General features: G+C 63.3%; 84 protein-coding genes (2 of these 84 cut by a window edge). 42 read left to right on the top strand and 42 right to left on the bottom strand.

What is annotated here, in order from left to right:
- From cysN to A0O30_RS04515, 3 genes are all read right to left on the bottom strand, one after another.
- A protein-coding gene (gene cysN, locus A0O30_RS04525) for a sulfate adenylyltransferase subunit CysN (protein ID WP_105945727.1) crosses the window boundary here: on the bottom strand, window positions 1–1,605 show its 5' portion. The gene continues 297 nt to the left of window position 1, outside the view; 1,605 of the gene's 1,902 nt are visible here — the first part of the coding sequence; the start codon lies at window positions 1,603–1,605; its stop codon lies beyond the left edge, outside the window.
- Between the two features lie 15 nt (window positions 1,606–1,620).
- Window positions 1,621–2,538: a sulfate adenylyltransferase subunit CysD gene (cysD, locus tag A0O30_RS04520; RefSeq protein ID WP_013974136.1), complete on the bottom strand. Its 918-nt coding sequence runs from the start codon at window positions 2,536–2,538 to the stop codon at window positions 1,621–1,623.
- A 257-nt stretch (window positions 2,539–2,795) separates the two neighbouring features.
- Window positions 2,796–3,554, bottom strand: coding sequence for a Nif3-like dinuclear metal center hexameric protein (locus tag A0O30_RS04515; RefSeq protein WP_105945726.1), 759 nt, complete (start codon window positions 3,552–3,554; stop codon window positions 2,796–2,798).
- 157 nt (window positions 3,555–3,711) lie between these two features.
- Between A0O30_RS04515 and algW the strand changes: the two genes are divergently transcribed.
- Window positions 3,712–4,872, top strand: a complete 1,161-nt coding sequence (gene algW / locus A0O30_RS04510) for a Do family serine endopeptidase AlgW (RefSeq protein WP_019098030.1) — start codon at window positions 3,712–3,714, stop codon at window positions 4,870–4,872.
- Window positions 4,873–4,903: 31 nt separating this feature from the next.
- Here the strand turns inward: algW and A0O30_RS04505 are convergent, their stop codons facing one another.
- The 4 genes from A0O30_RS04505 to A0O30_RS04490 all read right to left on the bottom strand — a co-directional run bounded on the left by A0O30_RS04505 (window position 4,904) and on the right by A0O30_RS04490 (window position 9,061).
- Window positions 4,904–5,668: an amino acid ABC transporter ATP-binding protein gene (locus A0O30_RS04505; protein ID WP_003251792.1), complete on the bottom strand. Its 765-nt coding sequence runs from the start codon at window positions 5,666–5,668 to the stop codon at window positions 4,904–4,906.
- 10 nt (window positions 5,669–5,678) lie between these two features.
- A complete protein-coding gene (locus A0O30_RS04500; RefSeq protein WP_016713533.1) occupies window positions 5,679–6,776 on the bottom strand; it encodes an amino acid ABC transporter permease in 1,098 nt (365 codons plus the stop codon).
- 10 nt (window positions 6,777–6,786) lie between these two features.
- The gene (locus A0O30_RS04495) at window positions 6,787–7,965 is read right to left on the bottom strand and encodes an amino acid ABC transporter permease (RefSeq protein ID WP_105945725.1); all 1,179 of its coding nucleotides are present in this window, start codon (window positions 7,963–7,965) and stop codon (window positions 6,787–6,789) included.
- A 67-nt stretch (window positions 7,966–8,032) separates the two neighbouring features.
- Window positions 8,033–9,061 (bottom strand): amino acid ABC transporter substrate-binding protein, encoded by a 1,029-nt coding sequence (locus tag A0O30_RS04490; protein WP_016713531.1) that lies wholly within the window; start codon window positions 9,059–9,061, stop codon window positions 8,033–8,035.
- A gap of 332 nt (window positions 9,062–9,393) precedes the next feature.
- On the opposite strand from A0O30_RS04490, the gene A0O30_RS04485 reads away from it, so the two are divergent.
- Window positions 9,394–10,050, top strand: coding sequence for an alpha/beta hydrolase (locus tag A0O30_RS04485; protein ID WP_060499778.1), 657 nt, complete (start codon window positions 9,394–9,396; stop codon window positions 10,048–10,050).
- Between the two features lie 101 nt (window positions 10,051–10,151).
- The gene (rhlB, locus tag A0O30_RS04480; RefSeq protein WP_105945724.1) at window positions 10,152–11,615 is read left to right on the top strand and encodes an ATP-dependent RNA helicase RhlB; all 1,464 of its coding nucleotides are present in this window, start codon (window positions 10,152–10,154) and stop codon (window positions 11,613–11,615) included.
- Window positions 11,616–11,776: 161 nt separating this feature from the next.
- On the opposite strand, the gene moaE is transcribed toward rhlB, so the two are convergent.
- The 5 genes from moaE to A0O30_RS04450 all read right to left on the bottom strand — a co-directional run bounded on the left by moaE (window position 11,777) and on the right by A0O30_RS04450 (window position 15,969).
- The gene (gene moaE, locus A0O30_RS04475; protein WP_105945723.1) at window positions 11,777–12,223 is read right to left on the bottom strand and encodes a molybdopterin synthase catalytic subunit MoaE; all 447 of its coding nucleotides are present in this window, start codon (window positions 12,221–12,223) and stop codon (window positions 11,777–11,779) included.
- Window positions 12,224–12,225: 2 nt separating this feature from the next.
- Window positions 12,226–12,471 (bottom strand): molybdopterin converting factor subunit 1, encoded by a 246-nt coding sequence (gene moaD, locus A0O30_RS04470; RefSeq protein ID WP_105945722.1) that lies wholly within the window; start codon window positions 12,469–12,471, stop codon window positions 12,226–12,228.
- Complete coding sequence (moaC, locus tag A0O30_RS04465; protein WP_105945721.1) at window positions 12,471–12,941, bottom strand: cyclic pyranopterin monophosphate synthase MoaC; 471 nt, start codon at window positions 12,939–12,941, stop codon at window positions 12,471–12,473. The genes moaD and moaC overlap by 1 nt, the downstream gene beginning before the upstream one ends.
- 224 nt (window positions 12,942–13,165) lie before the next feature.
- Window positions 13,166–14,560 (bottom strand): PhoH family protein, encoded by a 1,395-nt coding sequence (locus A0O30_RS04455; RefSeq protein ID WP_012274097.1) that lies wholly within the window; start codon window positions 14,558–14,560, stop codon window positions 13,166–13,168.
- A 272-nt stretch (window positions 14,561–14,832) separates the two neighbouring features.
- On the bottom strand, window positions 14,833–15,969 hold the full coding sequence (locus A0O30_RS04450; protein ID WP_105945719.1) for a polysaccharide deacetylase family protein: 1,137 nt from the start codon (window positions 15,967–15,969) through the stop codon (window positions 14,833–14,835).
- Window positions 15,970–16,107: 138 nt separating this feature from the next.
- Between A0O30_RS04450 and yaaA the strand changes: the two genes are divergently transcribed.
- The 13 genes from yaaA (at window position 16,108) to A0O30_RS04380 (ending at window position 33,905) form a co-directional block, all read left to right on the top strand.
- Window positions 16,108–16,887 (top strand): peroxide stress protein YaaA, encoded by a 780-nt coding sequence (gene yaaA / locus A0O30_RS04445; RefSeq protein ID WP_105945718.1) that lies wholly within the window; start codon window positions 16,108–16,110, stop codon window positions 16,885–16,887.
- Window positions 16,888–17,685: 798 nt separating this feature from the next.
- Window positions 17,686–19,002 carry a nucleotide sugar dehydrogenase gene (locus A0O30_RS04440; protein ID WP_016713524.1) on the top strand — a complete coding sequence of 439 codons (1,317 nt, stop codon included), beginning with the start codon at window positions 17,686–17,688 and terminating at the stop codon, window positions 19,000–19,002.
- 74 nt (window positions 19,003–19,076) lie between these two features.
- Window positions 19,077–20,558 carry a glycosyltransferase family 2 protein gene (locus tag A0O30_RS04435; protein ID WP_105945717.1) on the top strand — a complete coding sequence of 494 codons (1,482 nt, stop codon included), beginning with the start codon at window positions 19,077–19,079 and terminating at the stop codon, window positions 20,556–20,558.
- Between the two features lie 36 nt (window positions 20,559–20,594).
- A complete protein-coding gene (locus tag A0O30_RS04430; RefSeq protein ID WP_105945716.1) occupies window positions 20,595–21,761 on the top strand; it encodes an alginate biosynthesis protein Alg44 in 1,167 nt (388 codons plus the stop codon).
- Window positions 21,762–21,773: 12 nt separating this feature from the next.
- Window positions 21,774–23,306, top strand: coding sequence for an alginate biosynthesis TPR repeat lipoprotein AlgK (gene algK / locus A0O30_RS04425; RefSeq protein ID WP_256589603.1), 1,533 nt, complete (start codon window positions 21,774–21,776; stop codon window positions 23,304–23,306).
- Complete coding sequence (locus tag A0O30_RS04420) at window positions 23,303–24,781, top strand: alginate export family protein (protein WP_060499770.1); 1,479 nt, start codon at window positions 23,303–23,305, stop codon at window positions 24,779–24,781. The genes algK and A0O30_RS04420 overlap by 4 nt, the downstream gene beginning before the upstream one ends.
- A gap of 16 nt (window positions 24,782–24,797) precedes the next feature.
- Window positions 24,798–26,357, top strand: a complete 1,560-nt coding sequence (gene algG, locus A0O30_RS04415; RefSeq protein ID WP_105945715.1) for a mannuronan 5-epimerase AlgG — start codon at window positions 24,798–24,800, stop codon at window positions 26,355–26,357.
- 13 nt (window positions 26,358–26,370) lie between these two features.
- Entirely contained in the window at window positions 26,371–27,813 is a 1,443-nt protein-coding gene (locus A0O30_RS04410; RefSeq protein ID WP_105945714.1) for an alginate O-acetyltransferase, read from the top strand.
- An 8-nt stretch (window positions 27,814–27,821) separates the two neighbouring features.
- A complete protein-coding gene (locus tag A0O30_RS04405) occupies window positions 27,822–28,925 on the top strand; it encodes a mannuronate-specific alginate lyase (RefSeq protein ID WP_105945713.1) in 1,104 nt (367 codons plus the stop codon).
- A gap of 196 nt (window positions 28,926–29,121) precedes the next feature.
- Window positions 29,122–30,579, top strand: a complete 1,458-nt coding sequence (locus A0O30_RS04395; protein WP_105945712.1) for an MBOAT family protein — start codon at window positions 29,122–29,124, stop codon at window positions 30,577–30,579.
- Between the two features lie 10 nt (window positions 30,580–30,589).
- A complete protein-coding gene (locus A0O30_RS04390; protein ID WP_105945711.1) occupies window positions 30,590–31,747 on the top strand; it encodes an alginate O-acetyltransferase in 1,158 nt (385 codons plus the stop codon).
- 20 nt (window positions 31,748–31,767) lie between these two features.
- Window positions 31,768–32,415, top strand: coding sequence for an alginate O-acetyltransferase AlgF (locus A0O30_RS04385; protein WP_016713514.1), 648 nt, complete (start codon window positions 31,768–31,770; stop codon window positions 32,413–32,415).
- Window positions 32,416–32,450: 35 nt separating this feature from the next.
- Window positions 32,451–33,905, top strand: a complete 1,455-nt coding sequence (locus A0O30_RS04380; protein WP_105945710.1) for a mannose-1-phosphate guanylyltransferase/mannose-6-phosphate isomerase — start codon at window positions 32,451–32,453, stop codon at window positions 33,903–33,905.
- A gap of 61 nt (window positions 33,906–33,966) precedes the next feature.
- On the opposite strand, the gene A0O30_RS04375 is transcribed toward A0O30_RS04380, so the two are convergent.
- Complete coding sequence (locus tag A0O30_RS04375) at window positions 33,967–34,758, bottom strand: hypothetical protein (RefSeq protein ID WP_146256299.1); 792 nt, start codon at window positions 34,756–34,758, stop codon at window positions 33,967–33,969.
- A gap of 137 nt (window positions 34,759–34,895) precedes the next feature.
- Window positions 34,896–35,345 carry a hypothetical protein gene (locus A0O30_RS04370; RefSeq protein ID WP_105945708.1) on the bottom strand — a complete coding sequence of 150 codons (450 nt, stop codon included), beginning with the start codon at window positions 35,343–35,345 and terminating at the stop codon, window positions 34,896–34,898.
- A 192-nt stretch (window positions 35,346–35,537) separates the two neighbouring features.
- Here A0O30_RS04370 and A0O30_RS04365 point away from each other — a divergent pair, with 192 nt between their 5' ends.
- Window positions 35,538–36,002, top strand: a complete 465-nt coding sequence (locus A0O30_RS04365; protein ID WP_105945707.1) for a multidrug transporter — start codon at window positions 35,538–35,540, stop codon at window positions 36,000–36,002.
- Between the two features lie 142 nt (window positions 36,003–36,144).
- Window positions 36,145–36,969, top strand: coding sequence for an SDR family oxidoreductase (locus A0O30_RS04360; protein WP_105945706.1), 825 nt, complete (start codon window positions 36,145–36,147; stop codon window positions 36,967–36,969).
- A gap of 129 nt (window positions 36,970–37,098) precedes the next feature.
- Here A0O30_RS04360 and A0O30_RS04355 read toward each other — a convergent pair whose 3' ends face one another.
- The 4 genes from A0O30_RS04355 to A0O30_RS04340 form a co-directional block, all read right to left on the bottom strand.
- Window positions 37,099–38,550, bottom strand: coding sequence for an efflux transporter outer membrane subunit (locus tag A0O30_RS04355; RefSeq protein WP_105945705.1), 1,452 nt, complete (start codon window positions 38,548–38,550; stop codon window positions 37,099–37,101).
- Window positions 38,547–39,608, bottom strand: a complete 1,062-nt coding sequence (locus A0O30_RS04350) for an HlyD family secretion protein (protein WP_019098854.1) — start codon at window positions 39,606–39,608, stop codon at window positions 38,547–38,549. Before A0O30_RS04350 ends, A0O30_RS04355 begins: the two co-directional genes overlap by 4 nt.
- Before the next feature lie 28 nt (window positions 39,609–39,636).
- On the bottom strand, window positions 39,637–41,178 hold the full coding sequence (locus A0O30_RS04345) for an MFS transporter (RefSeq protein ID WP_105945704.1): 1,542 nt from the start codon (window positions 41,176–41,178) through the stop codon (window positions 39,637–39,639).
- A 116-nt stretch (window positions 41,179–41,294) separates the two neighbouring features.
- Complete coding sequence (locus A0O30_RS04340; RefSeq protein WP_105945703.1) at window positions 41,295–42,200, bottom strand: LysR family transcriptional regulator; 906 nt, start codon at window positions 42,198–42,200, stop codon at window positions 41,295–41,297.
- Between the two features lie 260 nt (window positions 42,201–42,460).
- On the opposite strand from A0O30_RS04340, the gene A0O30_RS04330 reads away from it, so the two are divergent.
- On the top strand, window positions 42,461–42,910 hold the full coding sequence (locus tag A0O30_RS04330; RefSeq protein ID WP_105945702.1) for a universal stress protein: 450 nt from the start codon (window positions 42,461–42,463) through the stop codon (window positions 42,908–42,910).
- A gap of 147 nt (window positions 42,911–43,057) precedes the next feature.
- Here A0O30_RS04330 and A0O30_RS04325 read toward each other — a convergent pair whose 3' ends face one another.
- The 4 genes from A0O30_RS04325 to A0O30_RS04310 are packed head-to-tail and all read right to left on the bottom strand — an operon-like array spanning window position 43,058 to window position 47,822.
- Window positions 43,058–43,918, bottom strand: a complete 861-nt coding sequence (locus tag A0O30_RS04325) for an HlyD family secretion protein (protein ID WP_016713502.1) — start codon at window positions 43,916–43,918, stop codon at window positions 43,058–43,060.
- 10 nt (window positions 43,919–43,928) lie between these two features.
- Window positions 43,929–44,129, bottom strand: a complete 201-nt coding sequence (locus tag A0O30_RS04320; protein WP_009685040.1) for a DUF1656 domain-containing protein — start codon at window positions 44,127–44,129, stop codon at window positions 43,929–43,931.
- The gene (locus A0O30_RS04315) at window positions 44,119–46,296 is read right to left on the bottom strand and encodes an FUSC family protein (protein WP_105945701.1); all 2,178 of its coding nucleotides are present in this window, start codon (window positions 46,294–46,296) and stop codon (window positions 44,119–44,121) included. The genes A0O30_RS04320 and A0O30_RS04315 overlap by 11 nt, the downstream gene beginning before the upstream one ends.
- Window positions 46,293–47,822 (bottom strand): efflux transporter outer membrane subunit, encoded by a 1,530-nt coding sequence (locus tag A0O30_RS04310; protein ID WP_105945700.1) that lies wholly within the window; start codon window positions 47,820–47,822, stop codon window positions 46,293–46,295. Before A0O30_RS04310 ends, A0O30_RS04315 begins: the two co-directional genes overlap by 4 nt.
- Before the next feature lie 191 nt (window positions 47,823–48,013).
- On the opposite strand from A0O30_RS04310, the gene A0O30_RS04305 reads away from it, so the two are divergent.
- The 3 genes from A0O30_RS04305 to A0O30_RS27650 all read left to right on the top strand — a co-directional run bounded on the left by A0O30_RS04305 (window position 48,014) and on the right by A0O30_RS27650 (window position 51,687).
- Window positions 48,014–48,961, top strand: coding sequence for a LysR family transcriptional regulator (locus A0O30_RS04305; RefSeq protein WP_016713499.1), 948 nt, complete (start codon window positions 48,014–48,016; stop codon window positions 48,959–48,961).
- A 78-nt stretch (window positions 48,962–49,039) separates the two neighbouring features.
- The gene (locus tag A0O30_RS04300; protein ID WP_105945699.1) at window positions 49,040–50,014 is read left to right on the top strand and encodes a D-glycerate dehydrogenase; all 975 of its coding nucleotides are present in this window, start codon (window positions 49,040–49,042) and stop codon (window positions 50,012–50,014) included.
- 191 nt (window positions 50,015–50,205) lie between these two features.
- Complete coding sequence (locus A0O30_RS27650) at window positions 50,206–51,687, top strand: hypothetical protein (protein ID WP_146256298.1); 1,482 nt, start codon at window positions 50,206–50,208, stop codon at window positions 51,685–51,687.
- Window positions 51,688–51,773: 86 nt separating this feature from the next.
- Here the strand turns inward: A0O30_RS27650 and A0O30_RS04295 are convergent, their stop codons facing one another.
- Window positions 51,774–52,679 (bottom strand): DMT family transporter, encoded by a 906-nt coding sequence (locus A0O30_RS04295; protein WP_105945698.1) that lies wholly within the window; start codon window positions 52,677–52,679, stop codon window positions 51,774–51,776.
- A gap of 275 nt (window positions 52,680–52,954) precedes the next feature.
- Here A0O30_RS04295 and A0O30_RS04285 point away from each other — a divergent pair, with 275 nt between their 5' ends.
- Together A0O30_RS04285 and A0O30_RS27645 are read left to right on the top strand one after the other, a co-directional pair.
- Complete coding sequence (locus A0O30_RS04285; protein WP_105945696.1) at window positions 52,955–53,830, top strand: helix-turn-helix domain-containing protein; 876 nt, start codon at window positions 52,955–52,957, stop codon at window positions 53,828–53,830.
- 146 nt (window positions 53,831–53,976) lie between these two features.
- A complete protein-coding gene (locus A0O30_RS27645; RefSeq protein ID WP_146256296.1) occupies window positions 53,977–54,384 on the top strand; it encodes a hypothetical protein in 408 nt (135 codons plus the stop codon).
- 123 nt (window positions 54,385–54,507) lie between these two features.
- Here A0O30_RS27645 and A0O30_RS04280 read toward each other — a convergent pair whose 3' ends face one another.
- From A0O30_RS04280 to A0O30_RS04250, 6 genes are all read right to left on the bottom strand, one after another.
- A complete protein-coding gene (locus A0O30_RS04280) occupies window positions 54,508–56,898 on the bottom strand; it encodes a TonB-dependent siderophore receptor (protein ID WP_105945695.1) in 2,391 nt (796 codons plus the stop codon).
- A gap of 216 nt (window positions 56,899–57,114) precedes the next feature.
- Window positions 57,115–58,095, bottom strand: a complete 981-nt coding sequence (locus A0O30_RS04270) for a FecR family protein (protein ID WP_105945694.1) — start codon at window positions 58,093–58,095, stop codon at window positions 57,115–57,117.
- Window positions 58,092–58,667, bottom strand: coding sequence for an RNA polymerase sigma factor (locus A0O30_RS04265; RefSeq protein ID WP_060499754.1), 576 nt, complete (start codon window positions 58,665–58,667; stop codon window positions 58,092–58,094). Before A0O30_RS04265 ends, A0O30_RS04270 begins: the two co-directional genes overlap by 4 nt.
- Before the next feature lie 4 nt (window positions 58,668–58,671).
- Window positions 58,672–58,998, bottom strand: a complete 327-nt coding sequence (locus tag A0O30_RS04260; protein WP_105945693.1) for a DUF3325 domain-containing protein — start codon at window positions 58,996–58,998, stop codon at window positions 58,672–58,674.
- Window positions 58,998–60,572, bottom strand: a complete 1,575-nt coding sequence (locus A0O30_RS04255) for a PepSY domain-containing protein (protein WP_105945692.1) — start codon at window positions 60,570–60,572, stop codon at window positions 58,998–59,000. Before A0O30_RS04255 ends, A0O30_RS04260 begins: the two co-directional genes overlap by 1 nt.
- Complete coding sequence (locus A0O30_RS04250; RefSeq protein WP_016713490.1) at window positions 60,569–60,874, bottom strand: DUF3649 domain-containing protein; 306 nt, start codon at window positions 60,872–60,874, stop codon at window positions 60,569–60,571. The genes A0O30_RS04255 and A0O30_RS04250 overlap by 4 nt, the downstream gene beginning before the upstream one ends.
- 139 nt (window positions 60,875–61,013) lie before the next feature.
- Between A0O30_RS04250 and A0O30_RS04245 the strand changes: the two genes are divergently transcribed.
- The 5 genes from A0O30_RS04245 to A0O30_RS04225 all read left to right on the top strand — a co-directional run bounded on the left by A0O30_RS04245 (window position 61,014) and on the right by A0O30_RS04225 (window position 65,830).
- The gene (locus tag A0O30_RS04245; protein WP_177410249.1) at window positions 61,014–61,526 is read left to right on the top strand and encodes a sigma-70 family RNA polymerase sigma factor; all 513 of its coding nucleotides are present in this window, start codon (window positions 61,014–61,016) and stop codon (window positions 61,524–61,526) included.
- The gene (locus A0O30_RS04240) at window positions 61,523–62,449 is read left to right on the top strand and encodes a FecR domain-containing protein (RefSeq protein ID WP_105945690.1); all 927 of its coding nucleotides are present in this window, start codon (window positions 61,523–61,525) and stop codon (window positions 62,447–62,449) included. Before A0O30_RS04245 ends, A0O30_RS04240 begins: the two co-directional genes overlap by 4 nt.
- A gap of 118 nt (window positions 62,450–62,567) precedes the next feature.
- Window positions 62,568–64,892 (top strand): TonB-dependent Fe(3+) dicitrate receptor FecA, encoded by a 2,325-nt coding sequence (fecA, locus tag A0O30_RS04235; protein WP_105945689.1) that lies wholly within the window; start codon window positions 62,568–62,570, stop codon window positions 64,890–64,892.
- A gap of 178 nt (window positions 64,893–65,070) precedes the next feature.
- Window positions 65,071–65,418, top strand: a complete 348-nt coding sequence (locus tag A0O30_RS04230) for an HPF/RaiA family ribosome-associated protein (protein ID WP_105945688.1) — start codon at window positions 65,071–65,073, stop codon at window positions 65,416–65,418.
- Window positions 65,419–65,539: 121 nt separating this feature from the next.
- Window positions 65,540–65,830, top strand: coding sequence for a DUF3509 domain-containing protein (locus A0O30_RS04225; RefSeq protein ID WP_105945687.1), 291 nt, complete (start codon window positions 65,540–65,542; stop codon window positions 65,828–65,830).
- Between the two features lie 3 nt (window positions 65,831–65,833).
- Here A0O30_RS04225 and A0O30_RS04220 read toward each other — a convergent pair whose 3' ends face one another.
- Window positions 65,834–66,304 carry a phosphate-starvation-inducible protein PsiE gene (locus tag A0O30_RS04220; RefSeq protein WP_016713487.1) on the bottom strand — a complete coding sequence of 157 codons (471 nt, stop codon included), beginning with the start codon at window positions 66,302–66,304 and terminating at the stop codon, window positions 65,834–65,836.
- 222 nt (window positions 66,305–66,526) lie between these two features.
- Here A0O30_RS04220 and A0O30_RS04215 point away from each other — a divergent pair, with 222 nt between their 5' ends.
- On the top strand, window positions 66,527–66,790 hold the full coding sequence (locus A0O30_RS04215; RefSeq protein WP_105945686.1) for a YebG family protein: 264 nt from the start codon (window positions 66,527–66,529) through the stop codon (window positions 66,788–66,790).
- 45 nt (window positions 66,791–66,835) lie between these two features.
- On the opposite strand, the gene A0O30_RS04210 is transcribed toward A0O30_RS04215, so the two are convergent.
- The gene (locus A0O30_RS04210) at window positions 66,836–67,855 is read right to left on the bottom strand and encodes a Glu/Leu/Phe/Val dehydrogenase dimerization domain-containing protein (RefSeq protein ID WP_025753991.1); all 1,020 of its coding nucleotides are present in this window, start codon (window positions 67,853–67,855) and stop codon (window positions 66,836–66,838) included.
- 123 nt (window positions 67,856–67,978) lie between these two features.
- On the opposite strand from A0O30_RS04210, the gene A0O30_RS04205 reads away from it, so the two are divergent.
- The gene (locus A0O30_RS04205; RefSeq protein WP_105945685.1) at window positions 67,979–68,785 is read left to right on the top strand and encodes a SirB1 family protein; all 807 of its coding nucleotides are present in this window, start codon (window positions 67,979–67,981) and stop codon (window positions 68,783–68,785) included.
- Here A0O30_RS04205 and maiA read toward each other — a convergent pair.
- Genes maiA through hmgA form a run of 3 tightly spaced genes read right to left on the bottom strand, consistent with a single transcriptional unit; the run spans window position 68,779 to window position 72,021 of the window.
- Window positions 68,779–69,411, bottom strand: a complete 633-nt coding sequence (gene maiA, locus A0O30_RS04200; RefSeq protein WP_105945684.1) for a maleylacetoacetate isomerase — start codon at window positions 69,409–69,411, stop codon at window positions 68,779–68,781. The two genes, A0O30_RS04205 and maiA, sit on opposite strands and share 7 nt — an antisense overlap.
- Window positions 69,412–69,423: 12 nt before the next feature.
- Entirely contained in the window at window positions 69,424–70,716 is a 1,293-nt protein-coding gene (fahA, locus tag A0O30_RS04195) for a fumarylacetoacetase (protein WP_105945683.1), read from the bottom strand.
- Window positions 70,717–70,719: 3 nt separating this feature from the next.
- Window positions 70,720–72,021 (bottom strand): homogentisate 1,2-dioxygenase, encoded by a 1,302-nt coding sequence (gene hmgA / locus A0O30_RS04190; RefSeq protein ID WP_105945682.1) that lies wholly within the window; start codon window positions 72,019–72,021, stop codon window positions 70,720–70,722.
- A gap of 174 nt (window positions 72,022–72,195) precedes the next feature.
- On the opposite strand from hmgA, the gene A0O30_RS04185 reads away from it, so the two are divergent.
- Window positions 72,196–72,978, top strand: coding sequence for an IclR family transcriptional regulator (locus tag A0O30_RS04185; protein WP_060499738.1), 783 nt, complete (start codon window positions 72,196–72,198; stop codon window positions 72,976–72,978).
- Between the two features lie 303 nt (window positions 72,979–73,281).
- Here A0O30_RS04185 and alaC read toward each other — a convergent pair whose 3' ends face one another.
- From alaC to hmpA, 8 genes are all read right to left on the bottom strand, one after another.
- Window positions 73,282–74,490, bottom strand: coding sequence for an alanine transaminase (alaC, locus tag A0O30_RS04180; protein WP_105945681.1), 1,209 nt, complete (start codon window positions 74,488–74,490; stop codon window positions 73,282–73,284).
- A gap of 328 nt (window positions 74,491–74,818) precedes the next feature.
- Window positions 74,819–75,706 (bottom strand): heme o synthase, encoded by an 888-nt coding sequence (gene cyoE, locus A0O30_RS04170; RefSeq protein WP_012270561.1) that lies wholly within the window; start codon window positions 75,704–75,706, stop codon window positions 74,819–74,821.
- Window positions 75,707–75,717: 11 nt separating this feature from the next.
- On the bottom strand, window positions 75,718–76,050 hold the full coding sequence (gene cyoD / locus A0O30_RS04165; RefSeq protein ID WP_003248599.1) for a cytochrome o ubiquinol oxidase subunit IV: 333 nt from the start codon (window positions 76,048–76,050) through the stop codon (window positions 75,718–75,720).
- Window positions 76,050–76,676, bottom strand: a complete 627-nt coding sequence (cyoC, locus tag A0O30_RS04160; RefSeq protein ID WP_012051225.1) for a cytochrome o ubiquinol oxidase subunit III — start codon at window positions 76,674–76,676, stop codon at window positions 76,050–76,052. The genes cyoD and cyoC overlap by 1 nt, the downstream gene beginning before the upstream one ends.
- A gap of 3 nt (window positions 76,677–76,679) precedes the next feature.
- Window positions 76,680–78,698, bottom strand: a complete 2,019-nt coding sequence (cyoB, locus tag A0O30_RS04155; RefSeq protein WP_016713238.1) for a cytochrome o ubiquinol oxidase subunit I — start codon at window positions 78,696–78,698, stop codon at window positions 76,680–76,682.
- Window positions 78,699–78,701: 3 nt separating this feature from the next.
- Complete coding sequence (gene cyoA, locus A0O30_RS04150) at window positions 78,702–79,643, bottom strand: ubiquinol oxidase subunit II (RefSeq protein WP_012270558.1); 942 nt, start codon at window positions 79,641–79,643, stop codon at window positions 78,702–78,704.
- Window positions 79,644–80,202: 559 nt separating this feature from the next.
- A complete protein-coding gene (locus A0O30_RS04140) occupies window positions 80,203–80,709 on the bottom strand; it encodes a disulfide bond formation protein B (protein WP_016713239.1) in 507 nt (168 codons plus the stop codon).
- A gap of 430 nt (window positions 80,710–81,139) precedes the next feature.
- The gene (gene hmpA / locus A0O30_RS04135; RefSeq protein WP_105945679.1) at window positions 81,140–82,318 is read right to left on the bottom strand and encodes an NO-inducible flavohemoprotein; all 1,179 of its coding nucleotides are present in this window, start codon (window positions 82,316–82,318) and stop codon (window positions 81,140–81,142) included.
- 154 nt (window positions 82,319–82,472) lie between these two features.
- Between hmpA and norR the strand changes: the two genes are divergently transcribed.
- The 10 genes from norR to A0O30_RS04085 all read left to right on the top strand — a co-directional run.
- Window positions 82,473–84,029 carry a nitric oxide reductase transcriptional regulator NorR gene (gene norR, locus A0O30_RS04130; RefSeq protein ID WP_105945678.1) on the top strand — a complete coding sequence of 519 codons (1,557 nt, stop codon included), beginning with the start codon at window positions 82,473–82,475 and terminating at the stop codon, window positions 84,027–84,029.
- A 191-nt stretch (window positions 84,030–84,220) separates the two neighbouring features.
- On the top strand, window positions 84,221–106,012 hold the full coding sequence (locus A0O30_RS04125; protein ID WP_105945677.1) for a BapA/Bap/LapF family large adhesin: 21,792 nt from the start codon (window positions 84,221–84,223) through the stop codon (window positions 106,010–106,012).
- A gap of 63 nt (window positions 106,013–106,075) precedes the next feature.
- Entirely contained in the window at window positions 106,076–107,512 is a 1,437-nt protein-coding gene (locus A0O30_RS04120) for a TolC family outer membrane protein (protein ID WP_105945676.1), read from the top strand.
- Entirely contained in the window at window positions 107,509–109,677 is a 2,169-nt protein-coding gene (locus tag A0O30_RS04115) for a type I secretion system permease/ATPase (protein ID WP_105945675.1), read from the top strand. Before A0O30_RS04120 ends, A0O30_RS04115 begins: the two co-directional genes overlap by 4 nt.
- On the top strand, window positions 109,674–110,858 hold the full coding sequence (locus A0O30_RS04110; RefSeq protein WP_105945674.1) for an HlyD family type I secretion periplasmic adaptor subunit: 1,185 nt from the start codon (window positions 109,674–109,676) through the stop codon (window positions 110,856–110,858). Before A0O30_RS04115 ends, A0O30_RS04110 begins: the two co-directional genes overlap by 4 nt.
- 193 nt (window positions 110,859–111,051) lie before the next feature.
- Window positions 111,052–111,951: a chemotaxis protein gene (locus A0O30_RS04105; RefSeq protein WP_105945673.1), complete on the top strand. Its 900-nt coding sequence runs from the start codon at window positions 111,052–111,054 to the stop codon at window positions 111,949–111,951.
- An 88-nt stretch (window positions 111,952–112,039) separates the two neighbouring features.
- Window positions 112,040–112,351: a hypothetical protein gene (locus A0O30_RS04100; protein WP_105945672.1), complete on the top strand. Its 312-nt coding sequence runs from the start codon at window positions 112,040–112,042 to the stop codon at window positions 112,349–112,351.
- Window positions 112,348–113,082 (top strand): YkgJ family cysteine cluster protein, encoded by a 735-nt coding sequence (locus tag A0O30_RS04095; protein WP_105945671.1) that lies wholly within the window; start codon window positions 112,348–112,350, stop codon window positions 113,080–113,082. Before A0O30_RS04100 ends, A0O30_RS04095 begins: the two co-directional genes overlap by 4 nt.
- 278 nt (window positions 113,083–113,360) lie before the next feature.
- The gene (locus A0O30_RS04090) at window positions 113,361–114,524 is read left to right on the top strand and encodes an efflux RND transporter periplasmic adaptor subunit (protein ID WP_105945670.1); all 1,164 of its coding nucleotides are present in this window, start codon (window positions 113,361–113,363) and stop codon (window positions 114,522–114,524) included.
- Window positions 114,521–115,343, top strand: partial view of a multidrug efflux RND transporter permease subunit gene (locus A0O30_RS04085; RefSeq protein WP_105945669.1) — the start only. It continues 2,270 nt past the right edge of the window; the window shows 823 of its 3,093 coding nt (coding positions 1–823); its start codon is at window positions 114,521–114,523; its stop codon lies off the right edge, out of view. The genes A0O30_RS04090 and A0O30_RS04085 overlap by 4 nt, the downstream gene beginning before the upstream one ends.

The following is a 115,343-nucleotide window of genomic DNA, read 5'->3' as shown; positions in this document are numbered from 1 at the left end:
TTCGTTGAACTGGCGCGCCACATGGGCGGCGCGGCGCCAGTTCTCGGTGCGGCCGGCGCGGTCCTGTGGCAGGCCCTTGTTCAGGTCGTGGCGCAGGTTCTGGCCGTCGAGCACGTAAACCGCACGGCCCATGTCGAACAGCTTGCGCTCCACGGCGTAGGCCAGGGTGCTCTTGCCGGCGCCAGACAGGCCGCTGAACAGCACGGTGGCTGGCTGCTGACCGAAGCGCAGTGCACGCTCTTCAGTCGACACGTGAGCCTGCTTGCCATGCTGGCCGGTGCTGCCGTGCGGCAGTACTGGCGGGGCGATGATCATGCCGGCGCCGACAGTGCCGTTGGTCAGGCGGTCGATGACGATGAACGCACCGGTGGTGCGGTTGCTGTCGTAACCGTCCAGCGCGATCGAAGCGTCCAGGGCAACCTTGACGCGGCCGATCTCGTTCAGTTGCAGTGCGCTGGCAGCGCCCTGCTCCAGGGTATTCACATCAACCTTGTGGGTGATGCTGGCAATCGAGCCCGGCACGTAGCTGGTGGCGCGCTTGATGTCGTACTTCTTGCCCGGCAGCATCGGCTCTTCGGCCATCCACACCAGCATGGCGTCGAACTGGTCGGTTACCGGCGGTACGTTGTCGGCGTGTACCAGCAGGTCGCCACGGGAGATGTCGATCTCGTCTTCCATGGTCAGGGTCACGGCCTGGCCTGGGCCTGCGTTTTCCAGTTCACCCTCATAGGTGACGATGGACTTGACGCGGCTGCTCTTGCCCGACGGCAGCACGACGATTTCGTCGCCCTTGTGTACCACGCCGCTGGCGATGGTGCCGGCGAAGCCGCGGAAGTTCAGGTTCGGGCGGTTCACGTACTGCACAGGGAAGCGCAGGTCGGTGAAGTTGCGGTCGGCCGACACTTCGACGGTTTCGAGGATTTCCATCAGCGTCGGGCCGGCGTACCACGGCGAACGCTCGCTGTGGTTGACCACGTTGTCGCCCTTGAGCGCCGACATCGGCACGAAGTGCAGGCTGCTCGGGGTCAGGTTGATGGCGTCGGCAAACTTCAGGTAGTCGGCCTTGATGGATTCGAAGACTTCCTGGTCGAAGCCCTTCAGGTCCATCTTGTTGACCGCGACCACGATGTGCTTGATGCCCAGCAACGAAGCAATGTAGCTGTGGCGGCGGGTCTGGGTCTGCACGCCGTAGCGGGCATCGACCAGGATGATCGCCAGGTCGCAGGTGGACGCACCGGTGGCCATGTTGCGGGTGTACTGCTCGTGGCCCGGGGTGTCGGCGATGATGAACTTGCGCTTGGCAGTGGAGAAGTAGCGGTAGGCGACATCGATGGTGATGCCCTGCTCGCGCTCGGCCTGCAGGCCGTCTACCAGCAGCGCCAGGTCGACTTCTTCGCCGGTGGTGCCGACTTTCTTCGAATCACGGGTGATGGCCTCGAGGTGGTCCTCGTAGATCATCTTCGAGTCGTGCAGCAGGCGCCCGATCAGGGTGCTCTTGCCGTCGTCAACGTTGCCGCAGGTCAGGAAGCGCAGCAGTTCCTTGCGCTCGTGCTGGGCCAGGTAGGCGAGGATGTCCTCGCTGATCAGATCAGATTGGTGCGACATGGAGTAACCCTGAAATTAGAAGTAGCCTTGGCGTTTCTTGTCTTCCATGGAACCGGCGCCATCGTGGTCGATGACACGGCCCTGGCGCTCGGACGTACGGGTCAGGAGCATTTCCTGAATGATGTCCGTCAGGGTCTCGGCTTCCGACTCGACAGCACCCGTCAACGGGTAGCAACCGAGGGTACGGAAACGCACCTTCTTCTTGACGATGCGCGCTTTCTCTTCATCGGTGAGATGCTCGAGGATGCGCTCGTCGTCGATCATGATCAGGGTGCCGTTCTTCTCGATCACTTCGCGCTCAGCGGCGAAGTACAGCGGCACGATCGGGATGCCTTCGAGGTAGATGTACTGCCAGATGTCCAGCTCGGTCCAGTTCGACAGCGGGAAGACGCGGATCGACTCGCCCTTGTTGACCTTGCCGTTGTACACGTTCCACAGCTCGGGGCGCTGGTTTTTCGGGTCCCAGCGGTGCTTGCTGTCCCGGAACGAATACACACGCTCCTTGGCCCGCGACTTCTCTTCGTCGCGGCGCGCGCCACCGAAGGCGGCGTCGAAACCATGCTTGTCCAGTGCCTGCTTCAGGCCCTGGGTCTTCATGATGTCGGTGTGCTTGGAGCTGCCATGGGTGAACGGGTTGATGCCCTGCGCCACACCCTCGGGGTTGACGTGGGTGATCAGTTCCAGGCCCATTTCCTCGACCATCTTGTCGCGGAAGCTGTACATCTCCTGGAATTTCCACTGGGTGTCGACGTGCATCACCGGGAACGGCAGCTTGCCCGGGAAGAAGGCCTTGCGCGCCAGGTGCAGCATCACGGCGGAATCCTTGCCGATCGAGTACAGCATCACCGGGTTATCGAACTCGGCGGCCACCTCGCGGATAATGTGGATGCTCTCCGCCTCCAGCTGTTTCAAGTGCGTCAGTTTGTCGACCATGGCTACTCACGAAAAACGATCTTATGGACGGCCTGCGGGCCGTGTTCGAGCGAGCCACTTTATCACAGCGGCTTCTTCTATTTAGGCGGCGGGCTAGATCGAAAAGGTCTAACGATATGACTGGGGGTTTGGGCTGAAACGGGGGCCGCCCTGCGGCCCTTCGCGGGCATGCCCGCTCCCACAGAGACCGCATCGCTCTCAAATCCTGTGACGATCCTGTGGGAGCGGGCGCGCCCGCGAAGAAGGCAACATCGATCTCAGATGGGGTTCGGGCAATCGATGAACAGGTGCTCCACGGCAAAGCGCCGCGCCAGGTAATCACCCAGTGCCTGCACCCCGTATCGCTCGGTCGCATGGTGCCCGGCCGCGATGAAGCTGACGCCGTTCTCGCGTGCACTGTGGTAGGTCTGCTCGGATGCCTCACCCGTCAGGTACAGGTCCACTCCGGCCGCAATCGCCGTATCGATGTAACCCTGCCCGCCCCCGGTACACCAGCCGACCCGACGGATCATCTCGTCGCCTTCGATCAGCAACGGCTCACGTCCCAGCACTTCCTGCACGCGCCGGGCAAAGTCGCGGGCCGTCATCGGTTCGACCAGCGAGCCGACCAGTCCCACCACCTTGGGGTTTTCCGGGTCCAGCGGCCCTTCGACGGTGATGTCCAGTTGCCGTGCCAGCTGCACGTTGTTGCCCACGTCCGGGTGCACATCCAGCGGCAGGTGAAATGCCAGCAGGCTGATATCGTTGTTCAGCAAGGTCTTCAGCCGACGCTGACGAATGCCTGTGATGCACGGGTTCTCACCCTTCCAGAAGTAACCATGGTGCACCAGTACCAGGTCGGCCTCGGCCTCGACTGCGGCATCCAGCAACGCCTGGCTGGCGGTAACACCGCTGACGATGCGGCTGACCTGCGGCCGGCCTTCGACCTGCAGGCCATTGGGGCAATAATCCTGGATCTTCGCGCTGCCCAGGTAGCGTTCGGCTTCCTCGACCAGGGTGTTGAGAGCGACGGCCATGAAAATCTCCTCGAAAACTGCGCTTTTCTCGGGCGCAACGCCCGTATAATGCCGGCCATTATGGGCCGTCGCCGGCACTGGGGGAACCGGTGTATGATCGCGCGCGCTCATGCCCCACTGCGCGGCCAATGGCCCCTGCTCTTTCCAGGATTCGTTCATGTTCAAGGCGTTTCGTTACTTTGGCTGGCCCCTGCTCACCGGCGTGCTGATCGCCATGCTGATCATCCAGCGCTTCCCGGAATGGGTCGGCCTGCCCAGCCAGGACGTCAACCTGCAACAGGCGCCGCAAACCACCCGCATCATGCAGGGCCCGGTATCTTACGCCGACGCGGTGACGCTGGCCGCGCCTGCGGTGGTCAACCTGTACACCACCAAAGTGGTGAACAAAAGCGCCCACCCATTGTTCGAAGACCCACAGTTCCGCCGCTTCTTCGGCGACAACCTGCCCAAGCAGCGCCGCTGGGAGTCGAGCCTGGGCTCGGCAGTGATCATGAGCCCCGAGGGCTACCTGCTGACCAATAACCATGTCACCAGCGGGGCCGACCAGATCGTCGTGGCGTTGAAGGATGGCCGCGAAACCCTGGCCCGAGTGATCGGCAGCGACCCGGAAACCGACCTGGCAGTGCTGAAGATCGACCTGAAGAACCTGCCGGCGATCACCATCGGCCGTTCCGACACCATTCACATCGGCGACGTGTCGCTGGCCATCGGTAACCCGTTCGGCGTCGGCCAGACCGTCACCATGGGTATCATCAGCGCCACCGGCCGTAACCAGCTGGGCCTGAACAACTACGAAGACTTCATCCAGACCGACGCCGCCATCAACCCGGGTAACTCGGGCGGCGCCTTGGTCGATGCCAATGGCAACCTGGTCGGCATCAATACCGCGATCTTCTCCAAGTCGGGCGGTTCGCAAGGCATCGGCTTCGCCATCCCGGTGAAACTGGCATTGGAGGTGATGAAGTCGATCGTCGAGCATGGCCAGGTGATCCGTGGGTGGCTGGGCATCGAAGTACAGCCGCTGAGCCAGGAACTGGCCGAGTCGTTCGGCATGAAGGACCGCCCGGGTATCGTGGTGGCGGGCATCTTCCGCGAAGGGCCGGCGGCCAAGGCCGGGCTGCAACTGGGTGACGTGATTCTGAGCATCAACGGGGAACCGGCCGGTGACGGGCGCAAGTCGATGAACCAGGTGGCACGGATCAAGCCCAACGAGAAGATCACCATCGAGGTGATGCGCAATGGGCAGCAGTTGAAGCTGATTGCCGAGGTGGGGCTGCGGCCACCACCTGCTCCGGCAGCCACACAAGAAGAGAAGTAAAAAATGGGGCCGCTTAGCGGCCCCATTTGCATCAGTGCAGGATCTGGCTGAGGAACAACTTGGTCCGGTCACTGCGCGGCCGGTCGAAGAAGTCATCCGGCGCCGCCTGCTCCACGATCTCCCCCTTGTCCATGAAGATCACCCGGTTCGCCACGGTGCGGGCAAAGCCCATTTCGTGGGTTACACAGAGCATGGTCATGCCATCCTCGGCCAGGCCCACCATGGTATCGAGCACTTCCTTGACCATTTCCGGGTCCAGCGCCGAGGTCGGTTCGTCGAACAGCATGATCTTCGGCTTCATGCACAGCGCACGGGCAATCGCCACGCGCTGCTGCTGGCCACCGGACAACTGCCCCGGGTACTTGTGCGCCTGCTCCGGAATGCGCACGCGCTCCAGATAATGCATGGCAATTTCCTCGGCCTTGCGCCGGGGCATCTTGCGCACCCACATCGGTGCCAGGGTGCAGTTTTCCAGAATGCTCAGGTGCGGGAACAGGTTGAAGTGCTGGAACACCATGCCCACCTCGCGGCGGATGGCCTCGATCTGCTTAAGGTCGTTGGTCAGCTCCACGCCATCCACCACGATGCGCCCCTGCTGGTGTTCTTCCAGGCGGTTGAGGCAACGGATGGTGGTGGACTTGCCCGAACCGGACGGCCCGCACAGCACGATACGCTCGCCCTGGCGCACGTTCAGGTTGATGTCCTTGAGCACATGGAACTGGCCATACCACTTGTTCACACCCTGCATCTGGATGATGCCTTCGGGGCCAGCAGGCTGCTTGATCGCTTCACTCATTTCGAAACTCCTAACGCTTGTGGCCAGTGTCCAGCTTGCGCTCCAGGTGCATGGAGTAGCGGGACATACCGAAACAGAAAATCCAGAACACCAGGGCGGCGAACACATAGCCCTCGGTGGCCATGCCCAGCCAGGCCGGGTCGGCGGCGGCTTGCTTGACGCTGTTCAGCAGGTCGAACAGGCCGATGATGATCACCAGGCTTGTGTCCTTGAACAGGGCAATGAAGGTGTTGACGATGCCTGGGATCACCAGCTTGAGCGCCTGCGGCAGAATCACCAGGCCCATCGCGCGCCAGTAGCCCAGGCCCATGGCCGCAGCGGCTTCGTACTGGCCCTTGGGAATGGCTTGCAGGCCCCCGCGTACCACCTCGGCGATGTACGCCGACTGGAACAGGATGACGCCGATCATCGCCCGCAGCAGCTTGTCGAAGCTCATGCCTTCGGGCAGGAACAACGGCAGCATCACCGACGACATGAACAGCACGGTGATCAACGGCACGCCGCGCCAGAACTCGATGAAGGTCACGCACACCACCTTCACGGCCGGCATCCGCGAACGCCGGCCCAGGGCCAGCAGGATGCCCAGCGGCAAGGCGCCAACGATACCCACGGTGGCGATCACCAGGGTCAGCATCAGCCCGCCCCACTGGCTGGTGGCCACGGTTTCCAGGCCAAGCACGCCGCCGTGCAGCAGGGTGTAGGCCAGGATCGGGTACAGCACCAGGAAGCCCAGCCCATAGAAGGCCTTGCGCGGGAAACGCTTGATGAACAGCGGTGCGGCGCCGAGTACGGCAAGCCACACGGTCAGGTCCACGCGCCAGCGCAACTCGGCCGGGTAATAGCCGTACATGAACTGGCCGAAGCGCTGCTGCACGAACACCCAGCAGGCGCCTTCCTTGGTGCAGTCGGCGCGGGTGGTGCCGACCCAATTGGCGTCGATCAACGCCCACTGGATAAGCGGCGGCACGATCAACCACACCAGGTAGATGGCAAACAGGGTCAGCAGCGTATTGAGCCAGCTGGAAAACAGATTGGCACGCATCCATGCGAGCACGCCGACGGTTTTCACCGGTGGCGGCATGTCGGGTTTGAAAACATGGGCATTCACGGGCGTATCCTCACCGCTCGATCAGCGCAATGCGCTTGTTGTACCAGTTCATCAGCAGCGAAATGCTGATGCTGATGGCGAGATAGACACTCATGGTGATCGCAATCACCTCGATGGCCTGGCCGGTCTGGTTGAGCACGGTACCGGCGAACAGCGAGACCATCTCCGGGTAGCCGATACCGGCCGCCAGCGACGAGTTTTTCGCCAGGTTCAGGTATTGGCTGGTCAGCGGCGGAATGATCACCCGCAGTGCCTGGGGGATGATCACCTTGCGCAGGGTCGGCCCCTCGCGCAGGCCCAGCGAGCGTGCGGCTTCGGTCTGGCCGTGGCTGACCGAACGGATGCCGGAACGCACGATTTCGGCAATGAAGGCGGCCGTATAGATCGTCAGGGCCAGGGTCAGCGCCAGTAGCTCGGGGATCAGCACCCAGCCACCGACGAAGTTGAAGCCCTTCAGTTGCGGCACTTCCCAGGTCACCGGGCTACCGAACACCAGTACGCTCAAGCCAGGGATGGCGACGAGCAGCGCCAACCCCACCCAGAACTTGTGGAACGGCACACCCGTCTCGTCAAAACGCTTGTTGGCGTAGCGCACCATCACAACGATGGCGGCAATGGCGACTGCCAAGGCAACGACGAACGGCCAGAAGCCGTCGGCCATCGAAGCGCCGGGCATGTTCAGGCCACGGTTACTGATAAAGAAGGTGTCGTCGATGTTGATGCTGCCCCGCGGTCCCGGCAGGGTCAGAAACACGGCGAAGTACCAGAACAGGATCTGCAACAACGGCGGAATGTTGCGGAAGGTTTCCACATACACGGTCGCCAGCTTGTTGATCATCCAGTTAGGCGACAACCGAGCCACACCGATGATGAACCCCAGGATCGTCGCCAGAATGACACCGATGAAGGTCACCAGCAGGGTATTGAGCAGGCCGATGACGAACACCCGCGCATAGCTGTCGGATTCGACATACGGGATCAGGTGCTGGGCGATGCCGAAGCCGGCACTGCGGTCGAGAAAGTCGAAGCCCGAGGTAATCCCCCGGTGTTGCAGGTTGGTTTGCGTGTTGTGGAACAGGTACCAGCCCAGGCCGACCACGAAAACGATCGTGAGGATCTGGAACAGCCACGCGCGCACACGCGGATCGTTAAGGGACAAGCCCTTGGGTGCGCCGATTTGATTTTGCATGAAGTGCCCCGGACAGTAGGGATTCGAACAGCCTGCGGCGGCGGGATGCCGCCGCAGGGTGCAGCCATCAGCGCACAGGTGGCGCGTACTGGATGCCGCCGTTGTTCCACAGGGCGTTCATGCCACGGTCGATCTTCAGGTCGGTGCTCTGGCCCAGGTTCTTCTCGAACACTTCGCCGTAGTTGCCGACTTGCTTCACGATTTGCACTACCCAGTCTTTGGGCAGCTTGAGGTCCTTGCCGTACTCACCGTCCGCGCCCAGCAGGCGAGCGACGTCCGGGTTTTTGGTGGCCTTGGCTTCGGCCTCGACATTCTTCGAGGTGATGCCCGCCTCTTCGGCGTTGAGCATGGCGAACAGGGTCCACTTGACGATGCTGAACCACTCCTCGTCACCTTTACGCACCACCGGGCCCAGTGGCTCCTTGGAGATGGTCTCCGGCAGCACCACGTACTCGGTCGGCGCGGCCAGCTTGGAGCGCTGGGCGAACAGCTGCGACTTGTCCGAGGTCAGCACGTCGCAACGGCCCGATTCCAGCGACTTGGCGCTTTCGTCCGAGGTGTCGAAGGTGATCGGCGTGTACTTGAGGTTATTGGCGCGGAAGAAGTCCGACACGTTCAGCTCGGTGGTGGTACCGGCCTGGATACAGATGGTCGCGCCATCGAGCTCCTTGGCGCTGGAAACACCCAGCTTCTTGTTGACCAGGAAACCTACGCCGTCATAGTAGGTGACACCGGCAAACACCAGGCCCATGCCGGCATCGCGCGAGCTGGTCCAGGTGGTGTTGCGCGACAGCACGTCGACCTCGCCCGACTGCAGGGCGGTGAAGCGTTCCTTGGCGTTGAGCTGGCTGAACTTGACCTTGGTCGCATCGCCGAACACGGCGGCGGCCACGGCGCGGCACACATCGGCGTCGATACCGACGATCTTGCCCTGTGCATCAGGGACCGAGAAGCCCGGAAGACCGTCGCTCACGCCACACTGGACGAAGCCCTTCTTCTTTACCGCATCGAGGGTGGCGCCAGCCTGGGCGTTGCTCACGGCGCCCAGCGCGGCGGCAGCGGTCAGGACTGCCAGGGTGGTTTTCAACATCTTCATTCACAACCTCCAAATCGCTCTTGTTGTATCGAGCCGGAATTGCACCGCACCCTTTTGAGGCGTATCCGACCCGTATTGGCTTGTTATTGGGTCAATTGGCGCAATGGGCTGTTCTATGACAGCCTTCGCGTGCAAAGGGTGTTACCGTCACGGCCTGCCCTTTGCATCACAGGTTGAATTGCAAAGCGCGTACCAAAATTTCTGGCTGTAGCGTTTAAGCGCTCGTCAAGTAGGGAAAGTTGTATCGTTGCGACATTCTTTTTCCGACAATCATTTCCAGTGCCTTCTTTTCACGCACGCCATAACAAGACCCGCACACTTTCGGAGCAGTCATGACCAACCCGCTGATTCTCGAACCGCAGAAAACCGCTGATGCCTGTGTGATCTGGTTGCACGGTCTGGGTGCAGACCGTTACGACTTCCTACCTGTGGCCGAATTCATGCAGGAGCGCCTGGCCACCACCCGCTTCATCATGCCCCAGGCCCCAACCCGCCCGGTGACCATCAATGGCGGCTACGCCATGCCCAGCTGGTACGACATCAAGGCCATGACCCCGGCCCGCGCCATTGACGAAGCGCAGCTGGAGGAATCGGCCGAACAGGTGATTGCCCTGATCAAGGCCGAGCAGGCCAAAGGCATCAACCTGTCGCGTATTTTCCTGGCCGGTTTCTCCCAGGGTGGCGCGGTGGTGCTGCACACTGCCTATATAAAGTGGCAAGAAGCACTGGGCGGGGTGATTGCCCTGTCCACCTATGCCCCCACCTTCAACGACCAGCACCAGTTGAGTGCGTGCCAGCAACGCACCCCGGCCCTGTGCCTGCACGGCGTGCACGACCCGGTGGTCATCCCGTCCATGGGCCGCACCGCCTTCGAGTACCTGAACACCTGGGGCGTGGCCGCCCGCTGGCACGAGTACCCGATGGAGCACGAGGTGGTGGTCGAGGAGCTGAACGACATCCACGAATGGCTGGCCAAGCAACTGCAATAAGCGAGGGCCGCCTGTAGTTGTAGGGCTATTCCACTACGCCGCGCCCGGTTCTTGCATTACACTGCCCGGCGTACATTCCTTAACCAGTTGATGAGACGATCGTGCTCAAGGCACTCAAGAAAATATTCGGCAAGGGAGACGCCGCGCCACAGGCCGCCGCTCCTGCTGCCAGCGTGACGCCGCCTGCGCCCGCCCCGGCCACAGAGGCCCGGCCCGCGCCCAAACCGGCCGCCCCACGCGCCAAACCTGCCCCTAAGGCCGAACAGCCAACCGCCGCCACGCCAGCCGCCGACACCCCGGCCAAGGAAAAACCGCGTCGCGAGCGCAAGCCCAAGCCGCAGGCCAGCCTGTGGAAGCCGGAAGACTTCGTGGTCGAGCCACAGGAAGGCAAAACCCGCTTCCACGACTTCAAGCTGTCCAACGAGCTGATGCACGCCATCCACGACCTGGGCTTCCCGTACTGCACGCCGATCCAGGCGCAAGTGCTGGGTTACACCCTGCGTGGCCAGGACGCCATCGGCCGGGCGCAGACCGGTACCGGCAAAACCGCCGCGTTCCTGATTTCGATCATTTCCCAGCTGCAGCAGACGCCGCCGCCCAAAGAGCGTTACATGGGTGAACCGCGTGCGCTGATCATCGCGCCCACCCGCGAGCTGGTGGTGCAAATCGCCAAGGACGCCATCGCCTTGACCAAGTACACCGGTCTGAACGTGATGAGCTTCGTCGGCGGCATGGACTTCGACAAGCAGCTCAAGGCCCTGGAAGCGCGCCACTGCGACATCCTGGTCGCCACCCCGGGTCGCCTGCTGGACTTCAACCAGCGCGGCGAAGTGCACCTGGACATGGTCGAGGTGATGGTGCTGGACGAAGCCGACCGCATGCTCGACATGGGCTTCATCCCGCAGGTACGCCAGATCATTCGCCAGACGCCGCCGAAAAGCGAGCGCCAGACCCTGCTGTTCTCGGCCACCTTCACCGACGACGTGATGAACCTGGCCAAGCAGTGGACCACCAACCCGGCCATCGTCGAGATCGAGCCGGAGAACGTGGCCAGCGAAACGGTCGAGCAGCACGTGTATGCCGTAGCCGGCAGCGACAAGTACAAGCTGCTGTACAACCTGGTGACCCAGAACAAATGGGAACGGGTGATGGTGTTTGCCAACCGCAAGGACGAAGTGCGGCGCATCGAGGAAAAACTGGTACGCGACGGCATCAATGCCGCCCAGCTGTCGGGCGACGTGCCGCAGCACAAGCGCATTCGTACCCTGGAAAGCTTCCGCGAAGGGCGCATTACCGTGCTGGTGGCGACTGATGTGGCGGGGCGTGGTATTCACATCGATGGCATCAGCCATGTGATCAACTTCACCCTGCCGGAAGACCCGGATGACTACGTGCACCGCATTGGCCGCACAGGGCGTGCGGGAACCAGTGGCGTGTCGATCAGCTTTGCCGGGGAGGATGACTCCTACCAGCTGCCGGCGATCGAAGAATTGCTGGGGCGCAAGATCAAGTGTGAGATGCCGCCGGATGAGCTGCTGAAGCCGGTGCCGCGCAAGCATCACTGACCTGTCAGTGGGCTACATACCCCCTGTGGGAGCGGCCTTGTGTCGCGAAAGGGCCGCAAAGCGGCCCCATCAATTTTTGCATCATCGCTAATATCCTGGGGCCGCTTCGCGGCCCTTTCGCGACACAAGGCCGCTCCCACAAGGGGCCAATAATGCCTTGACTACCAGCGCCCCGCCGCATCCTGGTCACTCTGCCTGCCTTCAACCCACCGCGGCCCTTCCTGGGTATTCTCCTTCTTCCAGAACGGCGCCCGGGTCTTCAGGTAGTCCATGATGAAGTTGCAGGCATCGAACGCCGCCTGCCGATGGGCACTGGCCACCCCCACGAACACAATCGGCTCGCCCGGCTCCAGCGCCCCTATGCGGTGCAGCACCTCTACCTTGAGCAACGGCCAACGCTGCTCGGCCTCGACCACGATCTTGGCCAAGGCCTTTTCGGTCATCCCCGGATAGTGCTCCAGGAACATCCCTGCCACCTCGCGACCGTCGTTGAAATCCCGCACATACCCGACAAAACCGACCACCGCGCCCACGCCGACGTTGGCCGCATGCATGGCATTGATCTCGGCGCCCGGGTCGAACGCGCCTTCCTGCACTCGCACTGCCATGTTCAGCCTCCGGTCACCGGCGGGAAGAATGCCACTTCATCACCCTCTTCCAGTGGTTCATCCAGCCTGCACAGCTCTTCGTTGCGCGCACACATCAAGTTTTGCTCAGCCAGCAGCTCATACTTCCCACCCTTGGCCACCAACGCCTTACGCACATCGTCGAGCACATTGAACGCACCTTCCACGCACTCGGCATCCACGCCCAGCTGTTCGCGGTAACGGGCGAAGTACATCACCTTGACCTTCATCATGCCTCCACCTTGTAGTGCCCGCTCTTGCCACCGAGCTTTTCCAGCAGGCGTACCTGCTCGATGACCATGCCCTTGTCCACGGCCTTGCACATGTCGTAGATCGTCAGCGCAGCGACGCTGGCGGCGGTCAGCGCCTCCATCTCGACGCCGGTCTGCCCGGCGAGCTTGCAGCGGGCGACGATGCGCACGGCGTTCTGCCCTTCTGCACTGAGTTCGACTTTGACGCTGGTCAGCATCAATGGGTGGCACAGCGGGATCAGGTCGCTGGTCTTCTTCGCTGCCTGAATCCCGGCAATACGCGCCACGGCGAACACGTCGCCCTTGGGGTGCTCACCGTCGACGATCATCTGCAAGGTCTGCGGCAACATGCGCACCCGCGCCTCGGCAGTGGCCTCGCGCTCGGTCACGGCCTTTTCAGTGACGTCGACCATATTGGCCCGCCCCTGGGAATCAAGATGTGTCAGCACTGCTCTGCTCCTGTGAAGGGAACAGCCAGTGTAAACCTGTGGGTCAGGTTTGAGCAGTGGAATGTATCTGCCAGGAATGCACGGGCCAACTGTGGGAGCGGCCTTGCGTCGCGAAAGGGCCGCAAAGCGGCCCCAGGATGTCAGCACTGATACTGAGAATGCTGGGGCTGCTTCGCAGCCCTTTCGCGACGCAAGGCCGCTCCCACACGGCCCGGCGGTGAGGGTTACAGGTGCGACTCGGCGTACTCGGCCAGCACCGAACGTGGCACACCCTGCAAGGTGATGTGCACGCCGTGGGGGAAGTCCTTGAAGCGCTCGGTCAGGTAGGTCAGGCCCGAGCTGGTCGCGGACAGGTAGGGGGTGTCGATCTGCGCCAGGTTGCCCAGGCAGACCACTTTGGAACCCGAGCCTGCACGGGTGATGATGGTTTTCATCTGGTGCGGCGTGAGGTTCTGGCACTCGTCGATCAGGATCAGGCTTTGCTGGAAGCTGCGACCCCGAATGTAGTTAAGCGACTTGAACTGTAACGGCACGCGTTCGAGGATGTACTCCACACTGCCATGGGTACTTTCGTCATCCATGTGCAAGGCTTCGAGGTTGTCGGTGATGGCACCCAGCCAAGGCTCCATCTTCTCGGCCTCGGTGCCCGGCAGGAAGCCGATTTCCTGGTCCAGCCCCTGCACGCTGCGGGTGGCGATGATGCGGCGGTAGCGCTTGCTGACCATGGTCTGCTCGATGGCTGCAGCCAACGCCAGAATGGTTTTGCCGGAACCGGCGGCGCCGGTCAGGTTGACCAGGTGGATGTCCGGGTCGAGCAGGGCGAACAGCGCCAGGCTCTGATGGATATCGCGTGGTTTCAGGCCCCAGGCTTCCTGGTGCAGCAGCGGCTCCTGGTGCAGGTCGAGCAATAGCAGCTCGTCGTTGCGGATACCCTTGATCCAGCCGACGAAACCCTGCTCATCGATGATGAACTCGTTGATGTGCACCGCCGGCAGGTTGTCGATCATCTGCACCCGATGCCAGGTGCGGCCGCGCTCCTGGCGGGTATCGACTTTGCTGACGCGGTCCCAGAACGAGCCGGTAACCGAGTGATAACCCTTGGACAGCAAGGACACGTCATCGACCAGCTGGTCAGTGCTGTAGTCCTCGGCCGCAATGCCGCAAGCGCGCGCCTTCAGGCGCATGTTGATGTCTTTGGTGACCAGCACCACGTCCAGGTCGGTGCGCCGACTGCGTACGTCGAGCAGGGTGTTGATGATGATGTTGTCGTTGAGGTTTTCCGGCAGCAACTTGCTCGGTTCGTTGCGCGGGCTCATCAGGATCGACAGGAAGCCCTTGGGCCCACTCTTGTTACGCTGGATCGGCACGCCCTGCTCGACATCGCTGGGCGAAGCGTCACCAAGGGTCTGGTCGATCAGGCGGATGGCCTGGCGGCATTCCGCGGCGATGGTCTGTTTGCCAGTCTTGAGTTTGTCGAGTTCCTCCAGCACCGTCATCGGGATGGCGACGTGGTGCTCCTCGAAGTTCAGTAACGCGTTGGGGTCGTGAATCAGGACGTTGGTATCGAGCACATACAGGATTGGCTTGCTGGAGGAAGGGTTGCGTCCTTGGTCATCCATACTCGGTCACCTTATGTCGAAGCCATACGGCGCGGTCTGTTGCGCCGCAAAGTGACTACCGCTCTCCCCGTATCCGCGTTGTTACGGGCGGGAAGCGAACCTGGCTAGGTGGGCCTGGATGACGCCACCTGTGCTGCAGGAATCGGCTGTCTGGTTTCTTCATACCGCAAAAACCATGACCGAAAAAAGCATTTTTACGTCTTTTTGAAGTTTATTTTTCCGATTGACGAAGAGGCCTTGGCGGCGAGGCCAGAGGGGACTACGCTCAGAAGTCATACCCCTTGTTCGCTATATCCATATTCCCGGCAATCTTCCCAGCCAATCCCGCTTTGGGCGGTATTGCGCAGCAACCATTCCACCGCCGGCTGGGCCTTGGGCAAGCTGTCGTGGAACTGGATCACCCCTTTGCGCCACAACAGCATCAGGGTCAGCACCCGCTGCGCCGAGGCCTCGGCGCTCAAAGCGCCATCGTCCTGGGCATCGATATCCCACAGCGATACCCGCAACTGCTGGCTGGCCATGAAGGCCTCGCCATCGGCACGGCGTTGGCCATAGGGCGGGCGGAACAGTGGTACGTACTGGTCCGGCAGGTCAGCCTGCACCCGCGCCTGGCTACGCCGTAGCGAGTCCTGCCACTCCGTCCACTGGGCATGGGAGCGGTATTCCCAGCCTTGAATACCCACACACTGCCCACGATACAGTTGGCGCAAGGCATTTGCCGCTCCCGCGTCGCGGCGCTGCTGCACGCGGTTGCCCAGCACGAAGAACGTGCCCTGAAGTTTCTGCCGACGCAGGTAATCCGTGAGCAAGTCGGTATTTCCGCCGTCCGGCCCGGGCCCACCGACGAAGGTAAGCAGGAACATGCGGTCGTTCAGTTCATCGCCGTTGCGTTCGCGCGAAGACAACCGCTCTACCTCGCTGCTGGTTTGCGGCAGCAATGCCGCCTTGCGCAATTGCTCGTCCAGATAGCGCACATGGAACTGATGACTCGGCTCAATCCAGTTGGTATAGAACGTGCCTACATCCGCCGCGAACGTCGCTGCTTGAGTGCGCAAATCCGCCATTGATGTTACCGGATAGCAGAACGACGCATCCTGCTCGCAACTGCGCTGGGCTTGTGCATAACCCTCCCACAGTCGCTGCCACATGCGCGCCCGCACCTGGCGCACCTTCTGCAAGTTGATCTGCCGCAACCCCAGCCGCGCCGCCAGCGCCGCATCGTCCAGCAATTCGCTCTCATGCAGCACCTGGGCGAACGAAAGAATCTCGGCCCGCGAGGCCACATCGAACAGCGCGGGGCTATCCAGCTGCTCGGGCCACAGGCTGCGGTCCAGGCTGACCTGGGGTGAAGGGGCGGCTTGCACGGCACAGCTCAACAGAGCAGCCAGCAAGGCAAAGGCGATGCGCACGGTGGAAGGCTCCGCAACGGCAAAACGCGAACTATAGCGCCTGCACCGTCCTATGGTCTGTGACTATCGTCGCCATAGTTTGGACTTGCACCGCCCAGCCCGTAGAATCCACGGCCAACGATGCCAGGAGCCGACCCGATGCTGACGGTGATTTCCCCCGCCAAGACCCTCGATTACGACACCAAGCCGGTGACCGAGCGTTTCACCCTGCCCCAGTACCTGGACGACTCTCAGGAATTGATCCAGCAGCTGCGCGAACTGTCGCCAGCGCAAATCAGCGAACTGATGCACCTGTCCGACAAGTTGGCCGGCCTGAACGCCGCCCGCTTCGGCAGCTGGACCCCAGACTTCACCCCGGCCAATGCCAAGCAGGCGCTGCTGGCGTTCAAGGGTGACGTATACACCGGCCTCGACGCCGAGAGCCTGGGTGAAGACGACTTCAGCTATGCGCAAGACCACCTGCGCATGCTCTCGGGCCTGTACGGCCTGCTGCGCCCGCTGGACCTGATGCAGCCCTATCGCCTGGAAATGGGCACCAAGCTGGCCAACGCCCGCGGCAAGGACCTGTACGCCTTCTGGGGCACGCGCATCAGCGAATGGCTGAACCAGGCCCTGGCCGAACAAGGTGATGACGTGCTGCTGAACCTGGCCAGCAACGAGTACTTCAGCGCGGTGAAACGCAGCGCATTGACGGCCCGGGTGATCAACGTCGACTTCAAGGACCTGAAGAACGGCCAGTACAAGATCATCAGCTTCTACGCCAAGAAAGCCCGCGGCATGATGAGCCGTTTCGTCATCCAGCAACGCATCAGCGACCCGGAGCAGCTCAAGCAGTTTGATGTGCAGGGGTACTACTACAGTGCCGAGCAGTCCAAGGCTGATCATCTGGTGTTTTTGCGGGATCACCCGACCGAATAAACCTGCAAGGCCCCTTCGCGGGTTTACCCGCGAAGGGGCCGGTAGCCCTCGCGCATACCCTCCGCCCTGCAACAGGGCATGACTCATTTCGCCATAACGACAAAAAACAGACGCCAAAAAACCACCAACCCTACCTTTATCGCAAAACGCCATAAGACCGTTCATAGCTTTTTTGACGTTTTTTGAAAAATATTTTTCGATGCTGGCATAAAAACATCTAGCAACAGTTTCGTCCTTTATATACGGGGACCAAACACTTGCGTGCTATCAAATTGAAACTGTCCGCCACTGAAAAAATATTTAGAAATCTTTCATCCGGACGAAACCCACTCAGGAACTTCTCCTGCGACCTGCCGCTCATAGTGCCGTAACGCATTTCCTGCCTCCGGGTTGTGAGAGATGACTTACAGATGACACGGGCAGGTATCCACTACCCGCCTTGATAACTTCGACAGGTATCACGGAAACCCCGAAACCCTGTCCATGCAGGAGAGGCGCGCCCCTTACAAATCGTCCTAGTGGTTGATTTCAAAGGATTTTTCCACTTGAAAAAACAAGCACAGCAAGGCGCCAAGTAGCGCATTGCAATAAAGACGGCTGCATTTCAGGGCACGTTTTTTACTTGATGGCTTTTTACTGCCAACTTTGAGTGCATAACTTTTTGCGCTCCGGATTTATTTTGCCTGCGCTCGGCGAAGTGTGCATTCGCCATGGATCCGTGCGCCCGAAAACTGTTGTTAATCAACCCGGCCGGCACTTTGGTAAGCGTCGGCGTGATAAACACATGAGGTGATAGCGATGCGTATCAGCATCTTTGGTTTGGGTTATGTGGGTGCAGTCTGTGCAGGCTGCCTGACGGCGCGTGGCCATGAAGTGATCGGTGTGGACGTGTCCAGCACCAAGATCGACCTGATCAACCAGGGCAAGTCGCCCATCGTCGAACCTGGCCTGGAAGCACTGCTGCAACAGGGCATCGCCAATGGCCGCCTGCGCGGCACCACCGACTTCGCCGAAGCCATCCGTGCCAGCGACGTGTCGATGATTTGCGTGGGTACCCCCAGCAAGAAAAACGGCGACCTGGGCCTGGAATACATCGAGTCGGTGTGCCGCGAAATCGGCTACGTGCTGCGTGACACCACCCGCCGCCACACCATCGTGGTGCGCAGCACCGTGCTGCCGGGCACCGTCAAGAACGTGGTCATCCCGATTCTCGAAGACTGCTCGGGCAAAAAGGCCGGCGTCGACTTCGGCGTGGCGGTCAACCCGGAATTCCTGCGTGAAAGCACCGCAATCAAGGACTACGACCAGCCACCAATGACCGTCATCGGCGAACTGGACAGCGCCAGCGGCGACATCCTGCAAGCCCTGTACGAAGAACTCGACGCCCCGGTGATCCGCAAGCCGATCGAAGTGGCCGAGATGATCAAGTACACCTGCAACGTGTGGCACGCCACCAAGGTCACCTTCGCCAACGAAATCGGCAACATCGCCAAGGCCGTAGGTGTGGATGGCCGTGAAGTGATGGACGTGGTCTGCCAGGACACCGTGCTGAACCTGTCCCAGTACTACATGCGCCCTGGCTTCGCCTTCGGCGGCTCGTGCCTGCCCAAGGACGTGCGCGCCCTCACCTACCGCGCTGCCAGCCTCGACGTACGTGCACCGCTGCTCGACTCGCTAATGCGCAGCAACGAATCGCAGGTGCAGAACGCCTTCGAGCTGATCGAAGCCCATGACAAGCGCAAGGTCGCCCTGCTGGGCCTGAGCTTCAAGGCCGGCACCGACGACCTGCGCGAAAGCCCGCTGGTAGAGCTGGCTGAGCGCCTGATCGGCAAGGGCTACCAGCTGGACATCTACGACGAGAACGTCCAGTACGCCCGCGTCCACGGTGCCAACAAGGACTACATCGAGTCGAAGATTCCGCACGTGTCGTCGCTGCTCAACGCCGACTTCCAGCAGGTGATCGACAACGCCGACATCATCGTCCTCGGCAACCGTGACGAGCAGTTCCGCGCGCTGGCCCAACAAGCGCCAGCGGGCAAGCAAGTGATCGACCTGGTCGGTTTCATGAGCAAGCCGACCTGCACCACCAGCCGCACTGAAGGCATCTGCTGGTAAGTGCCTGGCCGGGCAGCGGAAGCCTCCCCGCTTCCGTTGCCCACCCTCCCCCGAATTCTCGACGGATGCTGAACATGCAAAGGCTCCAGACCGTGCTGTTGCAGTGCGCCGGGTGGCTGCTCTACATGAGCCTGCTCATGCTGATCGCCCTGGCCCTGCCAGCCGATATCTTCGACTCGCAGTCGAAGCACTTCATCTTCCTGGTCGGCGCAGTCGGCATCTGGCGCTATTCCATGGGCGCCACCCATTTCATCCGCGGCATGATCTTCCTGTACATCGTCTACCCGTACCTGCGCCGCAAGGTGCAGAAGATGGGCGATGCCACCGCCCCGTCGCATGTGTACCTGATGGTGACCAGTTTCCGCATCGAAGCGCTGACCACCGCCCAGGTGTACAGCTCGGTGATCCGCGAGGCGATCAACTGCGGCTTCCCCACCACCGTGGTCTGCTCGCTGGTGGAGATGTCGGATGAACTGCTGGTGAAGAGCCTGTGGGCCAAGTACAACCCGCCCGCCCACGTGAAGCTGGACATCGTGCGCATTGCCGGCACCGGCAAGCGCGATGGCCTGGCCTACGGCTTCCGTGCCATCTCGCGCATGCTGCCGGACGAAAACGCCGTGGTGGCGGTGATCGACGGCGACACCGTGCTGGCCGATGGCGTGGTACGCAAGACCGTGCCGTGGTTCAAGCTGTTCCCCAACGTCGGCGGCCTGACCACCAACGAGTTCTGCGAAGTACGCGGCGGCTACATCATGAGCGAGTGGCACAAGCTGCGCTTCGCCCAGCGCCACATCAACATGTGCTCCATGGCGCTGAGCAAGCGCGTGCTGACCATGACCGGGCGCATGTCGATGTTCCGCGCCAGCGTGGTGACCAACCCTGAGTTCATCGCCGACGTCGAAAGCGACTCGCTGATGCACTGGCGCCTGGGGCGCTTCAAGTTCCTCACCGGTGACGACAAGTCCAGCTGGTTCAGCCTGATGCGCCTGGGCTACGACACCTTCTACGTGCCGGACGCCGCCATCAACACGGTCGAGCACCCGCCAGAAAAGAGCTTTTTCAAGGCGAGCCGCAAGCTGATGTACCGCTGGTACGGCAACAACCTGCGGCAGAACTCCCGTGCGCTGGGCCTTGGCCTGGGCCGCCTCGGGCTGTTCACCAGCATCGTGCTGTTCGACCAGCGCGTGTCGATGTGGACCAGCCTGCTGGGGTTGACCGTGGCAGTGATCGCCAGCCTCAAGTTCGGCCTGGCCTTCCTGCTGGTGTACCTGCTGTGGATCGGCATCACCCGCCTGATCCTCACCGTCATGCTGCTGTGCTCCGGCCACAACGTAGGCCCGGCCTACCCGCTGATTCTCTATTACAACCAGATCATCGGCGCGCTGATGAAGATCTACGTGTTCTTCCGCCTCGACAAGCAGTCGTGGACGCGTCAGCCCACTGCCCTCAAGCGTGACCTCGCCAGCTTTCAACAATGGTTCAACACCTGGTCCTCGCGGACCATGACCTTCTCGGCTGCCAGCATCTTCGTTGCTGTGCTGTTCATGGTCGTGTGAGCCCAACCCGGATCGGATCTAACAGGAACAAACACCATGAATACCGCCGTGAACGTCAATGTCGTGCATGAGTCCGAAGCCCAGCGCCAACACGCCCGGGTGCGCATTCCCGCCAAGCTGCGTTTCCTGGACGCCCAGCGCCAAACCCACGAAGTGAAGGTCGACGACCTTTCTGCCGGTGGCCTGAGCTTCCACACCAAGCAGCCACTGTCGGCGGGCGATGTAATGCGCGGACGCTTGCAGTTCGTGGTCGACAACCTGGGCCTGTCGATCGACATCGAGTTCCAGGTGCGCTCGTATAACCTGGACAATGGCCGTACCGGTGCGCAGTTCCAGAACCTTGAACCACGCGACATCGCCACGCTACGGCACATCATCACCAGCCACCTGTCCGGTGAGCTGATCAGCATCGGCGACGTGCTGAGCACCCTGCAGCGCGACAACTTCACCAAGGCTCGCAAGCAGAAAGACGGCGGCTCCGGCCTGAGCGCCTTTGGCCGGCTCAAGGCGGTCACCGTCACCCTCGGCGTCTTCGTAGTCGGGGTTGCGGCGTTCGGCTTCGTCGCCAAGTCGCTGTACGGCATGTACTTCGTCAGCCATGCCGAAGCGGGCGTGGTCGCCGTGCCCACCACCACCGTCACCATGCCGCGCGACGGCACCGTGAGCAGCCTGGTCGAGGGCGGTGGGCAGATCGCCAAGGGGGCGCCATTGGCCAGCTTCACCACCAGCATGCTGGACATGCTCAAAGGCAACCTGGCCGACTCGCAGCTGGAGCCGTCGAAGATCGAAGAGCTGTTCGGCAAGCAGCTGTCCGGCACCCTCACCAGCCCCTGCGATTGCGTGGTCGCCCGCCAGCTGGTGGATGACGGCCAGTATGCCGCCAAGGGCCAGCCGATCTTCCAGCTGATCCCGCGCACCACCACGCCGATGGTCGAGGCGCGTTTCAGCTACCGCCAGTTCGACGAGGTCAAGCCAGGCACCCGGGTCAACTTCCAGGTGGCCGGCGAAGACGAAGTGCGCACCGGCCAGATCGTCAGCAGCGCCAGCCTCAACAGCGAAGACCTGGCCTCCGACATTCGCGTGCAGATCAAACCCGATAGTGGTCTGCCTGCCGAACTGGCCGGCCGCCCGGCAGCGGTCAACAGCGACCGTGGCCCATCGCTGAACTGGCTGATCGACAAAGCCGTGGCCCGTGGGCTGTAAGAGGACAAGCCGATGACTAGCAGACACCTCGATACCTGTGGGAGCTGGCTTGCCGGCGATCGAGTGCGCAGCACTCGCCCAGCAGATGTATCGCCTGCACTGGCCTCTCGCCGGCAAGCCAGCTCCCACAGGGTCCGTGTGAACCTTGGATGGTGCGCCCTGGCTGCCGCCATCACCTTGGCCGGCTGTGCCGGCCTGCCCGACCAGCGCCTGGCCAACGAAGCCATGAAGCGCGGCGACACGGCACTGGCCGAGCGCAACTACAAGGCCCTGGCCGACCTGGGCTACAGCGACGCGCAAGTGGGCCTGGCCGACATCAAGATTTCCACGGGCGACCCCGACCAATTCAAGGAAGCCGAAGCGACTTACCGCGCTGCCGCCGCCACCTCGCCCCGCGCCCAGGTACGCCTTGGCCGCCTGCTGGTGGCCAAGCCCGACAGCACCCAGGCCGAGCGTGAAGAAGCCGAAACCCTGCTCAAGCTGGCAGCACAGCAGGGAGAGCAAAAAACCCTGATCCCTCTGGCCATGCTCTACCTGCTGTACCCGCAGAGTTTCCCCAAGGTCAACGCCCAGCAACAGATTGACCAGTGGCGCGCCGCCGGTTACCCGGAAGCAGGGCTTGCGCAGATTCTGCTGTACCGCACCCAGGGCACCTATGACCAGAATCTCGACAACGTCGAGAAGCTGTGCAAAGAAGCCCTCAGCAGCATGGATGTTTGCTATGCGGAACTGGCCACCGTATACCAGAAGCGTGGCCAGGCCGACCAGCAAGCCGCCCTGCTCGGCCAGCTGAAATCTGCCTACGCCGGTGGCGCCGTACCGGCCACCCGGGTCGACAGCGTTGCCCGTGTGCTGGCTGACCGCAGCCTCGGCCAGACCGACGAGAAAACCGCCAAGGACCTGCTTGAGCAGGTGGCCCCGACGAGCCCGGCGTCCTGGGTCAGCCTGGCGCAACTGGTGTACGACTTCCCCGAACTGGGCGACACCGACCAGTTGCTGGCCTACATCGACAAGGGCCGCGAAGCCGAACAGCCACGCGCCGAACTGCTGCTGGGCCGCCTGTACTACGAAGGCAAGACCCTGCCAGCCGACGCCAAAAAGGCCGAGCAGCACCTGCAGGCTGCCGCCGATGCTGGCGAGATCAGCGCCCATTACTACCTGGGCCAGCTGTACCGCCGCGGTTACCTGGGCAACGTCGAGCCGCAGAAGGCCGTCGACCACCTGCTGGCCGCCGCCCGTGGCGGGCAGAACAGCGCCGACTACGCCCTCGCCCAATTGTTCAGCGAAGGCCACGGCATCCGCCCGCAACCGGGCAACGCCTGGGTATTCGCCCAGCTGTCGCAGGTCAACCCGACGCCGCAATCGAGCGAACTGCTGCAGCAACTCGACCAGCAACTTTCGCCTGACCAGCGCAGCCAGGCCCAGCAACTGCTGGCCCAGGAAAAGCAGGCACGCGGCAGCATGGCCCAGGGCGCGAACAGCACCCTGGCACTCGAAGCCCTGCAAGACGACGAAAAAGAAGTAGACGGTGAGGACTCGCTATGACGCTCAATCCCTTCGTGAAAGCTGGCATCGGCCTGAGCTTCGCCCTGCTGTGGTCCTGCCCGACCCTGGCGGAAATGACCGCTGAAAAGAACTTCGGCCTGGACGTGAAAATCACCGGCCAGTCGGAAGACGACCGCGACCTGGGCACCCGCCCTGGCGGTGACGTCAACGGCCTGGGCCTGGACCTGCGGCCGTGGGTGTACGGCGAACGCGGCAACTGGAGCGCCTACGCCATGGGCCAGGCCGTCGCCGCCACCGACACCATCGAAACCGACACCCTGCGCCAGAACGACGACGGCACCACCACCGACACCGGTGACGACAGCCGCCAGCCAGATAAAAGCTACCTGGCCATGCGCGAGTTCTGGGTTGGCTATAGCGGCCTCACCGCCTACCCTGGCGAGCAACTTCGCCTCGGTCGCCAGCGCCTGCGCAGCGACGATGGCATGTGGCGCGACACCAACATCGAAGCCCTGAACTGGACCTTCGACACCACCCTGCTCAAGGCCGACCTGGGCGTGGCCCAGCGCTTCAGCGAATACCGTACCGACCTTACCGAGCTGGCCCCGGAAGACAAGGACCGCACCCACATCTACGGCAACGTCGCCACGCAGTGGACCCCTGGTCACTGGGTAGGCGTACGTGCCCACCACACCCACGACAGCGGCAGCCTGAAGAACCCGGGCGAAACCGTCGATGCGCTGGACAAGACCCGTACCGGCGACCTGACCTGGCTGGGCCTGGAAGCCAACAGCGACGCCTACAACTGGCGCAACGACCACACCGTCAACTACTGGGGCAGCGTCACCTGGCTGACCGGTGACCGCGACACCCTCAGCAGCCAGGCCGTCGGCGACGAGCAGGTTGCCACCGGCAAGCAGAGCGGCGACGTCAATGCCTGGGCCACCGACCTCGGCATCCGCCTGCGCCTGGACCCGCAATGGCAGGTCGGTGCGGCTTACGCCCGTGGCAGCGGCGGCGGTGGCGACGACGGTTCGAACAACTTCGAGCAGACCGGCCTTGAGAGCAACCGCTCCAACTTCACCGGCACCCGCTCGCGCGTGCACCGCTTTGGTGAAGCCTTCCGCGGCGAGCTGGGCAACCTGCAGGCCGCCACTCTGTTTGCCTCCTGGCAGTTGCGCGACGACTACGACGCCAGCCTGATCTACCACAAGTTCTGGCGTGTCGACGGCAACCAGAACATCGGCTCCAGCGGCATCAATGCCGCCGTCGACGACAACGGCGTCAACCGCCAGCTGGTCGACGGTGAAAAAGACCTTGGCCAGGAAATGGACGTGGTCGTGACCAAGTACTTCAAGCAAGGCCTGCTGCCAGCTTCGATGAGCCAGGCCATTGACGAGCCATCCGCCCTGGTGCGCCTGCGCGCCGGTGTGTTCAAGCCGGGCGACGCCTATGGCAAGGAAGCGGATTCGTACATGCACCGCGCCTTCGTCGACGTGATCTGGCGATTCTGAGGCCGGGAGAAACCTGATGAACCTTCACCCGCACTTACGTCACAGCCTGTTGGCCAGCGCCTTGCTGCTGGCCAGCGGCCTGGTCGCCGCAGCAGAACCTCAGGTCATTGCCAAGGAACTGCAGCAGGCCAAGACCTACACCGTGGCCAGCGCGCCGATCGAGCCGCTGCAGATGGACCCGCCCAAGCTGCCTGACCTGACCGGTTTCACGGCCGAGGCCGTGCAGAAGAAGATCGACCGTAGCCACAAGGGCAAGGTCAGCCTGCGCCGCATGTTCCAGGAGGACACCCTCAAGGAGTTTGTCGGTGGTGACAACAAGGCGGCCGAGTGGGTGCAGCGCCAGCACGGCATTCCGCAGGCGATCTTCGTCGATGACGGCCATGTCGACCTGGTGGAGCTGAGCAAGAAGGTGCCCAGACAGTACCTCAGCGAAGTCGAGCCGGGCGTGTACCTGGCGCGCCTGCCGATTGTGGTCGGGCAAAAAGGCATCCTCGAGATCGACGGCAAGGTCAAGCAGTTGCGCCTGTCCCAAGAGGGCGGTTCGTTCCTGGTCAACGACGGCAAGCTGTTCGTCACCGACACCCAGGTGACCGGCTGGCGTGAAAAGGACAACGGCCCGGCAACCTTCCGCTCGCCCAAGGAATTCCGCCCGTTCCTGCTGTCGTGGGGCGGCACCGAGACCTACATCGTCAACACGAAAATGGCCAGCTTCGGCTACGCCAAATCCAAGTCGTATGGCGTGAGCATCTCGCAGTACACGCCGAACATGGCCAAACGCATGGGCCGCCCGGAACCCACCGGCTGGATCATCGGCTCGGCGTTCAGCGACATGTGGTACGGCTTCTACTGCTACGAGACCCAGGACTTCGTGGTGAAGGACAGCACCTACCACGACAACATCGTCTACGGCATCGACCCGCACGACCGCTCGCACCGCCTGATCATCGCCGGCAACACCGTGTACGGCACCAAGAAAAAGCACGGCATCATCGTTTCGCGTGAGGTGAACGACAGCTGGATCATCAACAACAAGAGCTACGACAACAAGCTCTCGGGCGTGGTGATCGACCGTAACAGCGTCAACAACCTGATCGCCTACAACGAGATCTACCGCAACCACACCGACGGCATCACCCTGTACGAAAGCGGCGACAACCTGATTTGGGGCAACAAGCTGATCAACAACCGCCGCCACGGCATCCGCGTGCGTAACAGCGTGAACATCCGCCTGTACGAAAACATCGCCATGGCCAACGGCCTGGTGGGCGTTTACGGCCACATCAAGGACCTGTCCGACACCGACCGCGACATCGCCCTGGACCCGTTCGACACCAAGGTGTCGCTGATTCTGGTGGGCGGTGAACTCACGGCCAACGGCTCCGGCCCGCTGTCGATCGACTCGCCGCTGTCGGTCGAGCTGTACAAGGTGCAGATGCTCGCCCCGCGCAAGGCCAGCGGTATCAGCCTCAACGGCATCCTGGGCGAACGCCAGGACGAAATCCTCGACCTGCTGGTGCGCCAGCAAAAGGCTGTGCTGATCGACCCGGTCGAACGCCAGACCGAAATGATCGATTAAGGAAGCCCAGACCATGACCCCACACCTGATGAAACTGCTGGGCCTGTCCGCCGCCCTTCTGGCGATCAGCCAGGGCGTGCGCGCCGATGATGTGAAGGCCCCCACCTTCAGCGCCGAGCCGTGCTGCCAGCTGTGCCCTGAAGCGCATGACGCCAGTCGCTACACCACCCGTTACCAGCAGAACTTCACCACGCTGGTGCAGGCCAAGGGTGACTGGCTGTTCCGTACCCGCGAAGACCTGCGCACCGAGTTCAACACCACCCCGGCCGGCTACAAACGCCTGCAGCAGGTGCACGACGCGTTCAAGAAGCGCGGCGTGGAACTGGTGGTGGTGTACCAGCCGACCCGTGGCCTGGTGAACCGCAACATGCTCAACCCGGCCGAGAAAGCCGCCTTCGATTACCAGAAGGCGTTGGGCAACTACCAGGCCATGCTCAAGCGCTTCGCCAGCATGGGCTACAACGTGCCCGACCTGTCGCCGCTGACCAACGAGCAGTTGGCCGCCGCCGACCAGGGCAAGGACTTCTACTTCCGTGGCGACCAACACTGGACGCCATACGGCGCCGAACGTGCGGCCAAGATCGTGGCCGACACCGTGCACCACATGCCGGCCTTTGAAGGCATTCCGCGCAAGGAATTCGAAACCCAGAAATCCGGGCGCATGGGCAAGACCGGCACCCTGCACAACGTCGCCGGCCAGCTGTGCGGCACCAGCTATGCGGTGCAGTACATGGACCAGTTTGCCACCGAACCGAAAGGTTCCAGCGGCGGTGGCGACGACTTGTTCGGTGACGGCGGCAACGCCCAGATCACCCTGGTCGGCACCAGCCACAGTGGCAAGAACTACAACTTCTCGGGCTTCCTCGAACAGTACATCGGCGCCGACGTGCTTAACGTCGCCTTCCCTGGCGGTGGCCTGGAAGGCTCGATGATCCAGTACCTGGGCAGCGAGGAATTCCAGAAGAACCCGCCGAAGATCCTGATCTGGGAGTTCTCCCCGCTGTACCGCCTGGACCAGGAAACCATCTGGCGGCAAATCCTTGGCCTGCTCGACGACGGCTGCGACGACCGCCCGGCCCTGATGAGCGCCAGCACCACCCTCAAGCCCGGCAAGAACGAACTGATGGTCAACGGCAAGGGCGGCGTGATCAAAGACCTGATCAACCGCAACCTGCAGATGGACGTGAAGTTCGAAGACCCGTCGGTGAAGGTGTTGCAGGCCACCCTGTGGTACCTCAACGGCCGCCACGAGGACATCAAGCTGGAAAAGCCGGAAACCTCCGACACCGACGGCCGCTTTGTCTTCCAGATGCGTGAAGACGAGGACTGGGCCAGCCAGAGCCTGCTGGCGTTCGAGGTGCAGGGGCCGGAAAGCGGCACCCAGAAAGTCGAAGCCAAGCTCTGCAAACGCAACAACTTCGCCGTGCCTGCGCACACCGCGCAAGCCGGCCAGTGAGGCGACCCATGACCACCTTCAAGCGAATCTTCCGCCCTGCCCTGCTCGCGCTGGCCCTGTTCGGGGGGGCCGCGCATGCCGCGCTGGTACCCCCCCAGGGGTACTACGAGGGGATCGAAAAGCTCAAGACCAGCGATGGTAAGTTCCGTTGCGAAGCAACGCCCAAGCCGTACACCGGTGCGCTGCAGTTCCGCAGCAAGTACGAAGGTTCGGACAGTGCCCGGGCAACCCTCAACGAGGATTCCGAGCAGGCCTTCCGCGACTCCACCAAGGACATCACCACCCTGGAGCGTGGCGTGGCCAAGATGGTCAACCAGTACATGCGTGATGGGCGCCCGGCACAACTCGACTGCGCCCTGACCTGGTTGGGCACCTGGGCGCGTGCCGATGCGCTGATGTCCACCAACTACAACCACACCGGCAAGTCCATGCGCAAATGGGCGCTGGGCAGCATGAGTGGTTCCTGGCTGCGCCTGAAGTTCTCCAACTCGCAGCCGCTGGCCGCGCACCAGGCCGAGGCCGAGCTGATCGAAAAATGGTTCGCCCGCCTTGCAGAGCAAACCGTACGCGACTGGAGCAACCTGCCGCTGGCGAAGATCAACAACCACAGCTACTGGGCCGCCTGGTCGGTCATGGCCACCTCGGTGGCGACCAACCGCCGCGACCTGTTCGACTGGGCCGTGAAGGAATACAAGATCGGCGCCAACCAGGTCGACGAACAGGGCTTCCTGCCCAACGAGATCAAGCGCAAGCAGCGCGCCCTGGCCTACCACAACTACGCCCTGCCACCGCTGGCGATGATCGCCAGCTTTGCCAAAGCCAACGGTGTGGACCTGCGCAGCGAAAACAACTTTGCCCTGCAGCGCTTGGGTGAAGGCGTGCTGTATGGCGCCCGCGATCCTAAGCACTTCGCGGAACGCGCAGGCGAAAAACAAGACATGAAAGACCTCAAGGTCGACAGCAAGTACGCCTGGCTCGAACCCTGGTGCGCGCTGTACCAGTGCGTGGGCGACACGCTCGAACGCAAGCACGGCATGCAGCCGTTCGACAATTTCAGGCTCGGCGGCAACCTGACCCGGGTCTATGACCCGAGCGCAGAGAGCAAGAAATGAAGTGAACCCCGTGTGGGGTCGGAACCTGTGGGAGCGGGCATGCCCGCGAACAAGGGCGAAGCCCTTGCCATGCACCGCGGTGCCTTCTTCGCGGGCTCGCCCGCTCCCACAGGGACCTAAGTTGCCTTCCGGTTTTGCACTGGGGGGTTTGGGGGGCGCTGTGCCCCGGATGCTGTGAACAAAAAGGAGAACCGGGATGGTCTTCTCGTCCAACGTGTTCCTGTTCCTGTTCTTGCCGATCTTCCTCGGCCTGTACTACTTGAGCGGGCAACGCTATCGCAACCTGCTGCTGCTGGTCGCCAGCTACATCTTCTATGCCTGGTGGCGGGTGGACTTCCTGGCCCTGTTCGCCGGAGTCACCCTGTGGAACTACTGGATCGGCCTTAAAGTCGGTGCCGCCGGCGTGCGCACCAAGCCGGCCCAGCGCTGGCTGCTGCTGGGCGTGGGCGTCGACCTGGCGATTCTCGGCTACTTCAAGTACGCCAACTTCGGTGTCGACAGCCTGAACGCGATCATCAGCTCGTTCGGCCTGGAGCCGTTCATCCTCACCCACGTGCTGCTGCCGATCGGTATCTCGTTCTACATCTTCGAGTCGATCAGCTACATCATCGACGTGTACCGTGGCGACACCCCGGCTACCCGCAACCTGATCGACTTCGCAGCGTTCGTGGCGATCTTCCCGCACCTGATCGCCGGCCCCGTGCTGCGCTTCAAGGACCTGGTCGACCAGTTCAACAACCGCACCCACACCCTGGACAAGTTCTCCGAAGGTTGCACCCGCTTCATGCAGGGCTTCATCAAGAAAGTGTTCATTGCCGACACCCTCGCGGTAGTCGCCGACCACTGCTTCGCCCTGCAAAACCCGACCACGGGTGATGCCTGGCTGGGCGCGCTGGCCTACACCGCGCAGCTGTACTTCGACTTCAGCGGCTACAGCGACATGGCCATCGGCCTGGGCCTGATGATGGGCTTCCGCTTCATGGAAAACTTCAAGCAGCCGTACATCAGCCAGTCGATCACCGAGTTCTGGCGCCGCTGGCACATCAGCCTGTCGACCTGGCTGCGCGACTACCTGTACATCACCTTGGGCGGTAACCGCAAAGGCACCTTCAACACCTACCGCAACCTGTTCCTGACCATGCTGCTGGGCGGCCTGTGGCACGGTGCCAACTTCACCTACATCATCTGGGGCGCCTGGCACGGCATGTGGCTGGCCATCGAGCGTGCGCTGGGCATCGATACCAACCCGCAGCGCTTCAACCCGGTGAAATGGGCCTTCACCTTCCTGTTGGTGGTGGTCGGCTGGGTGATCTTCCGCGCCGAAAACCTGCACGTGGCCGGCCGCATGTACGGCGCCATGTTCAGCTTTGGCGACTGGCAGCTGTCGGAACTCAACCGCGCCCAGCTGACCGGCCTGCAAGTGGCCACCCTGGTGATCGCCTACCTCACCCTGGCGTTCTTCGGCCTGCGCGACTTCTACCGCAATGCCAAGCCAGCGCCCAAGGCGACCCCGGTGCAAGTCAACGCGGATGGCTCGATCGGCCTGGACTGGACCCGGGTCATGACCCGCGCCCTGGTGCTGCTGCTGTTCGTGGCCTCGATCCTCAAGCTTTCGGCGCAAAGCTACTCGCCGTTCCTGTACTTCCAGTTCTGAGGCCGATGACATGAACCGTACTTTACGCATCACGTATTCACTGTCGTTCCTCGGCTTGCTGGTCGGCATGGGCGTGTGGTCCACCGGTGGCCTGCAAAGCTTCCAGCGCACCGAGCAGATGACCGTGCTCAACGGCAAGCTGGCCAAGGCCGCCGAAACCCACTACGACGAGCAATTCCCGATCAAGCGCCTGGGCACCAACCTCTGGGCCGCGCTGGACTTCAAGCTGTTCAACGAAGGCCGCCCCGGTGTGGTGCTGGGCCGTGACCAGTGGCTGTTCAGCGACGAAGAGTTCAAGCCCACCGCCGGCGCCGAGCAACTGATGCAGGAAAACCTGGCGCTGATCCGCGGCGTGCGCGACACCTTGCAGCAGCACGGCAGCCAGCTGGTGCTGGCCATCGTGCCAGCCAAGGCGCGTATCTATTCGGAATACCTGGGCAAAGAGCAACCGGCCAGCCTGCACGACGACCTGTACAACCAGTTCCATGCACAGGTGCGCCAGGCCAATGTGTTCGCCCCCGACCTGCAAGCGGCCATGGAACAAGCCAAGGCCCGTGGCCAGGTGTTCCTGCGCACCGACACCCACTGGACGCCGATGGGCGCCGAAGCGGCAGCGCAGGCGCTGGCTGAAGCCGTTAGCCGACAGAACCTGCTCAATGGCGAGCCGCAAACCTTCGTCACCGAAGCCGGCAACACCGCCCCCTACAAAGGCGACCTGACCAACTTCCTGCCGCTCGACCCGCTGTTCAGCAACCTGCTGCCAACCCCGGACAACCTGCAACAGCGCAGTACCCGCCCGGCAGAGGCCGCAGGCGAAAGCGACGACGCACTGTTCGCCAACAACGAGATCCCCGTAGCGCTGGTGGGCACCAGCTACAGCGCCAACCCGCACTGGAACTTCCTGGGTGCGCTGCAACAAGCCCTGCGCAGCGACGTGGCCAACTACGCCGAAGACGGCCACGGCCCGCTGCTGCCAATGCTCAAGTACCTGCAAAGCGATGCCTTCAAGAACGCCGCACCGCAAGTGGTGGTGTGGGAATTCCCCGAACGCTACCTGCCCATGAAAAACGACCTCAGCAGCTTCGACCCGCAGTGGATCGCGCAGCTGAAGAACACCCGTAAATCCGAAGAAAACCTGGCCTTGTCGTCCACCCGGACGAACCACTGAACGATAGAGAGGAAATGCACATGACTACCAAGACTTCCATTGCCAAAGCCCTCACCCTCGCGGCCGGCCTTTCCCTTGCTTCGATGCAGGCCTTCGCCGGTGCCGACGCCGCCCTGTATGGCCCAAGCGCGCCGAAAGGTTCGACCTTCGTGCGCCTGTACAACGCCGCCAGCGCACCCGCTGCCGCATCGGTCGGCAACACCCAGATCAAACAGGTGGGCGCCCAGGCCAGCAGCGACTTCAGCTTCCTGCCAGGCGGCGACTACACCGCCCAGGTCGGTGGCAAGAGCGTGCCGGTGAAGCTGGCCTCGGACAAGTACTACACCCTGGTCAACAGCAGCAGCGGCAACCCGCAGCTGATCGAAGAACCGCCGTTCAAGAACAAGCAGAAAGCCCTGGTGCGCGTGCAGAACCTGAGCGACCAGCAACTGACCCTGAAAACCGCCGATGGCAAGACCGAAGTGGTCAAGCCGGTGGCCGCCAACGGCCGTGGCGAACGTGAAATCAACCCGGTGAAGGTCAACCTGGCGTTGTTCCAAGGCGACAAGAAAGTGGGCGACGTGAAACCCGTCGCCCTGGAGCGCGGCGAAGCCGCAGTGCTGTACGTAACGGGTTCCGGCAACGCCTTGTCGCCGGTGTGGGTAACTCGCCCCGTGGCTAGCAACTGATCCCTCTGCCTATTAACGACTATTGGAGAAACATGATGATCCCGGTAATTCTTTCTGGTGGTAGCGGTTCGCGTCTGTGGCCTCTGTCGCGCAAGCAGTTCCCTAAGCAGTTCCTGGCCCTGACCGGTGAACACACCCTGTTCCAGCAAACCATCGAGCGCCTGGTGTTCGAAGGCATGGACACGCCGATCGTGGTCTGCAACAAGGACCACAAGTTCATCGTCCAGGAGCAGCTGGCTGCCCTGAAGCTGGAAACCCAAGGCATCCTGATGGAGCCATTCGGCCGCAACACTGCGCCCGCCGTGGCCATGGCCGCCATGAAACTGGTCAACGAAGGCCGCGACGAGCTGATGCTGGTGCTGCCTGCCGACCATGTGATCGATGACCAGAAGGCCCTGCAACGCGCCCTGGCCCTGGCCACCGTGGCCGCCGAGCGTGGCGAGATGGTGCTGTTCGGCGTGCCGGCGACCAAACCGGAAACCGGCTACGGCTACATCCGCTCCAGCCAGGACGCCCTGCTGCCCGAAGGCGTGGCGCGTGTGGCCCAGTTCGTTGAAAAACCCGATGAAAAACGCGCCGCCGAGTTCGTCCAGGCCGGTGGCTACTTCTGGAACAGCGGCATGTTCCTGTTCCGCGCCAGCCGCTTCCTCGAAGAGCTGAAAAAGCACGACGGCGATATCTACGACACTTGCGTGCTGGCCCTTGAGCGCAGCCAGGAAGATGGCGACGTGCTGAGCATCGACGAAGCCACCTTCGCCTGCTGCCCGGACAACTCCATCGACTACGCGGTGATGGAAAAAACCCAGCGCGCCTGCGTGGTGCCGATGTCGGCCGGCTGGAGCGATGTAGGCTGCTGGTCGTCGCTGTGGGAAGTGCATGAAAAGGACGAGGACGGCAACGTCACCAAAGGCGACGTGGTGGTGCAGGACAGCCGCAACTGCATGATCCACGGCAACGGCAAGCTGGTGTCGGTGATCGGCCTGGAAAACATCGTGGTGGTCGAGACCAAGGACGCCATGATGATCGCCCACAAGGACAAGGTCCAAGGCGTGAAGCAGATGGTCAAGACCCTGGACGAACAGGGCCGCACCGAAACCCAAAACCACCTGGAAGTGTATCGCCCATGGGGCTCGTACGATTCGGTGGACATGGGCGGCCGCTTCCAGGTCAAGCACATCACCGTCAAGCCGGGCGCCAGCCTGTCGCTGCAGATGCACCACCACCGTGCCGAGCACTGGATCGTGGTGTCGGGTACTGCCGAGGTGACGTGTGACGAGAACGTGTTCCTGCTGACCGAGAACCAGTCCACCTACATTCCGATTGCCTCGGTCCACCGCCTACGCAACCCGGGCAAGATCCCGCTTGAGATCATCGAAGTGCAGTCCGGCAGTTACCTGGGCGAGGATGATATCGAGCGCTTCGAGGATGTGTACGGACGTACGTCCACGCCGATCGAGCGTGGGATTTCGGTGAAGACCATCGCGCAGTAAATCGCTGGCGAAAAAAGCCCCGTGGCCTTGAAAGGTCACGGGGTTTCTTTCATGACGTGCGTTACTTAGGACGCAAATCAAGCTCCACCCGCCCCTTGCTCAGCACATACGTGCGACCGGACCAAGTAAACTCAAAGTTGAATTCGATCAACAGGCTTTCACCCGATTTATATTTGAAATTACTGATCGGCTCGCTTTCACCGCTTGGCCGCCCAGCATAAAGCATGTTATTGACAGCAGCGAGATAACTGGTAACACCATCAGCTGTAAACTGAAAAAAAGCGCCAAAAATACCCAGATCACCGGCCAAGTCGTGTCTTTGGCTAACATGAACGCCTGTCAGCTCTCCTACCGAGTTGTAGTACAGCCAGATGTCATCAGCATTAAACCCACTATTGCCCTCAAGGGCAGGACTTACCCGTGCCTTCGCGGCCCGAAATTCCGTCATTGCCTGCTTGTTCACAACGCTGTCTATTTCGAAGGTGCCTTGGGTCACCGAGAACGAATCGTTGCGTCCCTTGAATTTGAAGCTCGCCTTCTTCGGCTCGCCTGAACTGCCCAACGTCTCGATGGTCAGCTGGCCGCTTTCTGCGTAACCGGCTCCTTCAATGCCGAGGTGCGCCCAGACCCTATTCGCTTCCAGAGGCTCGATATCGTAGCTTTTCGCCTCTGGATTTTCGGGCAAACGAAAATAGATGAAGGGTTCGTTGCCTATTGCGTTATCGTCCACCGCAAAAACCGCATGCTCTGACAGATAGCTGATGGTGCTGGCATGGAATTTTTTTTCACGCCCACGTATAACGGCACTCATTTGACCAGACGACCGCTCGATCTTTTCTTTGGATGAACTCACTCTCTTATCTCCTGTGGCGGCGGAAATTTATTAAGTAGGACCTTCACGTGATGGACGTGCCGCCGTGGGGAAAGGCTATGGTGAGCCCCCCCTTCCGAAACTGGCAGAAATGCTAGGTGTTCAGTCCGTTTGAACAATTACAGACGTATATCGACTTCCCCATTCCTCATTTGATGGATGACGTCGGCCTGCATGAACTCCAGCGAAAAATTAAATGCAATTTGACTACCCGGTGTCCAGGTCAAGTTCGTGATCTCGAAACTTTTGGCAAACTTCAAGGTGGGGGAATAGACCAGCGCTGAGCTGACCCAGGGGGCACCGTTTGCATCGTACTCAAGGATAAACAGTGTGCCCAGTTGTGAAGGGTCGTCGCCGTCGGAGAATCTCTGATAATTGGCAATTGAACTCGGACGCGCGCCATTACCGTTAGCCTCCAGAAAATCGGCTTTATAATTCGAACGCTTGTTTAATGGTGGGTCAATATCGGCTTTCCCAATACCTGTGGCGTGTACCGTGATGCCGGGCTCTAGAGTGAATTTACCCTCTCCCATCGGCTTGGACGGCCCGCTCGCTTTGGTCTGTCTCATCTTCGATTTCTCCCAGGGCAGCTAACGTTCATGAGTGCAGAAGGTGCATTGACGCAGCGCCAAAGCTATCGCGCCCCTCGAAAACTCACTACTGGCAGAAATGTCAGGTATGGCAGTAACCCTCACCGCCTTTCAAGCATGAGCGGTTTACCGCTAGGATGGCTGAACACGCGTACTTGAGGTCACCGACTCATGCTTATCGGCGCTTTTCTCATCCTGACCTGGCTGGTGCTGCTGCTGCGCTACCCCGTCAAGGCCCTGCCGATTTCCATGGCTGCGGTCTGCGGTCTGGGCCTGGTGGCACTGTGGGTAGCCTGGCAGGACAGCCGCGAGGCGTCGCAGCTGACACGCCTGGACCTGCGCCTGGCCTACGCCCCCGAGCAATGCCCCGCCGACCGCACCCTGCGGGTGACAATGAAGAACGGCAATGACGTCCCACTGACCGAGCTGCGTTGGCGCGTGGGTGCCTATGCCCCTGGCGATACCGTGAACCTTGCAGAGAACACCTACAACGCGCCGCGCTACCGAGGACCCGGTGAGTTGCAGCCGGGGGCCGAGTGGGCTGACTGCCTGCCACTGCCGCCTCTGCGTTCGGGGTATCGACCGCAGACGCTGGAGTTTCGGGCGGAGCATCTGCAAGGTACATTCGCTAACTGACCTGTTGTCTGGTCTGCCCTCATCGCCGGCAAGCCAGCTCCCACAAATGCCCCAGCCTGCATCAAACCCTGTGGGACCCGGCTTGCCGGCGATGAGGCCGGACCAGACAACACAACCCTCACTCCAAGCAAAGGCCCACTCCATGCCCACCGTCCTGATCACCGGTTGTTCCAGCGGCATCGGCCGCGCCCTGGCCGACGCCTTTCGCGATGCTGGCTTCGAAGTCTGGGCCACCGCCCGCAAACCCGACGACGTCGATCAACTGGCCGCAGCCGGTTTCGCCGCACGGCAACTGGATGTGAATGACAGCGAGGCGCTGAAGCGTCTGGCCGATGAACTGGAAGACCGCTACGGCCGCCTGGACATGCTGATCAACAACGCCGGCTACGGCGCCATGGGCCCGCTGCTCGATGGCGGCGTCGACGCCCTGCGCCAACAGTTTGAAACCAACGTGTTCGCGGTGGTGGGCGTAACCCGCGCAGTGTTTCCGTTGCTACGCCGCTCACGAGGAACAGTGGTGAACATCGGCAGTGTTTCCGGCGTACTGGTCACACCGTTCGCCGGTGCCTACTGCGCCTCGAAAGCGGCCGTGCATGCACTGAGCGATGCCTTGCGCCTGGAGCTGGCGCCGTTCGGTGTGCAGGTGATGGAAGTGCAGCCGGGGGCGATTGCCTCGCAGTTCGCCAACAATGCCCAGCGCCAGGCCGAGCAGGTGCTGGCGGCGGATTCGGCGTGGTGGCCGTTGCGCGAGCATGTGCAGGCGCGGGCGCGGGCTTCTCAGGACAGACCGACTTCGGCGGCGGTGTTCGCCCAAGGGGTGTTGGCGGCCGTTGGCAAGTCCCCCGTACCCGCAGTGGTGCGGTTGGGGAATGGCAGTACGGCGCTGCCGCTGATGGCCCGGTTGCTGCCACGGCGGTTGCTGGATTGGGCATTGCGCAAGCGGTTTGGGCTACTGCGCCCGCTTTGATTTTTCTGTTGCCAGTACCGGCCCTATCGCCGGCAAGCCAGCTCCCACACGATCCCACCAGGCCCTAGGCCTGCGCTGTACCTGTGGGAGCTGGCTTGCCGGCGATGGGCCGCACAGCGGCCCCGCTTTTTATGCTTTCTTCACCGGCTGCTCATCAAACGCCTGCCAGCCACCCCCCAGGGCCTTGTACAATCCCACCAGCGCCTGCGAAACAGCCGCCGAGCTGTCGATCCACTGCTCCTCGCTGGCCAGCAATGCACCCTGCACCGTCAGCACGTTGAGAAAGTCCACCGCCCCTTCCACATACTGGCGTTGGGCAGTTTCCAGAGCGATGCGGTTCTGTCGCACCGCCTCGGCCAGGTGATCACGGCGCAGTTGGCTGGCGTTATACAGCCGGAGAACATCGTCAATCTCATGCCAGGCGCCCAGCACCACCTTGCGGTAGTTCAGCGCCGCTTCCTGCTGCTGCGCCTCGCGCAGTTCCAGGGTGCCCTTGAGCCGGCCACCCTCGAAGATCGGCAACGACAACTGTGGCCCGAAGGCAAAGCGGCGCGAATCCCAGCCGCCGAAATCAGACAACTGCATGGCCTGGAAACCGACGCTGCCCGACAAGCGGATGCTCGGATAGAAATCAGCCTTGGCCACGCCAATGCTAGCCGTGGCGGCATGCAGGCGGGCTTCGGCCTGGCGAATGTCCGGGCGACGCTCGGCCAGTTCGGATGGCAGGCCGATGGCAAACTTCTGCTGTGGCGCGGGTAATTCGCCGCCTTGCAGCAACTCAGCCTGCAGGCTACGCGGTGGTTCTGCGGCAAGCAGGCTGAGGGCGTTGATCAGGTCATCACGCCGGGCTTCGAGGCTTGGCAGGCGGGCCTCGATCGACGCCACCTGGGCACTGGCCTGAGCCACGTCGAGCCGAGTGGCAACACCCTCGGCCTGACGGTCTTCGGACAATTTCAGGCTGTGTCGGGCAACCTTGAGGTTGTCCTGTGTCACATCAATCGTGTGCTGCACCGCACGCAGCTGAATGTAGTTGCCGGCGGTTTCCGACAGCAGGGCCAGCAGTACCCCGCGGCGGTCGTTCTCGGCCACTTCGACCGTGGCATCGGCAGCCTCGACCTGGCGCCGCACGCGGCCCCACAGGTCCAGTTCCCAACCGGCCACCAGGTCGCCCTGCCAGAGGTTGTAGGCCTCTTTGCCCGCCTTGCCAGACGGGTCGCTCAGGCCTTCGGCGCTGTTGCGGGCACGGCTGTAGCCAGCGTTCGCGTCTACCGACGGCACTTCATCAGCCGCCACGGTGCTGCGCAAGGCGCGGCTTTGCAGCAAGCGGGCACTGGCCATCTGCAGGTCGAGGTTGCGTTCGGCAACGCGCTGGATCAAGGCGCCGAGCTGCGCGTCATGGAAGGTTTCCCACCAGCGCAACTCCAGCGGTTCGGCCTGCGGCTGGCTGGCCGCTGCCTTGCCTTGAAGCGGCGCCCACTGTTGCGGTGCCTGGCTGTCGGGGCGCAGGAAGTCCGGGCCCATCGTGCAACCGGCCATCAACACGGCCAGCAGCAAGGGGCTCAAGCGTAATGCAGGTTTCATCGTGCACTTACCTCTTTGCCATCCAGCTTGTCGCCACGGGTATCGATGGTCGCCTCCACCGACATGCCCACCCGCAAGCGGGAGAGCAACGGCTGCCCGTCATCGAACACGATCTTCACCGGGATGCGCTGCACAACCTTGGTGAAGTTGCCGGTGGCGTTGTCTGGCTTGACCGCAGCGAAGGTCACGCCGGTAGCCGGGGCGATACTCTCTACGTGGCCTTGCAGCTTTTCACCGGAGAAGGTGTCAACGCTGATACTCACCGGCTGTCCCGGCTGCACATGGGTCAGCTGGGTTTCCTGGAAGTTGCCGACCACATAGGCCTGCTGCAACGGCACTACCGATAACAGGCGTGCGCCGGGATTGACGTAAGCGCCCACGCGCAGGGCGCGCTCGCCGACCATGCCATCCACCGGCGCCGTGATGCGGGTGTAGGACAGGTCGAGCTGAGCCTTTTCCACACCGGCTTCGGCACGCTTGAGCTGGCCATCGGCACTGGCCACCTGGGCGGTGAGGATGTCCACTTGCTTACGCGCCGCCACCAGCGCCGCCTGGGCATTGGCCAGGCGAGCGCGGGCCTGGTCGACGCCGCTGCGTGCCTGCTGGGCATTCTGAACGGTACCAGCGCCCTGCTCGGCCAGGCGGCTGTAGCGGTTGACTTCATGGTCGGCGAACGCTGTTTCGGCCTGGGCCGCTTTCACCGCCGCCTCGGCCTGGGCAATCAATGCTGCCTGGCGCTCGAGCGTGGCGCGGGCATCGGCACTTTGCGCCTGAGCCACCAGCAACTGGGCCTGAGCGGCATCCAGGGCGGCCTGGTAGTCACGGGCGTCGATGGTCGCCAGCAACTGGCCTGCCGTGACCTGCTGGTTATCTTCTACCAGCACGTCCTTGATGAAGCCTGCAACCTTGGGCGCAACTACGGTGTAGTCGGCAATGACGTAGGCATCGTTGGTGCTCTGGCGGTGGTCGCTGCCGAACATCCAGGGGCCGACAATGCCAGCCAGAACGGCCACGGCCAGTACCGAGCCAATGAACAGGGTTTTGCGGTTGTTAGTCATTTCAGCGGTTCTCGAATTCATCCAGGGTTCAGGCCACCGCACGCGGCGGGTAGACCCGGGTAGGCACGAAAGGAATCAGGCAGATCAGGGCCACGGCGATGCCAGCCATGACCAGGTAGAGGTCGGCGGAGGTCAGCACCAGCGCCTGGTCGTGAATACGCCGGGCCAGGCCCGCAGCGCTGTCGTCGACCAGCGGGGCGTTGCCCAGGCTGTCCACCAGGTGGTTGGAATGGAAGTGCCGGCGCAGGGTGCCAAGTGCATCCAGCAAGCCACCCGCGATGACTGCAGACAGGCCTTTGACGGTGTTGAACCAACTGGAGGCGAACGGGCCTTCCTGTGGGGTCATCCCGTTGGTGGACAGCATCAGCAGTGGCAGCACCGCCATGGGCTGGCCGAACACCTGCAACAGGTAGAACGGGTAGAAGTCGCCACGGATCCACTCGCTGGTCAGCAGGCTGCTGCCGACACATGACACCGCCAGCATCGCCAGGCCGATGCCCAGCACCCAGCGGCAGTCCACTGCGCGGATGTTGCACAGGGCTGCCGTCAGCGGCAGGGCGATCAGTTGCGGCATCGCCACCAGCATCATCAGCGGGCTGGTCTGTGCCGGGCGGTAGCCCTGGATCTGCGCAAGGTACGCCGACGGGATACTGCCCACGCCCGACAGCACGATCAGCACGCCGGCCAAGGTCACCAAGGCAAAACTCAGGTTGCGCCGCTGCAGCATGCGCAACTGGAAAAACGGCAGCGGCTCGGACCACTCGTTGAACATGAACAGCACCAACAGCAGCAGGCCACCACCCAGCAGCCAGCAGATCAGCGGCGAATCGAACCAGCCCCAACGGTCACCCAGCGACAGGCCCAGCACGATGCAGCTGATGGCGGGCAGGCCGAGTAGCACACCGCGCCAGTCAAACTGCTTGAAACGCTCCAGGCGCAGCGGGTCTTGCGGCAGGCCCCAACCCACGCAGACGATGGCCAGCGCCGACGGCAGGATGATCTGCCAGAACGCCCATTGCCAACCGACGTACTCGGTCCATAGCCCCGCCAGCGGCGTGCCAAGGTTGGGGCCGAAAGTGGCAGTCAGTGCATAGCAGGCCAGGCCATAGACCTTGATGCCCGGCGGCAGAAAGCGCAGGGCCACGCTCATCAGCATCGGCGGCAAGGCACCCGAGGCAAAGCCCTGGAGTACACGCAGCAGTATCAGGCTGTGCAGGTTGGGGGCGAACGGTTGCAGCAGGCCAAGCACGGCGAACAGGCCAATGGCGCTCATGGTGAAGCGCCGCAGTGAGAAGGTGGTGGCCAGCCACGGCGCAAAAGCCATGGCCGAGACCGAGGCGGCGCTGTACACCGCCAGCAGCCAGGCACCTTCATCGGCACCGATGCCCATGGCACCGCGGATATCGGCCAGGGAAATCTTGGTGACTGACTCGTTCAGGCCCGCGCACAGCACGGCCAGCAATACACCAAACAGCCCCACCACCACCTGCACGCCGAACGCCGTCTGCGCAGGTGCAGCCGGCGCGGGGGCGGCGGCCAGCGCCGCAGAGGGTGCGGTCAGGGAACTCATGAAATTACATCTCCAGCAACAATTTCGAGGCTGGAGCAAGTTTAAGAAGGTCGAATGCTGACGAAAACTGACTTGTTGGCAGCTTTATATTGCATCAGACGCAATCGTCAGCAGCATCACGGATCAATACTGCCGCATGCTTTCAACGTCTGGCGTAGCCAACGATGCGCGGGATCGTTGTCGAACCGCGGGTGCCATGCCTGCTTCACATTGACCTTTTCCAACGGCACCGGGATCTCGAACGAGCGCAGTGGCAACTTCAGGCGCTGCACACTGTTGAGGATATTGGCCGGTATCGGCAGGATCAGGTCTGAATCGGGCAACGAAAACATGGCCGAGTGGAAGCTGGTGGTGATCAGCGCTACCCGCCGCTCCACCTTGTGGTTGGCCAGCGCCACATCGATCGGCCCATTGGCGCGGCCACGCCGGGATACGCTGATCTGCGGGTAGCCGGCGAAGCGCTCAGGGGTGATAGGGGCGTCGAAGATTGGATGCCCTACGCGCGCCAAGCCCACGAAATAGGTGTTGAACAAGCTCTGCACCTTGATTTCCGGGCCCAGTTCGACGGCCGAGCTGATGATCAGGTCGATGTGCCCATTGCGCAGCACCGCATCATCGTCGCCACTGCCCTCCGGGACGAACCGCAACACCGTACGCGGTGCCTGGGCCAGCATCATGCGCAGCAGTTGGGCGCCGTACAGGGCGATGAACAAATCGTTGGTGCGGATATTGAAGGCACGGTCCAGGTTCACCAAGTCGACATCGTCTCGGCTGCGGAACACCTGCCCGGCCTGCTCTACCAGCCCATGCACCTGCTCGCGCAGGGCCAGCGCCCGTGGCGTCGGTACCAAGCCACGACCGGCACGCACAAGAATCGGGTCGCCCATGGCCTCGCGAATGCGCCCCAAGGTCCGGCTCATCGCCGCCGGGCTCAGGTTCATGCGCTGTGCTGCGCCGACCACGCTGCCCTCGTCGAGCAGGGCGTCGAGGGCGACGAGCAGGTTCATGTCCGGGAGTTGCATGGCCGTTTTCCGTTACAGCTGTGGGAAACGCGATGGTAGCAGGTTGCTGGATTGCATCAGACGCAATGCGCTCTTGCGTGGTGGGGCATTTATCCGATGGCCGTGTTCGGCCTTAAATGCAGCATTGGCAGGCCCGGCCTCTTCGCGGGCACGCCCGCTCCCACAGGTCCATCACAATGCCGAGGCTGGTGCGGTACCTGTGGGAGCGGGCGCGCCCGCGAAGAGGCCGGGCCTGTAGACACATCAGCCAAGGATCCAACATGCCCTCCCCAGTCCTGATCGCCATCGACGCCTCCCCCGCTTCCAGCGCCCTGCTCACCCTCGCCCGCCGCTACTGCCGCCCCAACGACCACGAACTGCACGTGCTGCTGGCCATCGATTCAACCTTCGCCGTCCATGACCAACCCGCGCCCTACACCGCCGAAGAACTGGAGGAATACCCCGCCGCCTGCGAGGAACAGCAACATGCCGACCACGCCGTGGCCGAGGCCGTGCGCGCGTTGCAGCAAGCCGGCTTCGCCAGCCAGGGCTGCATGGTCGCGGGGCAACCGGTCGAGGTGATCGTGGCCAAGGCGCAAGAGTTGAAATGCGAGCTGATCATCATGGGCCACCGCCACCTGTCGCGGCTGGGGCGGATGCTGGACCCGTCGATCAGCGCAAAGGTGATTGACCGGGTGAAGGTGCCAGTCTTGGTGGGGGCTGCTGGCTAACGGCTTTGCTAAAAGCGTTCATGGCTACTGGCCTCTTCGCGGGTAAACCCGCTCCTACAGGTGATGTGCTGAATCCGAACGCTGCACAAATCCTGTGGGAGCGGGTTTACCCGCGAAGAGGCCAGTAGCAACTGCGCTTGCCCCGGATCAACCCTCGCTCGGCTTCACCACCACCGTACAGGTCGTCCCCGCCGCCAGCAGAAACCCTTCCGGCACTTCATCAATGTGAATCCGCACGGGCACCCGCTGCGCCAACCGCACCCAGTTGAAGGTAGGATTCACATCGGCAATCAGCTCACGGCTTTGCGGGTTGTCGCGGTCGTAGATGCCGCGGGCGATGCTCTCCACATGGCCCTTGATGCGCTCGCCGCTCATCATCTGCAGCTCGGCCTGGTCGCCCACTTTCACGTGCGGCAACTTGGTTTCTTCGAAGAACCCGTACACCCAGAACGAGTTCTCGTCGACCACCGCCATTACCGCTTCACCGGTACGCGCATAGTCACCCTTGTGGATATTCAGGTTGGTCACGTAGCCGTCCACCGTGGCCACGATGTGGGTGCGCTTGAGGTTCAGTTCGGCGGCAGCCAGTTCGGCCAGGGCCTGCTGGTAATCGGCCTGGGCGGAGTTGGCGATGTTGCTGGCGTCGTCGCGGTTTTCCTTAGAGATCACCAGGTTGTCCATGTCGGCACGGCGCTTGGCGTTGACCTTGCGCATTTCCCAGGTCGCCTTGCGCGAGGCGACCAGTGCCTTGGCCTGGTCGACGGCCAGTTGGTAATGCTCAGGGTCGATCTGGATCAGCAGGTCGCCCTTCTTCACCCGCTGGTTGTCCTTGACCGGGACGTCCACCACGTAGCCGGGCACGTCGGCGGCGACGTTGATGATGTCGGCACGCACGCGGCCGTCGCGGGTCCAGGGCGTGGTCATGTAGTGCAGCCACAACTGGCGACCGATGGCCACGGCGGCGACCAGCACCAGCAGGGTGGCGATCAGGCTGAAGAACTTTTTCATCGAAGGATTCTCACCAGTAGACAGTAAGCGCCATGGCGCCGAACAGGCAGACGAACAGGCTCAGACGCAGCAGCGCCGGGTGCCAGAAGAAGCGGTAGCCATCATGGCTGGCGATGAACCGGTCCAGGCCCCAGGCCAGGCCCAGGGCGAACAGGAACATCAAGGTCATGGTGGGCATGTACACGCCATGGAAGGCGATTTCACGGGGCATGGTGCAGTCCTTTCGCCGGTGCCAGTGGCGACTGTGGGTCAAGCAGGGAAGAACGGATGAAATGCAGGTAGCTTTGCGCACGGCGCAGCACCGAGGTATCGAAGTGCCGGGCGAATGGCTCGTCGGTGGCTTGCACGCGGGCGATGGCGTGGTCCACCGCCACCAGTGCGCGTTCGTGGTTGCTGGCACTGGGCTGCAAGAACAGCCTTGCCAACGCACGGCCCATCACGCGGATGGCCTGGCGCCACGGTTGTGACTCGGCGTAGGCCGGGTGCACCGGCGCACGGGCCTGCTCTTTGCGCAGCTCGATGACGGCGTGACCGATTTCCAGCACGGTGAACATCCACCCCATCAGCTGGCTTTGCACCTGCGGCTTGCCGGCCGCCAGACCGTAGGCCTGGTGCAACAGGTCGCGGGTGCGGCTTTCGAAGGCCGACCCCAGGCCGCGCAGGCGGCCGCTGATGGCGAACAGCACTTGCTCACGCAGTTCCTGCTCCAGCCGGCTCCACAGCCAGCGGCTGTTGGGCGGCAGGATGATCGCGCCAGCAGCAGCGCAGACGAACATGCCGATGACCATGCCGATGTAGTCGTTGATGAACGTGTAAGGGTCATACACCGTCAGGTTGTTCGGCACCGAACCGATGGCGAAGAACACCAGCAGACCCAGGCCATAACCGGCGTACGTCGGGCGCGAGGCTAGGAACGCACCGAGCACGAACACCGGCGCCAGCACCATGCACAGCAGCGGGAAACCGTCGATCCAGGGGAACACGAAGAAGGTTTCGAAGAAGCCGACAAAAGCGCCGATAGCCGTGCCGCAAGCCATCTGGAACGACATGCGTTTGGGGTTCGGCGAAGCCGCCGAAAGGCCCACGGTAACGGTGGCGATCAAGGTCATCATGGCGCCGCTGGGCCAGTCGCTGAGCAGCCAGTAACTGCCCAGCAGCAACAGCACCGCCGAAGCACGCACGCCGGCGGCCAGCGACACCAGCCAGCTGGTCTGCGCCACATAGGGCTCGTCCCACTGTTCACGCTCGTGCCTGTGCGCCGCCAACGAAGCGTGGGTTTCGGCATAACTGAACATTTCGTCGACAAAGCGGTACAGCAGCTCGAACGCCGTATGGAAGTCGAGCAGGTCAGCCTCGCTGGGTTCGGTCGCCAGGTATTCGGCTCGCAGCCCGCGCACCTGGGCTTGCAGGCCTTCCTTGTAGGCGGCCAGCTCCAGGGTCAGGCGCAGTGCATCGGCATCGGTCAACGCCCGGCCCACGTAGGGCTGTAACAGCTCCACCAAGGTGTTCAGGCCCGGTTCGATGGCACTGACGATCTGCAGGGGACCACGGGCACGCAGGCGTTCGAGCAAACGGTGCAGGGCATTGAAACGTGTGGTGATGGCCATGAACTCGCTGTTCATGCGCACCAGCCGGCCACTGCGGCGGCGCATGTGCGGGTCTTCGAAGGCGGTGACGTTGCGCAGGCTCTCAAGGCCGACCGCCTCGGCAACGAAGCGCACGTTGCTGCTCTCGAAACGGTCTTTCTGGCTGTCACCGCGCAGGGCTTCCACCACCACCCCGGCGAATACGCCAAAGCGCTGATACAGGGCGTTGCGCATGGCGGCACTGGCCGACTGCGGCAGGATCGCGGCACTGACGAAGGTCGATACCAGAATGCCCAAGGCAATTTCCAGCACCCGCCATACCGCTGCCATGAACGCCTGATCGGGGTGCTGCAGCACCGGCAGGCCGATCATCGCTGCCGTGTAGCCGGCCAGCACGAAGCCATAGGCGCGGAAGGTGCGGTAGCGCATGGCGCCGGCCGAGCACAGGCCCACCCACAAGGCCAGGCTGGGCAGGAACAGCTCGGTGTTCTGCGGGAAGATGGCGATCAGCGCCACCATCATCGCCGAGCCGGCCAGGGTGCCGAGCACCCGGTAGAAGCTCTTGGCGAACACATGCCCGCTTTGCGGCTGCATGACGATGAACACGGTGATCATGGCCGTGCGCGGTTGCGGCAGTTCCAGCCGCATGGCCAGCCACAGGGTGATGAACGCGGCAGCCAGCACCTTGAAGATGTACACCCAGGTCACACCGTCGGTGCGCGCCCAGGCAAAGAAGCCCCGGCGCCATTCCAGGCTTTGCAGCCAGCGCACGGGCGAACTGGAAGTGCTCATTCGGCGTTATCCGGCTTCTTGTCGAAAATGGCCAGGGTGGCCGGGGTGGCCGGCGCGGCCTGGCGTTCCTCTTTCGGCACATCCTGCCCGGCCTGCAGGCCACCGCCCAACGCGGTGACCAGCTCGGCATGGGCGATCAGGCGGGCGGCCTGCACCTGCTGCTGAACCTGCTGCTGGCGGAACAGCAAGGTCTGCGCATTGAGCACGTTCAGGTAATCGGTAAGGCCACGCTGGAAGGCGACCATGGCGATGTCGTAGGTTTTCTGCGCAGCAGCAACGGATTCGGCGGCGAAATGCGACTGTTCTTTCATCGACTCGCGGCGGATCAGCTGGTCGGAGATGTTCTTCAGCGCGCCAACCACGGTCTGGTTGTAACGTGCCACGGCCACGTCATACCCCGCCGAGGCCACGCCCAGTTGCGAGCGCAGGCGGCCACCGTCGAAGATCGGCAGGCTAATGGCCGGGCCGACGTTGTAGTTGAACTTGCGCCCGGTGAGGAACTCCAGCGGGCCGCCGCCGGTGGCCATGAAGCCCAGGCTGCCGACCAGGTCGACGTTGGGGAAGAAGCCGGCATGAGCAACGTCGATGCCACGCGCCTGCGCGGCCACCTGCCAGCGGCTGGCAACCACGTCAGGGCGCTGGCCGACCAGTTGGGCAGGCAGGTTGGAGGGCAGTTTCAGCGGCGCGGCCAGGGCCAGGGTCGGGCGCTGCAATTGTGCACCCTCCCCCGGCCCCTTGCCGGCCAAGGCAGCCAGCTGGTTGCGGGTCAGGGCGATTTCTTCGTTCAGGCTGTCGAGCTGGCGGTGGGTTTCCGGCAGCGGCGCTTCGGCCTGGCTGACTTCGAAATGGGTGCCGATGCCCGCGTCCAGGCGGCGCTTGGCCAGGGCCAGGATCTGCTCTTGCTGCTGCAGTTCGGCCTTGACGATGTCGCGCTGGGCAAAATGCAGGCTCAGCTGGATATAGGCCCGCACCACATTGTTTTGCAGTTCAAGCTGCGCCTGGCGGGCCTCAGCCACACTCATGTGCGCCTGGTCCACGGCCTGCTCGCTGGCATTGCGTTCGCGGCCCCACAGGTCGAGGGCGTAGCTGAAGCCGAAGGCGGCGTTATTGTCCCAGGTGTTCGCGCCAGACAGCGCGCCAGGGCCGTAGAACTGGTCTTCAGGCCAGTTGTGGCGCTTGAGCGTGGCCTGGCCATTGACCTGCAGTTTTTCCGCCGACTCGACCACACCCGCCATGGCCTTGGCTTCGCGCACCCGCGCGGCGGCCATGGCCAGGCTTGGGCTGCCGGCCACGGCCACGGCCACCCAGCGGTCCAGCTGGGGGTCGCCATAGGCGTGCCACCACTGCTGGTCGGGCCAATGGGCGTCGGTCGCGGCTTCGCGTATGGCCGCGTCGGTGGTCAAGGTATTGGCTTGCAGCGTCTTGCTTTGCGGGGCGATGCCCCAGGTTCCGATACAGCCACTCAAGGTGAGGGCAAGGGCACAGGCACTGAACGCATTGAGCGTTCTGATGATGCGACGCGGCACAGCTGCGATTTCCCGAGGAAGAGGTGAAGGGGCCGGGCAATTCTAGGGGGCGGCAGCACTGGCGATAAGCGCAGATTCCTGCGAATCTTTGTTACCAAAACAGCGATAATCCGCCTTTGGTCGAAGGCAACTTTTCAGCTTTTTATCGTTACTTCGTGACACAATTTTGTCCTCTACATCGAGAGTGACCCATGGACACCCTGCAAAACATGCGTGCTTTCAGTTGCGTAGCCCAGCTAGGCAGCTTCACCGCTGCGGCGGCACAACTGGATACGACCACCGCGAACGTGTCGCGGGCGGTCTCCAACCTGGAAGCCCATCTGCAAACAAGGCTGCTCAACCGTACCACCCGCCGCATTGCGTTGACCGAGGCCGGCAAGCGCTACCTGATGCGTTGCGAACAGATTCTTACCTATGTGGAAGAAGCCGAGGCCGAGGCCAGCGACGCCCATGCGCGCCCCGCAGGGCAACTGAAGGTGCACTCCATGACCGGGGTGGGCCAGCACTTCGTGGTCGATGCCATCGCCCGCTACCGCGAATCGCACCCGGACGTGACCTTCGACCTGACCATGGCCAACCGCGTGCCCGACCTGCTCGACGAAGGCTACGACGTGTCCATCGTGCTGGCCACCGAACTGCCCGACTCGGGGTTCGTGTCCCAACGCCTGGGCATCACCTACAGCATCGTCTGCGCTTCGCCCGGCTACATCGCCCGCCACGGCAGTGCGCAAAAGCCCGCTGACCTGCTCAAGCACGCCTGCCTGCGCATGGTCAGCCCGGTGATCCCGCTGGAAAAATGGCTGTTCGACGGGCCGGAAGGCCAGGAGATGGTCAACATCACCAGCTCGCCGTTCATGGTGAACACCGCCGATGCCATGAAGACCGCGATCCGCAGCGGCATGGGCGTGGGCGTGCTGCCGATCTACTCGGCCATCGACGGCCTGCGTGATGGCAGCCTGGTACGGGTGCTGCCCGAGTACCGCCTGCAGGAGCTGAACCTGTACGCCATCTACCCGTCGCGGCAGTACCTGGATGCCAAGATCAAGACCTGGGTCGAGTACTTGCGCAATTCCCTGCCGGAGATTCTCGCGGCCCATGAGGCGGACCTGAAAACCCATCAGGTGCTGATCGCCAACTAAAAAGCTGCTGCAAGGCGGTGGTGGACAATGGTAGGTTGCTAACCAATATCCACCACCGCCTTGCAGAGAAGTTGCCCGATGAAAAAGACCGTCCTGGCCTTCAGCCGTATCACCCCGGCCATGGCCGAGCGCCTGCAGCAAGACTTCAACGTGATTTTGCCGAACCCCAAGCTCGGCGACATAAACGCCCAGTTCAACGAAGCCCTGCCCGAGGCCCATGGCCTGATCGGCGTTGGCCGCAAGCTCGGCCGTGCCCAGCTTGAAGGCGCAGGCAAGCTGGAGGTGGTGTCCAGCGTGTCGGTCGGTTACGACAACTACGACCTGGATTACTTCAACGAACGCGGCATCGCCCTGACCAATACCCCGGATGTGCTGACCGAAAGCACCGCCGACCTGGGCTTCTCGCTGATCATGGGCTGCGCCCGCCGCACCGCCGAACTGGATGCCTGGACCAAGGCCGGCAACTGGCAAGCCACCGTGGGCCCGGCGCACTTTGGCAGCGATGTACATGGCAAGACGCTGGGTATCGTCGGCATGGGCAACATCGGCGCAGCCGTTGCCCGCCGTGGTCGCTTTGGCTTCAACATGTCAGTCATTTATTCGGGCAACAGCCGCAAGAGCGCGCTGGAGCAAGAGCTGGGGGCGCAGTTCCGCAGCCTGGAGCAGTTGCTGGCAGAAGCGGACTTTGTCGTGATCGTGGTGCCGTTGTCCGAGGCCACCCGCAAGTTGATCGGTGCGCGAGAGCTGAAGCTTATGAAGCCGAGCGCTTTCCTGATCAACATCGCACGCGGGCCGGTGGTGGACGAAGCGGCGCTGATCGAAGCGCTGCAGAACGGCACCATTCGTGGCGCCGGGCTGGATGTATACGAGAAGGAGCCACTGAGTGATTCGCCATTGTTCAAGCTGCCGAACGCCCTGACCCTGCCGCACATTGGTTCAGCCACTGCCGAAACCCGTGAGGCCATGGCCAACCGGGCGATGGACAACCTGCGCGCGGCACTGCTGGGTGAGCGGCCGCGGGATCTGGTGAATCCGCAGGTGTGGAAGGGCTGAAGATCAAGGCAAGCCGCCAAATGTCTAAGTGCGGAGGGCCTTCCGTCTCCGCCTATGACTAAATCAATATTACAAACTTAAAGCATCATTGTCGTAATTCAGCCGACCAAAACAACTAGCATTTTTATCAGTTGCGCCTCTGACTTTGTAGGTATTCCATACAACCTCACTCAAAGCAGAGGGCTGCTAAAATGGCCAATCCAGTACGTTTCGATAGTGCCCCGACATCCGGAAAAATAACCTTCGAGCAGTTGGTCGATTGGGCAACCACGCCGGCACAGTCCGGCCTTAAACTTTATGGCTGGAGTGCATTGATCGCTTACGATCTTGATGCACTGAATCAAGGTTGGAAGGCAATTGAGAACACGCCTACACCGCCTGGAGAAACCGACGAACTCAAGGGCAAAATTCAACTATCTGAGCAGTCGTTCGTTCAGCTCTTCGGCACACTGGGGCGTTCAATGCTGTATTTCGATCCCTCTGCACGCATGGACGATGTAACCCTGCGCAGGCACATCGAGGAATTAAAAGTACTTAAATTTGACAAATCACCCAATTCAACAGAAAGCGCGCTCAGTAGAGTCGACAGCCACCGCTCAGCGAGTCGATACCTAAGCATTACTGCACAAAATCCAAAGTTCTCATACACGGCACAGAACAAAGTAAATTTCGAATGGGACGAAGCATATTACGATGCACCCTACGAAGACGCTTATTTTTCCCTCCTATTCCGTGAACTCTGCAGGGAATATTACGAAAATGACGCCAACAAAAGGAAACTGGCAATTGGCGGATTCAGACCCGAACATCAAGGTGTGATAAAACCACTATCCTTCAGGACCCACTACTATAAAGATTCGTCTCAAGTCATCGCATACATAACACTGGATAACAATGAAGGCGCTATTCCATTAGAACACCCCCAAATACAAGTAACCCTTTTGACCGCCAGTGCGGTGGTAGACCGGCGTGCAAGTTCAGCAATACCTGGCGACTTTAATCAGTTGCCTCAATTGCTGCTTCCCCATGCAACATTCAACATGAAAGCTGCGAATACAGCGGCACCCAAAGATTATGTTTCGGCCTACAATACGAATGCCACCAACTCGCAGAAGTCATCTGCCCCAGCTTACGACGCCAATCCGATTTCTGCATTGATCACCGCAGGCCAACGTGTAACACTCTCCGTTTCCCCTGCACCTCCCGCTGTAACCTGGACCCTCCAGGAAGGACACAAAGGCCGTCTGAATCTTGAAGATGGCGAGTGGCGTTATTATGCCCCTACCGATTTCGACCCTGCCGAAATTGCAATCGTTGACACTGCCACTACCAAATTGGATGGTCAAGTGCACCATTCCGTCTTGGTGACACCCAACCCACGTGCAATTTCCAATGGCCACTTTAAATTCTCCAAGTCGGCAGAAAATTTGAAACTTGACCTCTATGCGCAAGACTGGGAAGGAGAAATATTGATACCTACGAACGAAGTTGATTGGAAAGTCGTCAACGGCAACGGTTCCATTATTGACGGCGTATTCTACCCCAGCGCAAACACCCCAAGCGACTTCAGCATTGTTCAAGCATTCGAAAAAAATACCCCACGAGGGGGGGCTGTGGCTGTTGCAATAATCCCCGTACCTTTCATTAGTGTCGATGACATGCTAAATAATTGAGTACTCCATCAGCGTCAGGCAAGCATTTTCGCTTGCGTGACGCTGACCTCCAGTTTAATCGGCTAAACACTTGCCAAACTGAGCATTCAGCGCACGGCTGAAGTATTGGCATGAGGGCGTCCGGCTCTGGGCTTGCGAAACACCAGCACATTCCCCGCCATCACCGCCACCAGCCCCAACAAGGCCGGTGCCGTCCACTGGTACCCCTCGGCTACAGCCGACACATTCAGCGCCACCAACGGGAACAGCACCGTGCAGTAAGCCGCCCGCTCCGGCCCCATGCGCCCGACCAGGGTCAGGTAGGCCGTGAAGCCGATCACCGAGCCCGGTATCACCAGGTACATCAACGACCCGATATAGCGGGTGTTCCATTCCATGTCGAAAGGAATACCGCTGGCCAGGCAATACACTGCCAGCATCATCGCCCCGTAGACCATACCCCAGGCATTGGTGGTCATGGGCTTGAGCCCGGCCTTCTGCTGCATGCTCGACAGCATGTTGCCCGCCGAGAAGCACAGCGTGCCGAGCAAGGCCAAACCAAGGCCGTACAAGGTTTCACGGCTGGCCGCGTGGTGCGACAGCTCTGGCCAGAACAGCAGCCCCAGGCCGAGCAGCCCAAGCGCACCGCCGCCCAGTACATTGGCGGCGATTTTCTGGCCGAAGAATATCCGTGCGTTAAGTGCATTCCACAGTGTTGCAGTAGAGAACACCACGGCGATCAGACCGCTGGCAATCCACTGGCTGGCAGTGAGGAAGCACATGAAATTGACGCAAAACAGGCACAGACCCTGAGCCAGGCAGATCTGGTGACCGCGGCGGTTCATGGGTTGCAGGCGGCGGGTGAGCAGCAGAATGGCGAACAGGATCAGCCCGGCCAGGGCAAAGCGGTAAACGATCGAGACCGGGATGGCGACCACGCCCAGCTGGAGCTTCAGGGCAATCCAGGTGGTACCCCAGATCAAAACGGTGAGCAGGTAGAGTGACAGGTTCATGGGTGGGGCTCCTCAAGCGATCGACCATGTATCCCCGGGGCCGCTTTGCGGCCCATCGCCGGCAAGCCAGCTCCCACAGGTACTGCACAGCCTTCAAGGCCACTGCTGTACCTGTGGGAGCTGGCTTGCCGGCGATCGAGGGCGCAGCCCTCGCCAGTGCTCCCAGTGTTTGCCCTCCGCGGCGTAGACCGCTTGCACAAACTTGCGCTTTTGTCCCGCAGGTAGCTGTAAGCCAGCCCAAGTGGCAGTAGGATGGCTGGCAAGAGGATTCGCCCATGACCCCGCTCACCCAGTTGCAAGTGTTCAACGCCATGCACGCCTCGCCCCACGCCCGGCTGGAGCTGAGCGCGCACCTGGGCGATGGGCTGGCGGCGGCGTTGTGGAGCAACCGTGACGATGCCCGCGACTACCAGGCGCCCAGCCACCACACGTTGTCGTGCTACATCGCCGATGGCACCGGCACCTTCCGCCGCCAGCGCCCAGGCGACAAAGGTGCGCCGGACAAACTGTGCGTGATGCCCGCCGGCCATGAGTCGAACTGGGTGGTCAACGGCTCGATTCGCCTGGCGCACCTGTACATCAGCGAAACCCAGTTCGCCCTCGGCTGCGTGCGCCTGCTAGACCGCGAGCCCCGTGAACTGCAATTGCAGGAAGCCACCTTCCTTGACGACCCGCAGCAAGCCAGGCGCTTCCGCCAATTGATCAACCTGAGCTGGGACGAGCCCGGCGAGCGCTTGCTGGCCAGCAGCCTGGCCCATGAAATCGTCGACCATGCGGTGCTCAGCCAAGTGGGCCTACGCCAAGGTCTGCGCTTGAAGGGCGGAATCGCGCCCAGTCTGCGCCGGCAACTGATCGACTACATCGAGGCGAACCTGGACCAGCCCATCACCCTTGGCGAGCTGGCCCTTCGCTGCAACCTCTCGGAATACCACTTCGCCCGGATGTTCCGCACAAGCTTTGGCGTACCACCCCATCAATACCTGCTGGCCCGGCGACTTCACCACGCCTGCCGGTTGCTGCGCCTGGCTCAGCTACCGCTGGGGCAGGTCGCCTTGCTGTGTGGTTTTGCCAGTGCCAGCCATTTCAGCAACAGATTTCGGCAGGCGCTGGGGGCGACGCCAGGGGAATACCGGGCGGCCTTCGAGCACTAACACCATCTGCTCATTGAAAGGCAACGTCAGCTCGTCACTCAAGGCACGGACCTGATAATTATGCTAGTTGCCGCCATATCGCTGCGGCCCTACTCTTTGCGCGTAGTACCGAACTAAACAATTCTAAACTCTTCAAGGGTAGCGCCATGGACAACCGAAAAACAGATGATCAGATGTCACCTGGATTCACACTTGAATGGAGCGAGCCAGACGGAAGAACCCGAAAAGAGACAGGCACTGCTGAAGTCAAACGAGAAGATGAGGTAACTCGGATAATCGGCACTATTAGACCGGCCTTGCATTTCTTGGTTTTAAATATTCCGCGGGAACTTGGAGAGACAGGTAAATATCCGATAGTCACATTTGACGAAGGACAGGAAGGCAAGCCCAGCGTGACAATCGGGAGCGTTCTGGAGGGGGCATGGCTGACTGATTTCCACGGATTCGTCACATTGACCAAACAAGGCAAATTCATTGTCGAATTTGAAGCCGAGAGTATTGGGTCAAATTACAAAATCCACAAAGGATCTTTCGTGCTCGACCTAGACTCATGACCCGACACCCCAAACTTAAAGCAGAGCGGTGTAAACAACAACAGCACAACCCTGCCGTTTTCGGTGACAACATTCGAGAAAACATCATCACCGAGAACGGCAATTCCAATCTACTCACCCAGCTTAGAATTCAAACGTACTGGACACACTCACCTGCCGTGCATCGCCAATAGCAACGAAATACTGATTCACCGCCGAACTGTAATACACCTTGTCGAACAGGTTCTTCACGTTCAACTGCAGGCGCACCTTGTGGTCGTCCAGCTTGGTCTCATAGCTAGCGAACGCATCGGCCACGGTGTACGACGGCAGGTCGAAGGTGTTGGTCGAGTTGCCCGCCCGCTCCCCCACATAACGCGCACCTGCGCCCACTCGCAGCTTGTCGCCGCCGAACAGGCTGCCGAAGTCGTACACGGCCGACAACGAACCGCTGTGCTTGGCCACGTTCTGCAGGCGGTTACCCTGCAGGGCGGGGTCTTCGGTCACTTTGGCATCCGTGTAGGCATAGCTGCCAATCAGGCTCCAGCGCTCGCTGAGCTGCCCCGTTAGGTCAAGTTCAACGCCACGCGATCTGACCTCGCCGGCGTTGCTGTACACTGTCTCTTTACTGATGGCGTCAAAGTTCGAAACCAGCACATTGCGCTTGGTGATATCGAACAACGCCAGGGTGCCGGTGACGCGGCCCGGCATGTCGAGCTTGGCCCCCAACTCCCATGACTTACCTTCTTCCGGTGCCACCGACGAGTCGAGCACAACGTTGCCGGTCAACGGCGCGATGCTGGAGTTGGGCTTGAACGACTCGCTGTAGCTGCCATAGAACGACAGTTGGTCGTCAACCTTGTAGACGATTCCGGCATGCGGTACCCAAGCCTGGCCACTGATGTCGGTGTTGACATGGAACGGGCGGCCGCGCCCGGCGTACTGGTCGAACTGCTGGAAGCGGGCCCCCGCCACAAGGATCCAGTGCTCATCCAGGTGCAGCGCATCCTGCACGAACAGTGCGTCGGTGCGCAGCTTGTCGGTCTGGTCACTCTCTTTGGCACCTACGCTGGTGCCTTCCACTTCCTGGCCGTACACCGGGTTTACATAGCTGAACGTGGATTGCGCAGTCTGGCGGATCAGGTCACCGCGATAAATCTTGCGGTCTTCATGGTCGACGCCGAACAGCAGGTTGTGCTGCATACCGGCCAACTCTACGTTGCCCGCCAGGCTCAAGGTGGCGAACTGGTCACGGCTCATGGCGTTGTGGGTGCCATCGATGCTTCGCGACAGTGTGCCGGTCTTTTCATCCACGCCGGTCACCCGCACCTGGCTGGCATCATAGGTCTCGCGGTTGAAGCTGTAGCCAAAGTGCAGCTTCCAGTCATCGGCCAGTTGGTGGTCGACTTCCAGACGGTACAGGTCGGAGCGCCCTTCCATGTCGTTGAACGGCTCGTCCAGGCGCCGCGTGGCGGGGATGTTCAGCGGGTGGCCGTTGTTGCCGAACGCGGTGCCGCGGTCGAAGGGCGAGAGAAATTCGCGGTGCTCGTAGGCCAGCACCACCTGGGTGTCCTCACCCAGCCAGGCCAGCGATGGCGCCACCAACGATTCGCGGTGCACGCCGTAGTTGCGCCAGTAGTCTTCGTCTTCGTGGTCGACGATCAGGCGGTAGGCGAAGTTGCTGTCGCCCAGCGCGCCGGTGCTGTCGAACCCGCCGCCACTGCCGTTCTTGCCGCTGCCGTAGGTGGAACCACGCACGGTCAGGGCGTTGTATTGCTCAAGTTGCGGGCGCTTGCTGACCACGTTGATCACCCCGCCCGGGTCTTGGATGCCGTACAGCAGCGAGGCCGGGCCCTTGAGCACTTCGACCCGCTCGGTGCTGGCGTTGAGGCTGCGGCCCTGCACGATAGGCATGCCATCGCGCATGATCGAGCCGTCGCGGTTGTCGCCAAAACCGCGTTTCATCACCGTGTCGGAGGTGCCGCCGAAGTTGTTGCCCTGGGTGATGCCACTGACGTTGTAAAGGGCATCGTCGAGGTTGCGCGGGGCCTGGTCGCGGATGACCTGGGCCGGTACCACGTTGATGGCCTGGGGAATGTCCTGGTTCGGGCCTTGCCCGCGCATGATCGAGGCGGTGGCCGGCGGTTGATAGCTGTACACGTCCATTTGCGAAGTCACGGTGGTGGCCTGCAGGTTGAGGGCGCCGGAGGTGTCTGCGGTTTCGAGGGTCAGCGTGCGTGCATCGACGCGCCGCCAGGCCAGCCCGGCGTTGCCCAGCAGCTGTTGCAGGGCCTGTTCGGCGCTGAATCGGCCGTTCAGTGCCGGTGCCTGCACGCCCGGCAGTTCCAGGGTGTAGACCACGCTCTGGCCGGTGGTGCGGCTGAAGGCGTTGAGCGCCTGGGCCAGGGGCTGGGCCGGCTGGGCGAAGGCATAGGTCTGCTGTTGCTCGGCGGCACTGGCCAGGGGAGCGACAGCAACGGCCGGGAGCATGGCAAGGCCGAACCAGAGAGGGACGCAACGCGGGGTGAACTTCATGGACGCTGACCTGTGAGAGGGTGATGACTGCGAATGAATCGCACTTCCACTCATTACACGGATGCCACGTCCTGTTACCTCACCCGCTTTTTGAAAAATATTTTGCCTGTGCCGGCCTCTTCGCGGGCACGCCCGCTCCCACAGGGATCGCGCGCGTTTCAAATCCGGTGCAACCTGTGGGAGCGGGCGTGCCCGCGAAGAGGCCAGTACAGGCGACTACCGAATCAGGGTCAAACGCCCCAGCACGGTCTGCCGCGAAAAGCCCATCACCTTGCCCAGCGAATCCAGTGCCAGCAACGGTTCGCCCACCGGGAAGCTGCCGCTGACCTTGCGCTGCCCCAGTTCACCATCCAGCAACAGGATACGCCCCGGGTAATAGCGCCCAAGGTCTTCCACCACCTGCGCCAACGGCACCTGGTAATAATTCAGCCAGCCCTGGCGCCAGGCCAGGCGGTTGTCACTGTCCACAACCTGGGTGTCGTCGATCCTGCCTGCGCTGTAGCTCACCTGCTGGTTGGCAGTCAGTTCACGCGCCAACGTGCCCTGCACAGGGCTAACCCCCACACGCCCACTGCGCACCGTCACCTGAGCGCCCTCACCCTGCTCGCGCACTTCGAACTGGGTGCCGAGCACTCGAACTTCGCCACCGGCAGCTTCGACCAGGAACGGCTCGCCGGTATGCGTCACCTGGAAAAACGCCGCGCCATGAAGCAACCGCACACGGCGCTCCCCCTTGGCGAAATCGACAGCAATGGCGCTACCGGCATCCAGCGTGACCTGCGACTGGTCAGCCAAGGTTACCTGGCGAATCTGCCCGGCACTGCTGTAGTCAGCCTGCAGGTCCTGCAACCAGTACCCCGGGTGCCAACCACCAGCAACACCCACGGCCAGCACCAGACAGGCCGCCATCGCCATCGCCGCCACATGCCGCCACGGACCACGGGCCGGCGGCCTGGCCATGGCATCGAGGTAACGTTGCAGGGCTTGCTGCTCTTCGTCGGCCAACCGCTGCGCCGGGCCGGCGCTTTTCTGCCACAACAGCTGAGCCTGTTCATAGGCGGCGCGGTGAACAGGGTCGGCCAGCAACCAGCGCTTGAACGCCGCCCCCTCGGCTTGCGCGGGCTGCTCGTTGATGCGGCTGAGCCACTGCAGGGCGGCCTGGGATTGCGCCTCGGTAATGGGGGGCATGCTGCTCATCGACGGGCGCTCCCTGGCCGGCGTGGAATGGGCGCGGGCTCGGCAACACTGGCCTTGCACGCTTCAAGGGCGCGCATCATATGCTTTTCCACGGCACTCTGGGACAGTTGCATGGCCTTGGCGATTTCGCCGTACTTGCAGCCGTGAATGCGGTTGAGCAAAAAGATTTGCCGGGTGCGCTCGGGCAACGCGCGCAAGGCGGCTTCGATGCGTTGCAGGTCGTGGTCCACTTCCAGAGCCTGCTCTGGCGCCTGGGCCGTGGCCACTTCGTCCACCGGCAACGCGGCTTCGGCCACGCGTTCGCGGCTGCCTTCACTGCGCAGGTGGTCGATGGCGAGATTACCAGCGCATCGCAGCAAGTAGGTGTCCAGCGCCTCGACCTTCACTTCGGGGCGCCGCCAGAAGCGCAAAAATAGCTCCTGAACCAGGTCCGATGCCGTGGCGCGGCAGCCGACGCGCCGGCTGACCAGCGCCTCCATGCGTGCACGCTGGGCCTGGAACACCTGGACGAAACGTGCACGCCCGCCGGCACTGTCGGCGTCGGGCTCGATGATATCCCCCTGCTCGCTCACGGCTTCACACGGCAAACACGGCCAGCAACGGGCCGAGCACCACGCTGGCGGCGGCCAGGCCCAGCAGCAGCCGCGGCTGGTAAGGCAGGCCGAACACCCACAGGGTTACCCCGGCCATCATCACCGCCGTCCACTCCACCAGCCCATGGGCCCAACCACGCAGGTGCACGCTGAGGACCAGCGACAGCATCAGCAGCAACCAACCGGCGATACGCAACATCCGCAATTGCCCAGGGCGCGGCTTGCGCCCGAGCAGGTCGCTGAAGTGTTTTTCCATGGCCAGGCACAGGGCGACAAAGCCTGCGAATGCGATCAGTGCGTTACCCAGCATCAACTCGCCTCCGCGGTTTCAGTGCCCGGCTTTTTTGCTGCGCGTGGGCGCTTGGCAACCGGCTTGGGGCTGCGCAGCATCTTGCCGGCCAGCCAGGCCAGGAACAGGCCGGTGGCCAGGGCAGTCAGGTCGAAGCCGGCCATGGCCCAGTCACCCTCCAGCAGCGAATGGTTCAACCCGCGGTGGGTACTCAGGCCGTTGAGCAGTGGCAGCAAGGCAAAGGCCAGCGCACCCAACGCCAGTTGCTCGCCCCAGGCCCTGCGCCCGCTGCGTAGTAGCGCATGCACCAGCGACAGGCCCCAGGCGATGAAGAAGGCATTGACCTCCCAGTCGCCCCGGCCTTCGACGCCTATCGGGACCAGGCGGTTGGCCCAGAAGAAGCCCGCCACTGCCAGCAGTAACCCGCTCATGCTGGCGATATTGAGTACCTCAACCAGGCGCAGCTCGCCCGGCATGTGTTCGCTTTTCGCGTGCTTGAGCTGGCGCTTGCCCAGCCACATCACCAGCCCGGTGCCGATCACCGCAGTACCGGCCACACCAAAGAAGAAGTACAGCCAGCGCAACCAAGGCCCGGCGAAGTTGCCCATGTGCAGCCCGGCGAAACTGAAGGCGGTCATCATAGCCCCGCTCTCTGGCTTGCCCTGGCTCAGCAATTCGCCACTGGCGCCATCGAAGGTCCAGTTGGCGCTGCGCCGATACGCCACATGGTCAGCAGACGATTGCGTGAAGGTGACACGGGCATTGCTGTCGCCCGGGTTCTGCACCTGGATGTTGCCAATACGCGCGCCGGGTTGCAGTGCCTGCACCTGGGCATACAGGCTGGGCAACGGCACCAGCGGTGCAGCCACATGGGCCGCCTTGGGCGCATCGTCGCGGCCGAACAGGTCGTTGAAGTACTTGTCGGTGTCATTGCCATAGCTGGCCATGATGCCAGCCGGCATCACCATGTACATGAACAGCACCAGGCTGCTGTAGCTGATCATCAGGTGGAATGGCAGCACCAGCACACCGATCGCGTTGTGCCCGTCCAGCCAGGAGCGCTGGCCCTTGCCGGGGCGGAAGGTGAAGAACTCCTTGAAGATCTTCTTGTGGGTGATGATGCCGGTGACCAGCCCCAACAACATGATGAACGCGCAGAAGGTCGACAGCCATCGGCCGAACGGGTAAGGCATCTGTAGCTGGAAGTGGAAGCGGTAGAAGAACTCGCCACCGCGGCTGTCGCGCGCTTCAACCGGCTGACCGGTCTGGGTATCGAGGGTTTTACTCACGAACCCGCGTGGCCCGCCATTGGGGTCGCGGTAGCCCACGCTCAAGGCGGCCTCGCGCGCGTTGGGCATGCGAATGAACCAGGTGCCCGAATGCCCGGCATTGTCCTGCAGGTAACGTTGGGCCACACCCAGGCTGTTGAGCGGATCCAGGGCGTGGCTGCGCACTTCGGGCTGCGCCCAGTGGGTGATTTCTTCCTTGAAATACGACAGCGTGCCGGTGAGGAAGATGGCGAACAGCAGCCAGCCGAAAATCAGTCCGGTCCAGGTGTGCAACCAGGCCATCGCCTGGCGGAAGCCTTCTTTCATGGGTTTTTCATCCAGTAGGCGACGCCGCTGATCATGCCCAACAACAGGCTTGGCGCCAGTACACCCAGCCAGGCACGCCAGGCGTTGCGGCAGGCGAAGCACCAGATGAACGCCAGTAGGTAGAAGACGAACGACAGCAACAGGCCAGTGAGCGTGGCATCGACCTTGGGCAACGGCGCCACCAAGGCAATACAGACGCTGGCCATCGACGCCAGCAAATAGCCGCCCAGCAGCGCGGCCAGGCTGCGTGAGGCAACGCCCAGCCGGTAACTGAGCGGGAGGCCGGCGGTTTTGCGCGTCATGGCGAAGGTCCGGGCGTTTTCGGGGTTGCAATACTAATGATTTCAATTCTCATAAGCAAAGCCTGCTGACAGGTGACGATTGCCGAAACAGACGGCCACCCCTACAATGCGAACAATTCTTACTACCAGTTGCGCTGTCATGCGCCGGAGTATCACGGTGACCAGCGCGCTTACATCGACGGTCGAAGGCCTTTACCACGCACACCACAACTGGCTCACCGGCTGGTTGCGTCGCCGTCTGGGCTGCCCGCACAGCGCCGCCGATCTGGCTCAGGACACCTACATGCGCCTGCTCCAGGCGCGCGAGGCGCCCCAGCTGGTGGAGCCGCGAGCGTTCCTTGCCACCGTCGCCAAGCGCGTATTGTGTAACCACTTCCGCCGCCAGGAACTGGAGCGCGCCTACCTGCAAGCGCTCGCACAGGTGCCGGAAGAAGTCGCACCGTGCGAGGAGCAGAAGGCGATCATTTTCGAGACTTTGCTGGAACTCGATCGCCTGCTGGACGACCTGCCGCCATTGGTCAAACGCGCCTTCCTGCTGGCCCAGGTCGATGGCATGGGCCAAGGTGAAATCGCCCGGGAACTGGGCATCTCCCTGGCCACGGTCAAGCGCTACCTGAGCAAGGCGGCCATGCGCTGCTACTTCGCCCTGTGAACGCCTCGTTTTCCCCGCAAGTGGCCGAGCAGGCCGTGCACTGGCTGATCGAGTCGCAAGGCGATGATTTCGGCCAGGCGCAACAGCAGGCTTTCGACCGCTGGTTGCAGGCCGACCAAGAGCACCAGCGTGCTTGGTCGCATATCCAACAAGTGAACCAGCGGCTGCGCGGTGTGTCATCGCCAGTGGTGCACGCAACGCTGCAAGCCCCGCATTCGCCTGCCCGGCGCCGGGCGCTCAAAGCTTTGCTGCTGGTGGGCGTGGCCAGTGCCACGGGGCTTGGCCTGCAACAGCACAACCCCCTTCCCGGGATGATGGCCGACTACCGCAGCCCGGTCGGTCAGCGCCGACGCATGCAACTGGGCGACGGCAGCGTGCTGCAACTCAACACCCGCAGCGCAGCCGATGTGCGCTTCGACGGGCAGCAGCGGTTGGTGCAACTGTTCGAAGGCGAACTGGCACTGCAAGTGGCCAGCGATGCACGGCCGTTGCGGCTACGTACTGGTGAGGGTGTACTGCACCTGGACAGCGGGCGCTTCAACGTGCGCCAGTTCGACGGGTATAGCCTGGTGTCGGTGTTCGAAGGCGGGGCCAGCGCAGACGGGCAGCCGCTCATGGCCGGGCAACAGGCACGCTTCACCGGCGCCTGGCGCTCGGTGTCGGCACTCGACCGCAATGTCGGCGCCTGGGTCGACGGCATGCTGGTGGCCTCGCAGATGCGCCTGGCAGACTTCCTTGCCGAACTTGGGCGCTATCGCCATGGGCAGCTGGGGTGCAGCGAGCGGGTCGCCGACTTGCGCATTTCCGGGTCGTATCCGCTGGATGACAGTGAACGCATCCTGCAGATGCTGGAAGTGGCGTTGCCGGTGCGTGTGCGGCAGTTCACCCGCTACTGGGTAACACTGGAGCCAAAGATCAGCTAAAGCAGGCCTGGCTTGCCGGCGATGAGGCCGGTACAGGCAAAAAATTTAAAAATGAGTGAGCCATTTTCCCAACCTCGCGTGACAGACATGGCAGAACCCCTCTCTCAGGACCCGACCCATGCCGTTGCGCCCCAGCCCGTTCGTTCACGCCCTGCTGCTCACCACCACCCTCGGCCTGGCCATGCCCGCCGCCCATGCCGAAACCCGCAGCTACCACATCGCCGCCGGTTCGCTTGAAGACGCCCTCAACCAGTTCGGCCGCGAAAGCGGTGCACTGATCTCGTTCGGCTCGCAACTGACCCAAGGTATCAACACTCAGGGCCTGGACGGCCAGTACGACGTGCGCCAGGGCCTCGACATGCTGCTGCGCGGCAGCGGCCTGCAAGTACGGCAGGAAACCGACAACGCGTTCAGCCTGCAGCCCATCGCAGCCCCTGCTGCCGGCACCGCAGTCGAGCTAGGGGCCTCCACCGTGGTCGGCGACTGGCTGGCCGAGGCGCAGCAGGACAACGTATTCGAGCACCCCGGCGCCCGTGACGTCGTGCGCCGCGAAGAATTCGAACGCAACGGTGCTACCACCGCCCGCGAAGTGCTCAACCGCATCCCCGGGGTCAACGCCCCCGACAACAACGGTACCGGCAGCCACGACCTGGCGCTGAACTTTGGCATTCGCGGCCTCAACCCGCGCCTGGCATCGCGCTCGACCGTGCTGATGGATGGCATCCCGGTGCCCTTCGCGCCGTATGGCCAGCCGCAGCTGTCGCTGGCGCCGCTGAGCATGGGCAACATGGACGCCGTGGACGTAGTGCGCGGTGGCGGTGCGGTGCGCTACGGTCCGCAGAACGTCGGCGGCATCGTCAACTTCGTCACCCGGGCGATCCCTGAACAGGCCACGTTCAAGGCCGCCATGCAAAACCAGATCAGCCCGTCTTCCAGCCACGACGGTTTCAAGAACAGCGCCAACCTGCTGGTCGGTGGCACCAACGACAACGGCCTGGGTGGCGCCCTGCTGTACTCCGGTACCCGCGGTGGTGACTGGCGCGAACACAGCGACACGCAGATCGACGACCTGATCCTCAAGGGCAAGCTGCAACTGGACGAAGCCAACAGCCTGCACGCCATGGCCCAGTACTACGAGGGCGAGGCAGACATGCCTGGCGGCCTGAGCACTGCCGATTTCGACGCCGACCCTTACCAGTCCACGCGCCTGAAAGACAAGTTCTGGGGCCGCCGCACCCTGTTCAACTTCGGCTACGACTACAAGCAGGACGACCGCCAGTTCAGCGTCAACAGCTTCTTCACCAAGACCCTGCGCAGCGGCTACCTGGACCAGGGCAGCTTCGTCTCGCTGTCGCCACGCGAGTACTGGGTGCGTGGCATCGAAACCCGCTTCTCGCAGGGCGTGGCCCTGGGCGACAACTGGCACGAGCTGGGCATCGGCTACCGTTACGTCAACGAAGCCGGCCACGAACTGCGCTTCCGCGAGCCGGTGAACGGCAACCTGCCCACCACCGCCAGCCGCAACGACCGCGACACCCGTGGCAGCACCGAAGCTCACGCCATCTACCTGGATGACCGCATCGACATCGGCCGCTGGACCATCACCCCGGGCGTGCGCTACGAGATGATCGACTCCGAACAGAGCAACAAGCTCAATGGCCAGCGCTACCAGGGCAGCTACAACACTGCGCTGCCAGCCCTGAACGTGATGTACCACCTGACCGACAGCTGGAACTTGTACGCCAACACCGAAGGCTCGTTTGGCAGCGTGCAGTACAGCCAGATGCCCAACCGGGTCAGCAGTGGCGAAGTGAAACCGGAAAAAGCGCGCACCTGGGAAGTGGGTACCCGTTACGACAACGGCGACCTGCAGGCCGAGATCGGCGCGTTCCTGATCAACTTCGACAACCAGTATGAAAGCAACCAGACCAACGACTCGGTGATCGCCCGTGGTGAAACCCGCCACCAGGGTATCGAGACCAGCGTCCGCTATGCGCTGGACGGCCTGAGCCCGGCCCTGGCCGGCTTCGACGTGCATGCCAGCTATGCGTTCGTCGACGCCACCATCCGTGAGGACGGGCCGAATAAAGGCAACCAGGTGCCGTTCTCGTCGCGCCACAAGGGCAACCTGGGCGTGGGCTACACCGAGGGCCCGTGGCAGCTGAACCTGGACGGCAGCTTCCAGAGCAGCCAGTACGCCGACAACGCCAACACCAGCACCGAAAGCGCCGATGGCAGCACCGGGCGCATTCCGGGCTACATGCTGGTCAGCACCCGCGCCGGGTACGACTTTGGCCCGCAGTTGTCGAACCTCAAGGTGGCAGTCGGGGTGAAGAATCTGTTCAACCGCGAGTACTACACGCGCTCTTACGATGACAACAACAAGGGCAAGTATGTGGGTGAACCACGTACTTTGTATGTGCAGACGTCGGTGGAATTCTGACCTGCAGCAAATGGGGGGCCGCTTTGTAGCCCCCTTTTGCAACAAGAAATTTATTTTCAAAAAGGGCTTGAATTCATTCCGCAGTTGCCTGACCTTAGAGTCAAGAGGCGCAGAAATTCCAAGGGTCTCAAGGGCCTAGGCGCGCCTCCATGCGAGCAAGCTGAATAAGGATTGAATCATGCAAATCCAGGTCAACAGCAGCAACCATTTCGAAGGCAACGCCCGGCTGGATCAGTGGGTCCGCAGCACACTGCAGAACTCGCTGGAACGTTACGAAGAAGACCTCACCCGCATCGAGGTTCACCTGCGCGACGAGAACGGCGCCAAGCCCGGACCGCATGACAAACGCTGCCAGATGGAGGCTCGCCCAAAAGGCCACCAACCGATTTCCGTGACCCACACCGCCACTTCGCTGGACCAGGCAGTCGACGGTGCCGCCACCAAGCTCAACCACGCGCTGGAACACTTCTACGGCAAGTTGCGCAGCAAGCGCGGCGCCCTGGAACTGAGTGACCCAGACGCCTGATCGGCAATGCAAAACGCCCGGCCTGAAGCCGGGCGTTTTTGTTTGTAGCGATCAACGGCAGTGAACCAACCCGCCGCGTTGCCAGTCAACTTCTGCACTCATTCGCTGCAGAAGCAAGAGCATGAACAACCCATTCGAACGAATCAGTGCTGCATTCGCCCCCGAATACCGGGTCAACCTGAGCATCACAAACCTCGACGGCAGCATCATGCTGACCCTGTCCGACGATGCCGGTGTGGTCGCCAGGCGCCTCGTCTCCCAGGCCCAGCGCAACGACCCGGTGCGCCTGCAGCGGGTGATCGACAGCATTCGCCTGGGCCTGGCCATCGAATTCAGCCAGAACCCCATGCAGGTGCTGGCCGCACTGACCCGCGACGCCCGTCACGAGCCGCGCCACTTCGTTGCCAACTGAGGGCTACTTGCCCTCCTCCACTTCCTTGCCGTTGGCATCCAGCACCTTGGTCGAGGGGTAGCGATACGAAGCGTAGCGCACCACCAGGATCGAGAACGCCAGCAGCAGGATGCCCCCGCACAGGTACAACAGCCCTTCGTCCGGCGCCTTGTGGTGCGAGACATCGCCGATCAGCAGGCGGGTCAGCGCGGTAATCGCCACGTACAGAAGGAAGCGGATCGGCATGTGGTTGGTCTTGAAGTAGATGCCAACCATCGCCCCCAGTTCCAGGTAGATGAACAGCAGCAGAATGTCATCGACACTGACCCCGCCCTTGCCAAGCATGTCCAGGAAGGTGACCACCGCCGCATAGGCGGTAATCGCGCCAATGCCGAACAGCGCCAGGTAATGGAAGGCCTCGACGCACAGGTTGCCCAGCGAGTCGGCCGAACCATGCAGGCCTTTGCGTAGCTTGTCTGCCCATTTGATGTTCACGATGTTCCATTCCCCGATACGTCTTTAAGGATGATGCGTCACCGGTGTGACGCTTGTGCCATGCAGTTAAAGGGCCAGGCCCTTGGCTTGGAAGGCGACCGATTGCCGCAAGGCACGTGTGGGTCAGGCTGAAGAATCAGGTTGCGCGATGATGGCAATGCCATTACTGTATGCGCATACAGTAAACTGCAACACAACCAGCAAAAGGCATAGAGGTGATGAATGGCCGTCGAAGTGGTGTACCGCAGCAGCCGCGACCCGGAGCGCTTGTTCATGGATAAGGCCGAAGCAGACCGTCACGACAAGATGCTCGAACTGGCCGAGCGCCTGGCCGAAGTGCTGCACAAGGCAGTGCCGTCGCTGACTGAGCAGCAGGTTGAGGAAGCCGGTATCTACATGGCCAAGAACCGCGATGTGTTTGCCCGGGCGTTCAAGAGCCAGCCGGATGCGTTGGCCGAGTTGCTGGAAGCGCCAGCAGTTGAGTGATTGCCTTCACCGGCGATAGGGCCAGTGCTAACAACACAAAGCCCATCAGCCATACAACAACCGCTCCGCCAGCATCTGCGCCACCCGCGCCGGCGAACGCTTCTCCGCCTGGGCATGGCCAAACACTTCGGTCAGCCGTGACGGTATCCGCGCCAGGTGCGCGGTGATGGTGCCCAAATCCTCGCCACGATGAGTCAGCGCCACGTAGATCAACCCACCGGCATTGATCACGTAGTCAGGCGCATACAATATCCCGCGCGACTCCAGCTGGTCGGCCACCTGCAAGGTGGTCAGCTGGTTGTTCGCCGCCCCCGCCACCGCCGCACAACGCAACTGCATCACGCTTTGCCCGTTCAGCACTGGCCCCACCCCGCAAGGGGCGAAGATGTCGCAAGGGGTGCTGATCAACGCATCGTTGGTCACAGGCTTGGCATCGAACTGCTCCATCGCCAGCCGCACACGCCCTGGGTCCAGGTCGCTGACCAGCAACTCCGCGCCCACCGCATGCAGTTGCTCCGCCAACGCAAAACCGACATTGCCCAAGCCCTGCACCGCTACCCGCAGGCCTCTGAGGTCATCACTGCCCAGCCGGAACGAGGTGGTGGCGCGAATACCCGCGAACACCCCCATCGCCGCATGTGGCGAGGGATCACCCGATGCGGTGGTACTGGTCACATGGGGTGTGCTCTGAGCAATGCAGTCCATGTCCAGGGTCGAGGTGCCGCTGTCCACCGCGATGATGAAGCGCCCGTGCAAGGTATCGATGAAGCGGCCAAAGGCCTCGAACAGTGCGGCGCGGTTTTCCACATGCGGGTTGCGCATGATCACCGCCTTGCCACCGCCCAGTGGCAAGCCCGCCAACGCCGCCTTGTAGCTCATGCCCTGGGCCAGGCGAATGGCATCGGTCATGGCGCTTTCGTCATCGGCATAAGGCAGGTACCGGCACCCGCCCATGGCCGGGCCCAGTTGCTCACTGTGGATCGCCACAACCGCTTTCAGGCCCGTAGGCGGGTCGTTGAACAGGTGCAAGGACTGGGTACGCGTGCTTTGCATCAGAGCGAACATCGACAGGCCCCCCATGAGGTGCTCCCTCCAGTATAGGCACCGCCCTGAAGCTGATGCCGCTGCCGGACCACTGGACGAAACCGCGCGCCACGGCTAATACTCAAGCGTGTGTGGAGAAGCCCCATGAAGCCACGTCAAGCCTGCCTGGCCTGCCTGGAACGCGAGCCTGTCGCCCTGCTGGAAGCCGCATTGTGGATTGCCGCCGAGCACGACCGGAGTGTCGAGCCCGTGGCCAGCCTTGCCGTGCTGCAAGACCTGCAGCGCGATATCAGCACCAACCTGCCGATGCTGCCACTGTGCGAACTGGCCCAGCCGCTGCTGCGCCAGCTCAATGCGCTGGGCTTCCAGCAGGATGAGTACCACCCCCTGCGCCCGCAGGCAGCAATGATGGACAAGGTGCTGCAACGCCGCCGTGGCCAACCGCTGACCCTGGCCATCCTCGCCCTGGAGCTGGCCGGGCGCCTGTCCATTCCGCTGGAGGGTGTGGGCTTTCCTGGCCATTTCCTGCTGCGTGTACCGGGTGCCGACCACCTGCTCGACCCCTGCGGTGGCCGGCGCCTGTACCCCAACGATTGCCGTGAGCTGCTGGCCCGCCAATTCGGGCCGCATGTTGCGCTGACGGCCGAGCACATGCGCAGCACCACCCCGCTGCAGATGCTGCAACGCCTGTCCCGCAACCTGCGCCAGCTGCACATCAGCAACGACAACCACCTGGCGGCGTTGATCGATGCTGAACGGGTCATGCAGTTGGGGCCGGTGCAGGTCAGTGACTACATGACCCGCGCCTCGTTGTACCAGCATCTGGATTGCCCACAGGCCGAGCGCTTCGACCTGGAGCATGCGCTGCTACTGACAGAAGATCCGGCCCAGCGCCTGAAGCTGTCCGAACGCATCGGCAAGCTTCCGGCGGCGAACCGTTCGCTTCACTGAGCCGGGCTGTCCGGCTGCTGGGCGGGGTGGGCCTGTGTGAACGCCGGATGCCCGGCGGCCAGTGCGGCAACCCGCAGGATACGCGGGAAGCTGCTCAGGTCGATGTTGAAGCGTTCGGCGGCATACAGCTGCGGGATCAGGTACACATCCGCCAGCCCCGGTTGATCACCGAAACAAAAGCCTTGATCACCAATCAGTTGCTCCACTGCTGCCAACCCTTGGCTGATCCAGTGGCCGATCCATTGATTGACCTGCCCCTCGTCCTGCCCGGCCTGGCGCAGCCGGTTGAGCACGCTCACGTTGTGCAGCGGGTGGATGTCGCAGCCAATGATTGCCGCTACACCGCGCACTTTGGCACGCGCCTCGGCCGTGGCCGGCAGCAACGCGGGCTGTGGATAAACCTCTTCCAGGTACTCGATGATTGCCGGTGACTGCACCAGCAATTCACCGCCATCGGTGCGCAAGGCCGGTACGCGGCCCTGTGGGTTGATGGCAACATAGCCCGCCCCACGCTGCTCACCCTGCAACAGGTTGACCGGCAGGGACTGGTAAGCCAGCCCCTTCAGTGCCAGGGCAATGCGCACCCGGTAGGACGAGGTGGAACGGTAATAGGTGTACAGCTCCATGCCCGCCTCTCCTCAGTTGGCCGCGATGACCGTGCCACGGCATTCGCCGAAGCCGATGCTGGCCACGCCGTCGCGCGTGCAACGTGCACGCAGGATGATTTCGTCGCCGTCTTCGAGGAACTTGCGCACCTCGCCGCTGGCCAGTTCCACCGGCAGCTTGCCGCCCTCGGTGATCTCCAGCAGGCTGCCGAACGAACCTGGCGTGGCACCCGACAAGGTGCCCGAACCGAACAGATCGCCTGGTTGCAGCTGGCAGCCGTTGACGCTGTGGTGCGCCACCAGCTGCGCCACGGTCCAGTACATGCTGCGGGTGTTGCTCAGGGTCAGGCGGTGTGGAGCAACGCCCTGCTCACGCATGCGCTGGGTCAGCAGCAGCACTTCAAGCTCGATATCGTAGGCACCGGCGGCCTGGTCGCGCTTGTCCAGCAGGTACGACAGTGGCTGCGGGTCGCCTTCCGGGCGCGCCGGCTGGGCGCAGCGGAACGGCTCCAGCGCCTCGGCAGTGACCACCCAGGGGGAAATGGTGGTGATGAAGCTCTTGGACAGGAACGGCCCCAGGGGCTGGTATTCCCAGGCCTGGATATCGCGCGCCGACCAGTCGTTGAGCAGGCACAGGCCAGCCACGTGCTCGGCGGCATCGCCTACCGGGATCGCCTGCCCCATGTCATTGCCCTGGCCAATCCAGATGCCCAACTCCAGTTCGTAGTCCAGGCGTGCGCAAGGGCCGAAGCTCGGCTCGGTGTGCCCGGCCGGCAAGGTCTGGCCCTTGGGCCGGCGCACATCGGTGCCCGATGGGCGGATGGTGGAGGCGCGGCCGTGATAACCGATCGGCACGTACTTGTAGTTGGGCAGCAGCGGATTATCGGGGCGGAACAGCTTGCCCACGTTTTTGGCGTGTTCGATGCCGACGTAGAAGTCGGTGTAGTCACCGATCTGCGCGGGCACATGCAGTTGGCAGTCGCTGGCCGGGATCAGCGCCTTCTTCAACGCCGACTGGTGCTCGCTGTGCTCGCCAAGCAGCGCCTGCAAACGCTCGCGCAGCGCCACACGGGCGCTGCGGCCCAAGGCGAAGAATGCGTTCAGCGCACCACCGCGGGTGGCTTCGACGGCAGACTTGGCAGCACCGTCGAACAGGCCGGCAGCCAGCACCGCTTCCAGGTCGAGGATTGCGTCACCGATGGCCACGCCACAGCGTTTGGCTTCACCCGGCCGGCTGAAAATACCCATCGGCAGGTTCTGCAGCGGGAAGTCGCTGTGCCCGTTGGCGTGCTCGACCCAGCTACGGGCATTGGCAGTGTGGTTCATGGGTTATCTCCGGTTCGGGTTGAAGGTGCTCGGCAAGGTGGCCCAGCAACTATCGTAGTCGGCCTGCAATTGCGGGCATTCAAGGGCTTGCTGGCTCGGGCGCAGCACTTGGCTGGTCTCGAACATGAAAGCCATGGTGTTGTCGATCTTGTGCGGCGCCAGGTCGGCGGCAATGGCCTTTTCGCAGGTTTCGGCGTCGGGGCCATGGGCGCTCATCACCCCGTGCAACGAAGCACCACCCGGCAGGAAGCCTTCGGCCTTGGCATCGTAGGCACCGTTGATCAGACCCATGAACTCGTTCATCAGGTTGCGGTGGAACCAAGGTGGACGGAAGGTGTTCTCGGCCACCATCCAGCGTGGCGGGAAGATCACGAAGTCCATGTTGGCCAGGCCATGTACGCTGGTCGGCGAAGTCAGCACGGTGAAGATCGACGGGTCCGGGTGGTCGAAGCTGACGGTACCGATGGTGTTGAAGCGGCGCAGGTCGTATTTGTAAGGCACGTTGCTGCCGTGCCAAGCGACCACGTCCAGCGGCGAATGTTGCAGTTCACAAGCCCAGTGCTCGCCCAGGAACTTTTGCACCAGTTGCACTGGCCCTGCGGCCTCTTCGTAGTGCGCCACCGGGGTGAGGAAGTCGCGCGGGTTGGCCAGGCCATTGCTGCCGATCGGGCCCAGGTCCGGGATGCGCAGCGGCGCGCCATGGTTTTCGGCGATGTAGCCGCGGGCCTGGCCATCGAGCAGTTCGACACGGAACTTCATGCCGCGAGGAATCACCGCAATCTCCAGCGGTTCGACCTCCATCACGCCCAGCTCGGTGGCAATGCGCAGGCGGCCCAGCTCCGGCACCAGCAGCAGTTCACCGTCGGCGTTGAAGAAAACACGCTCCATGGAACGGTTGGCGCGGTAGATGTAGATACTCACACCGGCCGGCTTTTCCGCCGCAGCGTTGGCCACCATCGGCAGCCAGCCCTCGATGAAGTCGGTCGGTTCGGCAGGGATCGGCTGCGGGCTCCAGCGCAGGCGGTTGGGGTTGATCCCACCCAACGGCCCGCTCAGCGGCTGGCGCGCCAGGCGCTCGAAACGTGGGTGCAGTGCAGACGGGCGAATACGATAAAGCCAGGTACGGCGTAGCTCACTGCGGGCCATGGTGAACGCCGTGCCCGAGAGCAATTCGGCATACAGCCCATAGGGCGCCTTCTGCGGCGAGTTCTGCCCGACCGGCAAAGCCCCTGGCAGTGCTTCGCTGGCAAATTCGTTGCCGAAGCCGCTGAGGTAGTGAAGGTCGGGTGAGGTGTCGCGATTCATCGATGCCTCCGGGCTCTGGCCGAGCCGTTGCGGGCAGCTGGCTGCTGGCCCGGTGTGGGGTGGCAGCGCGTCTGCATTGTTTTTATCGTAATCAGATTACGAATAACGTAATTTGCCCCGCGCTTGGCGTCAAGCTATAAAGGCCCGACTTGAAGAATCCGGAAGCAGATATCCATGACCAAAGCCAGCTCCCCCGCCGACAACGGCAAGCAGAAAGTCCGCTCGGCGGAGGTCGGCACCGACATCCTGAAGGCGCTTGCAGAGCTCTCTCCTTCCACTTCGCTGTCACGCCTGGCGGAACATGTGCAAATGCCGGCGAGCAAGGTGCACCGTTATCTGCAGGCGTTGATTGCCAGTGGCTTTGCGGAGCAGGACAGCGCCACCAACCATTACGGTTTGGGTCGCGAAGCATTGCGGGTAGGGTTGGCGGCGCTGGGCAGCATCGATGTGTTGAAGATTGCCGCCCTGCCGCTGTCGCAATTGCGCGATGAACTGAACGAGAGCTGCTTCATTGCCGTGTGGGGTAACCAGGGCGCGACCGTGGTCAGCATTGAACCGGCAGTGCGTGCGGTCACCGTGGTCACGCAAATCGGCTCGGTGCTACCGCTGCTTACCTCCTCTACCGGCCTGGTGTTCGCCGCCTACCTGCCCGAGCGCGAGACCGTGGAGTTGCGCGACCGCGAGCTGGCCGCCCTGCACCACAATGCAGAGGACTACCAGGCGGTATTGGCCGGCATTCGCGACCGTGGGCTGCACCATGTGCACGGCCTGCTGATGCCAGGTGTGGATGCGTTGTCGGCACCGGTGTTCAATGCCTTGGGGCAGGTTGTGGCCGTGATGACCGTGGTCGGGCCAACGTCGATTTTTCATGCCGACGAACATGGGCCGGCGGCGCAACGGCTGCTGGCGGCGGCCCGAGAGACCAGCTGGCGCATGGGCTATTCGCCGGCCGCATGAGCGCCTGCAGCACTATTGCCCGATACGTAAAGGTGAATGTCATAAGCAGCTATTTTTCCTACAGGATCAAGCGCTTATTCTTAACTCACTGGCCGGCATGAAGGGCTCTTCCCCCCCGCCTTTCAGGCCTGCGAGGTTCACCGACGTAGATTTTGAAGCTCCTTGATCTAACGTCTCGATTGGCCGCTGTGGCTTGCAGCGGCCTTTTTTTTGCCCAGAAAAACCTGCGTTCTCGACGGGTTTGCACGGCCCCGGTAAAGCGGCCTCGTGTCGAGAAAGGGCCGCAAAGTGGCCCCAACAGGTTTACTTGCGGGCCACCCCATCGGCCCGGAACATCTGCCGGATCCCGCGAATGGCCTGGCGAATGCGATCCTGGTTCTCGATCAGGGCAAAGCGCACATGGTCATCGCCATAGTCACCAAAGCCAATCCCCGGCGACACGCACACCTTGGCCTCGGCCAGCAGTTTCTTGGAAAACTCCAGCGACCCCAGGTGCGCATACTGCTCCGGAATCTTCGCCCACACGTACATCGAGGCCTTTGGGTTCTCGACCATCCAGCCCAGTTCGTGCAGCCCCTTTACCAGCAGATTGCGACGCTGGCGGTATTGCTCGGCGATGTCGCGCACGCACTGCTGGTCACCTTCCAGCGCAGCGATCGCAGCGACCTGCAGCGGGGTGAAGGTGCCGTAATCGTGATAGCTCTTGATCCGCGCCAAGGCACTGACCAGCTCGGGGTTACCGACCATGAAGCCGATCCGCCAGCCCGCCATGTTGTAGCTTTTGGACAGGGTGAAGAACTCCACCGCAATGTCCTTGGCACCGGGCACCTGCATGATCGACGGGGCTTTCCAGCCGTCGTAGACAATGTCGGCGTAGGCCAGGTCGTGTACCACCAGCACGTTGTACTGCTTGGCCAACGCCACCACGCGCTCGAAGAAGTCCAGCTCCACGCATTGGGCAGTAGGGTTGGACGGGAAACCGAGGATCATCATCTTCGGCTTGGGGATCGACTCGCGGATCGCCCGCTCCAGCTCGTTGAAGAAGTCCACGCCCGGCACCAGCGGCACCGAACGCACCTGGGCACCGGCAATGACCGCACCGTAGATATGGATCGGGTAGCTGGGGTTGGGCACCAGTACCGTGTCGCCCTGGTCGAGGGTGGCCAGCATCAGGTGCGCCAGGCCCTCTTTGGAGCCGATGGTGACGATGGCTTCGCTTTCCGGGTCGATGTCGACCTCGTAGCGTTCCTTGTACCAGTTGGAAATGGCCCGGCGCAGGCGCGGGATACCGCGAGAGGTGGAGTAGCCGTGGGTGTCTTCACGCTGGGCAACCTGCACCAGCTTCTCGACGATGTGCGGCGGGGTGGCGCCATCGGGGTTGCCCATGCTCAGGTCGATGATGTCCTCGCCACGGCGGCGGGCAGCCATCTTGAGTTCGGCAGTGATATTGAAGACGTAAGGGGGGAGACGATCGATGCGCGCAAAGCGGCGCGGCGAACCTGGGTTGGCCATGGCTTCCTCTGAGTACGTAAGCGCCCGGAACCGTCCGAGCGACGTTGGCCGATGTGGCGGCCTGGATCAGAAGATAGTGCCGAAACAGGATACCTGTAAAGGACAATTTCCTGTTTTGTTAGAATTTTTCAGATGTATTTTTTGAAAATAAGAAATTTATGTTTTCAGGGCCGGCCCTATCGCCGGCAAGCCAGCTCCCACAGGTACTGCACAGGCCTTGGGAACTGCGCAGTACCTGTGGGAGCTGGCTTGCCGGCGATAGGGCCGGAACAGGCACAAAAAAACCCCGGCACAATGGCCGGGGTTTTTGGTGAAGCACTCGCCTCGATCAGCGTGCGTAGGTCATCAGCACGTCCGCAGCAGTCTGGCTGTCCACGCCCATCATCACGCTCAGGGCAGTGACGGTGAGGATGGAGAAGCCGAACACTTTACGGGCCCACTTGCTGTCGTCCTCGGCCTTGTAGCCGCCCCATGCCATGTACAGCCAGTAAAGGCCCATGGCTGCTGCCACGGCCAGGTAGCCGAGGCCGGCGTAACCGCCGAGGGTAAGCATCAAGGTGGCGAGCACGAAGGCCAGCACGTACAGCACGATCTGCTTCTTCGCCGCCAGGACGCCACGAGCCACCGGCAGGACCGGAATGTTGGCAGCGCTGTAATCCTTGAAGCGGAAGATGGCGATGGCAAAGCTGTGCGGCATCTGCCACAGGCTGAACATCACCAGCAGGGTCACTGCAGCCAGGTCGAAGCTGTTGCTCACGGCGCAGTAGCCGATCACCGGAGGCATGGCACCAGACAGGCTGCCGACCAAGGTGCCGTGCACCGATTTACGCTTCAGCCACAGGCTGTAGAAACCGACGTAGACGATGAAGCCGATCAGCGCACAGAACGCCGACAGCGGGTTGGCCTGGACATACAGCAGGCTGAAACCCGCCACCCCGAGCAGGGTGGCGTAGATCAGTGCGAGGGGCAGCGACATGCCGCCCTGCACCATGACGCGGTTCTTGGTGCGCTCCATCTTGTGGTCGATGTCACGGTCGATGCAGTTGTTGAACACGCATCCGGACGCCACCACCAGCGAAGTACCGATCACCACCGCCAGGAACAGGGCGAAATCCACATGGCCCTTCGAGGCAAGGAAGAAACCGCCTGCCACGGAAAGCACGTTACCGAAAATGATCCCCGGTTTGGTGATTTGGATAAAGTGCTTAACGGACATGCAGTCTTACCTCACTTGGCCAACATTTCGAAGTGGATGCTGAACATGATCCACAGCGACAGGCCGACAAGCAGAGCGATCACCAGGGTGGTGAACAGGAACGTCGATACGTTGTTGCGTTGCTCTTTCGAGCGGTCCATGTGCAGGAAGTAAACCAGGTGAACAACTACCTGGATCACGGCCATGGCAACGATGATCAGAACGGTCAGGTTCTTCGGCAGGCTGGCGGTCATGGCCAGGCCGAACGGGATCGCGGTCAGGATGATCGACAGTACAAAGCCGATCATGTACGACTTGACGCTGCCGTGGTTACCTTCGTGATGAGTGTCGTGTGCGTTAGCCATTACAGAACTCCCAGCAGGTAAACGACGGTGAATACGCAGATCCAGACCACGTCCAGGAAGTGCCAGAACAGGCTCAGGCAGCTCATGCGGGTCTTGGCGGTCGGCGTGATGCCGTGCTTGTTGATCTGGTACATCATGATTGCCATCCAGATCAGACCAGCAGTCACGTGCAGACCGTGGGTACCTACCAGGGCGAAGAAGCCCGACAGGAAGCCACTGCGCTGCGGGCCGAAGCCTTCGCTGATCAGGTGATGGAATTCATAGATTTCCATCGCGATGAAGCCTGCACCGAACAGGAAGGTCACAGCCAACCAGCCCAGTACGCCTGCTTTCTTGCCATCGAACATCTTCAGCATGGCGAAGCCGAAGGTGATCGAGGACAGCAGCAGGAACAGCGTTTCAACAGCTACGAAATCGAGCTGGAAGATGTCATGACCCGACGGGCCGCCGGCAAAACTGCCGGACAGCACCGCGTAGGTAGCGAAGAGCGACGCAAACAGGATGCAGTCGGTCATCAGGTACAGCCAGAAGCCCAGTACGGTCATCTGGCCCGAGTCGTGGTGGTGGTCGTCATGCCCATGGTCGTGACCATGAGCAGCGCCGCCGTGCATTACTTGACTGGACATTGATTACACCCGCTCAAACGATTCGACACGTGCGCCGGCAGGCAGAGCACCTGCTTTGGCCAGCGCTTTCATACGCTCGCCTTCGATGCGCGCCACTTCTTCGGCTGGAACCATGTAGCCCTGGTCGTCACGTGCAGCGTGGCGAACGAAGACAGCGATGGTTGCAACCAGGCTTGCGCCAACCAGCCACCAGATGTGCCAGATGAAGGCAAAGCCGAAGACGGTCAGGAACAGGCCCATGAACAAACCGGTGGAGGTGTTGCTCGGCATGTGGATAGCGTCGAACTTGGTCGCTGGCTTGTAAGCCTTGCCGCTTTCCTTGGTTTCGTGCCAGGCGTCCAGGCCAACCTGCTCAGGCATGTGAGCGAAGTTGTAGAACGGAGGTGGCGACGAAGTGGACCATTCCAGAGTACGGCCGCCCCATGGGTCGCCGGTCACGTCCAGGTTCTGGTTGCGGTCGCGAACCGATACGTACAGCTGGATCAGCTGGCAAGCGATACCGAACAGAATCAGCACGGCGCCGACAACGGCTACGTACAGGTAGGGTTCCCACAGTGGGTTGTCGGAGTGGTTCAGACGACGGGTCATGCCCATGAAGCCCAGGGCGTACAGCGGCATGAACGCCACGTAGAAGCCCGACAGCCAGAACCAGAAGGCAGCTTTGCCCCACTTCTCGTTCAGGGTGAAGCCGAAGGCTTTCGGGAACCAGAAGGCGAAACCGGCGATGTAGCCGAATACCGCGCCACCGATGATCACGTTGTGGAAGTGCGCAATAACGAACAGGCTGTTGTGCAGGACGAAGTCAGCACCTGGAACGGCCAGCAGTACGCCGGTCATGCCACCGATGGAGAAGGTGACCATGAAGCCCAGGGTCCAGAGCATCGGTGCGGTGAAGCGCACACGGCCTTGGTACATGGTGAACAGCCAGTTGAACAGCTTCACACCGGTCGGAATGGAGATCAGCATCGTCGCCAGGCCGAAGAAGGTGTTGACGCTGGCGCCGGCACCCATGGTGAAGAAGTGGTGCAGCCATACCGCAAAGCCCAGGATGGCGATCGCGCCCGATGCGTAGATCATCGAGTGGTGGCCGAACAGGCGTTTGCCAGAGAACGTCGAGGTAACTTCCGAGAACACGCCGAAGGCCGGCAGGATCAGGATGTAAACCTCAGGGTGACCCCACGCCCAGAACAGGTTGACGTACATCATCGGGTTCCCACCAAGCTCGTTGGTGAAAATGTGGAAGTCCAGATAACGGTCAACAGTCAGCAGCGCGAGTGCGGCAGTCAGGATCGGGAACGAAGCAACGATCAGTACGTTGGCCCAGGTGCAGGTCCAGGTGAAGATCGGCATGTCCATCAGCTTCATGCCAGGTGCGCGCATCTTCATCACGGTGACGAGGAAGTTCACGCCGGTAAGCGTTGTACCCAATCCGGATAGCTGTAGCGCCCAGATGTAGTAGTCAACGCCCACCCCAGGGCTGTACTGAATGCCCGCGAGCGGCGGATAGGCAACCCAGCCGGTCTTGGCGAATTCACCAACGCCCAGCGAGATGTTGACCAGCAGCACGCCTGCCAGCAGCAGGTAGAAGCTCAGGGAGTTCAGGAACGGGAAGGCAACGTCACGTGCACCGATCTGCAGAGGAACCGCCAGGTTCATCAGGCCGGTGAAGAACGGCATCGCCATGAAGATGATCATGATCACACCGTGAGCGGTGAAGATCTGGTCATAGTGTTCAGGCGGCAGGTAGCCTTCGGAGCCACCGGTTGCGGCAGCCAGCTGGGTACGCATCATGATGGCGTCGGCAAAGCCGCGCAGCAGCATGATCATCGCGACGATGATGTACATCACGCCGATCTTTTTGTGGTCGACAGTAGTCAGCCACTCGCTCCACAAGTAGGTCCACTTGCGGAAATAGGTGATAAGACCGACGACAGCGATACCGCCGAGCGCGATCATGGCAAGCGTCACCATGACTATCGGCTCGTGATAGGGTATCGCCTCCAGGCTTAGTTTACCGAACATCTCTTACTCCTCTGCACCGGCAGCTGGTTGCATACTCGATTCCACACCCTTGGTTGTGGCCAGGTCTTTGCTGCCTGCTTCTTCGTGGCTACGACCGCGGTTCATGCCTTCGTACTTGTCGACGATCAGCTGGAACTGCTCAGGCGAAGCCTCGCTGTACAGCGCGACTGGGTTGTTTTCGCTTGGTTTGGCCAAGGCGTCGTATTCGGCCTTGTCCAGCTTCTTCGGCGACTGCTTGACCTCGGCGACCCACTTGTCGAAGTCTTCCTGGGAGGTGGCAGTAGCCTTGAATTTCATGCCGGTGAAGCCAGCACCGCTATAGTTGGCGCTGATACCGTCGAACTCGCCGTTTTCGTTGGCGATCAGGTGCAGCTTGGTGGTCATGCCGGCCATGGCGTAGATCTGGCCGCCCAGGCCCGGGATGAAGAACGAGTTCATCACGGCGTCGGAAGTGACGCGGAAGTTGACCGGGGTGTTAGCCGGGAAGACGATCTTGTTGACCGTGGCAATGCCCTGCTCCGGGTAGATGAACAGCCACTTCCAGTCCAGCGCGACCACGTCGATCTGCACCGGCTTCACATCGGAATCCAGTGGACGGTATGGGTCCAGCTTGTGGGTGGAGTGGTAGGTGACGTAACCCAGGGCGATGATGATCAGGATCGGGATGATCCACACCGCGGCCTCGATCTTGGTCGAGTGCGACCAGTCAGGGGTGTAGGTGGCTGCCTTGTTGGAAGCACGGTACTTCCAGGCGAACGCCAGGGTCATGATGATGACAGGGATTACCACCAGCAGCATCAGGCCGGTAGCGATCAGGATCAGGTTCTTTTGCTCAATGCCGACCTGGCCCTTCGGGTCGAGCAGGGTCCAGTTGCACCCACTGAGTAAAAGCATGCCTAAAAAGGGCAATATGCCAAACAGTCTGGGGTAACGCTTTTTACTCATCTCACGACCTCTAGATCAGCTTGCTTCAATGCAATTTGTGTTTTGGTAGCCAACACTTCGTCCTGCCAAGTGAGGCATTTCGCGCCCGTACTCGCTCCTGCCTGGGGTCCGACTGCAGGACCTTGGCTTCGAGCGTGTTAGCGGTGCTTATGGTTTCGTAGGCAACAGGCCTGTACTTCAGACCAAGTCCATTTGGTGCGGGAAAACGCGGAGGGGGGTCCGCCCGGTATCGCCGTTGGGCGAAACTTGACGAAGTCAGCAAAAAGGAGCGCTGGGGCTTCCTTCAATCCTGCGACTCGCAAGCAGTGCCGAACGGAAATTGGGGGCGATTGTAGTTAGGTCGCCAACCCTTGACTATGACTTATTGAGCAACAGTCTTTTACAGAATCCGTAACAATGATGCTCAATAATTCAACTTCGCGACAGTTTGTCGCACCCCGCTTGCCAGGCCTCAAAGCCGCATTCTACAAGGCTTCGGGATTGATCCAGGTCAAGCGGCGAGCAACTTTTCCCTCTTCTCATGCGGCGTAAAAGCCCCCATGCAATTCGGGACTTTTGTCTAAGCCTGGCGTCGGTTGCGGTAGATACCGAGCGGAACCAGAATGGCGGTCAGCACGAACGCTACCAGTGCCCACTGCGCCAGTGACAAACCGAGGATCGGCGGGTACGGCGTGCTGCAGAAGCCGTCGACCTGGAACGCCAGCGGCCAGAGCTTGGCCAGTGGCAGGTCGTCCACGATCGGTTGCAGGGTGTCGATGCCACAACTGACCATGGGGTTGGCGAGTATATACACATGGTTGCCCGCCGCAATGATTCCGCCAATGGCACTGAGCACCACCAGCACCTCGAAGAAGGTCAGGCTACGGCGCCCGGGCATCGCGGCGGCGATGAACGCGAACACGGCAATGAACAGCAGCGCGTAACGCTGCAGGATGCACAGCGGGCAAGGCGCCTCGCCCAGTACCACTTGCATATAGAGGGCGCCGCCGATCAGCGAGAGGCAGATCAGGCCCAACAGCACCAGAAAGCGCCGTTCCCGATTCAGGCGCGATGTTTGTTCGTTCATTGCCGGTTCCTTCGATGGATAGTGGCAGCGTGGTCCGCCTGCCTGGGCGCAAGTCTACACGCTGGGCATGGCCTGTGAGCATGCCGAGGGAGCGGCGCGGTAGCACTGCGCAGGGCTATCCGGTGAGGCTGAGACCGACCGCAACGGCGTCGGTTCAACGCCGGGCGGCAAAAAAGCGGCTGCCCGGGTGCCGCGCAGGGGCAAGCCCCTCGACACCCGGGAGTGAAGGATACCGTGATTAACGGAGGATTAATGATGAAAGCGGCGAGCCCGGTTTCATCTTTCCTTATATATAGGCAGAAGGTGTGTACTGCCTGTACCGGCCTCTTCGCGGGCAAGCCCCCTCCCACAGTGATAGCGCAGCTTTCAAAGCCTGTGCAGTACCTGTGGGAGCGGGCTTGCCCGCGAACAGGCCGATACAGGCGCTACATCATTCCAAGGCAGCCGCCGGCCCGAAGAACTCGTAACGGCTCTGCTGCTCAGGCACACCCAGCCCCTTCAGTTGGCGCTTCACCGCCGCCATGAACCCCTTGGGCCCAAGGAAGTAGGCATCCACATCACGCGCCTGCGGCAGCCACTCGGCCAGCAGGTCTTCGCTCAGCAAGCCCACAGCATCCGCCGCTGCGCCCCCCTCCGGCTCGGCATAGCAGTAGAAGCGCTTGAGCTGCGGGTGACGCGCCGCCAGGCCATCGACCCATTCACGGAAGGCATGCACCGCGCCGTTACGCGCACAGTGAATGAAATGCACCTCGCGCCGGGTTTGCAGCGCCGCCTGCAACATGGCCAGCGTCGGGGTAATACCCACGCCCCCGCTAATCAGCACCAGCGGCTTGTCGCTGGCCGCCAGGGTGAAGTCGCCCGCAGGCGGGAACAGTTGCAGGGTATCGCCCACCACCAGCTCATCGTGCAGGTAGTTGGACACCTTGCCGCCCACCTCGCGCTTGACGCTGATGCGGTACTCCCTGCCATCGCACAGCGCCGACAGCGAATAGTTGCGGCGCTGTTCGGCACCGTCGATGTCCAGCTTCAGGCCAATGTACTGGCCAGGCTCGGCCTTGAGCACCGGTTTACCATCCTCCGGGGCAAAGTAGAACGAAACGATCTCGCTGCTTTCCTGCTCGCGGCGTACCAGGCGGAATTCGCGGGTACCACGCCAGCCACCCTCGGCTTCTTCCTTCTGTTTATAGAGGCTTTCTTCAGCGCCAATCAGGATGTCGGCCAGCTGGCCATAGGCCGCGCCCCAGGCCTCGATCACCGCAGGGGTAGCGATTTCCTTGCCCAGTACTTCCTCGATGGCGCGCAGCAGGCAGCTGCCGACGATCGGGTAGTGCTCCGGCAGAATCTGCAGGGCAACGTGCTTGTTGATGATCTGCCCTACCAGCCCCCCCAGCTGCTCCAGTTGGTCAATGTGGCGCGCATACATCAGCACGCCGTTGGCCAAAGCACGTGGCTGGTCACCACTGGCCTGGTGGGCCTGGTTGAACAGCGGGCGTACCTCGGGGTACTCGCTGAGCATCATCTTGTAAAAGTGGGTGGTCAGCGCTTCGCCGCCGCTTTCCAGCAGGGGTACAGTGGCCTTGATGATTGCACGTTGTTCGGCATTGAGCATTGCGACAACTCCTGAGCCTGTGGCTTCAAATGACTGCCTTGGGTATTTCAGCAATCGTGCCAACTTTTATCGCCAGTAAAATCAGGGGGTTGACGCCAATCATGTCAAAACGACCCACCTCGTCGTATAGTCATATCGACCCATAGGAGTCTTTATGACCGCAAAGCCCTTGCTCACCACCCTGCTGCCCCTGGTCAGCGACCTCTCCCGCGACTTGCCCGACCAGGAGCGCTACCGCCGCTTGCTGCAAGCCATGCGCGGGCTACTGCCGTGCGATGCCGCCGCGCTGCTGCGCCTGGATGGTGAATGGCTGGTGCCGCTGGCGGTGGATGGCCTGAGCCCTGACACCTTGGGTCGGCGCTTCCGGGTCAGCGAGCACCCGCGCTTCCAGATACTGCTCAGCCGCCCGGAGCCCACTCGTTTCGCCAGCGACTCCGAACTGCCCGACCCTTACGATGGCCTGGTCAACGCCCCCGATGCCGACCTGGAAGTGCACGACTGCATGGGTTGCCCGTTGATGGTTGATGAGCGCCCCTGGGGCCTGGTCACCCTCGATGCCCTCACCCCCGGGCAGTTCCAGAGCCTGGAGCTGGATGCCCTGCAAGCCTTCGCCAGCCTGGCCGCCGCTACCGTTACCGTGGCCGAACGCATCGAGCACCTGGCCCTGCGCGCCGAAGACGAACACCTGCGGGCCGAAATCTACCGCCAGGCCAGCGGCCAGGATAAAGAGCTGATTGGCCAGAGCCCGGCGCATAAGCGCCTGGTGGAGGAAATCCGCCTGGTTGGCGGCAGCGACCTGACTGTTCTGATCACTGGCGAAACGGGCGTTGGCAAGGAACTGGTGGCCCAGGCCCTGCACCAGGCCAGCAACCGGGCCGACAAGCCACTGATCAGCCTCAACTGCGCCGCCCTGCCCGATACCTTGGTGGAAAGCGAACTCTTCGGCCACGTACGCGGTGCCTTCACTGGCGCGCACGGCGAGCGCCGGGGCAAGTTCGAGCTGGCCAACGGCGGTACGTTGTTCCTCGACGAAGTGGGCGAACTGCCGCTAACGGTGCAAGCCAAACTGTTGCGTGTGCTGCAAAGCGGCCAACTGCAACGCCTGGGCTCGGACCGCGAGCACCGTGTGGACGTGCGCCTGATCGCCGCCACCAACCGTGACCTGGCCGCAGAAGTACGCAATGGCAACTTCCGCGCCGACTTCTATCACCGCCTCAGTGTGTACCCGTTGCACGTACCGCCCTTACGCGAACGTGGGCGAGATGTGTTGTTATTAGCTGGCTACTTCCTCGAACAGAACCGTTCACGCCTGGGCCTGAACAGCCTGCGTCTGAGTAGCGAAGCCCAGGCCGCGCTGCTGGCCTATGAGTGGCCAGGCAACGTGCGCGAACTGGAACACCTGATCGGCCGCTCGGCCCTCAAGGCACTGGGCCAGCACCCCGACCGGCCACGCATTCTCACGCTTGAAGCCGTCGACCTGGACCTGCGCGCGGTGCTCGCAACCCCAAACGCCCTGCCCTCCCCCGCAGCCCCTGCCCAACTGGCACCATTGCCTGAAGGCGGCCTGCGCGAAGCGGTCGACCTCTACCAGCGCCAAGTGATCGAAGCCTGCCTGCAACGGCACCAGGATAATTGGGCGGCAGCGGCCCGCGAGCTGGGCCTGGACCGCGCAAACCTGAGCCGGCTGGCCCGCCGGCTGGGGCTTCGCTGAGGCTCACCTACAAAAGGATTAACCCAGAAAGCCATCTGGTTGCTTCCCGCCTGGCTGCTATATCTCCCTAACCACCCGAATTTCGACTGCCTGGTCGAGACTGCGCGGAACGCCCCAGCAAGGGCTCTGTGACGCAGATTGTGGCTCGAACGGTTCGGGCCGGGGGATCCGGATACCAGCAGGGAGCATCCATGGACAACATCGTCGTCGCCGATAAGCAAACCGAAGTCGCCACTCAGAGCGCCTGGGGCAATATCAACCTCAAAGGGCCAGGCGTCGTGCAGATGCCGGTAGCCCCCGACAAGGTGGCCACTGTTACCCAACGCGGGCAAGACCTGATCGTCACCCTGAAGTCGGGTGAAAAGGTCACCATCGGCAACTTCTTCGCCGTGGACCAGGCCGGGGTCGGTAGCGACATTGTCTTCGTTGGCGAAGACGGCACCCTGTGGCACGCGCAATACGATGCAACGGCCTTCACCGGCTTTACCTTCGAGGACGTGACCTCGCTGGACGATCTGGTCGCGGGTATCGGCACCGCCGGTAGTGCCATGCCAACCTGGGCGATTGCCGGGCTGAGCCTGCTCGGTGTCGGCGGCGCGGCAGCAGCGGCAGATAACAACAGTGGCAGTAGCAGTGGTGGCTCGGCCCCCGATACCACCGCACCGGCCACGCCCATCGACCTGCTGGTGTCGCCGGATGGCCTGCGCCTGACCGGCCGTGGTGAAGCAGGCACCACAGTGAGCATCCGTGATGCTGCCGGCAACCTGATCGGCAGCGGCACCGTGGGTGCCGACGGCACCTTCGACGTGACGTTGAACCCGCCGCAAATTAACAACGAGAACCTTGAAGTCACCCTGACCGATGGCGCCGGCAACGTCTCGACGCCTGGCACAGTCACCGCCCCGGACGTGACTGCGCCGCTTGCACCTGCCGACCTTGCCATCAATGAACAGGGCACCACCCTCACCGGCCGTGCAGAACCAGGCTCTACGGTTTCGGTGCGGGGTGCCGACGGGGTGCTGCTGGGCTCAGCCGTGGCCGGTGCAGACGGCCAGTTCAGTATCACCCTGCAACCGCCACAGACCGAAGGCCAGGCTTTGGAGGTCAGCGCCAAGGACGCAGCCGGCAACACCTCGCCTTCGGCCAGTATTGCAGCGCCAGACGTCGAGACACCTGATACGACCGCCCCAGACCAGCCCACCAACCTCGCCCTTGCCAGCGGCGTAACCCTCACTGGCCGCGGTGAACCAGGGGCCACCGTGCAGGTGCGTGATGCCGCTGGCAACATCATTGGCACAGGCTTGGTCGGTGCCGACGGGCTATTCAGCGTCACGCTGTCGCCCGCCCAGGCCAACGGCGAAGCACTGGACATACGCCTGGTGGATGCTGCCGGCAACAGCTCGATCCCGCTTGAATTCACAGCACCCGACATCACCCCGCCAAGTGCAGTCAGCGACATCCTGGTCGGCAGCGGCGGCCTGGCCCTGAGCGGCCGAGGTGAACCGGGGGCCACCGTCGAAGTCCGTGATGCCAACGGCACCGTGATCGGTACCGGGGTGGTCGGGGCCAATGGCACCTTCCTCATCAACCTTGATCCGGCCGTACAACCGGGCGACCAGCTGAGCCTGGTGCAGACCGACCCCAGCGGCAACGCCTCCGTTGCCCTCGAATACGATGTGCCACTCACTACCGCGCCAGACAGCCCGGGCAATCTGGCCATCGATGCCGATGGCACTACCCTGACTGGTTCCGCGCCGGCGGGCACCCGCGTAGAAGTACATGATGCCAACGGCACGCTGATCGGCAGCGCCATTGCCAATGCCGATGGCACTTTCAGCATCGAACTGAACCCGCCACAAGCCAACGGCGAACTGCTGGATGTCGTCGCCATCGATGACAGCGGCGTCTCTTCGCTGCCGGCACAAATCACCGCACCCGATATCACTGCGCCCGCCGCACCGACCGAACTGGCTGTCAGCACCGACGGCACCGTGCTCACTGGCCGTGCCGAACCGGGCAGCACCGTGCGTATCGTTGCCGCTGACGGTACCGAACTGGGCACCGCCGTGGTCGGCCCGACCGGCGTGTTCAGCATCAACCTCAACCCGCCGCAAATAGACGGCGAAGTGCTGCAAGCCACCGCCACCGATGCGGCCGGCAATACCTCAACAGCCAGTTCTGTCACCGCACCGGATATTGACGGCGTCGATACCACGCCGCCAGATGCCCCGACCAATCTGGTCATCGGCCTGGCCGGTAGCCAACTGAGTGGCCGTGGCGAAGCGGGCACCACCGTGCAGGTCCGTGACGCTGCCGGCAACCTGCTGGCGACTGGCACTGTTGGGCCGGATGGTACCTTTGTCGTGTCCTTGAGCCCTGCCGTGATCGACGGCAGCACCCTTCAAGTGACCCTGACTGATGCTGCAGGCAACGTGTCGCAGCCGGGCTCGGTGACCTCCGCCGACCTGCTGCCTCCGGCTCAACCCACCGACCTGGCCTTGGCCGATGGCGTGACCTTCACCGGTCGCGGCGAACCGGGTGCCACCGTGCAGGTGCGTGATGCCGCTGGCACTATCATTGGTACGGGCGTGGTCGGTGCCGATGGCTTGTTCAGCGTCACCCTCTCGCCTGCCCAGGCCAACGGCGAAGCGCTGGACGTCCGTCTGGTGGACGCGGCCGGCAACACTTCTGCACCGCTGCAGTTCGATGCCCCGGATATCACGCCACCTGCCGCTGTCAGCAACATTGCAGTCGGCAGTGGCGGCTTGGCCCTGAGCGGCCGAGGTGAACCGGGTGCCACCGTCGAAGTCCGTGATGCCAACGGCACCGTGATCGGTACCGGGGTGGTCGGGGCCAATGGCACCTTCCTCATCAACCTTGATCCGGCCGTACAACCGGGCGACCAGCTGAGCCTGGTGCAGACCGATCCCAGTGGCAACGCCTCCGTTGCCCTCGAATACGATGTGCCACTCACTACCGCGCCAGATAGCCCGAGCAATCTGGCCATCGATGCCGATGGCACTACCCTCACCGGTACCGCTCCGGCGGGCACCCGCGTAGAAGTACACGATGCCAACGGCACGCTGATCGGCAGCGCCATTGCCAATGCCGATGGCACTTTCAGCATCGAACTGAGCCCGCCACAAGCCAACGGTGAACTGCTGGATGTCGTCGCCATCGATGACAGCGGCGTATCTTCGCTGCCGGCACAAATCACCGCACCGGATATCACTGCGCCTGCCGCACCGACCGAACTGGCTGTCAGCGCCGATGGCACCGTGCTCACTGGCCGGGCCGAACCGGGCAGCACCGTGCGTATCGTTGCCGCCGACGGTACCGAACTGGGCACCGCCGTGGTCGGCCCGACCGGCGTGTTCAGCATCAACCTCAACCCGCCGCAAATAGACGGCGAAGTGCTGCAAGCCACCGCCACCGATGCGGCCGGCAATACTTCGGCGCCCAGCTCGGTCACTGCACCGGATATCGACGGCGTCGATACCACGCCACCCGCAGCACCAACCGACCTGGTGATCGGCGTGGCCGGTAGCCAGCTCACTGGTCGTGGCGAAGCGGGCACTACCGTGCAGGTCCGTGACGCTGCCGGCAACCTGCTGGCGACCGGCACTGTTGGGCCGGATGGTACTTTTGTCGTGTCCTTGAGCCCTGCCGTGATCGACGGCAGCACCCTGCAAGTGACCCTGACTGATACTGCAGGCAACGTGTCGCAGCCGGGCTCGGTGACCTCGGCGGACTTGCTGCCTCCAGCACAGCCCACCGACCTGGCCTTGGCCGATGGCGTGACCTTCACCGGGCGCGGCGAGCCGGGCGCCACCGTGCAGGTGCGTGATGCCGCTGGCACCCTCATTGGTACGGGTGTGGTAGGTGCCGATGGCCTGTTCAGCGTCACCCTTAACCCAGCCCAGGCCAACGGCGAAGCGCTGGACGTTCGGTTGGTGGACGCGGCCGGCAACACTTCTGCACCGCTGCAATTCGATGCCCCGGACATCACTGCGCCCGCCGCACCAACCGAACTGGCTGTCAGCGCCAACGGTAGCGTGATTACCGGCCGGGCCGAACCGGGCAGCACCGTACGTATCGTTGCCGCCGACGGCACCGAACTGGGCACCGCCGTGGTCGGCCCGACCGGCGTGTTCAGCATCAACCTCAACCCGCCGCAAATAGACGGCGAAGTGCTGCAAGCCACCGCCACCGATGCGGCCGGCAATACCTCAACAGCCAGCTCGGTCACGGCACCAGACATTGACGGCGTCGATACCACGCCGCCAGATGCCCCGACCAATCTGGTCATCGGCCTGGCCGGTAGCCAACTGAGTGGCCGTGGCGAAGCCGGCACCACCGTGCAGGTCCGCGATGCCGCCGGCAATATCATCGCGACAGGCACAGTGGGTGCAGACGGCACCTTCACCGTCACCCTGGCCCCTGCCGTGATCGACGGCAGCACCTTGCAAGTCACCCTGACCGATGCTGCAGGCAACGTGTCGCAGCCGGGCTCGGTGACCTCCGCCGACCTGCTGCCTCCGGCTCAACCCACCGACCTGGCCTTGGCCGATGGCGTGACCTTCACCGGTCGCGGCGAACCAGGTGCCACCGTGCAAGTGCGTGATGTCGCTGGCACCCTCATTGGTACGGGTGTGGTGGGCGCCGATGGCCTGTTCAGCGTCACCCTTAATCCTGCCCAGGCCAATGGCGAAGCGCTGGACGTTCGTTTGGTGGACGCGGCCGGCAACACTTCTGCCCCGCTGCAGTTCGATGCCCCGGATATCACGCCTCCTGCCGCTGTCAGCAACATCGCCGTCGACAGCGGCGGCCTGGCGCTGAGCGGCCGAGGTGAACCGGGGGCCACTGTCGAAGTCCGCGATGCCAACGGCACCGTGATCGGTACCGGGGTGGTCGGGGCCAATGGCACCTTCCTCATCAACCTTGATCCGGCGGTACAACCGGGCGACCAGCTGAGCCTGGTGCAGACCGACCCCAGCGGCAACGCCTCCGTTGCCCTCGAATACGATGTGCCACTGACCACCGCGCCAGACAGCCCGAGCAATCTGGCCATCGATGCCGATGGCACTACCCTCACCGGCTCCGCCCCGGCGGGTACCCGCGTAGAAGTGCACGATGCCAACGGCACGTTGATCGGCAGCGCCATTGCCAATGCCGATGGTACCTTCAGCATCGAACTGAACCCGCCACAAGCCAACGGTGAACTGCTGGATGTCGTCGCCATCGATGACAGCGGCGTCTCTTCGCTGCCCGCACAGATCTCCGCACCAGACATTACCGCGCCCGCCGCACCGACCGAACTGGCTGTCAGCGCCAACGGTAGCGTGATTACCGGCCGAGCCGAACCGGGCAGCACCGTGCGTATCGTTGCCGCCGACGGCACCGAACTGGGCACCGCCGTGGTCGGCCCGACCGGCGTGTTCAGCATCAACCTCAACCCGCCGCAAATAGACGGCGAAGTGCTGCAAGCCACTGCCACCGATGCGGCCGGCAACACATCCACATCCAGCTCGGTCACCGCACCGGATATCGACGGTGTCGATACCACACCGCCCGATGCCCCGACCAATCTGGTCATCGGCCTGGCCGGTAGCCAACTGAGTGGCCGTGGCGAAGCCGGCACCACCGTGCAGGTCCGCGATGCCGCCGGCAATGTCATCGCGACAGGCACAGTGGGTGCAGACGGCACCTTCACCGTCACCCTGGCCCCTGCCGTGATCGACGGCAGCACCCTGCAAGTCACCCTGACTGATGCTGCAGGCAACGTGTCGCAGCCGGGCTCGGTAACCTCGGCGGACTTGCTGCCTCCAGCACAGCCCACCGACCTGGCCTTGGCCGATGGCGTGACCTTCACCGGTCGCGGTGAGCCAGGCGCCACCGTGCAGGTGCGTGATGCTGCTGGCACCCTCATTGGTACGGGCGTGGTCGGTGCCGATGGCCTGTTCAGCGTCACCCTTAACCCAGCCCAGGCCAATGGCGAAGCGCTGGATGTTCGGTTGGTGGACGCAGCTGGCAACACTTCTGCCCCGCTGCAGTTCGATGCCCCGGATATCACCCCGCCCGCGGCGGTCAGCAACATCGCCGTCGGCAGCGGCGGCCTGGCGCTGAGCGGCCGAGGTGAACCGGGGGCCACTGTCGAAGTCCGCGATGCCAACGGCACCGTTATCGGTACCGGGGTGGTCGGGGCCAATGGCACCTTCCTCATCAACCTTGATCCGGCCGTACAACCGGGCGACCAGCTGAGCCTGGTGCAGACCGACCCCAGCGGCAACGCCTCCGTTGCCCTCGAATACGATGTGCCACTGACCACCGCGCCAGACAGCCCGAGCAATCTGGCCATCGATGCCGATGGCACTACCCTCACCGGTACCGCTCCGGCGGGCACCCGCGTAGAAGTACACGATGCCAACGGCACGCTGATCGGCAGCGCCATTGCCAATGCCGATGGTACCTTCAGCATCGAACTGAACCCGCCACAAGCCAACGGTGAACTGCTGGATGTCGTCGCCATCGATGACAGCGGCGTCTCTTCGCTGCCCGCACAGATCTCCGCGCCAGACATTACCGCGCCTGCCGCACCGACCGAACTGGCCGTCAGCGCCGACGGCACCGTGCTCACTGGCCGGGCCGAACCGGGCAGTACCGTGCGTATCGTTGCCGCCGACGGCACCGAACTGGGCACCGCCGTGGTCGGCCCGACCGGTGTGTTCAGCATCAACCTCAACCCGCCACAGGTCGATGGCGAAGTATTGCAAGCCACCGCCACCGATGTGGCCGGCAATACTTCGGCGGCCAGCTCGGTCACTGCACCGGATATCGACGGCGTCGATACCACGCCACCCGCAGCACCAACCGACCTGGTGATAGGGCTGGCCGGCCAGCGCTTGAGCGGCCGCGGCGAACCCGGCACAACGGTGCAGGTACGCGATGCCGCAGGTAATGTGCTGGCCACCGGCACTGTCGGGGCAGACGGTAGCTTCGCTATCACGCTGGCACCGGCCGTGAACGACGGCAGCACCCTGCAAGTCACCCTGACTGATGCTGCAGGCAACGTGTCGCAGCCGGGCTCGGTAACCTCCGTCGACCTGCTGCCTCCGGCTCAACCCACCGACCTGGCCTTGGCCGATGGCGTGACCTTCACCGGTCGCGGCGAACCAGGCGCCACCGTGCAGGTGCGTAATGCTGCCGGCAACCTCATCGGTACGGGCATCGTCGGTACCGACGGCCTGTTCAGCGTCACCCTTGACCCTGCCCAGGCCAACGGCGAAGCACTGGACGTCCGTCTGGTGGACGCGGCTGGCAACACTTCTGCCCCGCTGCAGTTCGATGCCCCGGATATCACTGCGCCCGCCGCACCGACCGAACTGGCTGTCAGCGCCGATGGCACCGTGCTTACCGGCCGGGCCGAACCGGGCAGCACCGTGCGCATCGTTGCCGCCGACGGTACCGAACTGGGCACCGCCGTGGTCGGCCCGACCGGCGTGTTCAGCATCAACCTCAACCCGCCGCAAGTAGACGGCGAAGTGCTGCAAGCCACCGCCACCGACGCAGCAGGCAACATATCCACAGCCAGCTCGGTCACCGCACCGGATATCGACGGTGTCGATACCACGCCACCCGCAGTACCAACCGACCTGGTGATCGGCGTGGCCGGTAGCCAGCTCACTGGTCGTGGCGAAGTGGGCACCACCGTGCAGGTCCGTGATGCCGCCGGCAACCTGCTGGCGACTGGCACTGTTGGGCCGGATGGTACCTTTGTGGTGTCCTTGAGCCCTGCCGTGATCGACGGCAGCACCCTGCAAGTCACCCTGACCGACGCTGCCGGCAACGTGTCGCAGCCGGGCTCGGTGACCTCCGCCGACCTGCTGCCTCCGGCTCAACCCACCGACCTGGCCTTGGCCGATGGCGTGACCCTCACCGGTCGCGGCGAGCCAGGCGCCACCGTGCAGGTGCGTGATGCCGCTGGCACTATCATTGGTACGGGCGTGGTCGGTGCCGATGGCTTGTTCAGCGTCACCCTCTCGCCTGCCCAGGCCAACGGCGAAGCGCTGGACGTTCGTCTGGTGGACGCGGCCGGCAACACTTCTGCGCCGCTGCAATTTGATGCCCCGGATATCACGCCTCCTGCCGCGGTCAGCAACATCGCCGTCGGCAGCGGCGGCCTGGCCCTGAGCGGGCGTGGCGAAGCCGGCGCCACCGTCGAAGTGCGTGATGCCAACGGCACGGTAATCGGCACAGGCGTAGTGGGTGCCAACGGCACCTTCCTGATCGACCTTGACCCGGCCGTGCAGCCCGGCGAGCAACTGAGCCTGGTGCAGACCGATCCAAGCGGCAACGCCTCCGAAGCGCTGCAGTTCGAAGTCCCGGTAACCACCGCCCCGGCCAGCCCCAGCGACCTGGTGTTCGCCGAGGACGGCACCAGCATCAGCGGCACGGCGCCTGCCGGCACCCGCGTGGAAGTGCACGACGCCAACGGCACGCTGATCGGCAGTGTCGTGGCAGGCCCTGATGGCAGCTTCACCGTCGTTCTGGCCCCGGCCCAGGCCAATGGCGAACTGCTGGACGTCGTGGCCATCGACGATGCAGGTGTATCGTCACTACCAACGCAAATCACCGCGCCAGACATTACCGCGCCGGCCGCCCCGAGCGAACTGGCCGTCAACGCCGATGGCACTGTCGTCACCGGCCGCGCCGAGCCGGGCAGCACCGTGCGGGTACTGGCCGCCGATGGTACTACCGTGCTGGGTAGCGTCGTGGTTGGCGCTACCGGCAGCTTCAGCATCACCCTCAGCCCACCACAAGTGGACGGCGAAGTGCTGCAAGTCACCGCCACCGATGCGGCAGGCAACACCTCGACGGCAGGTTCAGTCACCGCGCCAGATATCGACGGTGGCGACATCACGCCACCCGACGCACCAACCAATCTGGTGGTCGGCCTGGCCGGCAGCCAGCTGAGCGGGCGTGGCGAAGCCGGCACCACCGTGCAGGTGCGTGACGCCGCAGGTACTGTGCTGGCAACCGGTACGGTCAGCCCCGACGGCACATTTACGGTGACCTTGGCTCCTGCCGTGAACAACGGCAGCACCTTGCAAGTCACCCTCACCGATGCCGCTGGCAACGTCTCGCAACCCGGTTCAGTCACTTCGCCGGACTTGCAGGCCCCTGCGCAACCTACTGACCTGGCCCTGGCCGAGGGTTTCACCTTCACCGGCCGCGGCGAACCCGGTGCCACCGTGCAGGTGCGCAATAGCGCCGGCACTGTGATCGGCACCGGCCTGGTCAACGCAGACGGCACCTTCAGCGTCACCTTGTTCCCCGCCCAGGCCAATGGCGAGGCGTTGGATGTGCGGGTGGTGGATGCCGCCGGCAACAGCTCGGCGCCACTGCAGTTCGATGCCCCCGACATCACCCCGCCTGCTGCTGTCAGCAATGTCGTGGTCGGTGCCAGTGGCCTGGTGCTCAGCGGTCGCGGCGAAGCGGGTGCAACTGTCGAAGTGCGTGATGCCGGCGGTACCGTCATCGGCACCGCCACGGTCGGCGCCAACGGCACCTTCACGGTCAATCTCGACCCTGCAGCCCAGCCAGGCACCGTGCTGAGCCTGGTACAAACCGACCCGAGCGGCAACGCGTCCGAGGCCTTGCAGTATGAAGTGCCACTGACCACTGCCCCCGATAGCCCAAGCGGCCTGGTGGTTGCCGCCGATGGCACCAGCCTCACCGGCTCTGCCCCGGTGGGCAGCCGTGTGGAAGTGCGTGATGGCAACGGCACCCTAGTCGGCAGCGTGGTGGTGAGCGGCGATGGCACCTTCACCGTCATCCTCAACCCGGCCCAGGCCAACGGCGAGCTGCTGGATGTAGTGGCCATCGACGGCACAGGGGCATCGTCGCTGCCGGTGCAGGTCAGCGCGCCAGACATCACCGCGCCAGCCGCGCCAAGCGAACTCGCGATCAATGCCAACGGCACCGTTGTCACCGGCCGTGCCGAAGTGGGCAGCACCGTGCGCGTGCTGGCTGCCGACGGCACTACGGTGCTGGGTACGGCGGTGGTGGGTGCGACCGGTAGTTTCAGCATTACCCTCACACCTGCACAAGTGGACGGTGAAGTGCTGCAAATCACCGCCACCGACGCCGCCGGCAATGCCTCCGGCGCCGGTAGCGTCACGGCCCCCGACATCGACGGTGTCGATACCACGCCACCCCTGGCGCCGACCAACCTGGTCGTTGGCCTGGCCGGTGGCCAGCTGAGCGGCCGCGGCGAAGCGGGTGCCACCGTGCAGGTGCGCGATGCCCAAGGCAACGTGCTGGCCAGCGGCACGGTCAACCCGGATGGCACCTTCCAGATCGCCCTGACGCCACCCGTCAACGATGGCAGCACCCTGCAAGTGGTGCTGACCGATGCCGCCGGCAATGCCTCCACGCCAGGCACGGTGGCCTCCCCAGACCTGCAGGCCCCTGCTCAGCCCACCGGCCTGGGCCTTGCCAGTGGCGTTACCTTGACCGGTAGCGGTGAACCTGGCGCCACCGTGCAGGTACGCGACACCTCAGGCACCGTGATCGGCACCGGTGTGGTCAACCCGAACGGCAGTTTCAGCGTTACCCTGTCCCCCGCCCAGGCCAATGGCGAAGTCCTCGACATCCGCCTGGTGGATGCCGCCGGCAATACCTCGACGCCGCTGCAATTCAACGCCCCGGACATCACCCCGCCTGCGCAGGTCAGCAATATCGTGGTCGGTGCCGATGGCCTGACCCTGAGCGGTCGCGGTGAGGCCGGTGCCACCGTTGAAGTGCGGGACACCAATGGCACATTGATCGGCACAGGTACGGTGACCGGCAACGGCACCTTCGTGCTCGACCTCGACCCGGCCGCGCTGCCGGGCGAACGCCTGAGCCTGGTGCAGACCGACCCAAGCGGCAACGCTTCCCAAGCCTTGACCTTCGACGTACCGCTGGTGACCACGCCGGCCAGCCCGAGCGACCTGGTGTTCGCGGCGGACGGCACCAGCATCAGCGGTTCGGCGCCAGTCGGCAGCCGTGTGGAAGTGCACGATGCCAATGGGAACCTGGTCGGCAGCATCGTGGTGGGTGCCGGGGGCACCTTCACCGTTGTGCTCACCCCAGCCCAGGCCAACGGCCAGCTGCTGGATGTGGTCGCCATCGACACCAACGGGGCCTCGTCACTGCCGGCACAAGTGACTGCGCCGGATATCACCGCCCCAGCCGCGCCAAGTGAGCTGGCCGTCAGCGCCGATGGCAGCGCAGTGACCGGGCGCGCCGAAGCCGGCAGCACCGTACGCGTGCTGGCCGCCGACGGCACTACCCTGCTGGGCAGTGTCGTGGTGGGCGCCAGCGGGGCCTTCAGCATTGGCCTCACCCCACCGCAAGTGGCAGGCGAACAGTTGCAGGTAACCGCTACCGATGCCGCAGGCAATGCCTCCACGGCCGGTACCGTTACCGCGCCGGTCATCGATAACGGCGGCGATACCACGCCGCCCGCGCCAGCCACCAACTTGGTGATCAGCGCCGATGGCCGCACGGTTTCCGGCCGCGGCGAAGTGGGTGCCACCGTCAAAGTGCTCGACGACCAGGGCCAAGTGCTGGTGAGCGGCACCGTTCAACCCGATGGCAGCTTCAACGTGCAATTGCCAACCCCAGTGGTGGATGGCTCCTCCCTGCAGGTGACCTTGACCGATGCTGCCGGCAACGTCTCCACACCTAGCCCACTGACTGCGCCAGACCTTGTGGCCCCCCTGCAACCAACGGGCCTGGTGTTGACCAATGGCGACACCCTGGCCGGTACTGCCGAAGGCGGCGCCCGGGTAGAGGTGAAAGACGCCTTGGGCAACCTGATCGGCAGCGCCATCGCCCAGCCGGATGGCAGCTTCAGCCTGACCCTGAACCCGCCACAGGCCAATGGCGAAACACTGTCCATTACCGTGACCGATGCGACAGGTAACACCTCTGTACCGCTGAGCTATGTGGCCCCGGACATCACGGCGCCGACACTCGTCACTGACGTGGTAGCCGCCGATGGCAGCCTGGCCGTGTCTGGCCGTGGCGAACCCGGTGCCACGGTGGAAGTGCGTGATGCGCAGGGTACGGTGCTCGGCACCGGCACCGTCGCGCCAAATGGCACCTTCGTGGTCGACCTCGAATCGCCGTTGGCGGCGGGCGAAACCCTGGTGCTGGTGCAGACCGATGCCGCCGGCAATACCTCGGTAGGGCTTAGCGTGACGGTTGCCGATGCACCGCTGCCCGAGAGCCCGAGCGGTGTCGTGGTGAGCGCAGATGGCGCCAGCGTCTCCGGTACCGCACCGACGGGCACGCAGGTGCAGGTACGTGACGCGCAGGGCAATGTGCTGGGCAGCGCACAGGCAGGCCCGGACGGCAGCTTCACCATCGGCCTGACCCCGGCACAAGCCAACGGCGAAACCCTGGATGTGGTGGCTGTGGATGGCGCCGGCAACGCGTCACTGCCGACCCAAGTCACCGCCCCTGACATCACGCCACCCAATGAAGCCAGCCAGCTGCAACTGAGCGCCGATGGCAGCCTGCTCACCGGCCGCGGCGAGCCGGGCACCACCGTGCAGGTCATCAGCGCCCAGGGTGTCGTGCTGGGCAACGCCCAGGTCGGCGCTGACGGTGTGATCAGCGTGGTGCTCAACCCGCCGCAAACCGACGGCCAGGAACTGGACGTGGTGCTGCGCGACGCGGCCGGCAATACCTCGACCGCCACCGTCATTGCCCCTGATCTGGATGGCCCGCTGCAACCCTCGGGGATGGCCATCGATACCGCAGGCATTCACCTGACCGGCCTGGGCCAAAGTGGCTCCATCGTCACCGTGCGTGATACCAACGGCAACGTGCTGGGCACCGCCATAGTGGGTGCAGACGGACACTTCGATGTCACCCTCAATGCGCCACAGCGCAATGGTGAGAGCCTGAGCGTCGAGGCCACCGACAACCTGGGCAACAGCGCCGGGCCGGTGAGCTTCACCGCCCCCGATTCCACGCCGCCGCAGGCGGTCACCAACCCGACCATCGATGGCACAGGCACCACCGTCACCGGTAGCGGCGAACCTGGCGCCACCGTGACCGTACGCGGGCCGGATGGCAGCGTGCTGGGCAGTGCCGTGGCAGGCCCGAACGGTGCATTCGAAATCACCCTCACACCACCACAGACCAACGGCCAGGCGCTGACCGTGGAGCAGCGTGACCCAACCGGCAACCTGTCGGCGGCCGCCGACCTGCCGGCCCCGGACACCGAGTTGCCGGCGACCCCGACCGGCCTGACCCTGTCTGGCGATGGCAGGACCATTAGCGGCAGTGGCGAGCCAGGTGCGCAGGTGAGTGTTACCAATACAGCGGGTACCGTGCTGGGCACCGCCACGGTTCAGCCAGACGGCAGCTTCCTGGTAAGCATCAACCCGCCCCAGCTCAATGGCCAGACGCTGTCTGTTACCCAGGCAGACAGCGCCGGCAACGACTCGCCCGCCGGCACCGTGACCGCGCCTGACTTCGAGGCGCCGCTGCCGGCGCAAGGCCTGGGCCTGGATCCGGCCGGTACCCTGCTCAGCGGCCAAGGCGAGGCAGGCACCACCGTAGAGGTTCGCAACGCGGCAGGCGACCTGCTGGGTACTATTCAGGTGGCGCCCGACGGCACGTTCGAAGTACCACTCGCCCCCGCCCAGACCAACGGCGAAGTATTGTCGGTGGTGTTGATCGATGGTGGTGGCAATGCCTCACCGTCTGCCAGCTTCACCGCCGATGACAGCAGCGCGCCAACAGCGCCGGGCGGCCTCACCATCACCCCAGGCGGCAACGCCATCCAGGGCACTGGTGAAGCTGGGTCCACGGTGGAAGTGCGGCTTACCGACGGCACCCTGGTAGGTACCATCGTCGTGCCGGCAGGTGGCAGCTTCACAGTGCCACTCTCGCCCGCCCAACTGGACGGCCAGTCTCTCAATGTGACCCTGACCGATACTGCCGGCAATGTGTCCCTGCCCGGCCAGATCAATGCGCCGGACATCACGCCACCGGCAGCGCCCACGGGTGTGCTGGTCAGTCCGGACGGCAGCACCGTCACCGGCAATGCGCCTGGCGCCAACTCAGTGTCCGTGAACGACGGGAATGGCAATGTGGTCGTGGTGGCCGTCAATCCGGATGGCAGTTTCAGCGTACCGCTGAATACCCCGCTGACCAATGGCCAGACTGTGACTGTGGTGGTGACCGATGCAGCCGGCAACGACTCTGCTCCGGTCTCCGTCAACGCCCCGGACACCACCAACCCGGATTCTGCTACCGGGCTTACCGTGAGCCCCGACGGCAGCACCGTTGGGGGTACTGCGGAGCCTGGCAGCACAGTGGAAGTCCGTAACCAGGACGATGGCACCGTTCGCGGCACCATCACCGTTGGACCAGACGGCACCTTCGTGGTTGACGTCGACCCGCCACTGGCCACCGGCGAAACCGTTGATGTGGTGGTGATCGACCCTGCCGGCAACGAATCCCCCGAAGTGCCACTTGCCGGCCCGACCGGCACCGAGGTGGCCACACCGTCGGCCCTGTCCATCAGTGCCGACGGCTTCCTGCTGACCGGCCAGGGGACGGTCGGCTCGCTGATTACCGTGACCTCCGGGGGCACCACCCTGGGCACCGCCACGGTCGGCAGCGACGGCACCTTCCGTGTGTTCTTCCAGAGCGCCCAGCTCAACGCCCAGATCTTGCAGGTCAGCGCCAAGGCTACCGTCGATGGCCTGCCTTCGGTGCCAGCCATTGTCGTGGCCAACGACACCACCGCGCCAAACGCACCGACCCAAGTCGTACTCAATGCCACCGGCAGTACGCTGACCGGCCAAGGCGAAGTGGGTGCTACCGTGCGTGTGACCGATGCGCAGGGCAACCTCCTGGGAACCGCGCCCGTCGGCAGCAACGGCCTGTTCAGCATCGATTTCTCGCCAGCTGTCGCCAACGGCCAGAACCTGATCGTGACCCAGGCCGACGCGGCGGGTAACGTCTCGCTCGCGGCCACCCTGCAAGCCCCTGACCTGCAGGCACCGCTGGCCGCCAGCAACCTCAGCCTCAACAGCGCGGCCACCGTGCTCAGCGGCCAGGGTGAAGCCGGCGCCACCGTGACCGTACGCGATGCCAGTGGCGCCATCCTGGCCACCGGCACCGTCAACCAGAGTGGGCAGTTCCAGATCACCCTGCCCAGCGCGCAAACCAGCGGCAGCGCGCTGCAAGTCACCCTCAGCGATGCCGCCGGTAACATTTCCGGCCCGGCCAGCCTGGCGACGCCAGACCGCACACCGCCTGCCGCCATCACCAACCCGGTGCTGAGCCAGGACGGCCGGCAGCTGTCCGGCAGCGGCGAAGTGGGGGCTACCGTGCAGGTACGCAACGCCGCCGGTACTTTGCTGGGCACGGCCACGGTGGGCGCCGACGGTCGCTTCACCGTGACCTTCGACACCCCGCAAGCCACCGGCCAGGCCATCGGCGTGACCCAAGTGGATGCCGCCGGCAACACCTCGCCAGCCGTCAATGTGGCAACCCCGGACCTGACCCCACCAGCCCCACTCACCAACGTGGTGCTGAACAACAACGGCCTGACCCTGACCGGCCTGGGCGAAGCCGGTGCCACAGTCACCGTGCGCGGCCAGGACGGCACCATCATCGGCACTGGACTGGTGGCCGCCAACGGCAGCTTCACCCTCACCCTGAACAGCGCCCAGCTCAACGCCCAGCACCTGAGCGTTACGCAGACCGACGCGGGCAACAACACCTCTGCCGCCGTGGCCGTTACCGCGCCGGACTTCACCCCACCCGCTGCACCGACTGCACTGGTCCTCGCCGCCACCGGGCTGCAACTGTCCGGTAACGCCGAAGCCGGCAGCACCGTGACCGTACGCGATGCCAGCGGCAACGTGCTGGGCACGGCGACAACCGGCAGCAACGGCACCTTCCAGGTCACCCTGAACAGCGCCCAGACCAACGGGCAGACCCTGCAGGTAACGGCTACCGACGCGGCCGGCAACGTTTCACCGGCCGCGCCTTACACCGCAGCCGATACCACGCCGCCAGCGGCCGTGACCAACCTGGCGGTGTCTGCCAGTGGCACCACCCTGACAGGCAATGGCGAAGCCGGGGCGACCGTCACCGTACGGGCACCCGACAACACCGTGCTGGGCACCGCCACGGTCGGCACTGACGGCCACTTCAGCGTCACCCTGTCGCCAGCCGCGATCACCGGTGAAAGCCTGAGCGTGGTCCAGGCCGACGCCGCACAGAACGTCTCCCCGGCACAAAACGTCACCGCGCCGGGCCTTCTGGCACCGGCAACGCCGGACAACCTGGTACTGGCTGCCGACGGCCTGTCGGTGACCGGTACCGCTACGGTGGGCAGCACGGTCAAGGTGTATGGCCCCAACGGCGTATTGCTGGGCAGCAGCCCGGTAGCCAACGACGGTACCTTCACCGTCAACCTCGGCAGCGCCCAGGCCAACGGCGAACGGTTGGAGGTAAGCGCCACCGGCAGCGACGGCGCAGTCTCGCTGCCGGCGACCCTGCAGGCACCGGACACCACCGCACCGCAACCACTGACCAACCTGGTGCTGTCCAACGACGGCCTGGTACTCACTGGGCGCGGTGAGCCAGGTGCCACCGTCACCGTGATCGGCGAAGGGGGGATCGACCTGGGCACCGCCTTGGTGGATGCCAGCGGCAACTTCAGCGTCAACCTCAGCGCCGCGCAGATCAACGGTGAACAGCTCAGCGCCAGCCAGTCCGATGTGGCCGGCAACGAGTCCAACAGCTTCAGCCTGACTGCCCCCGACCGCGTGGCGCCGGATGCCGCTGGCAACCTGGCCTTCGCCGGCGGCGGCAGCCTGCTCAACGGTACCGGTGAAGCGGGGGCCGCTGTTCGCGTGCTGGCCGCCGACGGCACGGTGCTGGGCAACGCAACGGTACGCGCCGACGGCACCTTCCAGGTCAACCTCGCCTCGCCTCAGGCCAACGGCCAGCAGGTGCAGGTGGTGCTGACCGATGCCGCCGGCAACCAGTCCGCCGCCAGCGCCATCACTGCGCCGGACACCACGGCACCCGCAGCACCCACCGCACTGGCAATATCCAGCGATGGCGTGACCATCACCGGCCGCGGCGAAGTGGGCGCGCTGGTCACCGTCACCAACCCGGCAGGCCAGCCCATCGGCAGCGCCACCGTCGATGCCAGCGGCCACTTCACCATCACCCTCAGCCCGGCGTTGGGCAACGCCGAACTGCTCAGCTTCACCCAGGCCGATGCCACCGGCAACGTGTCGGCCGTGGCCACCCTGCAAACCCCGGACTTCACACCGCCAGCTCCACTTACCGCCGTGGTGATCAACGCCGACGGCAGTGTGGTCAGCGGCCTGGGCGAAGCAGGCGCGACGGTCACCGTCAGCAATGCCGCCGGCACCGTGCTGGGTACCGGCACAGTGCTGGCAGACGGCACCTTCCGCGTCGAGCTGTCGCCCGCGCAAATCAATCATCAGGTGCTGTCGGTGCAGCAGGCCGACCCACCCGGCAACATCAGCTTGCCGGTCACTGTTCAAGCACCGGACCATACGCCCCCCGCCGCCGCAACCGCGCTGCAGCTCAGTGTGGCAGGCGATGAACTGGGCGGTGTCGGCGAAGCGGGCGCTACCGTGCGCGTGTATGTCGGCACTACACAGATTGGCACTGCCGTGGTGGCTGCCAATGGCACCTTCGTGGTCGAACTCAATACCCCGCAACTGAATGGCCAACTGCTGCAGGTCACCCTGACCGACAGCAGCGGCAACGTTTCGACGGTCAGCACGGTCACGGCGCTGGACATCACCCCGCCGGCCACCGTGATCGCCAGCCTCAACGACAGCGGCACCCAACTGATCGGTACCGCCGAAGCCGGCACCCGCGTCACCGTGGTCAACAACAATGGCGACCTGCTGGGCCAGGTGACAGTCGACCCGGATGGCACCTTTGTGCTCGACCTGAACAACCCGCAAATCAATGGCCAGGTACTGACGGTGATCGCCCAGGACGCCACCGGCAACCCGTCGGCGCCCTTGCAGGTAACCGCGCCAGACCTGACACCGCCTGTGCAGCCAGGCAACCTGCTGCTCAACCCGGCAGGCACGTCAATGACCGGTACGGCGGAAGCCGGCTCCACCATCACTGTTCGTGGCCCTGACAACAGCATCGTGGGTACGGTGGTGGTGGGCGGCAACGGCGAGTTCACCGTTGTCATCAACCCGGCTCAGAACAACGGCCAACTGTTGACCGTGGTATCCACGGACGCGGCCGGCAATGCCTCGGTCCCCGCCAGCTACCAGACCAACGACACCTCGCCACCCGCCGTGGTGACCAACCTGGCGATCGACAATACCTATAGTTCGTTGACCGGCAGGGGCGAAGCCAATGCCACGGTCACCGTCAGAGTCGGTGGCCCCAACGGCACCGTGATCGGGACCGGTCTGGTGGACGCCGCTGGCAACTTCCAGATAAACCTTACGCCGGCGCCGGGCTCAGCCGCATTCCTCTCCGTGACACAGTCCGACGGTACCAATACCTCAGGGGCTGTGACGTACATCACCCCTCTGGTGCCGCCACCCGAACCACCGACCAATGCGATACTGGGCAGCGACGGCCTTACCTTGACCGGTACGGCCGCAGCCGGCGCAAGCATTCGCGTCTACGATGCCGCCGGCAACCTGATCGGTTCAGGCCTCGCCAACATCGGAACGGGTAGCTTCAGCATCACGCTGAACGCGGCTCAACTCAACGGCCAGCACATCTCGGTGACGGCAGTCTCGCTGCTGGGCGGCGAATCGCAGCCGCTCTTCCTGCAAGCGGCCGACATCACCCCACCGGCCAACCCGGTGGTTACCAGCCTGTCGGCCAATGGCCTGGTGCTTACCGGTACCGGTGAGGCCGGAGCCACGGTGACCGTGCGCGATGCCAGCAACAACGTGCTTGGAACGGCGTTGGTGAATGGCGGTGGTGTGTTCACCGTCAACCTCAACGCGGCGCAGCTCAATGGCCAGGTACTGGGCGTGAGCCAGACCGACGCTGCAGGCAACGCGTCTGGCAGCACCAGCTACACGGCCGTTGATGTCCAGCCGCCAGCCGTGCCGACCAACGTGACCATCAACGGCACAGGCACGGTACTGACCGGTAACGGCGAAGCAGGGGCTACCGTCACCGTGCAAGGCCCGAGTGGCCAGGTGGGTACCGGCGTGGTGCAAGCCAACGGCACCTTCAGCATCACCCTGACCTCGCCACAGAACGACGGGCAATTGCTGGTGGTACGCCAGACCGATGCAGCCGGCAACCTGTCCGCCAGCACCAGTTTGACCGCACCGGACACCACGCCACCCGCAGCACCGGTGGCGGCCATCAACGCCAACGGCACCTCGGTCAGCGGCTCTGGCCAGGTCGGCAGCACCGTCACCGTGCGCAACAGTGCCGGCACCGTACTGGGCACCGCAACGGTGGGCACTAACGGCCTGTTCGTAGTGAGCCTCACGGCCGCACAAATCGACAACCAGGCGCTCAGCGTCACCCTGACCGACAGTGCCGGCAACGTGTCTACCGGCACCGCACTGACCGCACCAGACCTGACCCCGCCTGCAGTCGCCGGCAACCTGCAGATCAGTGCCGACGGCAGTACCCTCACCGGTACCGGCGAAGCAGGCGCCACCGTCACTGTGCGCAGCGCCAGCGGTACCGTACTGCAAACCGCAACCGTACAGCCGAACGGCAGCTTCACCGTGACCCTGAGCCCGCCTCAGGACAACGGCCAGGTCCTATCGGTCGGCCTCACCGACCCGCGTGGCAACGTGTCGGGCAACGTCACCATCACCGCGCCCGATGTGGATGCCAACGCCCCGGTCATCGCCAGCGACAACCTGGCGACGGCAACGGTCAACCTGGTACCGGTCACCGCGACCAAGACCTACACCGACAGCTTCACCACCCTGCTGTCGGGCTTCACCAAGACCTACACCTGGACCGTAGCCGCCGGCACCACGGTGGACCCGACCCTGACACTGACCACCAACAGCGTACTGGCGCTGCTCAACAACTCCACGTTCACCCTGCAAGTGAAAGACGCGACGGGCGCCTGGGTGACGCTGGCCACCGGCAACACCCAGGGCCTGCTCGACCTGATCGTGCTGCCGCTGGGCCTGCAGGTCGATATCGGTACCCTGCAAGCCGGTGACTACCGCCTGACCGTGGGCAGTGGCGGCATTGGCCTGATCACCAACGTGACCACTTCGCTGGACATCACGGCCACCAGCCTGACCCAGTTCACCGGGACTGGCACCGCCACCACCGGCAACGTCATCACCGATGTGGGCACCGATGGCACTGTCGATGCACGTGGCCCGGACAGCGCCGCCGTGCTCCAGGTGTTCAAGGACGGCAGTTATGTCGCGGCCGGCAGCGCCACCACGGTACAAGGCCTGTACGGCACCCTGGTGATTCGCGCGGACGGCAGCTACACCTACACGCCAAACGGCAGCCCGAGCAGTGTCGGCAAGGTCGATGTGTTCAGCTATCAGCTGGTGCATGCGAACGGCCTGTCCGACTCTGCCAACCTGTATGTACGTATCGACAGCCCGCAGGCCACGGAGGTGTGGAGCAACATCAACTACGGTGCGCCGGCCACAGTGGTCGATGCCGTCAACGACGTCGGCTTCAGCCACCTGACCCTGGTCAACCGTGTGGACACCAGCAGCAGCTCGCTGGGCACGCTGAGCCTGCCGGTAATTGGCACGCGCCAGGCCACCTACACCACCTCGGTTGCTGCCGATACCACAGCCAACCTGCAGGTGGTGGTCAACTCCACCAATCTGTTGAGCCTGCTCAACGGCACCACCATCGAGTTGCTCAAGCTCAATCCGGCCACCGGCCAGTATGTGCTGGTGCAGTCGGTGCCTGGCGGCTCATTGGTCAGCCTGCTGGGGGGCGGTGCGGCTTATACCTTCCAGAACCAGGGGGCCGGTACTTACCACGTGCGCGTCACAGCGGGCGGCATCGGCCTGCTCAGCTCCATCACCACCAGCCTGAACGCGACTACGACGCACCTCACCGAGTTCGTGGTCAGCAGCGCGACCACGGCAACCGGCAACCTGCTCGCGGATGACACCGTGGGTTCGGCCTTGACCGTGCTGAGCGTGCTGACGGCGGCCAACACCTACACCATCCCGGGCTACAACGGGGTCAGCGTGGCCGGCACCTACGGCACGCTGCTGGTGCATGCCGACGGCAGCTACACCTACACCCTCAACTCAGGGCTCACGTCGACAGCCATCGGCCAGCACGACACCTTCACCTACGAGCTGACCCACCCCAACGGCACCACCGACACCGCAACGCTCACCATCAACCTGGACAACGCCGCCGGCCTCACCAGCACGATGTCGTTGCTCTCCGATACCGGTGACGAAGGGGTAGCACTCGCCAGTGTGGCCGCATCGGCTTCCACAGAGGTGATCGCCGGCACCGACGGCAACGACCACCTCGATGGCAGCCAGGGTGGCCATATCACCCTGCAGGGTGGCGCAGGGGACGACACCTTGGTGGTGGTCGACCAGAACTTCGCCAGCGTCGAGGGCGGCACCGGTACCGACACCCTGCTGTGGGGCGGTGGCGATGCCAGCATCGACCTGGGCAACCTGGCCGACCGGGTGCATGACATCGAAGTCATCGACCTCAACGACACCAGCGCGGTGGCGCTTACCCTCAACCTGGCAGACGTGGTGGCCATCACCGAAACCGGCAACGACACACTGATCATCAAGGGGGACGACAAAGACACGGTTCACATGACAGACAACTGGACCCTGGCTGGCACCCAGACTGCCGACGGCATCGACTATAACCAATATACGGCCCAGGAGGATCCGAGCCATCACCTGTGGGTGCAGAACGGTATCCATGTGGTCTGAGGCCGCTGCAAACCCGCCGGGCACACGCCCGGCGGCATGGACGACCAGCAGTAAGGGAACTATGTGAAGCGAAGCAGTCCGCTGTCACCGCTGTTGCTGGGCGCCTTCGGGCTCCTGGTGCTGAACTTCCACCCGGCCGCCCAGGCAGCCGACGACATCGACCCACAACTTCGCCAGATCGGGCCATCGCTGTTACGCGATGCGCCCGAAGCGGTGCCCGCCCGCCCCGCTATCGGCATGGCCCCGGTGGCCAGTGGCGAGCGCCTGGGGCTGACCGACGCGGTGCTGCAAGCCGCGCAATGGCACCCCAGCATCGCCGAAGCCATCGGCAACCTGTACAAGCAGGGTGAAGGCATCAACGTCGCCCGTGCGGGGTATTACCCGCAGATTTCCGGCGGTATCCGCACCGGTTATGACACCGGTTACGGCGGTGACCGCAACAGCCAGGCACTGAACCTGTCGCTCAAGCAGATGCTCTACGACTTCGGCAAGGTCGACAATGCCGTCAGCGCGGCCCAGGCCGCCGCCGCCCGTGCCCAGGCCAACATCCTGTTGGTGGTCGACGAGCTGGCCCGCGACACGGCCTACGCCTGGATCGAAACCCGCCGCTACGAACAACTGATGACCATCGCCCGCGACCAGATTCGCGGGGTCGGCGACATTGCCGGGATGGCCCGCCAGCGCAGCGACATGGGCGCCAGCACCCGCTCCGACGTGGTGCAAGCCGAGTCCCGCGTGGAAAGCGCCCGCGCCACGCTGGAGGAATACCAGTCGCAATACGAACGCTGGCGTTCCACCCTGGCGGCCCTGATGGGGCGCGTTACCCCGCCAGCGCTGACCGAGCAAGCACCGCCCGAGCTGAACCAGGCCTGCAAACGGCCCTCGCAGGGCGATGACCGCCTGCCCGCCGTGCTGATGGCCCTGGCCCAGCGCGCCCAAGGCCAGGCCGAACTGGCCCAGGCCAAGGCCGAAGCCTACCCGACCCTGTCGTTGCAACCCCAGGTCAACCACTACCTGGACGACGACTACAACCGCGACAACGCACGCCTGGACCGCACCCAGGCCGGCATCTACCTGAACGTCGAAGTGCCCATCTACCAGGGCGGCGCCATCAGCGCCCGCACCCGCGCTGCCGGCCATGCGCTGACCGCCGCCGACTCCGCCGAGGATGCGGCACGCCTGCAGGCGCGTCGCGGCCTGGCCGAGGCCATGGCGCAAACTTCCGGGCTGGGGCGCCGGCTGACGTCGCTGGAGGCGCGCCAGGTCAGCATCCAGGAGGCGCGCATGCTGTACGGCCGACAGTACCTGGACCTGGGCACGCGGCCCCTGCTCGACCTGCTCAACGCCGAGCAGGAGATCTACCAGTCACGCTTCGAACTCGCCGGCACCCGCTCCGACCTGCTGCGCCTGGATGTCGACTGCCTGTACAACACCGGCGCCCTGCGCACGGCCTTTGGCCTTGAGGGGCGCAACCTGCAAGGGGTGGAGATCCAGCCATGACCGATTCCATCAATGTAACCCTGCCCAACCAGGCGCCCGCTGCTGCGCCCGAAGCGGCTCACCGGCCAGACCTTGGGCCATGGCTGGAAGTGATGCTGCAAGTAGCGCACCACTATCGCCTGGACGTGTCGCCACAACGCATTCGCCTGGCCGCCGTCGAGGACGCCCGCCCGCTGGACGAAATCCTCCGCCACATGGCGCGCCAGGCTGGCCTGGCCCTGCGCTTCGTGCGCTTCGATGCCAAGGGCTTGCGGCAATGGCGCACCCCGTTGGTGCTGGAGCTGGACGATGGCCAGCTGGCGGTGGTCGAGTCGGTCACTGAAGAGGACGACCTGGCGGTGGTGTTTGCCGGCGACCAGGGCCTGACCTCACGCCTGCCGCGTGACAGCCTCAAAGGCCGCATCAACCGTGTTGCCCTGCTGCGCCCGGCGCGGCCGCTGCGCGACGTGCGCACCGACGACTACACCGCGCCCTACGACCGCCACTGGTTCGCCCGCATCGTGCTGCGCGACCTGCGCCCGTATGGGCAAGTGATGGTCGCCTCGCTGGTGGCTAACGTGCTGGCCCTTGCGGGGGTGCTGTTCTCGATGCAGGTGTATGACCGGGTAATCCCGGCCGAATCGCTGCCCACCCTGTACGTGCTGTTTGGCGGTGTGGTGCTGGCGTTGGTGTTCGACTTCAGCATGCGCCTGCTGCGCCTTAAGGTGACCGACCTGCTCGGCAAGCGCGCCGACCTGCGGGTGAGCGACCTGGTCTACGGGCATGCGTTGCGCCTGCGCAACTCGGTGCGGCCGAAGTCCACAGGGTCGTTCATCTCGCAACTGCGCGAGCTGGAATCGATCCGCGACCTCATCACCTCCAGCACGGCCACGGTATTGGCCGACCTGCCGTTCTTCCTGCTGTTCCTGCTGGTGTTCTGGCTGATCGGCGGCGTGCTGGTGTTCATCCCGCTGGCCGCACTGCTGGCCATGGTAGTGCCCGGAGTGCTGGCACAGCGGCGCCTGGCGCGGCTGGCCAACGCCTCCATGCGCGAGTCGGCGCTGCGCAACGCCATGCTGGTGGAAAGCATCCAGGGCCTGGACGAAATCAAGGCACTGCAAGCCGAAGCGCGCTTCGAGCGGCAATGGAACCAGTACAACGCGGCCTGCGCCCACACCAACCTGCGCCTGCGCACCCTCACCAATGGTCTGGTGACCTGGACGCAGAACGTACAGGGCGCCGTGTTTGCCGTGGTCATCGTGATCGGCGCGCCCATGGTGATCGCCGGCGACCTCACCACCGGTAGCCTGGTGGCGGCGTCGATGCTGTCGTCGCGGATGATGGCACCGCTGGCGCAACTGACCCATGTACTGACCCGCTGGCAACAGGCCAAGGTGGCCCTCCAAGGGCTGGACAAACTGATGCAGTCCCCGGTCGACCACCCCGAAAGCGAGGCCCGCGTACACCTGCCGGCCATCCGTGGCGAGTACCGCCTGCGCCAGGCCAACTTCCGCTACAGCGAAGAATCGCCCCCAGTACTGAATATCGGCCAATTGGACATTCAACCGGGCGAGCGTATCGCCGTGCTCGGGCGCAACGGTGCCGGCAAGTCGACCCTGCTGCAAGCCCTGGGCGGGGCCATGGACCTGGTGCAAGGCGAAGTCAGCCTGGACGGCATCGCCCTGGCCCACCTCGACCCCGCAGACCTGCGCCGTGACGTCGGCCTGCTGCCGCAATACGCGCGCCTGTTCCACGGCACACTGCGGGAAAACCTCACCCTCGGTGCCGGCCAGGCCAGCGACCAGGAACTGGTTGCCGCGCTGGCGGCCACTGGCGCACTGGACTTCGTGCGCCGCCTGCCCAAGGGCATGGACCACCTGATTCTGGAAGGTGGCCTGGGTTTATCGGGCGGGCAGCGCCAGGCCCTGGTGCTGTCGCGCCTGCTGGTGCGCCAGCCACAGGTTTTGCTGCTGGACGAACCCACCGCCTCGCTGGACGACATGACCGAGCGCAAGCTGCTGGATAACCTGGAGCGTTTCTGCCAGGGCCGCACTCTGGTGATCGCCACCCATCGCCTGAGCGTACTGCAACGGGTCGACCGCATCCTGGTGCTCGACGGCGGGCGCATTGTCATCGATGACACGCGCGATGCCGCGCTGGCCAAACTGCAAGGAGCCCAGGCATGAGCAACCATGAACTCCCGGCCTCCTACCTGGATGGGCAGGACGACCAGGCGGTGTTCCGCGCCGGACGTATCATCACGATTTGTGCATTGATGCTGGCCGCGTTCCTGGCCTGGGCCGCCTGGTTCGAGGTGACCGAGGTGTCCACCGGCACTGGCAAAGTGATCCCCAGTTCGCGGGAGCAGGTGATCCAGTCGTTCGAGGGCGGCATCGTGGCGCAGATGAGCGTGGCCGAAGGCGACCTGGTCGAGCGCGGCCAGGTGCTGGCCCAGCTCGACCCGACCAAGACCGCCTCCAGCGTTGGCGAAAGTGAAGCCAAGTACCGCGCCGCCAAAGCCAGCCAGGCCCGCCTGCAGGCGGAGGTGACCGGCAAGCCGCTGACCTTCCCCGACAGCCTGCGCGACTCACCCGAGCTGATCGACGCCGAAACCGCGTTGTACCAGACCCGCCGTCGCGGCCTGGAGCAAACCCTGGCGGGCATCCAGGACTCACTGCAACTGGTGCGCAGCGAACTGAAGATCACCGAAAACCTGGCCAAGATGGGCGCTTCCAGCCGGGTAGAAGTGATCCGCCTTAACCGCCAGCGTTCAGAGCTTGAACTGAAAGCCAACGAAGCCCGCTCCGACTACCTGGTGCGGGCCCGGGAAGAACTGGCCAAAGCCAGCGCCGAGGCCGACAGCCTGTCGGAAGTGATCCGCGGGCGCAGCGACTCGCTTACCCGCCTGACGTTGCGTTCGCCAGTGCGCGGCATCGTCAAGGACATCGAGGTCAATACCCTGGGTGGCGTGGTGCAGCCCGGGGGCCAGGTGATGAAGATCGTGCCGATGGACGAACGCCTGCTGATCGAAACCCGCATCGCCCCGCGCGATATTGCCTTCATCCACCCGGACCAGGCGGCCAAGGTCAAGATCAGTGCCTATGACTATTCGGTGTACGGCGGGCTGGATGGCAAGGTGGTGGGCATTTCGCCGGACACCTTGCAGGATGAAGTGAAGCCCGAGATCTACTACTACCGGGTGTTCATCCGTACCGAGCAGGACAGCTTGCAGAACAAGGCCGGCAAGCACTTTGCAATTGTACCGGGGATGGTGGCCACGGTGGATATCCGCACCGGGGAGAAGACCATTCTGGATTACCTGATCAAGCCGCTGAACCGGGCCAAGGAGGCCCTGCGCGAACGGTAGCTGGCCCAGGGCCGCTTTGCGGCCCAATCGCCGGCAAGCCAACTCCCACCTCGACCGCATGCTCTTCAAGCCTTATGCAGTACCTGTGGGAGCTGGCTTGCCGGCGATTGGGCCAGAACAGGCTATACATCCCTAAAGCCCAGCCCGAACAGGCCGATAACCGGTTATCCCCTGTTCCCCACCGAAGGTCACCATGGCCACGCAAAATGCCCGCGCGGACTCGCTGTCCCTGCTGCTGTTCACCCTGCGCAGCGGCAAGCTGATGGCAATCAACCTGCTCAAGGTCAGCGAGATCATCCCCTGCCCGCCGCTGACCAAGCTGCCCGAGGCGCACCCCCACGTAAAAGGCGTGGCAACCCTGCGCGGCCATTCGCTGTCGGTCATCGACCTGTCCCGCGCCATTGGCGAGCGGCCCCTTGCCGACCCGGACGGCGGGTGCCTGATCGTCACCGAGATCAGCCGGTCGCGCCAAGGCCTGCATGTGCAGGCGGTCAGCCGCATCGTGCATTGCCTGAGCACCGACATCAAACCGCCGCCCTTTGGTTCAGGCAACCGCTCGTTCATCACCGGCGTAACCCGGGTGGACAACACCCTGGTGCAGGTGCTGGACATCGAAAAGGTCATCCATGCCATCGCCCCACCGGTGGCCGAACCGCCCCATGGCACCTTGAGCGAAGAAGACGCCAGCCTGCTGGCCGCCGCCAATATCCTGGTGGTGGACGACAGCCAGGTAGCCCTGCAGCAGTCGGTGCACACCCTGCGTAACCTGGGCATCGAATGCCACACCGCGCGCAGCGCCAAAGACGCCATTAACGTGTTGCTGGAACTGCAGGGTACGCCGCAGGAGATCAACATCATCGTCTCCGACATCGAAATGAGCGAAATGGACGGCTACGCCTTCACCCGCACCCTGCGCGAAACGCCCGACTTCCAGCACCTTTACGTGCTGCTGCACACCTCGCTGGACAGCGCCATGAGCAGCGAAAAGGCAACCCAGGCCGGGGCCAACGCCATCCTTACCAAGTTCTCCTCACCGGAGCTGACCGATTGTCTGGTGGTGGCCGCGCGTACCGTGGTGTTCACCGAGCGCTGATATATTCAGCGACAACTTCCCCGGCTTGCCGCCGGGGGTGAGTCGGGCATAATTCGCGCCCCTCGTAAGAAAACTGCCGGAACCGCGTATGAAGTTCTTCAGCTCCATCCTGATCAGCTGCGCCCTTTTCAGCGGTATCGCACAGGCCTCCAGCAGCCAGGCCTGGAACGAGCAGCGCCAACAGATGCTCAAGGCCTGCCTGGCTGCCAGCCAGTTCAAGGACGCCCACGCCCGTGGCAAGCCCGCCGAGTTCGATGACCAGGTGGGCATGAGCGCCCTGCTGATCGAAGGCGTGTACCCACAGAAGCACATGCAGCAGCGCACCGGCACCGAGTTGTGCCTGTACGATCGCCAGCACCAGCGTGCCTTTGTGAGCGAGTGGAGCCCGGAGGCCAAGTGAGCGACAGCTTGCGATTCGGCTGCACCGGTTGCGGCAAGTGCTGCACGGGCCACCATGTACCGTTGACGCTTGATGAAGCGCGACGCTGGGCGGACGATGCCGGCCAGGTAGTGGTGCTGATCGAGGCGTTCATCACCGACGGTCCCGGCATGCCGGCTGATCAGCGCGAGCATGTACTGCGCCGCTCCCATCCCGTGCACTGCGGCGACGGCGAAGCACGCGTGTCGGTGACCTTTGCCGCCTTCAACCCCGGGCGCTGCCGCAACCTCGACGACAACGACCTTTGCACCATCTACGACCAGCGCCCGCTGGTCTGTCGCATCTACCCGGTGGAAATCAACCCACACATTCCGCTGCGCCCGGACAACAAGGACTGCCCGCCAGAAGCCTGGCAGCAGGGGCCGGAACTGATCCACGGTACGCAACTGGTCGATGCGGAACTGGAAGTGCTGGTGCAAGCCTCGCGGCAGGCCGACCGGGACGACATTGCTGCCAAGGTGGCGGTGTGCCAGGCGCTGGGCATGACCACCAGTGCGCTCAAGGGTAATGGTTTTACTGCTTACCTGCCGGACATGGGGGCGTTTGCCACTGCGCTGGCGCAGGTGCATGGGGATGACGGGGGGCAGTGGACCTTGCATGTTCAGGATGAGGCGCTGGTCGCGAGCTTGCAGGGGCTTGGTTTGCGCACTACCAACGAAACTCCGGTGTATTACGCGTTCATTGGCTTCTAGCCTGACTCACTGCGAAAAGGCATACACGGTAATTGTGGGAGCGGGCGTGCCCGCGAAGAATACAACGCGGTGGATGGCACCGGCTCTGCCGGTGTTCGCGGGCGCGCCCGCTCCCACAGGGATCGCGCAAACTTTCACACAAGCCAGTGGCGCCCTGACCTTAAGGCCCGAAACTGACAGCGCTGTCAGCCAGCGGTCACGCTGCCGACCCGGTTCGGGGGCTATAAGATTGAGTACAGACTACCGTTCCCTCCCCTCTGGCCAAGGTGCCCGCACCGATGCGACGTCCGTCCCGCTCTGTCATCCTCGCCGCCCTGGCGCTTCTTGTCCTGGTGGTAGCGGGCAGCTGGTATAGCCAGCGCCAGCCTGCACCCGCTGCCCGTGCGCAGGCGGCCATCCCCGTGCGCGTGGTCAGCGTCGCCCAGCAAGACGTGCCGCGCTACGCCAGCGCCATCGGGACAGTTCAGTCGCTGCACAGCGTCGAAGTACGGCCACAAGTCGAGGGGGTACTCACCCAGGTGCTGGTGAAGGAAGGCCAGTGGGTCAAGGAAGGCGACCTGCTCGCCACCCTCGACGACCGCAGCATCCGCGCCAGCCTCGACCAGGCCCGCGCCCAGCTCGGCCAAAGCCAGGCACAAATCCAGGTGGCTGGCGTCGACCTCAAGCGCTACCGCCTGCTCAGCAGCGATGACGGCGTATCCAAGCAAACCCTCGACCAGCAACAGGCGCTGGTCAACCAGTTGCAGGCCACCGTCAAGGGCAACCAGGCCGCCATCGCCAACGCTGAAGTGCAGCTCTCCTACACGCAGATCCGTTCACCGGTTACCGGGCGCGTCGGCATCCGCAATGTCGACCCGGGCAACCTGGTACGCACCAGCGACACCCAAGGCCTGTTCAGTGTCACCCAGATCGACCCCATCGCCGTCGAATTCGCCCTGCCGCAGCAAATGCTGCCAACCCTGCAAAGCCTGCTCAAGGCACCCACCCCGGCGCTGGTGCAGGCCTACATGGACGCCGACGGCGACCGCAGCCTGCTCGGCGAAGGCCACCTGGCACTGATCGACAACCAGATTTCCGGCACCACCGGTACCGTGCGGGTAAAGGCCGAGTTCGACAACAAGGATGGCCACCTGTGGCCGGGCCAACTGGTCACCATCCGCCTGCGCACCGCCGTGGAAGAAAACGCCCTGGTGGTGCCGCCACCGGTGGTGCAGCGCGGCGTCGACGGGCACTTCGTCTACCGCCTGGACGGCGACAAGGTCACCAGCGTGCCGGTGAAGGTGCTGTACCAGGACAGCGGGCTGAACATCATTGCCGGGGTCAAGCCGGGCGAGCGCCTGGTGCTCGATGGCCAATCACGGCTCAAGCCGGGCGCGCGGGTCGAAGTCACGCCTGATGCTCCCGCGCCGTCGGAAATGGCCGACCGCCGGAGCCAGCCATGAACACGCGCAACGGTGTTTCTGCCTGGTGCATCGATCACCCCATCGCCACCCTGCTGTTGACCTTCGCCCTGGTACTGCTGGGGGCCATCGCCTTCCCGCGCTTGCCGGTGGCGCCGTTGCCAGAGGCAGACTTCCCGACCATCCAGGTGACTGCCCAACTGCCCGGCGCCAGCCCGGAAACCATGGCCTCATCGGTGGCCACGCCGCTGGAGGTGCAGTTCAGCGCCATCCCCGGCATGACCCAGATGACCAGCAGCAGCGCGCTGGGCTCGACCACCCTGATCCTGCAGTTCACCCTCGACAAGAACATCGACACCGCCGCCCAGGAAGTGCAGGCGGCGATCAACACCGCCACTGCACGCCTGCCGCAAGACCTGCCCAACCCGCCAACCTGGCGCAAGGTCAACCCGGCCGACAGCCCGGTGCTGGTGCTGACGGTCAGCTCCGACCAGATGCCCGGCAACGACCTCAGCGACTACACCGAAACCCTGCTGGCCCGCCAGCTGAGCCAGATCGACGGGGTGGGCCTGATCAACATCACCGGCCAGCTGCGCCCGGCCATCCGCGTGCAGGCGCAGCCCGAGAAGCTGGCCGCCATCGGCCTGACCCTGGCCGACCTGCGTCAGGCCATCCAGCAGACCAGCCTGAACCTGGCCAAGGGCGCGCTGTACGGCGAGCACAGCGTGTCGACCATCGCCGCCAACGACCAGCTGTTCCACCCCGAGGACTACGCGCAACTGATCGTCTCGTACCGCGATGGCGCCCCGGTACACCTCAAGGACGTGGCCAAGGTGATCAACGGTGCCGAAAACGCCTACG

Source organism: Pseudomonas sp. LLC-1 (assembly GCF_002992185.1).
Lineage (GTDB): Bacteria > Pseudomonadota > Gammaproteobacteria > Pseudomonadales > Pseudomonadaceae > Aquipseudomonas > Aquipseudomonas monteilii.
This window is presented reverse-complemented; position numbering and strand designations above follow the sequence as displayed.

Coding starts and splice junctions, on each gene's coding strand:
- cysD (WP_013974136.1), bottom strand. CDS start 2,538: ATGGTCGACAAACTGACGCACTTGAAACAGCTGGAGGCGGAGAGCATC.
- A0O30_RS04515 (WP_105945726.1), bottom strand. CDS start 3,554: ATGGCCGTCGCTCTCAACACCCTGGTCGAGGAAGCCGAACGCTACCTG.
- algW (WP_019098030.1), top strand. CDS start 3,712: ATGTTCAAGGCGTTTCGTTACTTTGGCTGGCCCCTGCTCACCGGCGTG.
- A0O30_RS04505 (WP_003251792.1), bottom strand. CDS start 5,668: ATGAGTGAAGCGATCAAGCAGCCTGCTGGCCCCGAAGGCATCATCCAG.
- A0O30_RS04495 (WP_105945725.1), bottom strand. CDS start 7,965: ATGCAAAATCAAATCGGCGCACCCAAGGGCTTGTCCCTTAACGATCCG.
- A0O30_RS04490 (WP_016713531.1), bottom strand. CDS start 9,061: ATGAAGATGTTGAAAACCACCCTGGCAGTCCTGACCGCTGCCGCCGCG.
- A0O30_RS04485 (WP_060499778.1), top strand. CDS start 9,394: ATGACCAACCCGCTGATTCTCGAACCGCAGAAAACCGCTGATGCCTGT.
- moaE (WP_105945723.1), bottom strand. CDS start 12,223: ATGGCAGTGCGAGTGCAGGAAGGCGCGTTCGACCCGGGCGCCGAGATC.
- moaD (WP_105945722.1), bottom strand. CDS start 12,471: ATGAAGGTCAAGGTGATGTACTTCGCCCGTTACCGCGAACAGCTGGGC.
- A0O30_RS04455 (WP_012274097.1), bottom strand. CDS start 14,560: ATGGATGACCAAGGACGCAACCCTTCCTCCAGCAAGCCAATCCTGTAT.
- yaaA (WP_105945718.1), top strand. CDS start 16,108: ATGCTGACGGTGATTTCCCCCGCCAAGACCCTCGATTACGACACCAAG.
- A0O30_RS04440 (WP_016713524.1), top strand. CDS start 17,686: ATGCGTATCAGCATCTTTGGTTTGGGTTATGTGGGTGCAGTCTGTGCA.
- A0O30_RS04435 (WP_105945717.1), top strand. CDS start 19,077: ATGCAAAGGCTCCAGACCGTGCTGTTGCAGTGCGCCGGGTGGCTGCTC.
- A0O30_RS04430 (WP_105945716.1), top strand. CDS start 20,595: ATGAATACCGCCGTGAACGTCAATGTCGTGCATGAGTCCGAAGCCCAG.
- algK (WP_256589603.1), top strand. CDS start 21,774: ATGACTAGCAGACACCTCGATACCTGTGGGAGCTGGCTTGCCGGCGAT.
- A0O30_RS04420 (WP_060499770.1), top strand. CDS start 23,303: ATGACGCTCAATCCCTTCGTGAAAGCTGGCATCGGCCTGAGCTTCGCC.
- algG (WP_105945715.1), top strand. CDS start 24,798: ATGAACCTTCACCCGCACTTACGTCACAGCCTGTTGGCCAGCGCCTTG.
- A0O30_RS04410 (WP_105945714.1), top strand. CDS start 26,371: ATGACCCCACACCTGATGAAACTGCTGGGCCTGTCCGCCGCCCTTCTG.
- A0O30_RS04405 (WP_105945713.1), top strand. CDS start 27,822: ATGACCACCTTCAAGCGAATCTTCCGCCCTGCCCTGCTCGCGCTGGCC.
- A0O30_RS04395 (WP_105945712.1), top strand. CDS start 29,122: ATGGTCTTCTCGTCCAACGTGTTCCTGTTCCTGTTCTTGCCGATCTTC.
- A0O30_RS04390 (WP_105945711.1), top strand. CDS start 30,590: ATGAACCGTACTTTACGCATCACGTATTCACTGTCGTTCCTCGGCTTG.
- A0O30_RS04385 (WP_016713514.1), top strand. CDS start 31,768: ATGACTACCAAGACTTCCATTGCCAAAGCCCTCACCCTCGCGGCCGGC.
- A0O30_RS04380 (WP_105945710.1), top strand. CDS start 32,451: ATGATCCCGGTAATTCTTTCTGGTGGTAGCGGTTCGCGTCTGTGGCCT.
- A0O30_RS04370 (WP_105945708.1), bottom strand. CDS start 35,345: ATGAGACAGACCAAAGCGAGCGGGCCGTCCAAGCCGATGGGAGAGGGT.
- A0O30_RS04365 (WP_105945707.1), top strand. CDS start 35,538: ATGCTTATCGGCGCTTTTCTCATCCTGACCTGGCTGGTGCTGCTGCTG.
- A0O30_RS04360 (WP_105945706.1), top strand. CDS start 36,145: ATGCCCACCGTCCTGATCACCGGTTGTTCCAGCGGCATCGGCCGCGCC.
- A0O30_RS04355 (WP_105945705.1), bottom strand. CDS start 38,550: ATGAAACCTGCATTACGCTTGAGCCCCTTGCTGCTGGCCGTGTTGATG.
- A0O30_RS04350 (WP_019098854.1), bottom strand. CDS start 39,608: ATGACTAACAACCGCAAAACCCTGTTCATTGGCTCGGTACTGGCCGTG.
- A0O30_RS04345 (WP_105945704.1), bottom strand. CDS start 41,178: ATGAGTTCCCTGACCGCACCCTCTGCGGCGCTGGCCGCCGCCCCCGCG.
- A0O30_RS04340 (WP_105945703.1), bottom strand. CDS start 42,200: ATGCAACTCCCGGACATGAACCTGCTCGTCGCCCTCGACGCCCTGCTC.
- A0O30_RS04330 (WP_105945702.1), top strand. CDS start 42,461: ATGCCCTCCCCAGTCCTGATCGCCATCGACGCCTCCCCCGCTTCCAGC.
- A0O30_RS04325 (WP_016713502.1), bottom strand. CDS start 43,918: ATGAAAAAGTTCTTCAGCCTGATCGCCACCCTGCTGGTGCTGGTCGCC.
- A0O30_RS04320 (WP_009685040.1), bottom strand. CDS start 44,129: ATGCCCCGTGAAATCGCCTTCCATGGCGTGTACATGCCCACCATGACC.
- A0O30_RS04315 (WP_105945701.1), bottom strand. CDS start 46,296: ATGAGCACTTCCAGTTCGCCCGTGCGCTGGCTGCAAAGCCTGGAATGG.
- A0O30_RS04305 (WP_016713499.1), top strand. CDS start 48,014: ATGGACACCCTGCAAAACATGCGTGCTTTCAGTTGCGTAGCCCAGCTA.
- A0O30_RS04300 (WP_105945699.1), top strand. CDS start 49,040: ATGAAAAAGACCGTCCTGGCCTTCAGCCGTATCACCCCGGCCATGGCC.
- A0O30_RS27650 (WP_146256298.1), top strand. CDS start 50,206: ATGGCCAATCCAGTACGTTTCGATAGTGCCCCGACATCCGGAAAAATA.
- A0O30_RS04295 (WP_105945698.1), bottom strand. CDS start 52,679: ATGAACCTGTCACTCTACCTGCTCACCGTTTTGATCTGGGGTACCACC.
- A0O30_RS04285 (WP_105945696.1), top strand. CDS start 52,955: ATGACCCCGCTCACCCAGTTGCAAGTGTTCAACGCCATGCACGCCTCG.
- A0O30_RS27645 (WP_146256296.1), top strand. CDS start 53,977: ATGGACAACCGAAAAACAGATGATCAGATGTCACCTGGATTCACACTT.
- A0O30_RS04280 (WP_105945695.1), bottom strand. CDS start 56,898: ATGAAGTTCACCCCGCGTTGCGTCCCTCTCTGGTTCGGCCTTGCCATG.
- A0O30_RS04270 (WP_105945694.1), bottom strand. CDS start 58,095: ATGAGCAGCATGCCCCCCATTACCGAGGCGCAATCCCAGGCCGCCCTG.
- A0O30_RS04260 (WP_105945693.1), bottom strand. CDS start 58,998: ATGCTGGGTAACGCACTGATCGCATTCGCAGGCTTTGTCGCCCTGTGC.
- A0O30_RS04255 (WP_105945692.1), bottom strand. CDS start 60,572: ATGAAAGAAGGCTTCCGCCAGGCGATGGCCTGGTTGCACACCTGGACC.
- A0O30_RS04250 (WP_016713490.1), bottom strand. CDS start 60,874: ATGACGCGCAAAACCGCCGGCCTCCCGCTCAGTTACCGGCTGGGCGTT.
- A0O30_RS04245 (WP_177410249.1), top strand. CDS start 61,014: ATGCGCCGGAGTATCACGGTGACCAGCGCGCTTACATCGACGGTCGAA.
- fecA (WP_105945689.1), top strand. CDS start 62,568: ATGCCGTTGCGCCCCAGCCCGTTCGTTCACGCCCTGCTGCTCACCACC.
- A0O30_RS04230 (WP_105945688.1), top strand. CDS start 65,071: ATGCAAATCCAGGTCAACAGCAGCAACCATTTCGAAGGCAACGCCCGG.
- A0O30_RS04225 (WP_105945687.1), top strand. CDS start 65,540: ATGAACAACCCATTCGAACGAATCAGTGCTGCATTCGCCCCCGAATAC.
- A0O30_RS04215 (WP_105945686.1), top strand. CDS start 66,527: ATGGCCGTCGAAGTGGTGTACCGCAGCAGCCGCGACCCGGAGCGCTTG.
- A0O30_RS04210 (WP_025753991.1), bottom strand. CDS start 67,855: ATGTTCGCTCTGATGCAAAGCACGCGTACCCAGTCCTTGCACCTGTTC.
- A0O30_RS04205 (WP_105945685.1), top strand. CDS start 67,979: ATGAAGCCACGTCAAGCCTGCCTGGCCTGCCTGGAACGCGAGCCTGTC.
- maiA (WP_105945684.1), bottom strand. CDS start 69,411: ATGGAGCTGTACACCTATTACCGTTCCACCTCGTCCTACCGGGTGCGC.
- fahA (WP_105945683.1), bottom strand. CDS start 70,716: ATGAACCACACTGCCAATGCCCGTAGCTGGGTCGAGCACGCCAACGGG.
- hmgA (WP_105945682.1), bottom strand. CDS start 72,021: ATGAATCGCGACACCTCACCCGACCTTCACTACCTCAGCGGCTTCGGC.
- A0O30_RS04185 (WP_060499738.1), top strand. CDS start 72,196: ATGACCAAAGCCAGCTCCCCCGCCGACAACGGCAAGCAGAAAGTCCGC.
- alaC (WP_105945681.1), bottom strand. CDS start 74,490: ATGGCCAACCCAGGTTCGCCGCGCCGCTTTGCGCGCATCGATCGTCTC.
- cyoE (WP_012270561.1), bottom strand. CDS start 75,706: ATGTCCGTTAAGCACTTTATCCAAATCACCAAACCGGGGATCATTTTC.
- cyoD (WP_003248599.1), bottom strand. CDS start 76,050: ATGGCTAACGCACACGACACTCATCACGAAGGTAACCACGGCAGCGTC.
- cyoC (WP_012051225.1), bottom strand. CDS start 76,676: ATGTCCAGTCAAGTAATGCACGGCGGCGCTGCTCATGGTCACGACCAT.
- cyoB (WP_016713238.1), bottom strand. CDS start 78,698: ATGTTCGGTAAACTAAGCCTGGAGGCGATACCCTATCACGAGCCGATA.
- cyoA (WP_012270558.1), bottom strand. CDS start 79,643: ATGAGTAAAAAGCGTTACCCCAGACTGTTTGGCATATTGCCCTTTTTA.
- A0O30_RS04140 (WP_016713239.1), bottom strand. CDS start 80,709: ATGAACGAACAAACATCGCGCCTGAATCGGGAACGGCGCTTTCTGGTG.
- hmpA (WP_105945679.1), bottom strand. CDS start 82,318: ATGCTCAATGCCGAACAACGTGCAATCATCAAGGCCACTGTACCCCTG.
- norR (WP_105945678.1), top strand. CDS start 82,473: ATGACCGCAAAGCCCTTGCTCACCACCCTGCTGCCCCTGGTCAGCGAC.
- A0O30_RS04125 (WP_105945677.1), top strand. CDS start 84,221: ATGGACAACATCGTCGTCGCCGATAAGCAAACCGAAGTCGCCACTCAG.
- A0O30_RS04115 (WP_105945675.1), top strand. CDS start 107,509: ATGACCGATTCCATCAATGTAACCCTGCCCAACCAGGCGCCCGCTGCT.
- A0O30_RS04110 (WP_105945674.1), top strand. CDS start 109,674: ATGAGCAACCATGAACTCCCGGCCTCCTACCTGGATGGGCAGGACGAC.
- A0O30_RS04105 (WP_105945673.1), top strand. CDS start 111,052: ATGGCCACGCAAAATGCCCGCGCGGACTCGCTGTCCCTGCTGCTGTTC.
- A0O30_RS04100 (WP_105945672.1), top strand. CDS start 112,040: ATGAAGTTCTTCAGCTCCATCCTGATCAGCTGCGCCCTTTTCAGCGGT.
- A0O30_RS04090 (WP_105945670.1), top strand. CDS start 113,361: ATGCGACGTCCGTCCCGCTCTGTCATCCTCGCCGCCCTGGCGCTTCTT.